Below are 100,206 nucleotides of genomic sequence, written 5' to 3' on the forward strand. Positions count from 1 at the left end.
CGCTTCAAAATTTTATCATGGACCATGTTAAAGTGACCCATTTCTTCACGGGCCAGGGCAGTCATTTCTTTGACCAACTCTGATTTTTCAGGAAAACCGATTATCAATGAAATAGCAGTGCTGGCAGCCTTCTGCTCGCAATAGGCATGATCGGTCAAAATTTCCTGAATATTCTTTTCTACAATGTTTACCCATCTTGGGTCCGTTGGAAGCTTTAGGCCTAGCATGAATATGTTTTTTTGATATTATGGGAGCAAAGATAACGGGAAAGTACGGTTTGTTAAAAATCTAGGTCGAACTCCTTGCGCAAGAGTTCGATATTCGGGTTCTTTTCTTTCAATTTCTCATACTTCTCCTCTGGAGTAAAGGCAAACTTTTTGGCAACCTCCTCATTTACGGTTATGTAAAGGGAAATGGAATAGTTGTTCAGTTTTTGTTTGAGGTAGTCCAGCATTAGACTTTGTTCCCTTTCAATCTCCTTTTTCATGGTGCCGTTCGGCAACTCAATCCAAATTACATGGTCATTTTTAAGCTTTGGAACATCTGTTTGAAGGTTACTGGCCAATATTTTCCTTCCCTGCCTTTCCAGTTCATGGACAAAGTCATCCCAATGCTGCTGCATTTCTTTTTCTTCAAAAGCATCTTTGGGAAGGTCTTTTTCGTCGATATTCGGGGATTTGGTATTCTCATGTGCCCTTTTCACTTTGATACTGGACAACGATAGCCCTGAAACCCTTTTTTCGGATCCCTTGATTTGTATTTTTTTAGGTTGATAAGGTTCCTTAGGTTCACTGACCAGCTCTTTTTCCATTTCTTCTTTAGGAGTTGAAACCTCATCAGCGGGCGTTGGTTTCGTTGCCAAGGGTATTGTTCCCTTTTTTTCCTCAATTGGAGATGTAGTTTGCTCGGTTTCTACACCCTTGTGTTCTGGGGCTTTGGTTCCGTTCGTATTGATGGTTTTTCCTTTGAAAAAGGATGCCGGTATTATGAAACTAGAGTTTTTTTTTTCTCCATCATAAGTGATGGACGCTAATTTCATAAGGGAGAGCTCTACGAGCAGTCGTTGGTTTTTACTGCTTTTGTATTGCAGGTCACAATCATTGGCCATGTCAATGGCTTTCAACAAGAACTGTTTCGAAGTCTTTTTGGCCTGCTCTAGATAGTGTTTTGCCACATCTTCGCCTACCTCAAGCAAGTTTAAGGTATCGGGATGCTGGCATACCATCAAATCTCTAAAATGGGAAGCTAGACCGGTGATAAAATGGTGGCCGTCAAAACCAAGTGACAAGGTTTTGTTGAACAGGATCAAAAGTTCGGGAATGTTGTTCTCAAGAATCAAGTCGGTTGCCGAGAAATAAATGTCGTAATCAAGAACGTTGAGGTTTTCCGTTACGGCCTTTCTGGTCAACTCTTTTCCCGAGAAGCTCACTACCCTATCAAAAATGGATAAAGCGTCCCGCATGGCGCCATCTGCCTTTTGGGCAATAATGTGCAATGCACTTTCTTCTGCTTGTATACCTTGTTGTTCGGCAATGTACTTTAGGTATTCCGAGGCATCCTTTACCGTTATTCTCTTAAAGTCGAATATTTGACATCTGGAGAGTATGGTCGGAATAATTTTATGCTTTTCCGTTGTCGCCAAAATAAAAATTGCATGTTTTGGCGGCTCTTCCAACGTCTTCAAGAAGGCGTTGAACGCTGATTGGGAGAGCATATGAACCTCGTCGATGATGTAAACCTTATACTTTCCTGTTTGTGGAGGAATACGTACTTGGTCAATCAAACTACGGATATCATCAACAGAGTTATTGGAAGCGGCATCAAGTTCAAAAATATTGAAGGCAAAATCCTCATCTTCCCGTTCTGTGCCATCTTGATTTATCTTTTTGGCCAAAATACGTGCGCAGGTAGTTTTCCCGACACCTCGTGGTCCGCAGAACAATAACGCCTGTGCGAGATGATTGTTCTCGATGGCGTTCAGCAACGTATTGGTAATGGAGGATTGTCCCACGACATCCTTAAATGTTTGGGGCCTATATTTTCTTGCTGATACAATAAAGGGTTCCAATACGCTGAAAAAAAAGATTTCATACAAATATAAAAATAGCATTGGCCAAAGTTGAACCCAATATGGGAGTTACCACTTTTTTTATTAACAATTGGATTACCTTTGCGCCCAGCAGGCCACCTTATCGCTGCAAGTTTGGGCAACCAAACTTGAAGAGGAAAGTCCGGACACCATAGTGCGGCATAGCGGGTAACGCCCGTCCGCCGAAAGGCGAGGACAAGTGCAACAGAAAGCAAGTACAGTTCGGCTGTAGTGAAATCAGGTAAACTCTATGCGGTGAAACGTCATGTAAACCAATGTTCGAGGGCTGCACGCCCGAGTTGGAGGGTAGGCGGTTAGAACACTTGGGCAACCATTTGTCTAGATAAATGATAAGGGTATACAGAATCCGGCTTATGGCCTGCTTTTATTCTATTTCAAAAAAACTGAATATACTTCCGCCGTATTTGCGTTGTTCCGAAAATTGATGATGCTCGGAAAGATTGGTTTGGTCCGAATGCTCAATAATAAGTACGCCATCTTCCAATAAAAGCTCTTTATCAAAAACCAAGTCGGCAATTTTTAAAAACTGCTCTGTGCTAAAATTGTAAGGTGGGTCGGCAAAAATAAGGTCAAACTTTTCAGGTGTGGCTTCCAGAAACTTAAATACATCGGATTTGACGGGGGAAATTGAAAGTTCAAGCTCCTGAGCGGTCTTCGAAATGTATCGGACACATCCAGGAAAACCATCAACGGCGGTAATGTTTTTAGCTCCACGGGATGCAAATTCGTAGCTTATATTTCCAGTGCCGGAAAATAGGTCCAACACTTTTAGTTCGTCAAAATAGAAGCGGTTGTTCAAAATGTTGAACAGGGCTTCTTTGGCCATATCGGTAGTGGGGCGCACGGGCAACTTTTTAGGCGCCGTTAATCTTTTGCCTTTATATTTTCCTGAGATAATCCGCATTTAAAGTGCGCTTAATATGGAAAAGTCAATGCTTTCGTTTTCCAACTGTTCTAAGGTGAAGGAGGGGTTGCTTGGAATAAAGACGGAAATATTCTTAACATACTGGTAGCACAGCTCATAGATTGGGTCGTCCTCTTCAATGGCGCCGAACAATTTTAACTGTATTTTTTCAAGATCCATGTCCAATTGTTCTAAACTGAACAATAGATAGTAAAGAAAGTCTTCCTTGTTTTTAAATTCAAACTGATTGTAAAAGAGCAATTTTTTTTCGGATACCACTACCATCTCCATCTCTCTTTCTGATACCTGAACATAGCACATAGGTTCCAGTGTAGTTCGGTTTTGGTTCAATAAAGTGTTTATGAGAACAGTACCACTGTGCTTGAACTCAAACTCTCCAAAAAGCTCAAAGATGTAGTTGTTAATATTGGTATAAGGAATATAAACATTTACGATATCCTGATTAGGGATTTCATCGTAAGCTATAAGGTCATTAGCCATAATTTTGGCGTTGAACTTAAGATAGTTTGGCAACTCTTCTTTGTTAAAAAGCGGCTTCGGAACTAAACCGAACATATTGTTTTTATGGATGACCATTACTTCGGAAAAGTCTTTCCCGATTTGATTTTGATTGCCCAGCTTTTCCTTTAGCTCTTTCAGCATGAGGTACGGGGTGAGCTGGGTTTTAAAGCCAACTCTTTCAAAAGCAATGATTTTATTGGTAATGGTGTCCAATACACAAAAAGAAAGTCCATTCAAGCCAGCTTGAATGGACAGTTTTCTATACGTGCTATTTTGTACGTTCTGTGCTATAGCTAGTTTTTCTTTTTTCTATCGTAGATAGGAGGCCAGTTACCATTGGTGCTAACATCGGTCAATGAACCAACTTTTATTTCAGTACCGTTTACCTCTTCAACACTTTGATAAGACTTTTCTTTTTCAAGAAGGTCTTGTGGCTGATCATATAGCACAACCTCTTTCTTAACTTTAGCTTCGAAAACAGGTGCTTTATATCCGCTCTTGTCGATGATATCGGCCTTCATTTCAAACTTCTCGTTGTTTTGGGCGAAAGGAACGTTCATCATGGTTTTGTAACGATCATCTGCACCAAAAAGTGAATCTTTAACCTTTACAGTACCTAACGTATCGATGATGATTGTATCCTGTTGCATATCAATCTGATAGGCTCTGTCATATCTCATGAAAGAGGAATCACGCTGAGTTGTAATGGTGTAGCTTCCAGTATCAATAAATTGAATCAGGCTTTCAAAATTACCAGCGTACTTCCCGTTAACGGTCTTATAAGCTTCTTGTGAATCCCTGATGTCCTTAAGTTTATTGATGACCTGGGTAAATCTTTCATTTCTTACCTTGTTGAACTCTATGGGGGCGTTGATCGAATCATAGATTTTGTATCCAAGGTAAATGCTCAGAATTCCAAATAGAATTACTAAAACCGGCTTTACTTTTTGAGGTAAAAATCTATCGATCAAGAAAACTAGCCCTACGGTCACAAGGCATATTAAAACAACAATAAGAATTAAATTTAACATATCTGCTACTGTCTTTCAAAGTTAATTTAGTGGTTACAGACAAATCTACAATATTTTTTTTATTGCGAAACTTTTTGCTTTAAAAAAGACCACTATATTTAGCACTCATGAAGGATTTTAACGCACCTGGATTTTTAAAGATTTTAACCGAAAAATTTCCCCACACACCTACCTTAAAACAGGGAGAGGCACTTAATAGACTGGCTAACTTTGCTTTAGAAGGAAAAAAGGACGATGTGTTCCTGTTAAAGGGGTTTGCCGGAACTGGAAAAACTACCTTGGTGGCCACTTTGGTGAGCAGCCTATGGAAAGTAAAAATGAGTTCTGTTTTAATGGCACCTACAGGCAGGGCGGCCAAAGTAATGTCAGTTTATTCCGGCAACAAGGCATTTACCATCCACAAAAAGATTTATTTTCCAAAGAAACAATCCGGTGGGGGCATACAGTTTGTTTTGGCCCCTAACAAACATCGAAACACGGTTTTTATAGTGGACGAAGCATCCATGATCCCGGATACACCTGCCGATTCCAAGTTATTTGAAAACGGTTCCTTGTTGGACGATTTAATGTTTTATGTGCACTCTGGCCATAACTGTAAATTGATATTGATCGGGGATACCGCTCAGTTGCCCCCCGTAAAGCTGGAATTGAGCCCTGCGTTGGATGAAGGTCGACTATCCTTAAATTATGATAAAGAGGTGGAATGTTTGGAATTGGACGAGGTTATGCGACAATCGGATGATTCAGGAATACTGCATAACGCCACCAATCTCCGCGAACAGTTACAGTCCGAATTCTTTGAGGATTTTAAATTTGAGCTCCATCATTATAAAGATATTGTCCGTTTGATTGATGGGAACGAAATACAAGAGGCCATTGATTCCTCATACAGTCAAAACGGAAAGGAGCAGACGGCCATTATCGTTCGCTCCAATAAAAGGGCCAATCTCTACAATCAAAATATAAGGGAGCGCATTCTGTTCTTGGATAATGAAATTTCGGTGGGCGATTTTATGATGGTCGTCAAAAACAATTACTTCTGGCTAAAGCCAAATTCCGAAGCCGGCTTTATCGCCAATGGTGATATTATAGAGGTGCTGGAGCTTTTTGCGATTAAAGAGCTGTACGGTTTCAAATTTGCGGAGGTAAAGGTAAAAATGGTGGATTATCCCAACCAGAAACCTTTTGAAACCGTTCTTCTCTTGGATACCATATCGGCGGAGACCCCTTCACTTTCTTATGATGATGGAAACAGATTATACCAAGAGGTGATGAAAGATTATGCCCACGAGAAATCCAAATACAGAAAGTTCTTGGGCGTAAAAAACAATAAGTTCTTTAATGCACTCCAAGTAAAATTTTCCTATGCCATTACATGTCATAAATCCCAAGGGGGACAGTGGAACACCGTTTTTGTGGAACAGCCGTATTTGCCCAATGGTGTTGATAAAGATTATCTGAGATGGTTGTATACTGCCGTGACAAGGGCGGAGCGGCAACTCTATCTGATAGGTTTTAAGGATGATTTTTTTCTTGACTAGGAAAAACCTATTTTAGACTACAACATGAATATTGAACCAGATACTATAATAAGTTTGTTTCTCGGAATCGGATTGGCCGCTTCCGTAGGTTTTCGAGTTTTTCTTCCTCTTTTTGCGCTTAGTTTTGCGGCATACATGGGGGTCTGGGAATTGAACGATAGCTGGCAATGGATAGGAAGCCTTACGGCACTTATAACCTTGGGGATGGCAACAATTGTTGAAATTTTCGCCTACTTTATCCCTTGGGTCGACAATGTTTTGGACAGCATAGCCATTCCCTTGGCTGGAATAGCAGGTACAGCGGTGGTGGTATCCACAGCGGCCAATTTAGACCCCGTGGTAACTTGGTCATTGGCTATAATTGCAGGAGGGGGAACCGCAACGGCCATTAAAGGCGCCAATGCAACCGGTAGATTGGCATCTACGGGAACCACGGGAGGTCTTGCCAATCCGTTGGTGTCGACCGTGGAAACAGGGGCGGCCGTAGCTGTGAGTACCGCATCTATATTAGTACCTCCGATAGCGGCAATTCTGGTCATCATCATATTGGTGGTCATCTTCAGGATATATAGAAAAATAAGACCTAAGTCAAAATAGAAATCATTCAACCAAAAAGAATAAAGTGAATATAATCTCCATGATTCCCGCTCGTTACCAAGCCTCACGGTTCCCTGCAAAATTAATGCAGGACCTTGGCGGGAAACCCGTAATCGTAAGAACCTACGAAGCGGCTGTAAAAACCGGACTTTTTAATGAGGTCTATGTGGTTACCGATAGCCCAGTAATTGCCGATGTAATTGAGGGCATTGGCGGCAAGGTGATTATGAGCAAAAAAACACACGAAAGCGGAAGCGATAGAATTGCCGAAGCGGTCGAAGATATGGATGTGGATGTGGTGATCAATGTTCAAGGGGATGAGCCTTTCATTGACGCCGAAAGCTTGGAAAAAATCATCAAGGTGTTTAAGAATGACACAGAAAAAGAGATTGACCTGGGCTCTTTGATGACCCCGATTACCGATTGGGAGGAAATAGCCAATCCCAATACGGTAAAAGTAATCGTGGATAATCAGGATTTTGCCCTTTATTTTTCAAGGTCACCGATTCCTTACCCCAGAGACGAGAAGGTAGATGTAACATATTACAAGCACAAGGGAGTATATGTGTTTAGAAAGCGGGCATTGATGGATTTTCAAAAATTGCCCATGCTGCCCTTGGAGGCAAAGGAGAAAATTGAAGCCATCCGATTTTTGGAATATGGCAAAAAAATAAAAATGGTCGAAACCCATGTCACCGGTATCGAAATCGATACGCCGGAAGACCTGGAAAGAGCGAGAAAGGTATGGAAGTAGATTTTTCCAACATAAAAACCATTGGCTTTGATGCGGACGATACCCTTTGGGTAAACGAAACTTATTTTAGGGATACCGAGGAAAAGTTTGCTGAGCTATTGGAAGGTTACGAGACCAAGAACAAAATAGACCAAGAGCTCTTTAAAATGGAAATGGCCAATTTGGACATTTATGGGTATGGCATAAAAGGATTTATGCTTTCCATGATAGAATCTGCCTTGGACCTATCCAATAATAAAGTATCCCAAGAAACTATCGCACAAATATTGGAACTGGGCAAGGATATGATTTCACATCCCGTAGAGTTGCTCGATGGTGTGGAGGAAGTACTTTCGAAGTTGATGGGCAAGTATAGATTGATCGTGCTCACCAAGGGTGACCTTTTGGACCAAGAAAGGAAATTGGAAAAATCGGGATTGTCCGAATATTTTCATCATGTGGAAGTATTGAGCGATAAAAAAGAAAGCAATTACAAGAATTTGTTGGAGCATTTAAAAATAGAAGTCAACGAATTTTTAATGATAGGAAACTCCTTAAAGTCGGATGTATTGCCTATCTTGAATATTGGTGCGCAAGCGGTACATGTGCCGTTTCATACCACATGGGCCCATGAAATGGTGTCGGAAGATGAAATGCAGAACAATCATCTTAAATTGAACGGCCTCAAAGATATTTTGAAGTATTTGGACAACTAATGAAGACAGACAATAATTTGAAGAAGCAAGAAGTAGCAGCCACAACGCATAAAACCGCTTACAAGAACTTTCCCATGGTACCAAGGGTAATATTTGGGTCAGGATGTTTTTCTCAGTTGGGAGATATTTTATTGCCCCAACGTAAAAGTTCTGAGGCACCCTTTATCTTTTTGGTGGACGATTTTTTTGAGAACACCGAGTTTATGGCAAAAGTTCCTCTCATGTTCAATGATGAAATCATATTCATTTCTGCTGATGAGGAGCCCAAAACTGCCCAAGTGGATGCCTTAGTGGCCCAAATAAGGGAAAAGTATGCCGAACTTCCCTCCGGAATTATCGGAATAGGAGGGGGCACCTTGCTCGATTTGGCGAAGGCTGTTTCCATATTATTGAACAACAAAGGATTGGCCAAGGACTATCAGGGATGGGATTTGGTGCACAAGCCTGCACTTTATCATGTAGGTGTACCCACCATCAGCGGAACTGGTGCCGAAGTATCCCGAACCACAGTACTGCTCGGTCCGGAAAAGAAGTTGGGTATCAATTCAGACTTTACTCCTTTTGACCAAGTTCTTTTGGACCCGGATTTCAGCAAAACTGTTCCTAAAGAGCAATGGTTCTACACGGGAATGGATTGTTTTATTCATTGTGTGGAATCGCTAACGGGTACATATTTGAATGCGTTCAGTCAGAGTTATGGCGAAAAATCCATGGAACTGTGCAAGGAAGTATTTCTTGAGGATATCCCTGACGAGGAGTCCCGTGATAAATTGATGATGGCTTCTTGGCATGGGGGTATGAGCATTGCCTATTCCCAAGTTGGGGTGGCACATGCGATGAGCTATGGCCTTTCTTATCTATTGGGAGTCAAGCACGGTATTGGGAACTGCTTGGTGTTCCAACATTTGGAAGAGTTTTATCCTGAAGGAGTTTCACTCTTTAATAAAATGCTGAAAAAGAATGATATTGTTTTGCCAAAAGGCATCTGTGCCGACCTTACCCAAAACGATTTTGACGTTATGGTGAGTATTTCCTTGGGATTGGAGCCGCTTTGGGAGAATGCCTTGGGCAAGGATTGGAAAAGCATCATGACACCTGAACGTCTTCAAGCATTATACCAGAAAATATAAGATGTGTTCTTTATAGAACAGACACAACATAATGCAATCGCTGTCCAAATTTCTCTACTACAAAATAATGGGATGGAAGCTCAAGGGGGACTTTCCTGATTTGGACAAATGTGTATTGATTGTGGTTCCCCATACGCACTGGCTCGACTTTTTTTTAGGACTTTTAATTCGAAAAGTCCTCAACGAGGAAATCAATTATATTGGAAAAAAGAGTCTTTTCAAACCTCCATTTGGTTGTTTTTTTAGATGGACAGGTGGCGCTCCCGTAGATCGTTCCAAAAACTCGAACACTGTAGACAATATTGTTCGGATTTTCAATACACGAAGCGTATTTCGTCTAGCATTGGCCCCCGAAGGAACCCGAAAAAAAGTGGAACAGCTTCGTACAGGGTTTTATCATATCGCCCAAAAGGCCAATGTTCCGATTGTGATGGTCGCTTTTGATTTCGGAAAAAAGGAAATCAAGATAGCAGAGCCTTTTTATGCTACGGGCAGTATGGAAGGCGACTTTGAAAAAATCAATAAATTTTACAAAGAGGTTAAAGGAAAAATACCCGAATACAGTTTTACTCCATAGTTTTTCCAATAAAAACCAAACCCTCCCACACATGTTTCCGTAAGTATGGCAGAGTACTAATCTAAAAACTGTCATATGAAACACACATTAACAACCTCAATTTTTAAAATGGGATTGCTGTCCATGTTTATGGTTATGGTATCCTGTAGTGAAGACGACAACTCAATGATGCCCGATGATATGGGTGGCAACGATGATGATGATGAAATGGTGGAAGGCAGACGTGCAGAGCTTTACGTAACAAACAATGACAATGGCGATATCACTAAATTTGATATCACCAATGACACTCAACTTACTATTGGAACTTCATCCACGGCTGCCGAAGGTATTTATTACGATGCATCCGAGGATTTGGTAATACAGGCATCAAGATCGAGCAATTGGTTGGAATCTTTTGATGTAACAGACCTTTTGGACGTAGACCTAAGCTTGGATATTTCCTTCAACGGTGATGCGGATTTGGAAAGTCCACGTGAATTGGCCGTCTACGGTGATTATTATGTGGTTGCGGATAACGGTTCCAATAAGTTTTTTGTATATCAAAAAACAGGAACAATGTTTTCCTTACAAACTACAGTTGATGTCCCGTTTCCAGTTTGGGGAATAACCTTTAAAGGAGGCGACTTGTACGCCGTGGTTGATATTTCCAGTGATTTAGCTGTTTATTACAACTTTTTGGACAAAGCTATGGACGGTACAATGTATCCGGACAAACGAGTTACTATCGAGGGAATAGTGAGAACCCACGGACTTACCTATAGTGGTTCCGATGATGTAATGGTCATGACCGACATTGGTGATGCAGCAAATACCGATGATGATGGGGGTTTTCACATCATTAATGATTTTTCACTAAAATTTGATGCCCTTTCCGATGGTGATGTGCTTACTACCGATAATCAAATCAGGGTAGCTGGGTCGTCCACTTTAATGGGCAATCCCATTGATGTGGCCTACGACTCAGAAACTGATATTGTCTATGTTTCGGATATCGGAACCAGCAAAGTACTTGGTTTTTCATCCATAGGTAGCGGCGGTAATATTGCGCCAACGTTCAATGTGGATTTGACCGCGGCCTCCTCCATTTATTTTTCCAGTGATGAAACCGATGGCGATATGGGCGATTCCAGTGAAATGGGGATGACCCAACTTTACACAACAAGTACGGCCAATGGAAACGTGGTTGTGTATGATGTAGTGAATGGCACCTCAAAAACAATCATCACAGGTTCGGCTACTTCCGAAGGAATATATTATTCTGGCTTAAACGATTACCTGATTCAAGCTTCAAGGTCTAATCTTGCCTTGGAATATTACGGAGGCTTTGGATTTAACAGTGACGGTGTAACGTTGGATATCGATTTTTCCAGTTCAGCTGATTTAATGAGTCCAAGGGAAATAGCTGTCTACGGAAACAAAGTAGTGGTTTCCGATAACATGAACCATACATTTTATGTGTATTCCCACAATGGTTCCTCATTTACTTTGATGAACACTTTTGATATTGGTTTTGATGTCTGGGGAATCACCTTTATGGGGGACGACCTATTGGCTATAGTTGATAATTCCAGTGACTTGGCGATATTCGCTGACTTTTTTGCAAATACTGAAGATGCTATGTTGTCAGCCTCAAAAAGAGTGACCATTGAAGGTATCGTAAGAACCCATGGTATTACGTATAGCGTTTCTGATGATGTTTTGGTGATGACGGATATAGGGGATGCTGCAAATACAACAGACGATGGAGGCATCCATACTATGGCAAACTTTAGTGGGTTAATAAGTAATACGGAGAATGGAGGAACTATTGCGCTCTCCAGTCAAAAGCGAATTGCAGGATCTTACACAGAGTTGGGCAATCCAATCGATGTGGCCTACGATGCCAAAACAAAGACCGTTTACATATCCGAAATAGGAAATGGAAAAGTCCTTGGTTTTGAGAACAGCTTGGAATCGGAAGGTAACGTATATCCATCATGGAGTATGGATTTGGCAGGGTCTTCCTCTATGTATTTGTATAACAACTAAAAACTATTAAAATACTAAGCTAGGGAAAGTGAATTAGATGTCACGGGGGTCCACATTTTGTGGACCCTTTTTTTATTTCAAAAAAATTTTAAAAAAAACCAAACCACCCCTATACTTTCTTCGTAAGTATAGGAAATTACGTACAAAAAGAGTGGTAATATAAATTAAGATAAAGTTTTAGGTTGGGTTATTTTGGTGACTGAGGGGTCTGCATTCTTGTAGGCCCCTTGGCTTTTTTAAAGTTAGCTGAGTATTCATAATTTATGCAAAAGCGTTAAATTGAAACCTTATTAACTAACAAACTATATATGAAACCTTCAACCAAACTATTAATGGAGAAACTTCTTTTTTCTTGCTTTTTATCTTTTTGTTTTGCTTTTATTTCAACTGCCCAAGAATCCAAAAAAAGGTTGCCTATAATCGATGTGCATGTGCATGCCATGGGAGGCAACCCGAATGGCTCTCCCATGTGTCCATGGTTTTTAAAGGATATGCCAGGGGGCGACCCAAATCAAGATCCACCTGTTTTTATGGACACTGATTGCATCAATCCATTGCAACCTGCCAGAAGTGATGCCGAAATGGACGCTGCAATTCTTAGGGCCAATGAGGAGTTAAACATTACAATGGTGGTAAGTGGAGATGCTAAAGTGATTCATAGGTGGCATAAGGCCGCTCCTGATAAAATCATTCCATCGTTGGCTATCAGTAATGCAGACCAAATGACGGTGGAGGCATTTCGTGATTCGTTGTCCACAGGATTTTACAAAGTTATGGGGGAGGTGGCCCCTCAATATCAAGGAATGTCCCCTAGCGATATGTCATTGGATGAGTACTTTGGCGTAGCCGAGGAGTTGGGAATCCCTGTTGGAATCCATATGGGAACAGGGGGCAACGGTACCATTAATATTACCAGACCTGCATATAGAGCCTCATTGGGACAACCATTTTTATTGGAAGATATGTTGGCCAGACACCCAAAGTTGAAAATTTGGGTAATGCATGCGGGATATCCCATGGCCGACCAAATGATTGCACTGATGGGCGCCAATGCCTATGTGTATGTAGATTTGGCCGGATTTATCTGGTCATATCCCTTAGAAGAGATTCATGATTACCTAAAACGATTGGTGCAGGCCGGTTTTGGAAAACGGATTTTATATGGAACCGATTTTATGATGTGGCCAGAACTATTTGAAACTTCTATTCAGGTTATTGAGAGCGCCAATTATCTGTCCGAAGAGCAAAAACGGGATATCTTCTTCAATAATGCTGTACGTTTTTTCAATTTGGATGCATCTAAATTTGAATAGGGCCTATTGGGAAGAATAAAAAAGGGCTTGCCGTTCGGCAAGCCCTTTTTTATGTTTTTTAAATTTTCCTTAGATATTACCTCTAATAAAGTTCGGGGAAATTGTACTGTTCTATTGATTGGAAATGAATCTAAAACTTACCAAGGCGGGCTCAGGAGTTCCATCGTCGTCAAAATCATATTCCAATGGACCTCCATCAATTTCAAGAATATTATCCGTATGATGGACTTCAAAATAAGATCTATCGGAAAGGGAGTAATCAAAAACAATGGTGAGCAAGTCGTCATTTATACTCATTTGACCTGTTATGCTCTCTGAGTTTTGCCCTAGTACAAATTGAATAGAGAAGCTTCCATTTTCTTCAACATTAAGATTTATGGATCCCCCTTCAGCTATAAAATCGGCTGTTTCGGTCAAATCTTCAAATTCAATATCAAATACCGCTTTTTCTGCCGACCATTCTCCTGTAAACTCAATAGGTTCACCTGTTGGGATGACATCAGGTGAGTTTTCTCCATCAGAACTACTACAGGAAAATAGAATAAGGAATAATGCGAATAAACCAAATACCTTTATGGAGTTCTTCATTGGGGGAACAAATTAAATTTAGAATAAAAGTACTTAACTTTTAGTCCAAAATGCAACTAAAGTAGATGAAGTGATTACTTTTTGAGATGTAGGTACAACCTTACTCTTTCATGCTGTGAAATACGTTCTGAACATCGTCGTCTTCCTCTATTTTTTCCAGCAATTTCTCTACATCGGCAACCTCTTCCTCGTTCAATTCTTTGGTTACTTGTGGAATTCTGTCAAAGCCTGAAGAAATGATTTCAATCTCTCTGGACTCCAACTCTTTTTGAATGGCCCCAAAGTTTTCAAAAGGCGCATAAATATGAATGCCGTCTTCATCAACAAAAACCTCTTCGGCACCAAAATCAATCAGTTCCAATTCCAGTTCCTCTGGGTCCAATCCCTCGCCATTTATGGTAAAACTACAGGTATGGTCGAACATAAACTCAACTGAGCCCGATGTTCCCAAACTACCATTACATTTATTAAAATAACTACGGATGTTGGCCACGGTACGCGTATTGTTATCGGTGGCGGTCTCGATCAAAATAGCGATGCCATGAGGAGCATAGCCTTCAAACAACACTTCTTTGTAATCTCCTTGATTTTTATCGGAAGCCCGTTTAATGGCACGCTCAATATTGTCCTTGGGCATATTGACCGCCTTGGCGTTCTGGATTACCGCTCGGAGCTTGGAATTGGCATCTGGATCCGGGCCACCTTCCTTAACGGCCATAACAATATCCTTACCAATTCTAGTAAATGCCTTGGACATCGCGGCCCAACGTTTCATTTTCCGTGCTTTTCTAAATTCGAACGCTCTTCCCATATATTCTTAAATTCTGGATGCTGGCAAATTTAGCAAAAAATGCCCCGTTGTCAAGTTGATTATTTTCAAGCTAGCCAATAATTTTTTCGATGGAGGTAGCAAGGTCAATGTCTTTTTGGGTAACTCCGTCGGCATCGTGCGTGCTCAATTTTATGGTGAGATTGTTGTAGACATTTTGCCATTCGGGATGGTGATTTTGCTTTTCGCATTCAAAGGCAATATGAGTCATTTTGGAAAACGCCTCCTTAAAATCCTTAAAAGTGAAAGACTTAACGATCATGTCATCTTTTAGGGACCAGCCGGATATTGATTCAAGCGCTTTTTCAATTTCTGTGGTGTTCATCTTCTTCATAAGTATGTTTTTTCAGAAGATAGCCAATTAAACATTGAAAAGAAAACTACACGGGCAAATGATGGTCGATAATCTCCTGACAACTTATACGAAGGTTCTTCGGCAGCAGGTTATCCTTGGGCAAAGCTGCCAAATATCGGTCTTCGTTTGTGGTATATACCCGTTTGTAAATGGGATGATAATTTCCAAGATGTTCGATGACCTCCTTGATGAATTCCTCATGTTGGATAAGGTCGCTGCTGCCCAAATGAAAAATACCGGTTTTGTTCCGGTTGATGAGGTAATGAATCTGTTGGGTAAGCCTGTAATCATTGGTCACGTTGATAATCAGGTTCGGGAACACTTCGATGGGTTCGTTGTTCTCGATACTTTCCTTGATTTCCTTGATTCTGGGCGACGAGTTGCCAAAAACCATGGGAATTCTAAGGATTGCGGTCTTTTCTTTGGGCAACCGCATCATCATGTTCTCAATTTTGATTTTTAGACGACCATAAACGCTTAACGACAATGTTTTGTCCTGCTCATACGATGGAAACTTGCTGTAGGCATCGAATACATTGGCCGATGAGATAAAGTATAGTCGAGTTTCATTTCTCATCAGGTACTCCATTAAGTGCTGATGCGCTTGTATCTGCGCTGGAAAATTCCCTCGAAGCGAGGAAATAATCACGTCTGGCCTGACCTGTTCGAGTACTTGGAAAATATCGTCCTCCTCCAAGTCGTACCTTATAAATTGTTTGTTCTTGGCGAAAGAGCGATTGGAGTAATATGTGCCATAGGTATCAAAATAGGAGCAGAGTTCTTTGTATATGGCATTGCCCACAAATCCACTCGCACCTAATATCAATATCTTTTTTTTATCCAAAGGCTACCTAGGTATTTTTATAGAATGGCAATTTTACAACGGTTGCTGGAACTTTGTTGATACGGATTTGAATAAAAATGGGAGTATCCACTTTGGAGTGGTCCATAGTCACATAACCCAAACCAATTCCTTTGGAAAGCGAAGGTGACATCGTGCCCGAGGTCACTTTTCCTATTTCCTGGCCCTCGGCATTGAGGATAGGGTAGCCCGCTCTGGGAATTCCACGTTCCTCCATTTGGAAGGCGACCAATTTTCTTTTTGAACCTGTCGCTTTTTCCTTGGAAAGGTTCTCGCTGTTCACAAAATCCTTGGTGAACTTGGTAATCCAGCCCAGACCTGCTTCAAAAGGTGAGGTGGTATCGTCAATATCGTTTCCGTACAGGCAATAGCCCATTTCCAGACGCAAGGTGTCACGAGCGGCCAAACCAATAGGTTTAATGCCAAAGTCGGCACCAGCTTCCAAAACCTTGTCCCACACTTGTTGTACTTCTGAGTTCTTACAATAGATTTCAAAACCCCCAGAACCTGTGTATCCAGTAGCAGAAATAATAACGTAATCTATCCCTGCAAAATCCCCTACCACAAAGTTGTAAAACTTGATGGACGATAAATCTACTGAGGTCAAAGATTGCATGGCCTCCACGGCTTTTGGCCCTTGTATGGCAAGTAGCGAATAATCATCCGATAGGTTACGCATATCGGCCCCTATACTTTTGTTGTACTTGGAAATGTGTTCCCAGTCCTTGTCGATGTTAGATGCATTTACCACCAAAAGATAGGTTTGGTCCTTGATCATATATATGATCAGGTCGTCCACGATACCTCCCGTTTCATTGGTCATACAACTATACTGCGCTTTGCCTATCGCCAATTTGGAGGCATCATTGGTAGATACTTTTTGAATCAGTTCCAAAGCCTTTGGTCCCTCGATCAAAAACTCCCCCATGTGGGACACATCGAACACGCCCACGGCCTTGCGAACCGTCTCGTGCTCAATATTCACACCTTCATAGGAAACGGGCATGTTGTAACCGGCAAAAGGTACCATTTTGGCTCCCAAGGCCTCATGCGTTTTTGTAAGTGCAGTATTTTTCATTGACTCCATTTTTAAGATTTGCAAATTTATGGAATTAATTAAGGATATCATTGTGTTGAGGTATAATGATTTTGCTAAAACTGAATCAACCCACACGGAATTATATGTCCAAAATTCGTATTTTCAACAAAAATAGAAGCATGTCAAAATTAACATTGAGCCTTTTCTCCGCTTTGTTGGTGGGGGCAATGGCAATTTCACAGGATTTGCCAACTGACTACTTACCCGCCGATTTTCATAAGGAAAGAAGGGATGCCGTTAGGAAAAAATTACCGCCCAATACCGCTGTGGTCCTTTTTGCCAATGCAGAACGTAATCGCGCCAACGATGTTGATTACATATATCATCAGGACCCCAATTTTTATTACCTGACAGGCTATAAGGAGCCCAATGCTGTCTTGGTTATTTTTTCCGAGGAACAGACCGATGCTTCTGGAAATTCCTTTGACGAGATTTTTTATGTTCAAGAAAGAAATGCCAGAGCGGAGCAATGGACCGGTAAACGCTTGGGCGTAGAAGGAGTGAAAAATCAACTTGGGTTTACTATGGTGTACAACGGAAGCGAGTTTGAAAAGTTTCCATTGGATTTTACTTCCTTCGATAATGTTTCATTTGTCGATTTTCAAAATGATTATCGGGATAAGCCAGGTTCGGCAGATTTGTTCGATTTGGTAAAGACCTTTAAGGTTAAGGCAAACTATCCTGCAGACTATAACCCTGTACGCAATGATCTGTATGAGAGGATAGCCACTACCACTCCGGATAAGGCCGATGAATTGTCCGAAATGGTAGAACGCTATATGGAACGCTATCCTGAGCTTCAGGGTGATGAACTCCTAAACGATTTTATAGAGGCCAATAACCAAGAAATTAGGGACGAGATCAAAAATAAAATTTTGGTGGTGCAACGTTCATCCAATTTGGATTCCAGTATTTTACCGAAGGTAATGGCCGAACTGCGTCAGGATAAAACCCCGGAAGAAATGAAGCTGCTTAAAAAGGCAATCGAAATTTCAGCTGTGGGTCAGATTGAGGTGATGAAGGCCATGCATCCCAATATGTCCGAGACCGAGATTCAGGGTGTACACGAATATGTATATAAAAGATATGGAGCCGAGTACGAAGGCTATCCCTCAATTGTTGGTGGGGGTCATAATGGTTGTATACTTCACTATATCGAGAACAACAAGACCAAGGTCGGGGACGATTTGGTATTGATGGATTTGGGGGCCGAATACCATGGTTATACCGCGGATGTGACCCGTACCATCCCGGCCAATGGCAAATTCTCTCCAGAGCAAAAGGCCATTTACGATATTGTTTATAATGCGCAGGAAGCGGGCATTGCCGCTAGTGTGGTAGGTGCTTCTTTCCGGGACCCGCATCAAGCTTCTTTGGAAGTGGTGACCAAGGGATTGATGGACCTCGGCATTATTAAAGATGCCAAGGAAGCAAGGGTTTACTTTCCGCATGGAACCTCCCATTATTTAGGGTTGGACGTACACGATGCAGGTACCTATCAAGCCCTTAAAGCCAATCAGGTGATTACCGTTGAGCCTGGCATCTATATTCCAGAAAACAGTGATTGCGATGAGAAATGGTGGGGCATTGCCGTCCGAATCGAAGACGATATTATGATTACGGAAAATGGGCCCATCAACCTTTCTGGAATGGCGCCAAGAAAATCTGAGGAAATTGAAGAAGTAATGAAACAACCCAGTCCCTTGGACAGTTTTCAGCTGCCCAAGTTGGATTGATTGGATTAGGCAGTGATTAGATACTGCTTCAGCTCTTCGTAGGTTGATATTTTATGGGATTTTTTTTCTTTGTCCATCACTTTTATGATTTGCGGTGGAATTTCTGGACTTACCCCCAGCGTTTCTTCAACAACATCCAAAAATTTGACAGGATGAGCGGTTTCCAAGAAAATACCATAGGTGTCTGAATGTGATTTTTGATATTCCTTCAGTCCCAGATATCCTACCGCACCATGTGGGTCCAATACATACCCTGCTTTGGAATGCACCTCCTTCATAGTTGTTCTCGTGCTTTCATCGGAAAAGGAGTAAGAGGATAGGTGTTGCTGTAGCGTCTCTAAATCGTCCTTATATAGATGTCTGATACGGACAAAATTGCTCGGGTCACCCACGTCCATAGCATTGGAGATGGTAGCAATGGATGACATAGGCACATAAACGCCAGTCTCCATAAATTTAGGCACAACATCGTTGACATTGGTTGAGGCCACAAAGTGCTTGGTGGGCATTCCCAGTTTTTGGGCTACCATTCCGGCACAAATGTTTCCAAAATTCCCTGATGGTACAGAAAAAACAATTTCTTTGCCTTTTGATTTTGCCTGTTTGTATGCAAATAGGAAGTAGAACAGTTGGGGCAGCCATCGGGCCACATTAATGCTGTTCGCGGAAGTCAATTTTTTATGGTCGGTAATCTCGGTGTCCAAGAAAGCTGTTTTGACCATGCGTTGGCAGTCATCAAAAACACCGTTCACTTCCATGGCCTCAATGTTTTGGCCCAGAGTAGTCAATTGTTTTTCTTGGATTTCGCTAACTTTTCCGCTAGGGTAGAGGATGACCACTTTAACACCATCAACCCCTAAAAAGCCGTTGGCCACCGCACCACCGGTATCTCCCGAAGTGGCGACCAGAACGGTAACATCTTGTTTTTCTCCCTGCGAAAAGTAGCCAAGGCAGTTGGCCATAAAACGAGCTCCGACATCTTTAAAAGCCATGGTAGGACCATGAAAGAGTTCCAATGTCGCTATGTTTTCTTCGATTTCGACTACGGGAAAATCAAAATCCAAGGTGTTTGCTATAATATCCTTCAATGCTTCATCCGGAATGTCCTCGTTCACAAATTGATGAATTGCCTTGAAAGCTATTTCGTGGTTGGATAGTTTCTCAATATTCTCGAAAAAATCAGCAGGAAGCAGTGTGATATTTTCTGGAAAATAAAGTCCTTTATCAGGAGCTATTCCTGCAATGACCGCCTCTTTGAACGAAGCTTGAATATTTTGGTTATTTAGACTGTAGAATTTCATGGATTTAAGCAATTTTCTTTACGCCTTGGCTATTTACTTTGGAAACGTGGATATCAAAATCCACTCCAATGTTTTGATACGTTTCTTTCATGGACTCGGCCACTTTTTTTGCGGTTTCTTCTCCTTTGCTCAATGCAAAAATGGATGGGCCAGACCCTGAGATTCCGCTTCCCAGAGCACCTGCTTTTACAACATTTCTTTTGATGTCATCAAAAGAGGGAATCAATATGGAACGGATAGGCTCCACAATATGGTCTTGCAAAGAGCGGCCGATCAAATCGTAGTCGTTTTGAAATAGCCCTGCAACCAGACCGCCCAAATTTCCCCACTGCCGGATACCCTGTTGCATGGAAATGGTAGTCTTTAAAATCTTTCGGGAATCGGAGGTTTTAACCTCTATCTGTGGATGGATTACGGTGGCGTACAGTTCCGATGGCGTTGGTATCGGGATAATGTCGAGCGGCTCGTAGCTCCTAACCAAAGTAAAGCCCCCATAAATGGCTGGGGCAACATTGTCGGCATGGGCCACATCACTGGCCAATTTTTCCCCTTGCATAGCAAACTGTACCAATTCCAAATTGGAAAACGGTCTGCCCAAGAGTTCGTTCATGGCCCAAACGGCCCCTGTGGAACTTGCAGCGCTGCTGCCGATGCCACTTCCCGGTTTGATTCGCTTATCGATTTCTATTTCAAAACCACCATCGTAGTTGCTTTTGGCCAATAAGGCCATGCCTGCCACTCCTGCCACATTGTTTTCGGTTTCAAGAGGTAGGTTCTGTCCTAATATTTTTGTGATGCGAATACCTTTTTCGGCAGTTTTTCTAATGGTCATTTCGTCACCTACGGAATCAAGGGCCAGGCCTAAAACATCGAACCCACAGGACACATTGGCAATGGTCGCTGGGCAAAATACTTTTATTTCTTCCATTCTTTAGAAATTTCCAATTCGAACTATATCAGCAAAGATACCCGATGCGGTTACATCCGCACCTGCTCCGGCTCCTTTTATAATTAACGGCTGATTCACATATCTATCGGTGAAGAACAGCACAATGTTGTCGCTTCCTTCCAGATTATAAAAATCATGTCCTTTTGGTATTTGTTGCAGTCCTACCTTGGCCTTTCCATCTTCAAACTGGGCCACATATTTTAGCTTGCTATCCGAAGCGGCAGCATCCTTGTACAATTTTTGAAAATCGGCTTCATATTTCTTCAAACTTTCAAAAAATGCTTCGTTGGAGCTGGTCTCTAAACTTTCCTTGGGTAAAAAGGCTTCATTTTCAATATCATCAATATTCAATTGATGGCCGCTTTCTCTGGCTAAAATCAATATTTTGCGCATCACGTCAACACCACTTAGGTCGATGGTCGGGTCGGGCTCGGTATAGCCTTGTTCCTGGGCCTGTTTTACTACATCGTGAAAGGTAGTGGAATCGTTAAAAGTATTGAATACAAAATTGAGGCTACCGGATAAAACCGCCTGTATTTTCCTGATTTTGTCCCCGGATGCAATCAGGTGCTTTAAGGTGTCCAAGATGGGCAAACCTGCGCCTACATTGGTTTCGAACAAATATGGGGCATTGTATTGTTTGGCCAATTGCTTCAGTTCCTTGTAATAGGCGTAATCCGAGGATGATGCGATTTTATTGCAGGTCACCACTGAAATGCTGTTTTTTAGATAGCTCGAATAGCTTTTGGAAACCTCTGCATTTGCCGTGTTGTCCACAAAAATACTATTGCGGTAGTTCAGGGAAATGATGCGGTCATAAAACGCATCTTTGTTGGCAGGTTCTCCCTGTTCCAAAATGTTCTCCCAGTCTTTAAGGGAAATGCCGCTTTCGTCAAAAACCATTTTTCGTGAATTGCTGATGCCGATAACGCGAACGTTGAGCTTTAGTTCTTCCTTCAAGTATTTTTTCTGTTGACGTATCTGTTGCAAGAATTTGGAGCCTACATTCCCAACGCCCATCACGAACAGGTTGAGTTGTTTGATGTTTTCCTCAAAAAAGGTCTCGTGCAACGAGTTCAGCGCTTTCTTTACATCCTCCTTTTTTATGACTGCAGAAATGTTCCGTTCCGAGGCCCCTTGGGCAATGGCACGAATATTTACGTTGTTTTTACCTAGGGTGCTGAACATTTTACCGCTCAATCCTTGGTGACTTTTCATGTTGTCACCGACCAAGGCCACGATGGTCAAGTCTTTTTCTACGATGACGGGCTTTATTTTTTTTGTGGAGATTTCAAATTCGAAAGTCTCGTTTACGGCTTCGGCCGCCAAATCCACATCTTCATCGGCTATACCGACACAAATGGAGTGCTCGGAAGATGCTTGTGTAATAAGGACAATGCTGATGTTCTTTACCGAAAGTGTTTCGAAAAATCGTTTGGATATGCCGGGGATGCCTATCATTCCGGGGCCTTCCAAAGAAAGCAAGCTAATGTTTCCTACATGGCTGATTCCCCTGACCGTTTTCCCGTTGCCATTGTTATTTTTGGCAATCAAGGTGCCTGGACTTTCAGGGTCGAACGTGTTTTTGATGGCGATGGGAATCGCCTTGCCCAATACGGGCTGAATTGTTGGAGGGTATAGTACTTTGGCTCCAAAATGGGACAGCTCCATCGCTTCTTGATAGCTGATGTTGGCTACACATTTGGCCTGCTTGACCAATTTTGGATTGGCGGTGTACATGCCACTAACATCGGTCCATATTTCCAAAATCTCCGCATCCACTGCAGCAGCGATAATGGCTGCTGTATAGTCGGAGCCCCCACGTCCTAAAGTGGTTTGGTCACCGTTTTTACTGGACGCCACAAACCCCGGTAGCATGGTAATCTGCTTCGTATTGGATGCAAAGAACTCTTCGCAATTGGCATTGGTGATTTTAAAATCCACGTTGGCCTTTCCAAAATGGGAATCGGTTTTAATGAGTTTCCGGCTATCCTTGAACGCAACATCCAAGCCTTCTGATTTAAGAAATTCGCTTATGATAAAGGATGAAAGCAATTCGCCGTAACTCACAATTTTGTCGGATAGCTTTGGTGTAAGCTCGCCGATTAAAAAGGCTCCTTCCAACAGGGTTTCCAGAATATTGAGTTCACTCTTTACTTTGCTCAAGGCTGCACTTTGCGACTTTACGGGAATCAATTCCCGTATGGCTGAAATATGCCTGTCCTCGATTTCCTTAAGACTTTCTGTATAGCTGATATCTTGTTGGGATGCAGAACGAGAAGCTTTGAGCAGTAGGTCGGTTATACCTCCAAATGCCGAAACCACAACGGCGATCTGCCCATTGTTTTGATTGCTTAAGATGGATTTGACCTTATTTATATTCTCTGGATTGGCAACGGAAGTGCCTCCAAATTTTAAGACTTTCATGATAAAATATTGTTGTGAAAAATTGAAAATAGATTAAAAAAACGGACGGAATTATATATAGCAGATTACCCCAAAGGGGTGGTAGTAGTAATAGTGAAGGTAGATGAAAAAGGATTCATCAAATTAAAGTTAATATCCGTTTGTTTTAACTGCATTGCTCTGTAATGAGATGATAAATGTAGTACTTTTGTGTGCTTCATCAAATCATCGGTGTTGTTTTTTGCGAAATCCTTAAGAATAAACAATTTTTTTTATTGAATGAAAATATTTTCTGCCCATCAAATCTATCAAGCTGATAAATCCACAATACAAAAAGAACAGATAAAGAGTGAAGAACTCATGGAAAGGGCGGCAGCCCAGTTGTTCGAATGGCTTCATTCACGTTTAAGGGGTACCCAAGTCAATATTCAATTGTTCTGCGGCATCGGGAATAATGGTGGAGATGGCATGGCATTGGCCAGAATGTTGCACGAACATGGTTATTCCATCAAGGTATACGTAGTAAATTATAGCGATAAACGTTCGGAAGATTTTCTGTTGAACTTGGAACGGTTGAAAGATCTTAAGGTGTGGCCTGACTTTATAAATGAGGAGAGCGATTTGCCGGAGCTTTCCCCCAACGATATTGTGGTAGATGCCATTTTTGGTATTGGACTCAACCGTGCTCCCGATGATTGGGTGGGAAAATTGATTGGACATATCAATGACTCTCGTGCATTTGCACTTTCTGTGGATGTTCCTTCTGGTCTGCCGGTAGATAAGACACCTTGGAATGCATCCTATGTGATACAAGCGAGTTATGTTTTGAGTTTTCAATTGCCCAAACTGATTTTCTTTTTGCCGGAGACAGGGGTTTACGTTAACCAATGGGAAGTACTTGATATTGGGTTGAACCCCGAATTTATTGCCAATACTGAAGCGGATTTTGAACTAATCGGGCGACCCGAGGTATTGCCCATGTATCGCCCTAGGCTAAAGTTCTCCCACAAGGGAACCTACGGACATTCGGTAATAGTTGGAGGAAGCTATGGTAAGATTGGTGCCGTACAATTGGCGAGCAATTCCTGTTTGAGTGTGGGAAGTGGTTTGGTCACAGCTTTTGTTCCCAAATGCGGATATGACCCTTTGCAAACTGCAGTACCCGAAGTGATGGTGCTGACAGGTTCACGGGACAAAAATATTTCGAGAATAGAGATTCCTTTTGAGCCTACCGTGGTCGGAATAGGAGTTGGTATTGGACAGGATGATGATACGGTTGATGCTTTTTCCTCATTTTTGAGAAACATTAAATCACCTATGGTCATCGATGCGGACGGCTTGAATATTTTATCGAAGAACCCAGAACTGTTGAAAGATGTTCCTCAATTATCTGTACTGACGCCCCACCCAAAGGAGCTGGAACGGTTGATTGGCCATTGGGAATCCGATTTTGAAAAGTTGGAAAAGACCAAGTCATTTGCAAAGCAGCATAATTTTGTTGTCGTAATCAAAGGGGCGCATACGATTACCATATATAATGATAAAGGTTATGTGAACACAACCGGAAACCCAGGAATGGCGACGGCGGGAAGCGGAGATGTCTTAACTGGTATGATAACGGGGCTTATGGCTCAAGGGTATCCGTCCGTTGAAGCTGCTATATTCGGTGTGTACTTACACGGGTTGGCTGGCGATTTGGGAGCTTCAACCAAAGGGTATGAAGCCCTGAAGGCTTCAATTTTAGTGGATAATATTGGGAATGCATATGCCGACCTCCTCCGACAACCGGAAATGGAACAGAAAGAGAATAGTAATTAAGATTTCTTTTCTCCAGTAAAGGTCTTAAGTCTTTTTTGTATCCATGCCAAGGCATTGTCAAACTCGATAAAGAATTCCATGGGCTTTTTATAGAACATTTTTTCAATATTGAAATTGTGCATGTCTATTTCCTTTTTGGAAACAATAGCGAACGCCTTCAAATTGTCCAGTCCTCTTAGGTAGTTGTATACGGTGGGGTCGATTGCGTAGGAGTTTTTTCTTAAGCTGATATAGCCAAAATCACGGTCTCTAAAATGGATTTCAGATATTCCGATGATTTGATATGTTCTTTCCAATGTAATTGTGGCGCCCTCGTTGAAGGAAGCAACCATGTAGTTTTGATAAACCTGTACGGTTCCTACTTCCAGCTGGTACTCGCGTACCACCACGGTCTTCTTTTTAGAAGTTATTTTCATCCCCAAATGTAATTATAGTGTCTCGTCTACGAAATTAGAGGGGAAGGAAGGCTGGTGGAAAAATAATAGATTAAACGCTAAAATATCTTATGTATGGTAATCCCGAGTCGTAAAACAGGATTAAGTATAACTCCTAGGTTTTTTAAAACGATACTATCCTTTACCTGATTTTACATCTGGACAAGGAGATATATCCACCCTAAAGATTGTTGGGAGGATTTGTGATCAAGAATTTTGTCCTTTCCCAGAATAATTTTGCGGTAAGATGCTTTGGTACGGTAAAATCAGCTAAAAGCAATAAGTTTCTCTTGAACTGTTCAAACTCACTTTTGTTCGTTGTGTTGGCATCAATAGGGTAGTACGCCATACCCCAATTAGGAAAGCTTCTTTCTACATTGTCATCTTCAGAAAACATATGTACGTTCTTGTGGCGTTCGTCCAACTTAATTTTCTCGTAAAGGTCAAGGACTTTTGCCTTGTCACCTTCCAGAACTTGGATAAATCCACCCATATAATAAATAAGGCAACCTGTTATATTGTCGCGTTTATTGTTGCTTCTGGATTGTTCCAATAAGAGACCCATTTCATGGCTGTCCATTGGTTCTACGATTTCCGATTCGTAGGTTAGTGTATAGGTCATCGGTTGTGGTTAAATAAACCACAAACTTAATTTTTTAAAGGGCAATGGACAAGCTGTTTGATTAAATTGTGATTTTTTTGGCTAAGTGGTCCGGTCCTTTATGTTAGGTCTCATATCAAATCAAATTAAGAGATAGTGGATTTCTGGAACAAAAAAAAGCTGGCAATCGCCAGCTTTTCATTTTGCATTATCTGTGCAATTACTTTTCAGCTTCAGGGGATTTTTCAGCTTTTTCTATTTTGATGGTGAGCTCTTCTTTTTTCTCATCCAAGTCCATAAAAATACTGTCTCCTTCCTCCAACTTGGAGTTTACGATTTCCTCGGCCAAGGTATCCTCAATATATTTTTGGATGGCTCTTTTAAGAGGTCTCGCGCCATATTGCTTATCAAAACCTTTATCGGCAATGTAATCCTTGGCTTTGTCGGAAAGCGTCAAGTCATAACCGATTTCCTTGATTCTTTTATAGAGCTTGTTCAGTTCTATATCAATGATTTTGTGGATATCCTCTCTTTCCAAGGCATTGAAAACGACTACATCGTCTATCCTGTTCAAGAATTCAGGAGCAAATGCTTTTTTCAAGGCATTTTCGATAACGCTTTTCTGGTGGTCGTCGGCCTGCGCCTTTTTTGCAGCGGTACCAAAACCAACACCCTGTCCAAAATCCTTCAATTGTCTTGCGCCGATATTGGAAGTCATGATTATGATAGTGTTCCTAAAATCAATTTTGCGTCCAAGACTATCGGTTAGGAAACCATCATCCAACACTTGCAGCAACATATTGAATACATCGGGGTGGGCTTTCTCCACTTCATCCAATAAAATCACTGAGTAAGGCTTACGTCGAACTTTTTCGGTCAACTGTCCGCCTTCTTCGTAACCTACATATCCCGGAGGTGCTCCTACCAATCTTGAAATGGCAAATTTTTCCATGTATTCGCTCATATCAATTCGTATCAAGGCATCTTCGGAATCGAATAGCTCCTTGGCCAAAATTTTTGCCAATTGAGTTTTACCAACACCTGTCTGTCCCAAGAAAATGAACGAGCCAATAGGTTTGTTCGGGTCTTTAAGCCCGGCACGGTTCCGTTGGATTGCCCTTGCTACCTTGGATACGGCTTCATCTTGACCGATTACAAATCCTTTGATAAGATTGGGCAGTTCGGCCAATTTGTTACTTTCGGTCTGTGCTATCCTGTTAACGGGGATGCCACTCATCATAGAAACCACATCGGCAACATTGTCCTCGGATACGGTTTCCCTATGAAGTTTGCTTTCTTCCTCCCATCGTTCTTGAGCGGTTGCCAAATCTTTTTCCAAACGTTTTTCATCGTCTCTTAGCTTGGCAGCCTCCTCGTATTTCTGTTTTTTAACAACGCTATTTTTGAGTTCACGAACATCTTCGAGCTGGCTTTCCAGTTCCAAGATTTGTTTGGGAACGTCCATATTGACGATGTGTACTCTCGACCCAGCTTCATCCAAAGCATCAATGGCCTTGTCCGGTAAAAAGCGGTCAGTCATGTAACGGTTGGTCAATTTAACGCAGGCCATAATGGCTTCGTCCGTATAATTTACATTGTGGTGTTCTTCGTACTTGCCTTTGATGTTCATCAAAATTTCAATGGTTTCCTCCACGGATGTGGGCTCTACCATTACCTTTTGAAAACGACGTTCCAAAGCACCGTCTTTCTCTATGTATTGTCTGTATTCGTCCAACGTAGTGGCACCGATACATTGTATTTCACCTCGTGCCAACGCGGGTTTGAACATATTGGAGGCATCCAAGCTTCCAGTTGCACCACCTGCGCCAACAATAGTGTGTATCTCATCAATGAACAAGATGATATCATCGTTTTTTTCCAGCTCGTTCATTACAGCTTTCATGCGCTCCTCGAACTGGCCACGATATTTTGTACCGGCCACTAAAGAGGCAAGGTCCAAGGTTACCACTCGCTTATTGTAAAGTATGCGGGAAACCTTTTTGTTGATGATTCGCAATGCCAGACCTTCGGCAATAGCACTCTTACCAACTCCGGGCTCACCGATAAGCAATGGGTTGTTTTTTTTACGTCTGCTCAATATTTGGGAAACACGTTCAATTTCCTTTTCCCTTCCCACAACGGGGTCCAATTTGTTCTCTTCGGCCAAACGGGTAAGGTCGCGTCCAAAATTGTCCAGAACCGGGGTCTTGGATTTTTTGTTTCCTTTTTGTGCAGCGCTTCCGGAACCGAAAGAACCTTCTTTACTATCTCCCATATCATCTGTGTCCCCAGGAAAAGATTCCGCTTGTGGGGTGTCTATGTAGTCATCGTCACTGGTGATCATGGACTTGAACTGTTCCTTGACATTGTCGTAGTCCACCTTGAGTTTGTGCAATAACTTGGTTGTTGGATCATTCTCGTTTCTTAGGATGCAGAGCAACAGGTGTGCGGTGTTTATAGAAGAACTCTGGAATAGTTTCGCTTCCAAAAAGGTTGTCTTTAACGCTCTTTCCGCTTGGCGGGTCAAGTGAAGATTCTTCTTGTCCTTTTGCATCGTTCCTGTATTTGGATTCGCCGGGCTAAGGATTTCCACCTTTCTGCGCAGGTGGTCCAAATCCACATCGAGTGCATCCAATATATTTATGGCTTTGCCATTTCCGTCTCTTAAAAGACCTAGCATAAGGTGCTCCGTGCCAATAAAATCATGGCCCAGTCTAAGGGCTTCTTCCTTGCTGTATGCTATAACGTCCTTTACGCGGGGGGAAAAATTGTCGTCCATACGTTTCTTTTTCAGCAATTAAAATTAATAAAAGTATTGTTATGGTGGTCAAATACCGTACCCTAATTCGATAAAGTAGTGGTAAATGTCGGAATAATTCATGTTTTCTGGGTATTTAACAAAGCTTTATTATCGCATTGTTGATAATAGCTGTAATGTTGATAATTTTTTTAATAAAGTATTCGCAAAGGGTTATAAAGGCTGCTATTTTCTGTATATTGCCATGATAATTTAACCACAAAAAATCTATAATAAATAAGCATGGCGGAAGGAGAAAAGTTAATTCCCATTAATATTGAGGATGAGATGAAATCTGCCTACATTGATTATTCAATGTCGGTCATTGTGTCACGTGCCCTGCCAGATGTTCGTGATGGTTTAAAGCCTGTCCACCGTAGGGTGCTCTACGGAATGCACGATTTGGGTGTAAGGTCCAATAGTTCGCATAAAAAGTCCGCCCGTATCGTGGGTGAGGTTTTAGGTAAGTATCACCCACATGGTGATTCTTCAGTATATGATACCATGGTGCGTATGGCCCAGGAGTGGAGCCTTAGGTATATGTTGGTGGATGGTCAAGGTAACTTTGGTTCCGTGGACGGAGACAGCCCAGCGGCCATGCGTTATACTGAGGCCAAAATGCGCAAGATCGCAGAGGAGATGTTGGCCGATATCGATAAGGATACCGTAGATCATCAACTCAATTTTGATGATACCATACAGGAACCTACCGTATTGCCGACCCGTATCCCCAATTTATTGGTGAACGGTGCTTCTGGTATTGCAGTGGGTATGGCTACCAATATGCCTCCGCACAACCTTCGTGAGGTGGTAGATGGTACAGTAGCTTACATCGATAACAATGATATAGAAATAGATGAGCTCATTACGCACATTAAAGCTCCTGATTTTCCTACCGGGGGAATCATTTATGGATATGATGGCGTAAAAGAAGCTTTTCATACAGGACGAGGCCGTGTCGTGATGCGTGCCAAGGCAACCATAGAGGAAGTTCAGGGGAAGGAAAGTATCGTTGTTACCGAAATCCCTTATCAAGTGAACAAGGCGGACATGATCAAGAAGACCGCCGACCTTGTGAACGAAAAGAAAATAGAAGGCATATCCACTATTAGGGATGAGTCCGATAGAAACGGGATGCGTATCGTATATATTTTGAAGCGTGACGCCATTCCGAACATTGTACTTAACATGTTGTACAAGTACACCGCACTTCAATCCTCTTTTAGTGTCAACAATATTGCGCTTGTCAATGGCAGGCCGGAATTGTTGAACCTTAAGGATATTATCCACCATTTTGTGGAGCATAGGCACGAAGTCGTGGTTCGCAGAACCAAGTACGAGCTCAAAAAAGCGGAAGATCGTGCCCATATCTTGGAAGGGCTCATCATTGCTTCCGACAATATCGATGAGGTAATCGCCATTATTAGGGGTTCTTCCAACGTAGAGGAGGCCCGTACCAAATTGATGGAGCGTTTCAAATTGACCGAGGTTCAGGCCAAGGCCATTGTTGAAATGCGTTTGCGTCAGCTTACCGGACTGGAGCAGGACAAGTTGCGCGAAGAGCATGCCGAACTTTTGAAGACTATCGAAGATTTGAAGGATATTCTTGAAAAGAAAGAACGTAGAATGCAGATCATCAAAGATGAGCTTCTTGAAGTAAAGGAGAAGTATGGTGATGACAGAAGGTCCGAAATCAACTACGCGGGCGGTGATTTGAGTATCGAGGATATGATTCCGGATGAACAAGTGGTCATCACGATTTCGCATGCCGGCTATATCAAAAGGACATCGCTTACCGAATATAAGACCCAAAATAGGGGAGGTGTTGGTCAAAAAGCATCCTCTACCCGAAATGAGGATTTCTTGGAGCACCTGTTCGTGGGTACCAACCACCAATACATGCTGTTCTTTACCCAAAAAGGAAAATGTTTCTGGATGCGCGTATTCGAAATCCCAGAAGGAAGCAGAACATCCAAAGGTAGAGCCATCCAAAACTTGATCAATATAGAGCAGGATGACAAGGTCAAGGCATTTATCTGTACGCAAGATCTCAAAGATGAGGATTATGTGAACAGTCACTATGTCATTATGGCAACCAAAAAAGGGACGGTAAAGAAAACTTCATTGGAGCAATATTCCCGACCACGTCAGAACGGTATCAACGCGATAACCATACGTGATGAGGATGAGTTGTTAGAAGCAAAATTGACTACGGGAACCAGTCAAATATTCCTTGGTCTTAAATCAGGGAAAGCTATTCGTTTTGAAGAATCCAAAACCAGACCGATGGGAAGAAATGCATCTGGTGTAAGGGGTGTGACTTTGGCCGATGACAATGATGAAGTGGTAGGAATGGTTTCTGTCCATAATTTCGAGGATGACATTCTTGTGGTTTCTGAAAGAGGTTATGGTAAGCGTTCCAATATTGAAGACTACAGGATTACCAACAGGGGAGGGAAAGGTGTGAAGACCATTTCCATCACCGAGAAAACAGGAGGTCTTGTGGCCATCAAGAACGTTACCGATACGGATGACCTGATGATTATCAATAAATCGGGTATCGCCATCCGAATGGGTGTGGAAAATCTTAGGGTTATGGGAAGAGCCACGCAAGGGGTTCGCCTGATCAATCTTAAGGACAATGATTCTATTGCAGCTGTTGCCAAAGTGATGAAAGAGGATGACCCAGTCGACGAAGATGATATCTTGGATATCGAAGTCAAAGGGGAAGATGGCACGGCTATTGATGATAATACGGACGAAAAAGAATAATTAATAATCGATAAACACTAAATAATTTCAATTTTAAACATGAGAACAAGAATATTAATGCTATTGGCCGTAGGGGTATCTGCAATAGGATTTGCCCAGAAGGATGAGATGAAGACGGCAGAAAAAGCTCTTAAGGATGGTGATGCTGCCGCTGCAAAAGCTGCTTTGGTAAGCGCTTCCTCTACAATCGGTTCGGCCAAGGAGAAAGATCAGGCCGAGTATTATGCCCTATTGGGAAATGCAAACTACGAGTTGGCCAAAAAGGGTGAGGTTTCTGCATTTCAAGAAGCTGTTGACGCCTATAACAAAGTCATCGAGATAGAAGAAGCGGATGGTAAATCCAAATATACTTCAGTGGCCCAAGAAAAAATGGGCCAAATGACTGCTGATTTGGTAAACTCTGCCGTTGAGGACAACAATAACAAAAAGTTCGGTGATGCAGCGGAGAAATTATATATGGGCTACAAATTAAGCCCTAAGGATACCGTATATCTTTATTATGCCGCCAGCAGTGCGGTAAACGGTCAGGATTACGAAGATGCCTTGAAATATTACAAGGAACTTAAGGACTTGGGTTACAATGGTGAGTCTACAACATACACTGCCGTAAACGTCGAATCCGGTGAAACCGAAAGCATGGACAAGGCAACTCGTGACCTTTATGTAAAAGCGGGAACCCACAAAGATCCTAAAGAGGAGGTAAGCCCTTCCAAAAAACCTGAGATCGTTAAGAACATTGCGTTGATTTATCAACAAATGGGAGAGAACGAAAAAGCTATTGAAGCTTACGCAGATGCACGAGCTGAAAATCCAGAAGATGTAAACTTGGTATTGGGTGAAGCCAACCTATACTATGCCATTGGGGATAAAGAGAAGTTCAAGGAATTGATGGGACAAGCATCTGCTATGGCTCCTGACAATGCCGATTTGCTATACAATATTGGTGTGATCAATATGGAGCAAGGAAACTTGCAAGATGCAAGGGATGCCTACAAAAAAGCCTTGGCCATTGATCCAGGTTATATCAATGCGCTATTGAACCTTTCCACCACCTATGTGAACGAAGGTAATGGTCTTATTGATGAAATGAACGCACTGGGAACCTCCAAAGCCGATATCGCCAAGTACGATGAGCTTAAGGAGAAAAAGGACAGCTTGTTCAAAGAGGGAGCTGCTGTATTGGAAGATGCATTACAGTCAAACCCGGATAACGAAAGTATCTTGACCCAGTTGAAAAACATTTATGGGGCTTTGGGTGACAATGAAAACTTCATGAGAATCAAAAAGCTTTTGGGAGAGTAATTATGTATTAACTTCCTGTAAAAAATGAGCCTCGATAATTCGGGGCTTTTTTTATATCACTTTTTTGATGACCCGTAATTGATGGGTGTACAATTTTTCTTCGGAATTGAATATGCCCGTATGGTCTATCCGGTCAATTCTAACGTGTCCGTTTACGTGGATAATGTAATTGTCCTTCAAAATAATGCCGACATGGTCAATAACCCCCTCGTTATCATCAAAAAATGCCAAGTCTCCCGGTTCGCTTTCTTCAATAAAACTCAGTGCTTCTCCTTGCTTGGATTGACCTTCAGCAGTACGTTCCAACGTATGGCCATTTATTTTGTATACCATCTGCGTAAAACCGGAACAGTCGATTCCGAACGGAGTTTTGCCCCCAGCCAAATACGGCGCCTTTAAATACATGATGGCAACATCGACCAAGTTTTCCTTTGGGTTTTTATCTGCGTAGACATTGCCTTCAAAAGTATGGTTGAGCAGGGCAGAAGAATTTACCATAGAGCCCAAAAGGATGGGCAACAGCATACCATCCTTGGTGCAAATGTGAGAAATGATGTCAGAAGATATCTTTTGTGGAGCCTTATTCTCAATTTCGTTGTAGACCTCCTCGGAGATAAATCGAAATTGATTATTGGGAATCCAACCTTCAAACTTGTCATAAGCGGACCTGATCTTGCTCCATTTTTTCCTACTCTCCAAAACTTTAAAATGCTCCCCGTATAATAACTGGGAAGACATTTCGGCACAATCGTCCGGATTTGTTCTAATGGGAACAATACTTAGAGGACAAATTCCATATTGCATTTACTGTACAGATTGAATCACTAATTTCTTTCCAAAACAATGGATGATGCTCCACCACCGCCATTACAAATGGCCGCCGCTCCTAATTTGGCATTGTTTTGCTCCAATATATTCAATAGGGTGATGGTAATCCTGGCTCCAGAACAGCCCAATGGGTGTCCCAAAGATACCGCACCACCATTCACATTTACATTTGAATCACTAAGGCCAAGGATTTTCATATTGGCCAGACCCACTACCGAAAACGCTTCGTTGAACTCAAAATAATCAATATCCTCGATGGATACCCCTGCACGGTCCAACGCTTTTGGAAGCGCTTTTGCCGGAGCGGTCGTGAACCATTCTGGCTCATGGGCTGCATCGGCATAACCTCTAATGGTCGCCAATGGTGTTAAACCAAGTTCTTTGGCTTTCTCCTCGCTCATTAAGATAACTGCGGCAGCACCATCATTAATGGTTGAGGCATTTGCAGCGGTTACCGTGCCATCTTTAGAAAATGCGGGACGCAATGACGCTACCTTTTCCAGCTTAACATTTTTATACTCTTCGTCTTCGCTAACGATTATGGGTTCACCTCTTCGCTGAGGTACTTCTACAGAAACAACTTCATTATCAAATTTTCCACTTTTCCATGCCTCTGCAGATCTTTTGTAAGATTGGATTGCGTAGGCATCCTGGTCTTCCCTGCTAAATTTATATTCGGTTGCACATGCATCGGCGCAAACTCCCATGGCATTTTGGTCATATGCATCCACAAGACCATCTTTCTGCATACCATCCACCAAAGTGGCGGGACCGAACTTGGTTCCGCTTCTCATGTATGCATAATGAGGAATAAGGCTCATGTTTTCCATACCTCCGGCAACAACAATCGAATTTTCGCCCAAAGCGATGGATTGTGCTCCTTGCATAATCGTTTTCATTCCAGAAGAACAAACCTTGTTTACTGTGGTGCAAGGAACGGTATTGGGTATTCCGGCAAATATTGCAGCCTGTCTGGCCGGTGCTTGCCCGGTGCCTGCTTGTACCACGTTGCCCATTAAAACCTCTTCCACAAGTTCGGGCTTAAGGCCTATCTTGTCCAATGCTCCCTTTATGGCAACGGCACCTAATTTGGGTGCTGGAACCGAGGATAAAGCTCCCATAAAACTACCTATTGGCGTTCTTGCGGCTGAAACGATTACTACTTTCTTCATATGTGCATTTTTACTCCTGCGAAAATACTAAATTTAAATGCAAACGGATAAGAGGCCGGTGGAACAATACCTCATACCAGCAAGAGATATATCCACATCATTTTCCCAAGGGGTAGTTGAATGGGAATTAAAGAACTTGGATTGCCCGAGGTGATTATAGATTGAAGAGGAAGCTTTGGTTAAGTAAAATTGATATCAGGGGTGGAAAGCCTTATGACTGTATTTAATTAACGCTAAAAATAAGCAAGGCACAATTATTTAAGGTGGTACTTTTTTGATCTAACTTCTTCATAGATGGTTTTAACTTAATCTTTTTGATAAATTTAGCTCTACCAAAGTCAAAGACAAGATCAAACTATCTAACACCGCCGATATTGAATTGTTCAATGAGCCAATAAACACCGTTTGCCCACATTGCGGATGTTCTATCAATTTGATTCTCGCTTCCCTGGTACATTATCCAACTTTGAAGAGATTTCGACCAAAAAAAAATAGGAATGTCTTTTTTTGTGCGCTGGTTGTGATGAGCCAATTTTTTTAAAGTTTATAATCCTGGGTATTGAATCGAGTTCAGTAAATATAAATGACGATTACGAACTAATAGAAAGGCCAAAAATAAAGTTCAACATCAAATTAATGATTTGAAAGAAATGGCTGATATTGATGATGAAACCTTTGATGTGCTTACACAGATAATTATTGATGGCCATGATGGTTCGCATCCTCATTTGCCAAACCTTGGTCCAGATAGGGCAGAAATTCTACTGGAATTGATAAAGGACGTTATGTATCAGTTGTTTGTAAGGAAGGGCAAACTCAAAAAAGCTTCAGAACTTAGAAAGATCCAAATACAATCAAACTCATGAAAATTTAAGTCTGATTAACTTCTTTAAATCTTTTTTTTATACAAAAACAAAAAAGAGTTACATGAATTCACATGTAACTCTTTGATAATAAAGTCGGGGTGGCAGGATTCGAACCTGCGACCTCCTGCTCCCAAAGCAGGCGCGATAACCGGGCTACGCTACACCCCGATCTATTAAAATAGAAAAGCGGAGAGACTGGGACTCGAACCCAGGCAGCACTTACGCGCTGACAGATTAGCAATCTGCTCCGTTACCACTCCGGCACCTCTCCTATTATGTTCTATGAACGTGCACTCTGAAAATGCGGATGCAAATGTACCTTTTCAGATGTAAGATCGCAACTATTTTTTCACTTTTTTAATGGAACTTTTGTAATGCAACTGCTATTCAGGATATTCCACGCGCAAATGATAAATATTTGTAAGCTTTTGCTTGAGTACTTTCTTCACCATTTCAATCTCTTTTAACGTAATATTGGCGTTCAAGTATTGATTGGCCTGCATTTGACCTTTCACGATTTTCTCCACAAACTCATCAATGATAGTAAATGTAGGATTCTTCAAACTTTTTGATGCTGCCTCAACGGCATCGGACATCATTAATATTGCTGTTTCCTTCGAAAAAGGTATGGGACCCGGATACTCAAAATCACTCCTATCTACATCCTGTTCCAACTCTTGCTGTTTTTTGTAGAAATAGTAGACCAATGTTGTTCCATGGTGGGTTCTGATAAAATCTATCACTCTGTCGGGAAGCTTATTTTTTCTGGCAATCTCTATTCCATTGATCACGTGGTCAATAATGATTTTGGCACTTTCCTTTGGAGGAAGGTCATCATGTGGATTAACATTGGTGATTTGATTCTCCGTAAAGTAAGTAGGTCGTTCCATTTTACCAATATCATGATAAAGCGCACCTACCCTTACCAGCATTGCATTTGCCCCAATTTCGTTGGCAGCTGCCTCCGCTAGGTTGGCAACTTGCAAGGAATGATGAAAGGTTCCGGGTGCCTTGTCCGAAAGTTCTTTGAGCAATTTGGAGTTTGTATCGGAAAGTTCCAACAAGGACACATCGGATACAAGTCCAAAAATTTTTTCGAACATGTATATCAATGGTTGTGCAAAAAGCGTCAGCAACCCATTTAGAACAAACACACCGAATAATATCCATTCAATGTTGTCCATATTACCTTCATGTATCGCATGGAAAGCGAAATAGCCAACAATATATATCAACGTTATCTGACCTACCGAGATAAACAGGTTCGCCCTCTTATAAAGCTCAGAGGCCGTTAATATGGTAACTATACCCGTAATTATCTGCAAAAAGATATACTCAAAACTATTGGGTACTATAAAACCAAGGATAAGTACTGTTAATACGTGTACAAAAAGTCCCAATCTAGCATCAAAAAAGTTTTTTAAGATCAATGGTAGAATGCACAACGGAACCATATAAATAAAATCCTCATAATGCTTTACCATCAAGGTTGTGGCGACAACCATCAACAAGATGTTGAAGAAAATGAATGTTACCTTGTTATTGTTCTGAAAGATCTCGTTCCTGTATCGCTTCAAAAACAAAAACAACATAATGAGCACCAAAGCCACCAAAATGGTATACCCCAATAAAATGAAATAGTAATTGCTGCCCATCCACAGATCGGATTCATATTCATCCTTAAGGGAGTTAAGGATTTTAAAGTCATCATTCTCTACAATCTCCCCTTTGGAAATAATCAATTGACCCTGATCAACCTCTCCCCGTGTGTAGGATATTTTAGAAAGTTCTTCATTTAAGGCACTTTCCGTAAGCGTGTCATCGTAAAAAAGATTGGCCTTGAGACTACTTTTTAGTAAAGACTGTACACGTTCTGCCCCGTCTATCCCCACATCCGAAAAAAGCTCGGTTACCTTCTTTTTGGCCTGTTCAAGGCTCAAGTAATCACTTGGAGAAATGGGCTGTGCTTCATTACTCTTGACCACAACCGTGGATTTTGATTGCGGCAGGTTTTGAAAAATTCCACGGAGGTACACTTCATCAATAACTTCTTCAGAAGCGTTCCTCAAGGATTGTCTTTCCGAAGAGGTGTAGTTTCCTGATTGAAGAAGTGCATTTAATCCTTCCCGTACTTCTTGCTTTACATCAGAAATCAAGGACGCATTGTAGGTATAATAATCTGTTTTGTTGGCTCTAATGGAAGACTGTTCCTCCTGTATTTCCTTTTGGGTCTTTTGTATGGAAAAATCTATTGGGGCATAGAGGTTTTCATATTGCCAAGGTTTCCCTTTTTGAAACTCATACTTAAACTTGCCTCCTTTTGGAAAGAAAAAAACAATGAGTGCTACCGATACTACATAAAGGAAATACTTGTAGACCAGTGACTGGTGTTTATATACATTATCCAAAGTTTTTCCCATTCCATAAAACTGTTAGCTTCAAAAATAGAAAATTAATGTATAAGAACATTTTTTTGTAATGCTTACATGCCTATTGTACAGATCTATACTAGGGTTGGTTCCATGAGTTCTCTGAAAGTTTTTGTTTTTCTACCCAATAACCGCTCCAAGTCACCTGATTGATGTTCGAATTCACCTCCTTCGATAGCCAATACCCAACCTTTTATAAATTCGGCCACGTGACGGGCAACGCTTTTGGCAACCATCCCATCAATATATTTCTGGGCATAAATAGTGGTAAATGGAACTTGTTGTCCATTGATTTCCGATAGGATTTTTGCTATGTCGGAAAACGAAATGGCATGAGATTACCTAATGAATAGGTTTTATTTTCATGTCTAGGTGTCGAAAGTATTTCGGCGTGGGCTTCTGTCAATTCATCCCTTGTCGCTGGTACCATATTTCCACTGTTTGCCGGAAGGTTTATTCCAGTTTCAAAAGGATTGGGACCATAGTAAAACGATAAAAGGTCAGCAAAAGGCTGATGGTACAAGATAGTATAATCGAGCCCTGAGGATTTGAGCACTTGTTCCGTAAAAAGGTCGGATTCCGTGACTTCGGGCATAATCCGTCCCGAATCTTTTTTGCGCTCACTTTTTACAGATAATATACCAAAACCGTTGCGAGGGTTTGTTCCCCGAATTCTTTATGGGCTCCCTAATTTCCTTGGCCTCCACTAGGCCATAATGGCCAAAATCCAATCGAATTGATTCTGAATCATAAAAAAACAGGGTGACACCATAATCCTTTTTGAATGTGTCTTTGCCCATTTCTTCCCCTTCACCATATCTAAAATCCTTTTTCGAGATGGATACAAAAACCATATAGCCCCCAGGCCTCAGTTGGTTATAGCAATCCTTTATCAACTTGGTTCGTTCTTTGGGGCTCAATAAATGGATCAAAGAATAGCTGAATATTCCATCATACACTTCTTGATCAAATGGCATTGAACTGGTAGATCCATGATGTATTTTTATACGTTCTCCCAAATGCTCTTTTGCCATGGCAATTGCTGTTTCGGAAATCTCAATTCCAATTACCTCGAATCCATTGTCAATAAAAACCTTGGCATTTCTTCCGTAACCAAACCCCGGTACCAAGATTTTATTCAAACCGTTTTTCTTAAATAATTCCAACGTTTCAATAGCTGAATCCGCAGGTTTCCATCCCCACATTTCTTGCTTGTCCCGAAAGCTTGATTCCCAAAATTCTGTCAAAGTTACCCTTAGATTATTTGCAAATTTTGTCTTCCAAAACTTCACATTTAAAACCTGATTCCTTTACGATTGCTATAATTTTATCGGAATTGACTACATCTTCCATTCTTAAAATTGTATGTCCACAAGGAAATGCTACCTCTGTCTCATTAAAGTCAAAGTTGACTTTTAAATCAGTATTTTCTAATAGGATTCTACTTGAAACCCTATCTGCCTGAGTTTTGTTTGGAATATCAGTTATAAATACCTCGATCATTGGGTCATTGGATTAAAATTGTTCACTTGTTAGCTCCCTATTCACTACTGCTCCAGTTACATTACCACTATAAACGGCATTGGCAATGGAACGCATCATATTTGAATTATCACCGCAGGCATAGATACCCGGTACGGTAGTTTTTTGGAAATCATCAACTTTTATATAGCCTTGTTCGGTAAGTTCACAACCAAGGGAAACCGGCATATCTGAATGTTGTTTAAAAGGAACTACAGCATATGCAGCATCAGAAGATATTTTAGTGGTGTCGTCAAAAACTATATTTCGTAGGTGTCCATTTTTGTGTTCAAATTCGGAAATTTTCGTTTCTATGATTTTTATACCGTGCGTGTTTAGTTTATCAAGTTGTTCTGAATTAAAGTCAGCCCCTTCCGTGGTCAAAATCGTAATGTTGTCTGTTAGATTTTTGACCAATGAAGCAAGGTGGAATGCTTTTGCCCCGTTTGCAATAATGGCCGTGTTTTGGTTGCGGTATTCATAACCATGGCAATAAGGGCAATGGATAATAGAAATACCCCAACATGCTGCAAATCCTGGTATGTCCGGTATCATGTCTTTTATCCCTGTTGCAAAAATCAATTTTTTGGCATTGAATTTATCTCCTGCGTTTGTTGTGATTTCAAAGCCATTTTCACTTTTCCTCCCACTACTGGCAATCCCATTATAAAATTTAACTGTACCATATTTTTCAACTTGATGCTTGGCAAGCATTGAAATCTCTTTTGGTGTTTTTCCGTCCTGTGTTAAAAAGTTGTGTGAATGTGGTGTGCGTTCATTGCAAGGCATACCGCTGTCAATTAGTAGAACATGGCGCAAGGAACGTCCCAAAGCCATTGCAGCTGAAAGACCTGCATAGCTCCCACCAACTATAATTGTATCAAAATTGTTCGTATCCTTCATCTTAATTTTATTTAGTGAGCCTAATGGATTTACCTTCCATTCATTAAATATTATTGCAACACAGTCGCAATATTAATTTTTCAAATGTAGTATTGTTTTTGTAATATTGCAACATAGTCGCAATAAAAATATGAAGCGTAGAAATACACACTCAACAGCGGAGGTTTTTGAAGTTCTCAAATCGTCGGGAAATGCACTAAGCCACGATATGATACAGGAAAATATTGGTTCCGATATAGACAGGGCCACCATTTACAGAGTACTAAATAGGTTCTGTGAGGATGGAAAAGTGCACAAGATCATTGGGGATGATGGAAAACAATATTTTGCAATTTGCCACAATTGTGGAGAGAAAAAGAAAGTACACTCCCATAATCATATTCACTTCAGATGTTTGCAATGCGGTAAGGTCGAGTGTTTGGAAAGGGATTTGGCCGTCCCGCTACCTGAAGGCTATGTTGCCAAAGTTCATAATCTTGTGATTTCCGGTTTTTGTAACAACTGTTCTTAAGAGCACCTTCCTTTTTAGTATGGCATTCTGCTATTCTTCCCTGCATCAATCTCTTAGAACCTAGTAAATGGCGTTTAAATTACCGAAAGATGTTTTCAGTAGTGGGATACATCAAACTATTAATAAATTTAATAAAATGTCACATATTTGAGACATATTTCATGAATTTGGGTCATGATAAACACTCGAACTAAAATTATAGCTGCCGCAGTGAAGTGTTTTAGGAACAACCCGTCGGATACTTTGGAAAAGGTTGCTGAAGAAGCTGGGGTTTCCCGTAGAACACTGCATCGCTATTTTGAAAATCGTGAGGATTTGATCGAATCCTGCAAAAACGAGATGTTGGTCAGTTGTAACAAGGCTATGACATTAGCCTATGAAAGTGATTCTGACCCGATTAAAAAAATAAGGAACATGCTTTTTGCGGCTATTGAGCAAGGGGCCAGTTATGCATTCGTTAAAAGAATATACGAACGCAGTAACTTCTCCGATTTGGAAAGAAAAAAGGAATTTGAATCCGATGATGTCAAATCAAATTGGTTGAACCTTATCAAAGAACTTCAAAAGGCTGAACGCATCAACACGGAACTGACCATCCCTTGGATTTTTAATTTGTTCGGCTCCATCATTGAGACTGCAGTCTATGCCGTCGAATCCGGGGATGTCGCCAAGAACGATAGTAGAAATTTTGCTTGGACCTCCTTTAAGGGAGCCATCGGATTAAAGGAATAAAACCATATTAATATGAATCCATACACAACAGAGAGTCTTATAAAACAACTGTCAGGTTTTTCCAGTCACTTGCAAAAAGTCAATGGCATACACATCCACTATGTCATGGGAGGAAGCGGAGAACCCTTACTACTCTTACCAGGTTGGCCCCAGACCTGGTGGTCATACCATAAAATAATGCCTTTATTGGCCGAAAAGTATACTGTAATTGCGGTCGACCTGCGTGGGATGGGCGATAGTGACAAACCTGAGGGAGGATATTCCAAGAAGAACATGGCCGATGATATCGTGGAATTAGTAGCTGCTTTAGGATATGATAGGGTACATATGGCAGGACATGACATTGGAGCCAATGTGGCCTATTCGTTTGCCGTCAATCATCCGGAAAACATTGATAAACTGATTCTTCTGGATACACCTCCCCCTGATGAAAATATGTATCGGCTTCCCATGTTGCCCGTTGGGACTCCCGTGTACCCTTGGTGGGTGGCTTTTAATCAGTTGAATGACCTCCCTGCTCAGCTACTGGAAGGACGTTTTGGGTTGTTGTTGGACCATCTGTTTGATAAGTTACTCATCAATAAAAAGGGCATCAGTGATTTTGACCGCTCCGTCTATCTTCAACACTATAACCATAATGAAAATATAAGAGCGGCCAATGCCTGGTACCAAACCTTTGGTCAAGATATTGCGGAACAGAAGACCTCTCCTAAAATTAAAAATTCAACAATGGGAATTGTATCATCCGCTAATTATGACATTCTGGATAATTTTCTGTCCAATAATGCTCATGAACATGAAATAATGGAGATTAAGGATTGCGGTCATTTTCTTCAAGAGGAGAGCCCCGAACAAATTGCAAGTGCAATCTCGGATTTCTTGAATTAGACTTACATAATCAATACTATGATGACTGAAGCAAATAAAATAATTCTACAGAAAGCAAATGAAGCTGTTTCCAAAGGGGATTATGAAGAATTTCTTCAATACTGCACCGATGATACCAAATGGATATTTGTAGGTGACCAGATGCTAAATGGAAAGGAAGCGGTCCGAAAATGGATGTACAACGAATATATAGAACCACCACAAAATGAGGTTGAAAATTTGATTGCCGAGAACGATTACCTTACGGCAATCGGTAAAATTGCTGTGATGACCGAAAACGGAGATAGAACTATATTCTCTTATTGTGATGTATGGCGGTTTCGTGATGGAAAAATGGCCGAACTAAAAGCTTTTGTAATCGAGTACGAGAAATTGAACTTATAAAGAGGATAATGAAAGAGGAGTAAATTAACAGTACTTGCTACAAGTACAAATTGACCAATTTTACACTATGCCTTCACATACTTCAGAATCTCGACGTTAACCCCAATCCATATTCCCTTCCATTGTAAAAGGGCATCACTATTCCTGATGTTTTTTCCTTGTCCTTGAAAATTGTTTTCTTGATCATTGGATGAAACCAATACGCAATTTTAGTACTTAGGATTCCGATTCCCGCACCTGTGGCAATATCGGTCAACCAATGTTTTTCGTTGTGCAATCTGAACAAACCTGTGCCCAAAGCAACCACATAGCCGGCAACTCCGTACTAAACCGATATGTCCTTATATTCTTGATACAAAAATTCGGCACCCATAAAAGCCGTAGCGGTATGCCCTGAGGGAAAGGAGGTAGAGGAGGAGCCATCCGGTCTAGTGACCTTTGTGGTTTTTTTAGGATGTTTACAGATCCTCCCATAAGGAGATATGCCGTTCCCAAAACAATGGTCCGATCCTTAATAATATGTTTTCCTTGTATGCCCATAGCATTTAAGACATATACAGATACAAACGGACTGTACTGAGAGAAATCGTCTATATTGAATTTCTTATCATCATTCTCCCTAAATTCATTTTTTGTTCTGTAATCAATATCCTTTAAAGTAAGACTCTCTTGTCCAATAACTCCATATCCGATTAAAGCAGATGAGATGATAAGCGATTTGTAATTGAATGCATTGGAGGTATTGTTTTTTGTTGAATCAATGGAAGCGTTTTGTCCGAGGGGTTTATCTCTCTTTCGTATAGCATTTCGAACTCGTTTGTAAGTACCCAACTCACGCAGTTTTTCAAACTGCCAATGTAAATTGAAGACAAGAGTGGGAAATGGTGCCTGCCGTGCCATTCGGGAACTTTTTGGGTGCATTCCCAATATATAAAATGCCTTCTCGGCCAAACTAAAATTAAATTCATTCTTCTTAAATTATAGGATTTATATTGTTTCCATAAAAGGAGTCTGCTATACTATGATAATTGATATGGGTAAATTAACTCTGTTGTAGGCACCAATGTACAGTGTGCTATGGATGGATATTGAAATTATAAGAACAAAAAATAGTCCATATCCCTTTATCATTCTTGGATTTGTACTTACAATTAAAATGAATAATAGATGATTCAAAAAAAAAATACAAGTTGATTAACCGGATAATCAACATACAATGATAAAACAGCCCATTTCATTTAAACAACGGTTCGGTAAATGGGAGGGGTCTACACAGCATAAAGGGTTAAACCAGCCATTAGAATTGGCTTTTTTGTCATATTTCACAAATTGAACCACAGGAGGTAGGGTCAAGTAAAGGTCGCTACGGCAGAATTGATATCGAAGGTCTCCTGTTTCAAGGAAGACAATAGATAGGATACAATATCCTTTTCTGAGAAGGAGGATTTGTACACAAACCTGATGGCACTGCTATTGGCGTAACATAGATTGTTCTCCTTTGTGCCGTCCACCACATAAGGAATGTCATAGTATTGTGCCACCCGTTTTATAAACTCTTTTTTGATGGTCAGGGAAGCTAGTTCATCCCTAGAGTATAGGGATATACCGGACTTTTTGACGAATATTTCCGAAAGAGTGACGGTCATGAAATTCTATTCATTTTTGTTTTGAAAGTATTCGATTTTTAGTTGGAACATCTCAGCCATTTTTGTGGCCCTGAATTTTGCTTCTTCGGCTTTCTCCCCGGCAAAGTTTTCATCAACGGTTTCAAAAAAAAGTAATTTCCAACGATTAAAATGTTCGGCTTGCACCGGTAGTTGAACATGAGGCGCGAAGGGACTTCCATTATAGGTATGCTCCTCCAAAAGCACCGTTTGCCAGAAACGGTACATTTTTTCCAAGTGGGTGGGCCAATGGTTGCCTATAACCTTATTGAATATGTCGGCCAATAAATCATCTTGACGGACCTTTCCATAAAAACAGTCAACCAATTGTTTAATGTCCTCCAAGCTTTCAATATCTTTTATTGCTTTCATTTGTTTTATGGTAGTAGTATTCTATTGTTTAGCTTTTGTCTGTGTCCCAAACAATATTGGTGGATAGTGGCCAAAGTTATGAAGAATCGACATAATCAGGATAAATTTATCCGAAATAAGACGAGTTTATGAAACCAACCATCAGAACGGAAAAAGGAGAGGGTAAGGAGAGTCCCATAATCTAGCTTTGGACGATGTGGTAATCGGGTATCCGGGAAGTTCATCAACAACAATGGCCTTACCATATATGGAACAGGATTACCGTGGTATTGAACATAAGACTCAGAATCAAAAAATTAAAAGTGGTCAAGGGTTTTAATTGGGCCAGTACCGCACCGTTGAATGCCATACAAAATATGGTCACCAAAAAGAGCAGAACCATTTTAAGAACCATGTCCATGGACCCCATTAAGAGGACCATGGCTGCTACTGAACCGACACAGCTCTGACCGATAATGGCAATGGTGGAATAGCCCAATTGGCTTTTTTTAAATTCGTTGTACGCTCTGTAGTACAGTTTTTTCATTGCGTTAGTTCTGTATTTATTCCCAGAATGGATCGTTGGTATTGTCATTGAATTTTTCATCGTTATGCTTTTTTATTATGATGTTCATTTGGGTGTCCGTGGCGACTTGTTGAATATGGTTGAAAAGCTGTCTTTCCTCGAAACGTATATACTCTTCCAGTGTTTCCTCGATTTGGCCCAAGGTCTCAAGGGCTGCTTTCTTCTCAGTAAACAATCGGATTAGCCTTCTGTGATCTGAAAGTACCTTTTTTACCCACGGATGATCGTTTCCCACTATGGGGAAGATGTGCGTTTCCTCAAGTTCGAAATGTGGGACCAGATGGGTTGCATAAAACCAATCCATATACAACTTGATACGTTCCAAGGAAATATTTTTTGACAGTCCCGCTCTGATTTTCCAACAGAGGAGCAAACCGTGATGGTGCTCACGGCTTACTCCCTGAAGGGCTCTGTGGCGTTTGATAGGTGGGCGGTCCATAAAAAGATTAGTTGTTCAACAAACTTTTTTCAAGCTGTTCGGACTTTGGAAACAGGATGTTATTCTCCAGATGGATGTGTCGATGGAGATCCTCTTCAAATTCCTGTAATAGGGAAAATGCCACCCGATAGGTATTACAGGCATCTGTGGGAGGTGTGTAGGTATCGCTCAATTCCGAGATTTTACGGAAGCGGTCTCCCTCATTATCATGTTCCTGCATCATCATTTGAATGGGGTTCTTAACTGTCCCAAAATTGGGAATCTCTAAAGTATCGGTCCCCGTTGGCGCATTCACCATTTTACGGATCCAAGGAAACAGGACCAATTCCTCTTTCTTCATGTGCATGGCCAGTTCGCCCGCCGATGTATTGAATTCTTTCAGGATATGGAACAGTTCAGGATGGCGCCCACCATGAACCTTACAAAGCTTGTTCAGATATTGTTGCAGTACCGGGATTTGCTTTTCTACATAACGATGATGTTTTTTTTCAATATAGTCTACCAAAAGGTCCAATGGCCAGGTCTTGAAATCCGGTTGGTCATCCAAATCTTTCGATCGGACCGATGCAAGTTCTTCTAATAGTATCTCCAAATCCAATCCTTTCTTGGTAATTATTTCGGTCAGGGTACGGTTTCCTTTACAACAAAAGTCGATGTTGTGCGCCTTGAATACTTGCGCTATCCGGTAGTCCTCAGCTACCAATTGTCCAATTGTTTTTTCCATGGTGTTGTTCATCATACAAGATTTTTAAATAGGATAAAATTGTCCTTTATTAAGGTAAATTTTTTTATCTTTTCAAATAGGTCAATCCCACTTCCAGCCCTGTGGCCAGTTCGTACAGACTTGTGCTTTTCAACATGGTCCTTAGATTACTTCGGATATCCACGAACTTATCGTGGAGGGGGCAGGGTTTGTCGGCATTACATTCCTTGAGGCCCAGACCACAGCCAACGTAAATATTATCTCCGTCAATGGCCTTGACGATCATACTCAAGTTGACCTTGTCCATATCTTTTCTTTCAATCTCAAATCCGCCCGTAGGCCCTTTTACGGAATGGACGATGTTGTTCCGGGTAAGTTGTTGCAATATTTTGGCAGTAAAGGCGATTGGCGAGTCTATCTCACCAGCTATTTCAGTAACACTGACGCGTCTACCATCCAAGGATTGCAGCGCAATATAAACCGCTGCACGTATACCATATTCACAGGCTTTGGAAAACATTATAAGGTGTTAATATCTCCACAAAGATAAGATAAAAATAAAAAGGACAAAAATATCCTTTATTATTTTTAAGGTGAATCTTTATTTTCATGGGTACAAATAAAACCAAGAGAAGTAAGGATAAACGGGTTTGACGGGAGATGAGCGCTTTTAATAATTTTAAAACCCTTCTTATAACAAATTACTTATGCCTATTTGATGCCTACTAGGCTTTCACCTCATCCAATAGCCTTTCGTTATTTTAAATATTTTTTCAAGAATGATAACGGTTTGTTAACGAATGATAAGTCAATCTTAGCTTGGAATTCTATTTTTGACCTAAGCTGTGGTGTCTACCATTTCCAGACTTTCCACGAGTTGTAGTAACGGTCTGTATAATCAATCAAGGCCTGAATAATAAGTAAAAAAACAACATGGTATGAGAGAACTGGATGGACAAGCTCATAGAGACGAAGCGGGAAAAACAAAAAAAGTAATGGTATTTATAGTCACCATTATATTGGGGTATCTGCTTTTTATCATCCCGGATGTATTTTTTGGGGTTACCAAATTAAACGGAGGAAAAATCGGAGTAAACTTATTGTTCATTGGTCTCTTTCAATTTATAACGGTGACGGCCTTACTGTACTTTTCCCTCAAAATTCTGAAGAAAAAGTTTAGAGATATTGGCCTTCGATTTGATAATCTTGGAAAGGATATTCTTTTGGGTATTTTTTTTGGAGGTTTATGGAGCATTCTTCAATTTGTTTTAATTATTCCCAACACGGGTGGAACAAACCGTCCGGATATCAAGGGAATGCTAGAAATGTATGATGGCACTTTGGTGGGAACTTTATCTTTTATGGCGTTGGGCGTAATCGGTGGCGGTATTACTGAAGAACTTTTTAACCGAGGCTATTTTATCAATGTGCTGAAGGAAACCTTCAAGAACCCCAAAACGGGACTATGGTTTTCTGCAGTTTTGTCCATTTTACTTTTTGCATTGGGACATTTACCTTCTAACACGTTGGATTGGTTCGATATTTTGGTGCCCACCATACTATATACAATTTTGTTTATTTGGACGAAGCGCCTTACGGCTTCCATAGTGGCCCATGGCGTCTACAATGCATCAGCCATTATTTTAACCTATTCTATTTATTTTCACTAATGAGGTAGATAGGAACTTAATACTGTGGATAAAAACAAACAATGTAACAAAAAAGAGATAGAATACTCTTTTGGTAAAAGTAAAACACACTTCAATTTTACAAAATATGCAATTTAAGCTTCAACTGTTTTTTTTGGTCTTCAGCGGACTTATGTGTTTCGGACAACAAAAGTCAATTTCCATAACCATGGATGATGTCCCCAATACCGCGAAGTATCAAAAAGATGGTTATAGCCCAATGTTGTTGAAATTGTTGGACTCCTTGGATATTCCTTTTACCATTTTCATCAATGAGGATAAAATACTCAAGACAGATTCGATAAACCTGAACAAGTCACTACTGGAGTCATGGGTCAAAAGCGATAATGCACTGATTGGCAATCATACCTACAGTCACCCAAGGTATTCGGATGTTGGCCTGAACACTTTTATCCAGGATGTGGAAAAAGGAGAAACCTTGACCAAACAATATGGGGCAAAATATGGTAAAGACCTAACTTATTTTAGGTTCCCTTTTAACGATATGGGCAAAGATACGGTTCAGCATATGCAGATTAGGGAATATTTACAATCGGAAAACTATAGGATAGCCCCCTTTACCGTAGAAAGTTCCGATTGGATGTTCGATTACGTTTACCAACATTATCTGGACAATGGCGAAGATGAAGAAGCCAAAGCAATTGGAGAGCAATATGTGGAAAAGACCTTGGCATTGGTTGGTTTTTTTGATGAAATGGCAAAAGGTTTATACGGGCGTTCCGTAAAGCATATCTATCTATGTCACGATAATGCCATCAATACCGATTATTTGGGGGAAATCATCACAAGACTAAAACAGAACGATTACCAAATAGTAAGTTTTAAGGAATCGCTCACGGATCCGATTTATGATCAGCAAGACCATTACTATAAAAAGTGGGGCATCAGTTGGCTGTACCGATGGATGGATACACAGGACGAACGGGTAAAATGGATGAAACAGGAACCTGAACTAACTGAGATACAGAGTCTATACCAACAGATATTGGATAAATAGAAGTTTAATCTGATTGAAACCTTGATTTTTCAGAACAATGTCACGAAACCAACAAAATTTCAAGAGGGCTATCAAACTAATTACGATTTCATTTTTGGCACTATTGCTTATTTATTGCTCACCTAAAGGAGCAGCTGAGTTTGAAACCGATGAACTTATCGGGGTGTGGTCCGGATTATTGTTCCAAACCGAATCAAAATATGACTCATTGGTACTCTCACCAGCAATTGCTCCTACAGAGGCATATTTATATGAAAAAGGCAAGGAGACTGTGCGCCAAATTACCGGAAAAGGAAGAAATTTTAGTTTTAAGGATTCTTCAGGCCTTCGTTTTGAAGGTTTTTTGTCCAGTGACAGTACCAACTTGCATGGGGTATTCACCCATGATCTTTGGGCACAAAGCCTCAGTTTTGAGCATAAGGATAATCAATGGAGCGCTAAAATTCATAAACCAGAAATAATCGATACCGACTATATCGTCTATTTGGAATTTTATAAGGATTCAACAGGCAATGTACAGGCCAATATTCAAAGCAATAAAGAGAATAGGAAGCTGCATTTCATGATTGATGAGGTTTTGGTAGAAGGGAACCGTATCGACTTTAAGATAACCAACGACCGGTTCGGGATTTCTGCAGTTTACGATACGGAGAAAAGGAATATAGCCCTTACTTATGGCAATGCTAGGGGGAAAATAAAAATTGAGCTGAAAAAACTCAAAACCAATGAATTGGAGGGTTATTTGCCAAAATTACCCAATAAAAACTATCGGTACAGCATTCCAGAAGCTCCGGATTCTAACTTGCAATCAGCTTCTTTGAAGGATGAGGATAAGATGCAATGGGAACATGAGGATTGGGTGGGGTACAAATTGAATTTGCCCATGGTACATGAACCAGGGGATGTATTCGAATACTCCTCCGGAGGCAGTAATTTATTGACAGGGGTCATCCAAAAATCGGTGGACACTTATCTTCCCCTTTTCATTTATAAGGAACTATTGTTGCCCATGGATATCCATGACTTTCAAATGCTTACTTCGCCCATTGATAGGGGATATTTGGCTGGCTCATTTTATATGCGTCCCATTGATTTTGCCAAGTTCGGATTATTGGTACTCAATAAAGGAACTTGGAACGGAGAACAATTGATTGGGGAATCTTGGATAAATGAATCCATAAAACCACATATAAGGGGAAGTTGGCCCAAAGATTCAGACTATGGTTATTTGTGGAGATTGCTGGAACGTGAAGTGGGCGGAAAACGGATGAGGACCATTGAAGCTTGGGGCAATGGTGGTCAGTTTCTTATCATAATTCCTGAAATTGATAAGACCATAACTTTTACCGGGGGCAATTATAATTTGTTTCCCGAGATGGAAGACCGTCCCTTTTCGATCTTAACCGAATACATATTGCCCGCTGTTCAATTAAAATAGGTATCTACATCATCACATTAGAAAATGAAAAAACAACTTTCAATAATCAATCTTACACTACTCATTGCCCTGATTTGCTTCTTATTTTATGATAGCCAGGTCAAGAATGTTGAAACATTCAAAGAGATTATGGCAGAAAGACTCAGCATAATCGATGCCGAGGAAAACCTTTACATTTCAATCAGTAACCCCGAAAAGCAGGCATTGGCCACTACGCATGGTATTGCCCATAATCCAGGTTCAAATAGGGATTTGCCCGGTATCATATTTTTTAATCGTGTTGGGGATGAAGTAGGAGGTATTTACTACGATGGAGCTGATGAAGAGAATTTTGCCGGTATTACTTTTGACCAACAAAAAAACGACCAAATAATGGCCATCATGAAAGACGAATACCAAGTTGATGGTGAGTGGAAAAGATGGTATGGTATGTTTTTTAGGGAGCGGTCCGACTCCATACGGGTTGAAAAATTGTACAATCAGTTTGTGGAACGGACGAAATCAATGACGAAGGCAGAAAAAGATACAGAGTATTTGAAATTTAAAAAATACTTGGATTCCGAAATCAACGTGTACAGGATGTTCTTGGGGCGTGAGGAAAGCAAGAATACCGGTTTATTTATTTATGATTCAAAAGGAAATGAACGGATTAAAATTTATGTAGATGAATTTGATAATACCCGTTTCGAAATTTTTGATAAAAACGGAGTAAAACAAACCATTGGACACTAAAGAATTAAAACAACCCCTAATCTTTCCGATTATCCTTTAAGCATGTAAGAAAAAAGGAACCGTATCAATGATAGGGATTTAGGATACACCCATATTATGATGGCCCGCTTGCACAATACGTTTCCGTTTCGATAACCAAAACGAAAGACAGACCCAAATTGTAGCATATTTCTTTTGGGGATTTGTAACCATTTCAAAAGTCGTCTTGTCCTATGGATGTGAATTCACAAAAAAAGACGAATCATCAATTAAAAATCCATAGAAATGATTACTGTAAATTTAAAACGATTTTACTTTTTTCTTTTTACCTCAACCTTGTTGTCAGGGGCAATAGGATATGCCCAACAGCAAACAATCCATACCATGTACGGCAAAAGTGTGGAGCCCTCTGAACTTACCGAGGGTATCAAAAGGATCATGGAACAGCATAGTGTCCCCAGTTTGTCAATTGCCGTGATAAATAACAATGAATTGGTCTATCACAGTGCCTTGGGAGTATCCAATATTGAAACAAACGAGCCCGTGAATGGCGAGAGTATATTCGAGGCAGCCTCCTTATCCAAACCTATTTTTGCCTATTTCGCCTTAAAAATGGTAGAGCAGGGCAAGCTTGATTTGGACCGGCCGCTCCATGAATATCTGCCACATCCGGGTTTTGCTCCCGAATCTGAGGAGGATGCCAAGCTGATTACGGCACGTATGGTATTGGCACATCAGACAGGGATGCCCAACCATGCCTCTGGCAAAAAAATGAAGTTGGCCTTTAGGCCAGGTACCGGATTCGGGTATTCCGGAGAGGCCTATCAATATTTGGCCGCAGTTATTGGCATGCAAAACGAAGTGGGCTGGAAGGAAGGTTTGAACGATTTGTTTCAAAAGAAGGTAACCGAACCTTTAGGTATGCCACATTCCACCTTTGTTTGGGACGATTATGTTGCTGGGCACAAGGTGTACGGACATGATGAAGACGATGGAACGCCCAAACACAGAGTGCCTTCAGAAGGATATTGGGAAGATGGCGTCTTTAGTGCCTACTCCAGTTTGCATAGTGAAGCTAAGGAATATGCCCAATTTGTAATCGCCATGTTGAAGAAAGAAGGCTTAAAACAGGAGACTTTTGAAGAGATGCTCAAAGAACATACCCATTTTGATGAGGATAACCCATTGCGTAAAGAAGTTGGTCAAACCGGATGGGGACTTGGTTTTGCACAAAAACGTACCCCTGAAATGACCATGCATATGCATACCGGAAACAATCATGATTTTCAGGCCTACGTAATGTTCGTTCCGGAAAAGAAGTATGGAATGGTAGTATTTACCAACTGTGCCAGAATGATACAAGTGGTTTCAGGTTTATCAGAAATCCTTGGTCCACAATTTTAAAAAATGCCCAGGATGGCAAAAACTAGTAACTTTCTGAGACAAGATATAAAACAAAAAAAATAATAATAGTATGGAAAATGTTCAAGATGCCTTAGGGGCCCTGGTCCTGATGTCAGGATTGGTGATAATCGTATATATCATCGCGAGATACACTTATTTGGTAAAAAAGGCCATGATTGAAAACGGGCTGGCGATCCCGACGAAATCGAAGCGATTAATGTTCATTGATATGGGATGTATTTTGGGGGGGATTGGCTTGGGCCTTTTGGTTTCCTCCATGTTCAGTATGATCGACTTGGATGAAAATACCACCGACCTTTTGGTATGGGGAACTATTTTGATTTTTGGTGCCGTTGGGATGGTTCTGGCCCAATTTTTAAGAAACAAATTTGGCGATCAGGGATAACAATACAGATGCGAAATTGATTGATAGGGTCAAGCAAGGGGATGACGGGGCTTTTGTGGATCTCGTAAATAAGTACAAAGATCTTTCCCTTTCCTTGGCCCATTCCATCATGAAAGACCGCGACAAGGCTGAGGATGTGCTTCAGGATGCCTTTGTGAAGGTATATGAGAAAGCCGGTAGTTTCAAGCATCAATCCGCCTTTTCCAGTTGGTTGTACCGCATTGTGGTCAATACAGCCTATAATGCCTTGAAAAAGGAAAAAAAATATCGTGAAACAGAACATTTTAACCAAGAGACCACAAACATTGAGGAGCGTCCTGAAACAGATACAATTCGTGAGGATGATCAAAAAAAATATATTGTAATGGCCATGGAACGATTACGGCCCGATGAGGCCTTGGTACTCAGGCTCCATTATTTATGTGGACATACGATCACCGAAATCCAGGAAATTACAGGATTTGGAATTTCCAAGATCAAAGTGGACCTGCACAGGGGCAGGGGGCATATGGAAGAGGCTCTAGAAGATTTATTGGGAGATCAAGTCAAAGACCTTTTGTGACATATTAAAACGAATACCTATGGAAGAAAAAGCGTTTAAAAAAATACTTTTGAAAAGTAAAGTGAGGACTTCAGAAGAATTCACCGATGATTTGATGAAGAGGCTGGAAACTCGGAAAGCGGAACGTCCCACATCAATACAAATAGCACTCCGACCAGCAATATGGGGTTTTGTAGTGGGAGGAATGGCCATATTGTACATATTGTTTCTGGTGCCTATGAGTTCTTTTACCGTTTTCAACTGGATTCATCTTGGGAAGACACCGTTGATGGTCGGGCTTATATTTCTGTTTATAATGGGTATCAACCATATGCTTCGACTTTCACAAAAGGTGGAATCCTATAATCAATTGGTAAAGTAGTAAGGTATGGTTTTGAACTGTTTAACCATTTGTCCAGAAAAGAATCGTTTATGTATTGCCCCTTTTTGGTCGATCTATGTTGGCAAAGACTCGTTGGAGAAGGTATGTGGAAAATTAACGTATAAAGTGATTGTTAAAGTATGACCAAGAAAATCATATTGCTAAGTATTGTCCTTGTTTTGGCGGGCCTCTCTTTTTTTGAACAAAATTCTAAAAATGCTTCCGCTCCTTATCGTTTCAAGAAAATGCAGTCGGAATTGACAAGAAATGTGTATTCGGACAGTGTTTTGAGATACGTAAAACATAATTATAAGACCATAGTACTACGTAATGCCACCATTATTGATGGTACAGGAGCTCCAGCAAAGAAGAAACAAACAATTATAGTCAAATCAGGAAAGTTTCATGTAATCGGAAATGATGATGAAGTAGTTGTGCCTACAGAAGCAAAGATCATGAACATGCAGGGAAAGACAATTATACCAGGTCTTGTAGGTATGCACAACCATCTTCATATCCCCGGTTTCCCAGATGTGGGGGAAATAGCTTCCAAATTGTATTTGGCCGCTGGCGTAACAACAATACAAACCTGTGGAGCCACCGATTCGGAAAAGGAGCTTTTGCTATCATATGAAATTGAGCAAGGGAAAAAAATAGGACCCAATATAGTTCCAAGTGCACCTTTTGTAAATGGCCCTGGTGGCAACCCGAACATGATCATACCCAAAAATTTGAAACATCTGAAGGATACATTAGGGTATTGGTTGAACAAGGATGTCAAATGGATCAAGGTTTATAGGAATGTTAAACCCGCGGACCTTGAGGAGATTATTGATATGGCCCACGGATATGGGGCCAAGGTCAGGGGGCATTTATGTTCCGTAACCTTTGAAGAAGCGACCCGGTACGGTATTGACGGGATTGAACATGGATTGAACAGCGCCAGTGATTTTAGGACCAATAAGACTTATGGTGTCTGTGGAGGAGGTCGTGAGTATATGGATGAATTAAATATAGATGACCCAAAGGTCAAGAGCTTACAACAACAAATGATTGATAAGGGCACATTTTTGACATCCACCCTTTCCATATATGAAGCAAGTGTGCCAAACAGAATCTATTTGGATGATAGGGCCAAATCGGTAATGTCCCCTTATTTGCTCGATCAGTATGAAAGGCGGAGCAAGGAGGCGCAACATTTAAAAAGTGACCTGACCCGCGAGAAACGTTTACAGCGCATTATGGCTTTTGATCGACAGTTCCATGAAATGGGTGGCCTATTGTGCAGCGGAGTGGATGCCGGCAGGCATATCGTACCTGGATTTGGGGATCAACGGAATTTTGAGTTGCTAAGAGAAGCCGGTTTTAGCACTGAGGAAGCGATTCAGGTCATGACCAATAATGGTGCAAAAGCGCTTGGAAAAAGTGATATTGGCTCAATAGCGGTTGGTAAAAATGCGGATTTTGTCATTTTGGATGGAACTTTGGTCAATGACCCATCTGCGATATATAAGGTGAATACCGTATTCAAGAACGGATTGGGTTATGATTCCAATAAACTGATCGGGGACCTTCAAGGTAAATTTGGTTTGTAATGAAGTGGGAAGTTCCGATTGGAAGTTAGATGTGATACCATTACTTGATGCAGGGAGCATTGGAGAAGCGAGGCATATCCAAGCATTGATTTTTAGAGGGAAATGCCTGAATGGAGATCAACTGGATAATTAAGTGAGAAATCAAACAAAAGAATAATGTGGAAATAACCAAAACAATGACGATGAAAACAATGTTGATTACGTTTTTTATGGCTTTGGGAGTATTTGTTCACTGCAGAGCCCAAGTGCCTGACCCAGTAAACCAAACCATTATACGTTTGACCGTGATCAAGGATGGGGATAAGGTTCTGATGCGAAAGACCCCTTATGGGTGGATGACCCCAGCCGTGTATTTTAAAGAACGGCAGAGTATACAAGAAGTTCTGGATGAAATGACGGAAAATTATGGTATTCAAATTTCTGGCATAGGTCTGAGGGGCTTATTTACCTATACCTATGATTTTAAACCTACAGCTGATATGCGTCAACTCTATGTAGCTAATTACGTCAGCGGGAATTTGGTGTCGCCATCTGAAAATGAGGAAGTGTATTGGATGCCGATAGAAGAGGCCTTGGACAAGTTGGACGCAACGGTTCCATCATTAAAGCAAATGACCAAACATATTTTAGATAACCCTGACAAGGTATGGGGAGGATCATTTACCCTTTTTAAAGCCAACGGTAAAATGAATTCCCGTGTTACGGAGGACTTTTATATGTTGGCCAATATGTAATAAAATGATCAGGTAATCAGTAGTAACCTGCCTATAACTTTTAAAAATCAAAAGGCGTTAAAAAAGTTCTGTTAAATGTTTGGTAAGACGTTATCATTTAAAATCATCATGATGCTTTGTGCAAAGTTGCTGTTGGGAATGTTCTCGAATGGAACTTTTGCACAAGATATGGATGTAAATAGGTTGGATGCCTATTTCAATACTTTGGAAAGAAATGACAAGTTCATGGGCAGCGTGGCCATTCTAAAAGACGGAGAGCTTGTTTATGATAAACAGTTGGGATATTCCAATTTGGAATTGGGGCAGAAACCAGATGAAAACACAAGCTATGGAATCGGTTCAATTTCCAAGGTATTTACCGCTGTTCTCGTTTTTAAGGCCGTTGAGGTAGGTCTAATCGATTTGGATGATACTATTGAAGGGTATTTCCCTGTCATTGGTAATTCGGATAAGATTACTATTGCCCAATTATTGAACCATCGAAGTGGTGTGTTCAATTTTACCGATGATAAGGAAAACTATCTCAGGTATCGTACCACTTATATCGATCGGGCCGAAATGGTCGACCTCATTGCTGAAAGTGGAAGTGTTTTTGAACCGGGAACTAAAGCGGCGTACAGTAATTCCAATTACGTTTTGCTCTCTATCATTTTAGAAAAGGTGTATGGACAGTCCTATTCAGCTATTTTGTGGGAGCAACTGATCGAGCCATTGGGGCTTGCCCATACTTATTTTGGTGGTACTATAAATGAGGAGCAAAGGGAGAGCCGTTCCTACAGGTATGATGGTCAATGGAGACTCATGGTGGAAACGAATACTTCCATCGGATTGGGAGCGGGCGGTATCTTTTCTACCCCGTCTGACCTATTGGTCTTTGCCGATGCCTTATTTTCGGGCAACCTATTGGCCGAGGAGAGCTTGTCACAAATGAAGAACATACGGGATAAATTTGGGATGGGATTGTTCAAGATAGTCTATTATGATCATGTCAGTTATGGTCATAATGGCGAGATTGATGGTTTTATTGGGGCATTGCGCTATTTTAAGGATGATAGGTATGGTGTTGTAGTTTTATCCAATGGGTTGAACCACAACTTGAATGCCATAACCGTAACCATGGTCAATGCCCTTTATGGAAGACACTTTAGTATCCCGGACTTTAGAGTATATCATCCAAAGGCTAAGGAATTGAACGCCTATTTGGGGGTCTACTCCAGTAGCACCTTTCCCGTAAAATTGATGGTCACCAAATCTGGGAACCAATTGGTTGTACAGGCCAAAGGGGATGCCAAAATGAAGATGGAGGCCACTGCAAAAGATGAGTTTAAATATGAGCCAGCCGACATTGTGCTCAAATTCTTTCCCAATAAGGAAGAAATGGCGATTTCCCAAGGCGGAAAATCTTATGTGCTTACACGAGAGTAACCAACTATTTACCTCATAAAAATGATAAAATTTGTTGGCTGTAGGAATCAGCCATCGGGTTCAATTCAAGAATAGTTTAACCTAAAGATGCTGTATAAAAGTAATTAGATTTTCGGAGGTGCTCAATCCTAATTTTTTTTTCAATCGGTTTCTTACCACTCTCAAACTTTCTTTCTTGATCATCATGATCCTGGAAACATCCGATGAGGTCATCCCTATTTTGATAAAGGCCAAGTGTTTCATATCCTTTTGGGAAAGATTAGGGTAATGGGTTGATAATTTAGAATAAAAATCGGGATGTACTTTTTTATAGTGCATCATAAAATCTTCCCAATCTTCATCTAGGTTCATGGTTTCTTGGATATGGGAAAGGATGCTTCTTAATTCTTTTCTTGTGTTCGGTTCAACCTCCAATATCCGATGTTCTATTTTTTTGATAATGTGCTTCTTTTTCTCAAATAATATAGAGGATAGCAAGAGGTTTTGTTGGATTATCTCTTTTTCCTTTCTTTCTAATTCGGCCAGTTTTCTGTCCTGAATGTTCCGGGTACAGCTCAATACCAATAGCACGTTGCCCTTTTTGTCAAAAATGGGCTTGGTATATCCTTCGAACCATTGATAACCAAAGTGTTTTGTCCTGAATTTAAGTTCCAATTTTTCAGGCATGGAGGAGAAGCCTACCGAAGAATTGGAAACATTTTTCAGTAGTTTGGAATATTGTTCAGGATGAATAAAGTCAAAAGGTACCTTTCCCTTAAGATCGTCCGGTGTATATCCCATGATACGTTCCGTTGAAGGGCTTGCATATAGATATTGTCCATCGGCGGGATGGTGTAAACAAACTACATCAATGGTATTTTCTGCGATCAGCTTCAACTTGTCCAGTTTTTGTAAGGCCAGAAGTCGAGCCAAAGCCTCTCCATCGAGGTTTTGTTTCTCTTCCAATAACTGCAACAATCGTTCGGTCTCCTTACCTTGACCCTTTGCTTTTTTCATTTATAAATTTAGCTTCTTTTTACTGTGGGGATACTACAAAACTAATATGGTACACCAAATCATAAAAAATAATCATTCTATGATGATTGTAATTTTGTTTTGATCAATGGTTGGGGTTGATTATCAAAATTTAAGCAACGGTATCATTCCTTATCAAATTCACATATCATAAAATTGAGTTATTTTATTTTTATGGTCGATTTTAATTGAATCAATACCCCTAGCAATCTAGTGAGCGTTACCTTTTCTGGGATACCCATATCGTCGGCCATTCTTGAGATTTCAAGGTTTAAACTTTCGATTTCTGTCCTTCTGTTTTGAAGGATGTCCACATAAGTGGAAATTAACTGGCCGTCCGATCGTTTACTGATCTGCATCAGGTTGTTCTCTATAGCATCCTTGTCAAGGGCAATGCCTTGTTTTTGTGCCACACCAACACATTCTTCAATGACTGTTCTTGCCAATCTTCTTGCATCTGCATTCCTGGTAAAAATGCCATTATCGGTTTCGAGCAATGGACAGATAGAGTTGAAAGCGCAATTGGCAATCACCTTTGTCCATAGCAATGGAGTGATATTGGCTTCACTTCGAAAGCTAAAGTGTTGGGTATTGATCCTTTCCACCAAATCCTGAAGGCCATCATTGTTTCCTTCCAAGTTTCCAACGGGTGATGGCATTACCGATTTAAAGGTAACCTCATTGTCACCTGTTACCTGACTGGTGGAAAACAGGACGCAGCGATATATTTTGTCGAACTCTTCAAAAGGGCGTTCCACATGGAGTCCATTTTGAAGGAGAACGATGGAAAAATCCCCTTCTTTGTCTTTTAGCTTTCTAGCGATTTCGGTATTAGCGAAGGCTTTTACGGTAATCAAAACAATCCCATTGATGGCTTGTAGGCCCTTAAAGGTTGTTGTGGTTATCCTTTGTTGAAATGTTTTGTTTTCTCCAATAACGGTAATGGTTTCTTCCATGTCGGGTATGTTGTCCACACTACCTCTTACAAGTACCACCTCTTTGTTTTCTTGTTGTAAAAAAACGGCCAGAGCCTTTCCTATGGCTCCCGAACCAACAATGTGAATTTTTGTTTCTTTCATACTTGTACGTTTTATAGAATTGCCACTAAGTGGTCGGCAAGGCTATAGGTTATCTGTCCCATGCTCGTATATGGTTGTTATATCAATCTACCTGATACTAAAATCATCAATCTTATGATCGGCCCATTCCAGAGATACATTTTTGTTTCCCTGAGTAAAGGCAATAACGGTCATTCCAGCATTTTTTGCTGCCTTTATTCCGGTCTCGCTATCTTCTATCACGGCACACTCTTCGGGCCTTACCTTCAATTTCTCCGCTGTTTTTAGGTATATGGCAGGATGTGGCTTGCCCTTTTCTTCAAAATCGGCAGATGAAACAATGTCGAAAAAATCCGTGGTCTTGGTCCTTTCCAGTACCGTTGGAATGATTTTTTGCGGCGCATTGGTCGCTAATCCAATTTTATAGTGTTGGGCTTTGAGCTGTTTTATGAAGGTCTTGATCCCCTTTATTACACAATCTTCGTATCGAATCAATTCCATGACCCTATGGATGACCATCTCTTCCACTTCAAGTAGGGTTTTCCCATGCCAAGAAAATCGTTCGAACCAGAACCGGGTGACTTCCTTGGTCGTCATGGACCGGGTCAGTAAGCTCTCTTCTTCTGTCACCGAGACCCCAAGTGAGGAAAAAACCTCGAACTCTGCACGCTTCCAAAGACCTTCACTTTCCACCAACACTCCGTCCATATCAAAAATGACCGCTTTTTTGTCCTTTAATATCAGTTCCATGTTCTTCCAGTATATGCTGCATCCCAGAAATGGTACTCCAAATGTGAGGCATGGATAAAGGCTTCGGTCATTCTGGCCCTTGTTACGGGAGTGGCACGTTCTGCAGCAAGGTCACATATCATGATTGCACGTTGTACACTATCTGAAAATTCCTCCCCACCGTAGGTGTCGATCCATCGTTGGTAAGGGTTATTGACGGTTTGTTGTCCCTTGTATATGTGGTCACCTACTTTTTTATAGATCCAAAAGCAAGGTAGCGTGGCGGCCATGGCCACTTCTACGGGTTCAAAGGCCGCAGTGCTTTTTAAAAAGTGGGTATAGTGGTGGCATGCTGGTTGTATTTTACCCTTGTCCGTTACGCCAAAATCCTGAAAATAGGATTCGTGAAGCGCATTTTCAACAACTATGGCACCTTCCGCAAAACGGAGATAGGCCAATGCATCTCCAATATCATGGGATTTGGCGCCTATAAGTGCAAGTGCCCTTCCAAAATGCTCCAGATAAAGCGAATCTTGGGCCATATAAAATTGAAATTTGTTTTTAGGCAAGGTACCGTTTCCCAACTCTTGGACAAATGGCATGTCTAGTATAGCGCTATATTTTTCATCGATTTTTTTCCAAGCCTGTTCAGTCCATTTCATTTTTAATCATTTTTTGAGGGTTGAAAAAGTGGTTCAAGGGGCCGTTTCCTTTTCCGGTCTGTACATTTTTTCCACTGTAAATGGCGTTGTGTACATAACTTAGGGCAACATCTACGGATTCAAATAGGGTTTTGCCCTGTGCCAATAGGGAGGCAATTGCAGAAGACAGGGTACAGCCAGAACCATGTGTATTGTTCGTTCTGATTTTTTTCGTTTCAAAGGAGTGGCACCGATTGTTCGGGTCGAAAAACAAGGAGGTAATATTTGTCGTTTCCTGATGTCCTCCTTTCATGAGGATACTGTTGCAACCCAGTTCTTTGATTTGTTTTCCGGCAATTCTCATTTCTTCCAATGTCTTCACGTTCATATTGGCCAAGATGGCTGCTTCATCCATATTTGGTGTAATGACCGTTGCGATGGGGATCAATTGCTCTATCAGGGCATTTATTGAATCTTCTTCGATAAGCCGATGCCCACTGGTGGCCACCATGACCGGGTCTAATACTATGGGTACCGCTTCGTATTTTTTTAAGGTACTCGTTATGCTTTCCACTAATTCCGGGGTGTGTACCATTCCTATTTTTATGGCAGCAGGCATTATATCCTCCATAACCGCTTCGATTTGATCCTCAACAGCTTCCAATGGTATGGGATAGATGTTCCGTACACCTTGCGTGTTCTGAACGGGCAGGGCCGTTAGCACTGTCGTGGCATAACAGCCCAGAGCCGATATTGTTTTGATATCTGCTTGGATACCAGCTCCACCGCTTCCATCAAAACCGGCAATGGACAAAACTGAAGGATAAGTATATTTCTTCATTTTTCTATGGTATTTTTTAGTTGATAAGCCGCCTTCATGGGGTCGTTCGCCCCGCATATGGCAGATACTACGGCTATGCAGTCCGCCCCGGCTCGGAAAACGGCCTTGGTATTGTCCATATGGATATTACCGATGGCAACCAGTGGCTTTGTTGTCAATTGTCGGATTTTTGATATACCCTCTAGGCCCCATTCCGTCACGGTGTCCGTTTTTGTATCGGTCCTAAAAACAGGGCTAATCGCAAGATAGTCCGATACCATTGTTTGCACATTCTCCAGTTGTTTCAAATATTCTATTGAATATCCGATCAGTTTTTCCTCAAAACCGGCTCGTTGTCTCAAAACCGTGGGCCGGGTATCCGTATTGCCCACATGAATGCCAGAAGCACCAGCTACGCTGGCCACTTTTGGGTTATCATTGATAATCAATGGCACACCATATTTTTCTGTGATATCCTTTAATCGTTTTGCCCTTTCCAAGAATAGTGGTTCAGATAATTGCTTCTCACGCAATTGGATAATATCAACACCTCCTTGGATTGCCTGTTCCGCTACTTGCAACATGTCTTTTCCACGGCAAGTATCTTCCGAGATGACCAAATACAATCGGTATGGGAATAGGGAATGTACCTTCACTGTTTTGATATTCTGATATGGTCGTAAAACTCTTTTTCCGAAAGATTATGAAGTTTGTCTATGAGTTTTAGCTGAAGACTACCGGGTCCATCCGCCTGTTCTGCCGATAGTTCTCCTGCTATGCCCAGCAAAGCCATTGCTGCCGTTACGCCTTCGGTTTTATCGTCCACAACACCCATAAAAGCCCCTATAAGTGCGGATGCGGTGCAACCCATTCCCGTCACTTTGGTCATTAAAGGATGTCCGTTTTTTACAAAAACAGTTTGAGTGCCGTTTACGATGATATCCGTTTCACCGGAAATGCATACCAAAGTTTCATGTTGAATGGCCAATCCGATAGCAGCGTTTACTGCCTCGCTGCTGTCGGCCGTGCTGTCCACTCCTTTAGTAGCCACTTCGTTGGTTTGGGCCAATGCCATGATCTCAGAGGCATTGCCCTTGACCACGATTGGTTTGAACGCTAACAGTTGTTGCAGAATTTTATCCCTGAACGGGGTAGCCCCGGCACCAACAGGGTCCAATACCCATGGTTTGCCCAATTTATGTGAGGTCTCGGCAGCCAAAAGCATGGTTTCAGACCAATATTCATCCAAGGTGCCAATATTGATGACCGATGCATGGGCAAGGGCTACCATATCGGGTACCTCGGATTTTGCATGGGCCATAATAGGGGATGCACCTGCCGCCAAAAGGGCATTGGCCGTATTGTTCATCACAACATAGTTGGTGATATTATGTACCAAAGGAGATTTTGATCTTACGGATTCGATGTGTTTCCAGAGAATTTTTTCCATTACCATTATTGATTTAGATTACAATGGCCTTAGGTGGAAATCGGAAAACAAAGGAAAGTGACATCACCGGAAAGTGATGCTTGTTTCGCTTTTCCCTACGTCGGTGTGAGCCGTATCAGGTTCCAAGGGACTCTCTCAATTCTTTTCAGAATACCCCTAAAGCTTTTACAAAGGTACACATAATTAAGAACCTAATTTGAAGTGGTTGTCATCCTTTTTTATACAAGGGAATCTTTCATGCACAATTACAACCGTATCCGAATGGATTTTTATAACGGTCAATGCATCAGAGCACTTATTTTTAATTTTAGAGATAAGGAGTAAATCTCTTTCTAAGTATTTTGTAGTGTAAAGGAAGCGGTCAGTCCTACGCTGAAATTTCGGGGTAATTTGTCCACCCCAAAAATAGAGCGTGAATGCACTCCTTTTTCTTCGAGCACTTTCACTAAAAGATCCGATGCGCCGTTTACTACAATAGGAGATTCGTCCCAGTTTCCATCAGCTTGAAAATAAGCATCTATATGATTGAGTCCCACAACTTGGTCGAATCCAATTTTTTCCTCAATTTGGGCTATCACATTTAATGCGCACAATTCCATGGCCTTATAGCCTTCTTCCGTACTTATTTCATTTCCCAAACGTCCTTGATATAGATATTCTTCATTATATATGGGAAATTGGATGGCCACATAGGCAATATTTTCTCTGACGTTCACGGAGACATAATTTCCTCCCGGTGTGGAGACACTGGGCAATTCCAATCCCAATCCCATTAAGTTTTTTTGCAAGTCAATTTTGATGTTCTCCATTGGTTTTTTATCAAAGTTCGAGAAAGCATTTTCCAAAGGCTCTTCTTTGCAGGTGAAATATATAAATTCAAAAATAACGGACATATCCGTTAAGTAGAGCGTTAATGTCCAGTATGTTGCAAAATGTGCTGTGACCGGTTTTATAAAGGAATTATTCTATTAAGGATAGGGCCAATTTGACCGAGTCATTTAGTTCTTTTTTGTTCCTGTTGATTTTGGAAACGACCAGCATACCGTTGTAGATGGTAAACAAAAGTGATGCTAGCGATTTTAAATCCTTGCTCTTTTTTATCTGACCTTTTTTTTGACCCTTTTTAAGGTATTCAAAAAACAGGTTTTCAAAAGCATTTCTATTACTGGTCAAAATTTCGAGACAATTATTATCGTTGGGAACAAGTTCTGTAGTATTGTTTACAGCGAAACAACCTTTTCTATCGTTGTCGAGCAGCGCCTCGTTTATGGCTTTGTTATAAAGTTCGTAAAACCCGTCTTTTACATTTGAATGGCTATTTAATAAATGGGAAATTCCTTCTATACTTTTTCTACGATATAGTTCAAAGGATTTTTTGAAAAGTTGCTCCTTGTCACCATAGGTGTCGTAAAGACTTGCTCTGTTTATCCCTAGATGGGTGACCAAATCCTGTATTGAAGTTGCGGAATAACCTTGTTTCCAAAACAGATTCATTGCCTTGGTCAAGACTTCTTCCTCATCAAATGATTTAACTCTTGGCATAAGATAAAATGTGGAAGTGCGGTTCCGCACTTCCACAAAATTAACTTCTTGGAACAACCATTCCAAATATTGACGCAAAAATTAGACGGTGAATATTGGATTAATATTTAATCCACCATCGACATTATATTCAGCCCCTGTGATAAAAGAGGCCTTGTCAGAGGCCAGAAAAGCTGCTACCTCGGCAATTTCTTCTGGTTTACCATATCTTTTCAAAGGAATCCGGTTTTGCATCATATCGCCCATTTCCTTTAACTGTTCTTCGGACATTCCGGTTTTGCCGAATATCGGGGTGGCTATCGGGCCTGGATTAAGTGCGTTTATCCTAATTTTTCTTGGAGACAGTTCTGTGGCAGCGGCACGGGTATAAGCATTCAAAGCGGCTTTGGAAGCACCATAAATGGCCGTATTTGGCATTCCGGTATAGGCATTTATCGATGAAAGGTTGACAATACTGCCACCATCATTTAGAATGGGAAGAAATTTTTCTATAGTAAAAACAGCTCCCTTGAAATTGATGTCCATCAAATTGTCAAATCCATCTTCGGAGCTTTGGCCTACAGGCATTGGGATAAATATACCTGCGTTGACGAACAAAACATCAATTTTACCGAACTCATGTGCCACTTGAGCTACGGCCCGGTCAATAGCGGATAAATCCGAGACATCTGCTACAACACCTTTAACACCTAATTCTGATGCAGCTGATTCAACTTTTTCAGTTGAACGGCCAGTGATAATAACTGTTGCACCTTCTTCCTTGAACTTTTTGGCTGTGGCGTAACCGATTCCGCTGTTCCCCCCGGTAATTAAGGAGACTCTACCTTTTAATGTACTCATTTCTTGTTTTTTTATTAAGATTAATTATACTGGAACGAACGTTCTTGATACAAACGTACGAATAACAGAACGAACATTCCAAATAAAATAATGAAATATGGATTTTGATGATCAAATAGGCTCTAGAAACATTCTTTTTTATATGTGTGGGCACCACAGGAAATTTCCATCCTCAATATAAAATCAGATTCAACACTTTTCAAACCCAATGGAACCGGGGACTCCCAATGGTATTAACCTTAAGTTAATTCACTCTTTTCATTTTGATGACATACTGATCTAGGGGTAATTCTACCTTTCGACCCTCCTATTGGTAAAAGACAAAGTATGGCAATATCCAAGGAGGATATCAAATGCGTTCGAAAGCTTTCAGGGGAATTGGACACGGATCAGGATAGATCCATGTTTGAGGTAAACCTGTTGCTCGATGACAATTTAAGGGAACGCTATCAAGATTATAAATTATTGTGGGAGTGCTATCCCAAAGCTTCCCTTCCACTAAGAAAAGAGCATTTTGCAAAACGGGTTCTGAAAGAAATTTCACAAGAACCAAAACCTAAGATCATCTTGTTTTCTACTAAAATTAAAGCACTGGTTACCGTTGCAGCTGCTGTATTGATTGGTTTTGGTGTGCTCTTGTTTACCCAGAATGATGAGTCTAGGTACACCAATCATATCATTGCCCAGAACGGGGAAAGGAAGCAAGTGATGCTCCCAGATGGCTCACGAGTCATAGTGAATGCCAATTCTGAACTGAAATATCCGGAAGTCTTTACAGATACCGGACGTGATGTTTGGATGGAGGGTGAGGTCTATTTTGAAGTCGTGAAGAATGCCCAACAACCTTTTACAGTGAACACAAATGGATTGGAAGTACAAGTATTGGGAACCAAATTTAATGTGAACACAAAGGGTTTGGCAAAAACGGTGTCCTTGGAAAGTGGTAAGGTTCAAGTGACTTTGGAAGATTCTGGTGATAAAATTCAATTAAGGCCGAACGAAGAACTTTCGTGGAACAAGGAAACCGGAGAAGTGGTAAAGCGCAATTTTGATGTCTCCAAGACCACGGCTTGGAAAGACAATATTCTTTTGCTGCATAATATCACCCTGGAAGAAGCACTACTTCCCATCAATGAATTTTACGGTATTGAGTTTATGGTTTCCGATAGCCTTGTGGCCCATAAAAAAATCAATGCCGCCTTCGAGGATCAAGATTTAGACCAGTTCATTAAAACATTGGAATTTATAGCCGATGTGAAGATTGCAAAAATAGCATCAAAAAAATTTTCTATAGCCCCAAATGATGAAAAGTAAGTCTTCTACATATCGGGAGTTGAACCATAAATCGGATTTGGAATTGTTCGAATTGATCAAAGAAAGGAACAAAGGGGCACTGGAGACCATCTTCAATAGGTATTATGAAACACTATGCCGTTTTGGAATCACTTACGAGAGCGATTTGGATGTGGTTCAGGAAAAGGTTTCCGATGTGTTTATCCAATTATGGAACGCCCACGAGCGTATTCATGAGATCAAAAAGCCAAAACCATACCTCTATGTGGTGGTCAAAAATAAACTCATGGAACAGGTATCCTACCAAAAGCTCAAACAAACTTTGGAACAAGCACAGGAGGACGAGTATTACGCTAGTCCATGTATTGAACAAGAAATCATAGATCAAGAACAACGGGAAATATATGTCAGAAAGATAGAGGGAATCTTAGACCAGATTCCCAAAAAATCCCGTCAAATCTTTGAGATGAGTAGACTGGATGAACTCAAGTACAAGGAAATCTCGGAGATTCTAGGGGTTTCCATCAAAACGGTGGAAAGCCATATGGCCATAGCCCTCAAGACCATTAGAAATATGGTAGTGAAAAACAAACAATTTTAACCCCACAATTAAAATGTATGACTAAACGAACTTTTTAAACCTTAATCAAGAAACTAAAGAAAACAATTGAGAACCAATATTTAAACTACTCTTTCAAAAATGAAAAAATTAAACCTCTTAACATTGCTATTGTGTTTGCCACTTTTAGGCCGAGCAGCTGTTGTTCCCATATCGGCAAGCATATTGGTAAGCACTCAAAATTTTGAAATTATAAACCTTAACCTAAAAAGTGTTGCTTTGGAAAAGGTATTCGATCTTATTGAAAAGCAAACAGGTAAGAAATTTATTTATGCAGCGGATGCTCAAAACCTGCAACAGCGTATCAGTATTGATGCAAATAAAGTGAACTTGGAATCTGTATTGGAAGAGCTAAAAAATAAGGCCAATGTAGACTTTAAGGTGACCGAGCAAGGTGTCCTTGTAAAGTTTATCCAAGAACAACGCAGTATTTCGGGCAAGGTTATTGACGAGGCCGGAGCCCCCATACCGGGGGCCAACGTTTTTGTTGATGGTACGGATTACGGTACGGTATCTGATTTTGATGGAAACTTTAGCTTGGATATTCCTTCCAACTTCAAGGTATTGTCCATAACCTATATAGGGTATCAAAGACAGGATGTAGATATAGAACAACTCAACAGTGTTACCGTTACCCTACTTGAAAGCGCTTCCCAATTGGATGAAATCGTAGTAGTGGGTTATGGTACCGAGGCTAGAAGAAACATCACGGGAGCCATTGCATCGGTTTCTCCGGAAGAAATCGTAACCCAGCCAAAAGCTAACGTGGTGGAAATGTTGGACGGTCGCTTACCTGGGGTTCAAATCATGAGCGATAACTCTCCAGGGGGAGGAACCTCAATCCGGGTTCGGGGTTTCAGTACCATTAACAGTAACGATCCATTGGTGATCATCGATGGCATTCCGGCCTCCAATGGATTAAATGGAATCAATCCTTCGGATATAGAGACCATCCAAGTTTTGAAAGATGCTGCTTCGGCTTCCATTTATGGATCTCGTGCCGCAAATGGTGTTGTTATCATTACTACTAAAAAAGGTTCCGATACAAGTGGAGAATATGTAGTTTCTTTTGACGGATATGCAGGCCTTCAGTCGTCTTACAACTTACCAAGAATGCTAAACGCCCAACAATATGGCGATTTGTTATGGGAGGCGACCTTAAATGATGGAGGAACTCCTTCCAATGATATTTATGGGAATAATCCCAATCAGGTCGTTATTCCACAATGGTTGGATGCCGACCAAACCATTCCAAGTGCAGATGTGGATTGGGTAAATGAAATCATGCAGACCGCTATGATCCAATCGTACAATGTATCCTTGGCAAAAGGCGATTCAAAAAACCAGAATTTGTTCTCTCTCGGTTATTATAATCAAGAAGGTTTGATCAAATACACTGGCTTTGAAAGATATTCTGCAAGATTCAATTCAGCTTATAATATAGGGGATTTCCTTACAATTGGTGAAAATTTCACGGCGAATTACAAAGAGCAAGTTTCGGTTGGCACTAATTCTGCTTTGGGAAGTATTATTCTTACGGCCATGCAATTTCCATCCATCGTACCTGTAAAGGATATCAATGGAGAATATGCAGGTAATCCGATCAACGATAGCAACAACCCCATGGGTCAGTTGTATAGGAACAAGGACAACAAACAAAAAAGGGTCCAGGCCTTAGGTAATGTGTATGCCAATCTATATGTAAGTGATTTTACATTTAAAACTTCTTTTGGACTCGACTACCAGAACTATAATATCAGAAGTTTCTCCCCAACCTACGATGAGATATTGTCTACCAATAATACCAACTCCTTGACCACATCCAATAACTTTAATTATCAGTTTTCCTTTACCAATACATTGAACTATAAAAAGCAGTTTGGCAAGCACAATGTGGATGCATTGATCGGACAGGAGGCCATTGAATACAATTACGAAGGGTTCAGTGCTTCGGTAAGTGAATTTTTGTATGAGGACGAAAATTTCAGGTATCTAAGCTTTGGAACGGAAAATATGTTGAACTCGGGAAGCGCCAACGGGTGGTCACTTAATTCTTACTTTGGAAGGGTTAACTACAATTTTGATGAAAAATACCTTTTCACCGCTACGGTGAGACGTGATGGTAGCTCTAGGTTCAGTGAGGATAACAGATGGGGTACTTTCCCCGCATTTTCGTTGGGATGGAGATTGGACCGTGAGGACTTTTTCAATCCCAATGGTGTAATTTCCTCTTTGATGTTACGCGGAAGTTGGGGTCAAACCGGGAATCAAGAGATTTCCAACTACGCCACAGTGGATAGCTACCGTAACAATAACTCGAATTCCAACTATGCCATAGACGGCGCACAAGAATCAGTTTACATCGGGCTTACACAATCCCGAATCCCAAATGCAGATTTGAAGTGGGAAACAACCACCCAAACCTCTGTGGGTGTAGATTTGGGTCTTTTGGAGGACCGATTGAGCATTACTGCTGATTACTATGTGAAAAACACAGACGATATCCTGGTATACAATACCGTGCCATTGACCTATGGGGGAACCAATGATGGTCAGTGGGTCAACGATGGAAAAATGAAAAATAGTGGTTTTGAATTGGACATCAACTATAATGATATGGTCGGCGATTTAGGTTATAGCATAGGGATCAACCTGACAGGTTCCAAGAACGAGCTTACCGAATTGAACACTTCTGATTATTTAGGTATTCCAAGTTCATCATTGCACAGTGTAAACTTTGACCAGGAAATCTCTAGAAGTGCTGTAGGTGAGCCCATTGCTTCTTTCTACGGCTATGTTGCGGATGGTTTGTTCCAAAGTCAGGCAGAAGTGGATAGCTATGGTATGCAACCAAATGCACAACCTGGCGACATTAGGTTTAAAGACGTTGATGGTGATGGCGATGTTGATGCCGATGATAGGACGTTCATTGGATCTCCACACCCAGATGTCATGTTGGGTCTTAATCTTCAGTTCAACTATAAGGATTTTGATTTGGGAATCCTGTTCAATGGTAGTTTTGGCAACGATACCTACAACTTTACCAAGTACAAGAACCATTTCTTTAACCAAGCAGCATACAATAAGGAAAATGTATTGTTAAACGCTTGGTCGGAAACCAATACAGGTAGCAGTATTCCTAGATTATCTTTGGATGATCCAAACAACAACATCCGTCCTTCCACCTATTATGTAGAAAATGGATCTTACGTTCGATTGACCAATCTTCAGGTAGGCTATTCGATTGACCCGGAGATCTTGGGTGGAATGAATCTTAGGATTTATGCGCAGGCGAGCAACCTTTTCACCATTACGGATTACAGTGGGATGAACCCGCAAGTGGGGCTTCAGAACTATGGTGGAAGCAATCGTAATCTTGATATAGGCATTGACCGAGGATTGTATCCTCCGAGCAGGACTTTTGTAATCGGATGTAACTTAAAACTTTAAACAGCCATGAAAAACATATTGAAAATAAATTCAAAATATATAATGGTAGGTGCTACTTTGGCACTTACGGTCTTGGGTTCTTGCTCAAAGGACTTTTTGGAAGAAACTACTTTTGGAGAGGTTTCCCCTTCAGAAATTACAAAAGCAGAGAATGTTGAAAAAGCCATTATATCTGCTTACAGCGTATTGAATGGTCAGATAGACGGAGCTAGTAATGCGTATAATTCCCCTGCCTCCAACTGGAGCTTCGGAGACGTGGTCTCCGATGACTGCTACAAAGGAGGGGGTGGTACCGGAGACCAGAACCAGATCCATCAAATGGAATTATACAATACCACGCCCGCCACCTATGATGTTGAGCGCAAGTGGATGGCCCTTTTCGAAGGAGTGAAAAGAACTAATGAGGCCATGAAATTGTTGAATGCTTCTGAGGACTTCGATGCTTCGTTAAAAACACAAAGAACAGGGGAGCTGAGGTTTTTAAGGGGTCATTATTATTTTGAACTTAAAAAAATCTATGGTCAAATTCCTTATATCGATGAAACTGCCGAAACAGTTTCCGATTATGCGCGTTCGAATACGGAATTTACTTCCGCAGAAATTTGGGCCAAAATAGAGGCGGATTTTCAAGCAGCATATGATGTATTGCCAAGCAGCCAAGACGAAGTAGGTAGACCTACAGACCTTGCTGCTATGGCATATTTGGCGAAAGCCTACCTATTTCAAGAAAAATGGCAGGATGCCTTTGATGCGACCACTATTGTCATGGGCGGAAACTATGGGTTGATGGAGGATTTCCAATCAGTGTTCTTGCCCGAAAACGATAACGGTCAAGAGGTTATTTTTGCCGTGCAGTATTCGGTGAACGATGGTCAAGGGAGTAACTATAATGGAAGTATAGGTGACCGTTTAACAGCACCTGGAGGTCCATTCTATTCCCAGTATGGATTTCACCGCCCAACTCAAAATTTGGTAAATGCATTCAAAACAAATGCTACAGGGTTGCCTGTTAACGATAATGTTGATGTGACCGAAACCGATTTTGTGGACCCTCGTTTGGACATTACCATAGGTAGACCAGGTATACCTTACAAGGACCTCGAAGTCATTTATGAGGCCAACTGGGCAAGGGATTTGGCAACATACGGCCCATTTGGCCCTAAAAAGAGAATCCTTTCCGCTAACTCGCCATACCACGTTACGGTTTGGCCTTATGTCGATGCACTAAACTATTATATCATACGCTATGCTGAGGTGTTGTTGTGGAGAGCAGAGGCCGCGGTTGAATTGGGTAATTTGGAGGAAGCTCGGACTTTGGTGAACCAAATTCGGGAGCGTGCAGCCAATTCTGAATATGTGCAAACATTGGACGGTTCGGGAGATGCAGCCAACTACAATGTTGGTACTTACGACACGGTTTGGACCGATGCCATCGATGCAATGGAGAAAGTTCGCATGGAATCTCGTTTAGAACTTGCCATGGAAGGACACCGTTTCTTCAATTTGGTTCGTTGGGGAATCGCCAAAGAAGTTATCGATGATTACTTGGAGGTTGAAAAAACCAGAAGAACCCACTTGACCAATGCCGCATTTACCCAAGGTAAAAATGAGTACTGGCCAATTCCACAGGAATATATTGACAGTGTCGACGAAGGTCTGGTGACCCAGAACAACGGATACTAACAAAATTTCAAATAAAGGGGTGGCTACAGAGCCCCCCTTTTTTTAATCAATGGCATGAAAAAACTGATTCTTTTTTCATTGGTTGTTGGTTGTGCCCTTATTTCTCGGGCGCAAACCATAACCCATGATTATCCCAACAGGACTAAACAAAGGTTACAAGCAAAAAATTTCTATTTGTTTTCAGCAGTGGAAAACGATAAAGAGATTGTGAATCTCTTAAAAGCGGACAAACAATTGAAAGCTTACTGGGACAAAATGATAATGTCATCGGAGTCCTTGCCTAAGAACCCAAGGGAAATAATTGCTCCATTTTTGTGGTCAAGAAGTGATATCCAAGCCGTTGGAAAACGATTGGTGAAATTGTCCAAGGGCAATGCCCACTTCAAGGAACTTTTGCAGAAACTAAGAAATTCAAAGCAGTACGCCAATTTTGAAGATGCTTCTGACGATGAATACCTTTATAAAATATGGGAGCAATGTGCCAAGGGATTGGATACGGTGTTGGAAGTGTATGGAGCAGGTAAAATGCCATTTTATAGAAATATTGATTCGATTTCATTCGATGCAAAATCGAAACGATATAGCTACGCCGTTTCTACCCTTAAAACAGAGGCGATTGAAGATGCCCGAGAAACACAACTGTTCTTTCAGCCAAGTTTAAATCTGGCTTTAAACCTTTTGTATGCAAACCATAAGGACGAAGCCGTTCGTTATGATCCATTGGACAAAAAGGAGAACGCCGAAGCAATCCGTGCTATCAAAACCACAGATTTTAAGGCTTTTCCTTATGCCTCTATTGTGGTTTTAGGAGGAGGGCCGGAAAATTACCGAGATAAGCTTTCCATAGCGGGAAAGATTAATCTTCAATTGGCGATGAGGGAATACCGGGCACAAAAAGCACCTTTTATAATTGTTTCAGGAGGACATGTTCATCCGTATATGACGCCTTATTGTGAGGCCGTGGAAATGAAACAAGAGCTTATTGTGGAATATGGTATTCCAGAGGAAAATATCATCATTGAGCCCTACGCTAGGCACACCACTACCAATATGCGCAATGCAACCCGTTTGATGGTTGACTATGGAATTCCATTGGATCAGAAAAGCTTGGTGGTGACCAACCCTTTACATAGCGATTATACTGGCAGTGAAAATTTTAAAAAGCGTTGTAAGGACGAGTTGGGTTATCAGCCCGTGAATATCCATGCAAGGTTGTCCCCAACAACTCTTGAGTTTACGGGAAACATAGTTTCATTCCATCAAAACCCAAATCAACCCTTAGACCCTTAGGGAAATGAAAGATCATGAGTGAGATGGCATAATCAAAAACCCACATGGGCAGGTAAATGCCTTTTGGGGCTTCTTTTGGGATTGGAAAATCAATCTACAAAAGATTGACCAAAACTTAACTTTAAGAAGATGGTCCATTTAATTGAGTTTGTTTATTTGTTTAATTATCATAGGTGCAGCCATTAATTGGCTGTGCCTTGATTAAATGGATACCTTTTATAAAAAATAAATTATTACATATGAAAATGCAACTCAAAGTGTTGGTTTTAATGTTCGTTTCAATAACATTTGGAAAAACCTTTGGACAACAACTACCACGCATTTATAAAGCACCGGAATTTGATGTGGAATGGCGGCAACCCACAAACCACCCCGATAGAATTGTCCTTTCCTATGGGGAAGATCCATCCACAACTGCTAGTGTCACTTGGAGAACCTCTTCGGAAATAGATACTGCCTATGCTGAAATTGCAATTGCTACCGCCGCACCTAAATTTTGGCGCAATGCAAGCACGATCAAAGCGGTAACCACAACTTTTGATGCATTGGAAATGGATGAGGCTGAAGTGCTGGCGAACTATCATTCTGTGTGGTTCCCGGATTTAAAAAGTGGTACTACCTATGCTTATCGAGTAGGAGACGGCAAACGGTGGAGCGAGTGGATTCAATTTAAAACCGCACCAATGGAAAGTAAGGACAGGTTCTCATTTTTATATGTAGGAGACACCCAAAATTTCATATTGGAGTTATGGTCACGTTTAATCAGGGAGGGCTATAAAAAAGCCCCGGATGCAAGATTTATTGTTCATGCGGGGGATCTTGTGAACAATGCCCATAATGAACAGCAATGGCAAGAATGGTTTGATGCAGGTGGTTGGATTCACGGAACTATTGGGGCATTTCCAATTCCTGGCAACCATGAGTATCGAAATTTGACGCCTGAAGCATCTGAGAGAAGCCTCTCACTACAATGGAAACATCAATTTACCTTACCTGAGAATGGGCCGGAAGGATTGGAGGAAACAGCCTATTTTATGGACTATCAAAATATGCGAATCATTGGATTGAATAGTAACGTAGATCACCAACAACAAGCCAAGTGGGTAGAGAAATTGCTTTCGGAAACAGATAAAGACTGGAAGATTGTTACGTTTCACCATCCTTTGTTTTCTGCTTCCGATGGCCGGGACAACAAAGAGTGGAGGGAGTTGATGAAACCTATTTTTGACAAATATGAAGTGGATCTTGTGTTGCAGGGACATGATCATAGTTATGCCCGAGGTAGAGTTTCTCCCAATGAAAATGTTTTGGATGGTGTTAACATGAGAGACAAAACAGGAACTGTATATGTAGTTTCGGTAAGTGGAGGTAAAATGTATGGATTGCGCAAAAACGCATGGGAAGGTTATGAGGCCCAAAGAGACAGAGCGGCGGAGAATACCCAATTATTTCAGGTAATCACTATTGAGAATGATAAATTATCTTTTGAATCCTACACTGCTGTTGGGGAACTTTATGATGCTTTTGACTTAATTAAAAAGGCTGGCCAACCTAACGAGTTTGTTGAACGAGACAATGAAGCGATTGCCGAACGTAGATTTTCCAATACCATTCCCTATCAAGATCCACTGCCCGAAGGAGCAGAAGAGTCATTATTGTCAAGATACCCCGGTTATGAAGTAAATGGAGTAAGATTTGTAAATGATAATGAATTTATAGGATATAAAGTCCGATTGGATAAGGAGGGTGAAAGAAAGGAGCTCTCTTTGGATGTGAATGGAAAAATTTTGGAATAACTAAATTTATCTTTACAATTATTCGATGCCATAGAAGGCATAGGCTTCAATTCCTGCCATCGATAACCGTATCAATAAAAAAAGTAACTCTACTGGTAATTTCTGGTTGGCGTTGCGAGAGATAGATGATGTTTGTGATATGGTGTAAATTTCACGTTATCAGTTTTTTACTTTTTGTAATCGTGCTTGGTCTTCCATATCGTTCTTCTTTTGGACTTTATCCGCACTTAGATTAGATTTTGGTCATTTCCTTCCTTTTTTTGGTTACCTAGGCCATAGGCACACCACCTAATTTTGTCGTGTAACAATGATGAAATTAAATCGGGGAGCCATGAAAACAATCAATTTTATAAACAAAGTGCTACTATCTTTTGTTATGGTAGGGCTAAGTGCCCAAGCACAAACAAAGGACACAGGTATTGAAACCAAGCAAATGGTTGAAAACTCCTTGGAGCTTTTCAAACAACTATCAAACGATATTGCACTTGATGAGGAATTTAATTACCGAAAGGAACTTAAGGCATCCAGAGCCGAACAGACCATGTTCTATTTTAGGGACATCAAAGTAAGCAAGACCCAATTGTTGAGGTACTTTAAAAGGGCCGCAAGAAGTTCGGACAACAGCATACAGTTCAAGACCTATTTTTTGGAAAGGCAACTATACTTTATCAATAAACTGGACAGAAAAACCCTTTCCGGAGTGTATGATGCCATGCGTTCAAAAACCTTGAACGGGTACTTGGATATATTGGCCGTATTCGCAGCTACTGACCAAATAATGCCAACCATGGTTCGCAGTTAAGATTTTGGTCATTTTTGAAAATAATATGGTTATCAAGAATGGCAACACCTCCAATAATTTTGTTCACATAATCTAAAATCAAAGTAGAAATCATGATACGACTAAATTTAAACACAAAGAAAAACCTGACCATAGGTGTTATGGTTTTGGCGATATCAGTATTCATTTATGCTTTCACAAGTGCTGAAAATGAAACTGAAAAACAAGAAGCAGGGGTGGCCGCACTTCCAGTAGAGGTAGCTAAGCCCATATTTGAGAACATAACCGAATGGGACGAATACACCGGTAGGTTCGAGGCCAGTAGCAGGGTAGAGGTACGAGCCCGGGTGAGCGGATTTTTGGAAAAAGTCAACTTCCAGGACGGAGAACTTGTGAAAAAAGGACAAGTATTGTTCGTAATCGACCAAAGACCTTATAGAATTGCTTTGGATGAGGCAAAGGCCAATTATGCCCAAGCCCTGGCATCGCTAAAAACAGCGCAGGACAATTTTGAAAGGGTAGAATCCTTACGGGAGACAGGAGCTTTGTCCATTGAGGAATACGACAGAAGAAAACAGGCGCTGGTTCATGCTGAGGCAAGCATCCAATTAGCACAGGCAAAGGTGGACAATGCTAAACTCAATTTGGAGTTTACGGAAGTGAAAGCGCCTATTTCGGGACTTGTTAGTAGAGATAGGGTAAATGAAGGAAACCTAGTGGATGGAGGTAGTGCCAATTCCACCTTGTTGACTACCATCGTGGCCACTAGTCCAATCCATTTCTATTTTACAGGAAGTGAATCCGATTACTTAAGATATGTGCGATTGGCCAGAAATGGGGAACGCGGTGAGGCCCGTTCCGAAGCATTGCCCGTATTTATCAAATTATTGGACGAGGACGAATTCGTGCACGAGGCCAAGATGGACTTTGTGGATAACGAGATTGACATGAATTCCGGTACCATTGAAAGTAGGGCAGTTCTTGAGAACAAGGATCACTTATTAGAACCCGGAATGTACGGCAAGGCACGATTAGTGGGAAGTGCGGAACACAAGGCAATGATGGTCCCCGATGAAATTATCGGTACCAACCAGTCCATTCGCTTTATCTACACCTTGTCAGAAGACAATCAAGTTGTAAGCAAGGCCGTAACCTTGGGGCCTTTACATTCCAATGGACTTAGGATTGTCAGGGACGGTATTTTGCCAGAGGATCAGGTCATTGTAAATAATCTACAAAAAATAAGACCCGGTATGGTGGTAAGTCCTTCACAAGTAGCCATACAGGGAGAGGTGAACAACCTGACAACGGTGGCCCAGGTAGATTGATATTGGAATAACAGCCAACTGTAAAATTACAATCAACAAAAAGTAAACTTCTTTTGCCCTCCAGACCCCATATAATTGGGAGTTTGGATGGGCAGCGGGAGACCTATCATCAAAAAGTAAAACAATGAAATTCAGTCATATATTTATTAAAAGGCCCATATTCGCCGCAGTACTCAGCGTACTTATCCTAATTGTGGGCGGGCTTGCCTACGTCTCTTTGCCCATTTCACAATTTCCGGATGTGGCACCCCCAACTATTGAGGTTGTGGCGGTATACCCTGGGGCAAATGCACAGACCCTTTCAGAGAGCGTAGCCGCACCTCTGGAAAAGGAAATTAATGGGGTAGAGGATATGATCTACATGACCTCACAGTCATCAGCCGATGGTCGCGTGGTACTACAGGTTGCCTTTGAACTGGGGACGGACCTCGACAAGGCACAGGTACAGGTGCAGAACCGGGTGGCCATAGCTGAACCTCGATTGCCAGAGTCCGTAAAAAGATTGGGTATTACTACCAAAAAGATATCACCGGATATGCTTCTTGTTGTGAACATGTATTCACCGAACAAGACCTATGACCAGACCTATATGGGCAACTATGCGGTGCTCCAACTAAAGGATGAGCTCGCTCGTATCAAAGGGGTCGGGGATATCCAAATCTTTGGAGCGGCCGAATATGCCATGCGCATCTGGCTCAATCCTGATAAAATAGCAACATTGGACATTACCGCCGGAGAAGTGGTAGCAGCACTGAGGGCGCAGAATATTCAGATTGCTAGCGGTACGCTGAATACGCTCCCCGCAGGAAGTCAATCCGCCTTTGAGGTGAATATTCAGACCCAAGGTAAACTGGTGACCACCGAACAGTTCGAAAATGTGATTATCAAGTCGGGTGAAGATGGGAGAATAGTTCGCCTCAAGGATATTGGCCGAGTTGAACTTGGTGCGCAGAACTATGCCACCAAGGGATATTTGGGAAAAGATCCTGCTATCGCGATGCCCATTTTTCAACAACCGGGAGGAAATGCCTTGGAGACTGCCTCACAGATTCAGGACAAAATGGAAGCACTATCCAAAAGCTTCCCAAACGACCTCGAGTATAAAATAGCATACAACCCCACTGAATTTATCCAGAAGTCGGTCGATGAGGTGTACCATACTATTTTTGAGGCCGTGATCTTGGTGGTCTTGGTGATTCTCTTGTTCCTTCAATCTTGGAGGGCGGCCATCATCCCGATTTTAGCAATACCCGTTTCCCTTATCGGTACCTTTGCCGTAATGCAGGCCATTGGATTCTCGCTGAACAATTTAACCTTGTTTGGGTTGGTACTTGCTATCGGAATTGTTGTGGATGATGCCATTGTAGTGGTCGAAAATATGGAACGTTATCTGGCTAAAGGATTATCTCCCAAAGAGGCGGCCTTTAAGACGATGGACGAAGTTGGGGGCGCATTGGTAGCCATTGGGTTGGTCTTGATAGCCGTATTTATTCCAACCGCCTTTTTGGAGGGCATTTCCGGTCAATTTTACAAGCAATTCGGGATGACGATTGCCGTGGCCACTGCCATATCGGTTTTTGTATCCCTTACCTTGAGCCCGGCCATGGCCGCCTTGCTCATGAAGCACGAGGATAGGTCATCAACAAAGAAAACACCTGTATGGTTGAGACCATTGGCATTTATTGGAAATCGTTTCAACGGTTTTATGGATTGGGTTTCCGAGCGCTATGGAAAAGCGGTGCAAAAATTGGTGCGTACCGCCACGATGGTCATGGCAGTTTACTTTGGACTGATCGCCATTACAGGTTTTGAGTTCAATAGGGTGCCCCAGGGATTCATTCCGGCCATGGACCAGCAGTATTTCATTACCATTGTCCAGCTTCCTCCAGGTTCCTCATTGACCAGAACCGATAAGGTTGTCCGTGAGGTACTTGACCTAGGGTTGGAAATTGATGGGGTGGAAAATGCCGTTTCATTTACCGGGTTTGATGCAGCATCGTTTACCAATGCATCAAATGCCGCAGCAGTGTTCTTGACCTTGGAGGATTTTGATATTAGAAATGAAAAAGGTCTGGGGTATGAAGACCTTTTGGGCACGGTCAGAGCAAAGCTAAGTCAGATTGATGATGCCATTGTATTGGTTATCCCGCCACCATCGGTAAGGGGTATTGGTAATGCAGGTGGATTCAGGATGATGGTTCAGGATAGAGGAAATCTGGGAACGGAAGAACTCCTCAAGGCGACCAATGAACTGGCGATGGCAGCCAATCAGGATCCGATATTGAACAATGTATTTAGCTTCTTCAATAATCAGACCCCACAATTATTCTTGGATATTGACCGTGTAAAGGCCGAAAAATTGGGAATTGATGTAGCGGACATATTCCAATCATTGGAAATCTATATGGGTTCCGCCTTTGTGAACGAGTTCAATTACTTGGGAAGAACTTTTCAGGTAACGGCACAAGCCGATGCCCCTAACCGTTTGACACCGGATGATATTTCAAAGATAAAAGTACGCAACGATAAAGGAGAGATGGTTCCCTTGGGTACGGTCTCACAACAGGAAGATATTTCCGGACCTTCACGAATCCCCAGGTTTAATCTGTATCCATCAGCTTCACTAAACGGGGATTTTGCACCGGGTCATAGCTCAGGCGAAGGATTGGATCGCATGGAAGAATTGGCTGCGGAAATATTGCCACCAGGAATATCTTTTCAATGGACGGAAATTGCTTATCAAGAAAGAAAAGCGGGCAATACCGCAGGAATAGCATTTTTGTTGGCGGTCGTATTTGTGTTTCTCTTGTTGGCTGCCCAGTTCGAGAGCTTGGTATTGCCTTTGGCGGTAATTTTCATTGTGCCCATGGTATTGTTATCGGCCATGATAGGTGTAGATTTGGCCGGTCTCGACAACAATATCATGGTTCAGATCGGATTGGTAGTGCTTGTGGGACTGGCGAGTAAGAATGCCATTTTGATCGTGGAGTTTGCGAAACAATTGGAGGACCAAGGAGAAGACTTGAAAACAGCGGTTATCGAAGCCTCAAAGTTGAGATTGAGACCAATTTTAATGACGGCCATGGCTTTCATCCTGGGAGTTGTCCCATTGGCCATTGCTACAGGAGCCGGTTCGGAATTGCGCGTATCCTTGGGTATAGCGGTATTCAGTGGAATGTTGGGCGTAACCGTTTTCGGGATTTTCTTGACCCCGGTATTCTATTATTTGGGCAGAAAATGGTCATTAAAAAGGGCTGTAAGAGAAAATAAGGAGCTGGTTCATCAATTAAATTAAAATCTAAAAGCAATGAAAAATTCAATAATAGTAACTGCAATAACATTACTGTTGGCTTCTTGTGGAATTACAAAGAGAGATTATAATGTTCAAAACGACGCGGAGGTCAAGCAGGATTTTCTTGCCAACGAAATCAAAGAGGAAGCCTATACTGAGGCAGCCATAACAAAAGAATGGTGGTCGGAATTTAACGACCCCGTCCTTGATACGCTCATTGAGAAGGCCAGAAGACACAATCTGGATATTAATTCGGCAGCGGCCAATTATAAGGCATCACGGGCTTTTCTCAAAGAAAGAAAATTGGACCGATTGCCAACAGTGACGGCCAATGGAAATTATACACGTACCCGTTTGGGAGAGAATGTATTTGTTCAGGGCAGCAACCCTACCTACAGCACGTACAACGCAAGCTTTGATGCTTTTTGGGAAGCAGACCTTTTTGGTAGGGTAACTAATAGAATCAAAGGGGCGTATGCCAATAGTAATCTTGCCTTGGCCGATATGCACGGAATGTATGTGAGCATATTTGCTGAAGTGGCCAATAATTACATGGAGTTACGTGGCACACAATATTTACTCGATATCGCCCGACGTAACCTACAAGGACAACAGGAAACCTATGAGCTCACGGTCAAATTAACGGAAGCGGGTACTAGTAACAGCCTTGATGTATCCAGGGCATTGGCCCAATTGGAGAGCACCCGAGCCAGTATTCCTCCATTGGAGGCTAGGGTAGAAGCACTGAAAAATAGTTTGAGCGTGCTTATCGGAGAGGTTCCCGGAAATTTGGGAAATGAAGTTGTTGACAAAAAGCCATTGCCAAGCCTACCTGCAACAGTAGCTCTGGGCGATGTTAGGGAAATGCTCCGAAGAAGACCTGATGTTCGTAGGGCCGAGGCTGCACTTCGGTCGCGCATTGCTACCTACAATATTTCGGTGGCCGAACTATATCCCAAGATTGAGTTTGGTGGTTCTGTTGGATTCTCAGCAGTCGATTTTGCAAATTTTGGTGAAAAGCCATCTTTCACTTGGACCCTGATGCCCAGTATCAGTTGGGCTGCTTTTAACCTGGGTCGTGTAAAACAACAGATCAAACGAAACGATGCCCTGACCATTGCCGCACTAAATCAGTACGAGAAAGCGGTATTGCAGGGATTGGAAGATATCAAAACTTCTTTGGCGAACTATGGCAAAGAGTTGGAACGAAGGGAAATCCTGCGCATTTCATCAGAGGCAAGCGCACAAGCCGCTACGTTTGCCAAGCAACGCTTTAACTCTGGATTGGACAGTTTTATTGATTACCTAAATGCTGATAACGCTTTGTTGCAGGCTGAGAATGCGTTAGCTTTAAGCGAGATTTCGTCGGCAACATCCCTAATAGCCATTTACAAGGCCTTGGGCGGTGGATGGGAAATCATTTCAGAAGAAGAATTGGATACTAAATATGAAAACTTGCATCTGGCCAGTGCCGATGCCAATTAAAACTTAGGTTGTAAGGTGGAGCGAATATTTTGGACAAAAAATAGTACCGTTCCACTACAAGATATATGAACAAGGCCGATATACCTGTTTTTGAAAATACGAATGATTTACATGAGGCCATTGGTTTTGCCCATAGGAGCCATATACCCAATTTTGATGTGTTTCCGGTAGAGGACATGGAAGCTTCGTCAAGAAGATGCATGCCGCCCTATCGTCAGGGATTTTATCAGGTAGGGTTGTTGAACTATACAGGAAAGAGTCAACTCAATCTCAATACAGATACCTTGGAACTGAATGAGTTTCCGTTATGGTTTGTGGTTCCAGGGCAGGTGTTCTCTTGGTTCAGGGATGAAAAGATGTCGGGATATTATGTGATGTTCAGAAAAGAGTTTTTGATCAATACTTTTCCGGATTTACAGAAAGATTTTCCTTTTTTGAAAATGTCCGAGAACAATGTGCTGATGCTCACCAAAGAAGAACATGAGTCGTTGTATTTTGATATGGAACGGATGCATTCGGTTTTTAAGAACCCGCATCCGTACCAAGAGAAAATGTTGGAGGGAATGCTCGGTTCCTTACTATATTTCTGTAAGGCAATCCATGAGCGCCATAAAACAACGGAAAATCACCTGAGCAGGTCACAGATCATTGCAAATCAGTTTGAAGCGTTGGTGGACAAAATGTATGTGGATACCAAAAACGTGAGCGATTATGCGGAAGAATTGAACATAACACCGAACTACCTGACCACGACCATCAAGAAATTGACAGGCAAGAGTGCCAAGGACATCATTCAGGAACGGCTTTTGATGGAAAGTAAAAGCCTGTTGAAATATTCAGGGTTGGATATTGCTGAGATAGCCTATCGCCTCAATTTTCAAGAACCGACCCATTTTACCAGGTTCTTTAAAAATTTGAGCGGAGTAACGCCAAATCAATTTAGGAGAATGTAAATAGTTTGATACCGATTTGACCAACAATAAATTGAGAAAAGAAATACTATTAAGAATGAAAAACCATATGCTAAATTTGTAAAATGAAATAAATGAGTAATGAAGAATGATAAATATGTTGCTGTTGTAACGGAAGCAGGTAATGGACTGGGCCACAAGTTTGCCAAGATTTTATTGGAGAATGGGTATGAGGTTGTGCTTGCGGCATGCGGGAAAAGCTTTGAATTACTCTCCAAAGACGGGGAGGATTTACACGGATATCAGCTTTTGAAAATCGATTTTAGTTCGGAAGAGAGTTTGGGCGTGTTGGAACACACCATAAAGGAATCGTATGGTAAATTGGATTTGCTGATCAACAATGCTGAAATTGTCAATGGTTTTGGCCACAAGATAGATCAAATCAATATCGAGGATATCAAGGAGGTCTATGAGATCAATTTTTTCTCTATCATTCGAACCATACAAACACTTAAGCCTTTATTGAATCAGAGTAACGAACCTAGAATCATTAACATCACCAGCTCGTTGGGTGACATCAATAAGATGAAGGATGAAAGTTTTTGTTATTCTGGATATAGTCTTACTGCTTATTCTACCTCCAAAGCAGCGCTTAACATGTTTACTCATTTGCAGTGCAAGGAATTTAAGCCTTCTAAAATAAAAATGTACAGTTTTGATCCTGTAAATATGAAAAACTGTACTTATAACTCCGTAGCCATTTGTGATGGCATCAAAGATGACTTTATTTCCCTGATTGAAAGAAAGCAAATGAGAGCGTAGATTGTCTCATTGAAAATATTATGTAAGCACTTAATGTATTTATACAGCTTAAGTTAGACTACCTTTCTATATGTAACAATTTAATTTTGTATTCAATTGGTTCATAAATAGATGTGGATGATTTTTGGGAAAGTGCTTTTTATATAGGAAAGCAGGTATGATACTTATTGCATAAGTTTGAACCATAGTATAGGTTTCAACACATCTTTTTATCTTTTTTGAATCTGTTCTTCGCTGATGGCCATGGAATTAATTTTATCATGCGTAAAAAGCGCCCGTTTGCCGGATATTGCCGATCTGGTGTTATGTTATTGAATGTCAATGCCACCAATAACATAATTGTGACTCCGCTGAGCACAGGAAAGAAAATATACCAATAGCCCAATCCAATAATTTTTTCCGAACCTATTACCGCAATCAAGGCGGTGGCTCCCCCGGGCGGATGGAGGGTCTTGCTGAATTGCATGGCCAGAATGGATAATGAAACGGATAGGGCAGCGGCCAGCCAAAGAATATCTCCCAAAAATTGACATACAGTGACACCTATTACCGCACTTATCAGATGCCCTCCTATCAAGTTGCGTGGTTGCGCCAAAGGACTATTTATGGCTCCATATATTAAAACACCTGTGGCACCAAAAGATCCTATGAGCAATATGTTGTCCGATTGGTCCAAATATTGATTTTGGATAATACCGATGCAGGCAATTCCTATAAATGAGCCTAAAAAGGACCAAATCAACTCTTTAGGTTCCACAGAGGTTTCCTTGTACACAATATATCTCCCAATACGATATCCCCGCTTGATATTCTTTTTCATATATGGCCCCAAAGATAAGGCTATGTCATGGCGGTGCAATTTAGAATGAGATGATAATGAGAAAGAAAAATAAATTTTTTGTTATGAGAATAACACTGAATGCAACACTTTCCTTAATAATTAAATTGCAAAATAAAGTTTTATTGTAGCTAATATTAAAAGAAGAAAACTGATCAGGACAATTTGAAAATTATTTGTCTTTAAGTGAAGATATGAATGGATTCTGTTTGATTAAAGGTTTTAAGGTCGAACCGGTAATTTTCTTGTGTCCTGAACACTGGTCACAAGCAAAAAAAAGCCCTAAAAAATTAGGGCCTTTTACAGCTTAATGAAAGGCTCAAACTTCCTTCACAATCGCTTAGAAATAGTATGTTTAAGGATTAAAACTTTTTGGTTCTACTCACCTCTTTCTTGTTTTTGCTTGTTCACCATGGCTTCCACATCGCTCAACAATTTTTTAGCGTCGTAGACAATACCATCTTTGATGGTGTATTCAATTCCACCAACTCTTTCCACTTTTGCGGTGTCATCGTTCAAACGAACGGCGCCAGTTCCGTAAAGTACTTTTAGGTTTTGAAGAGGGTTCTCGTCCACAATGATCATGTCGGCCAACAAACCTTCACGGATCACACCATACTCGATTGGTTTTTTCAAAGGCTTGAAGATTTCTTGGGCACTGTGCATGGTTGCTGCACGGATAACTTCCAATGGGTGGAATCCGGCTTCTTGGAACATTTCAAGTTCCAATATGGTTCCAAAACCATAGGTCTGGTAAATGAAACCTGAATCTGAACCTAGCGTGATCTTCCCGCCCATGTTCTTGTATTCATTAAGGAACTGCATCCAAACTTGATAGTATTTTTTCCACGCCACTTCGTCTTCAGTGGTCCAGTCGAACCAATATGCGCCATGGCTCGTACGGCTGGGTGAAAAGAAATCCATCAAAGAGGGCAAAGTGTATTTCTCGTGCCAGTCCGCGTTGCGTGCTCTCATCACATCCCTGCCTGCAGAATAAATGGTCATGGTCGGGTTGATATAGAAATCCAGTTTTAAAAATTCATCAAGAAGTGCATTCCATTTTTCACCTCCCGGTTTCACCAAGTTCCATTGGCGTGCAACTTGGCCAAAACGGTGCTGCTCATCTCCATAATTGATGTCCACCGGCCAAGGCTGCACATCGTTGTTTTCGTACATGGATTCAAATAGGCCATAAAAGTGGGTCATACTGGTAAGTCCCAATCTAGCAGCATCAATGGTGTTCATTTGTGCCACACCACTTTGTGCCAGGTGGGCAGTGCTCCCCATCCCCAATGAGTTGGCTTCATCTAGTACGGCCTCCATAATTTCAGGGCGATGTGAGCTAAGCTTTAGTCCATCCACACCTTTCTTGTTGGCATATCGTACCCATTCCCTTGCATCTTCCGGTGTTAGAATTTTTCGATTTTCCCATTCTTTTCCAGTTCCAATCCTATGAAAGGAGACCATTCTTGGTGCAACAATCTCGTTTTTGGCACTTCTTTCTTTTTCTTTTAGCGACCACTCCAAGTTTCCAAAAGGCACGCCTCTTATTGTTGTAATTCCATGGGCCATCCATAATTTATATACGTACTCTGCTTCAGGAGCTTTTGGGGCACCTCCAGTGTGCACGTGCAGGTCAATCAAACCTGGCATCACATATTTACCGTTGGCATCGATTTCTTTGGTTTTGCCATTTCCCAGTTTCGGGCGTTTGGATTCATCGATTGGGACTTTGGGTACACCGACTCTTGCGATATCTACAATTTTGTTGTCCTCGACAATAATGTCCACAGGCCCTGAAGCTGGTCCGCCGGTTCCGTCGATTAAAATGGCACCTCTAATAATAAGTCTGTCAAAGGGACCTTCTCCCTCGCCCGCTTTTCTGTCTGGTGCACCAATAGTTTGGGCACACATCAGCATTGGGAGCAACAGAAGTGTTGCAAAAAATAATTTTTTCATGATTTAACGTTTAAATGGTTGGTGGTTGGTCAAACCCATGATTGTGGAAAATGGGCATAAACAATCCGTATTTAATAACACTGTTCAATACTATGTTAAATAAATATAGATTTAGGGTGACAGAAGGTTGTTTTTTATAAATAATGGAAGTGTTATTGGGTTAAGATCGCCGGCTTGATAAACGGCTCAAAAAAACTCACGAAACCGTCATTCTGTAGAGAAAATCGTAATCAGTAAATAGAAGACAGTTGTTCTACTAATTGGGAGAGCAGAATCAGTAGAAATAAGGAAATAAAATCTTCTTTTTTGTTGGACCTTAAAAATGCATAGGCCCTTTTCATTTGGGTTTTTACCGTGTTTACCGAAATACCGTTGGCTTCGGCAATTTCAGTATAGCTTTTTCCGTCCACTACGACCGACACAAAAATTTCTTTCCTTTTTGTGGGCAATTTGTTGATGAGGTCGTTCAACTTATTGTTTTGTCGGTCCAATTTGGGTTCTGGGGCACTGGTGTCCGTTTCAAAAGTATCCATTAGCCGTTGTTCCCTTTTTTTCTTTTCTAAATACTGAAGGCTTAAATTTTTGACGGATTTTTTTGCATAAGCTTCAAAAGATGTGTTTATGGTAATCGACTCCCTTTTGTTCCAAAACGAAACAAAAAAGTCCTGCACAATGTCTTTTGAAATATCCTTATCCTTTACTATGGAAAAGGAAACCAAGCACAAAAGTGGATAGTTGTTTTTAAAAAGCTCTTCAACCTTAAATCTCATAAATTGAGGTTTCGGGGGTATTCATATAAATTTAAAGTTACCGAAATATAAAATTAAACTGGATCATTACCCAAATTGGATAAAAAAATTATTGATTTTTAAAAAAATCTTTGAGGATTGTCACCCTATTTCAATAAAATACTATCTAATACATGAGAACAATGATCTAATGCAACAGAAAGAAACATTGCTTACACTTATAAAGAAGTTGAAGGAGTCGACCGGTTGGAAAGATAAATCTGACAAGGAGTTTGAGGATTTCTCTCAAGAATTGATTGGGCGTATTATTGAAGAGGATTTGGTGGACGAATCTTTTGAATTTTTGGAAGGTTTGGATGTAGATAAGGATTGGAAATCCTTAGAGGCCAGGATGACTAAAACCAAGGTTAAAAAACTTTACCCAAAACGAATACTCAAATATGCAGCGATTTTTGTTGGTGTGGTCTCATTGGGAATAGGTTATGTGTGGCTAAGCGACAATAATAATGATGCCATATTATCAGGTATGGATGGTGAGTATGTAACATTGGACACGGGTTCGGATAGAACCTTGATAGAGTCACATGGTAGCCATGCCGTTACACTTCCATCAGGTGAAACAGTGGCCGTGCATAATGGAGATACATTGATATATGGTTCTAATGAAGAGATTAAGGACTTTGTTTATAATGAGCTCAATATACCCAATGGGAAAATGTTCACGCTTGTATTGTCAGATGGTACCAAGATTTATTTAAACTCAGGAACAAGGATCAAATTTCCAGTAAAGTTTCCTGAAAATGGTAGACGGGAAGTGTTGGTTTATGGTGAAGCATATTTTGATGTGACCAAGGATGAAAATCGTCCGTTTGTGGTCAATTCCAAAGAAGTTGCGATAGAAGTATTGGGAACACAATTTAATCTGTCTTCCTATGATGATCAAAATGAAGTGGCTACAGTATTGGTAGAAGGTTCGGTGAGTCTTTCACATGCGGAAAATGGCAAGGATGGGATTTTGTTGAAACCTGGAGAAAAAGGCGCGTGGAACAGGGGCAAGGGAATAATCGAGGTAGAAGAAGTAGATGTTTCATTACATACCGGTTGGGTAAATGGAGAAGTTGTTTTTAGGAACGCACCATTTACCGAATTACTGGCAAGTTTGGAGAGGACCTACAATGTGAAAATAGAAAACACCAACGACAGTATTATTGGACAGACTTTTAGTGCGAGGTTCAATAGAAATGTAGAAAAAATAGAGGATGTTCTTGAGGCCTTGAGAATTATAACACCTTTTGAGTATGAGGTTGTTGATGGTAAAAAAGGTAAAAAGAAGGATGTCAAAATAAAGTAACAGATAACAACCAAACGATAAACTATTAATACTAAAATATATATGCCAATGAAATGACTTTTTTATTAAAAAAAGTACACACAAAAAAAGGGAATGTTGGCCCATTCCCTCTCTTGAACTGTGTAATAAATATCGATTCAAACTAATTAAATCAACTCAAAATTATGAAAAAAAAACCATCTAGAATTCTTTTTTTAAAGAGATTTTTGAAGAATGGTTTATCAACCAAATTGACCATTTTTCTAATAATTGCTTCGATAATCCAAATTCAGGCGGCTAACTCCGATTCGCAAGGAGAAAAGCTTTCACTTGATTTAGAAGAAGTTACCATAGAGAGCGCACTGGGAGAAATCGAATCCCGTTCCGAGTATCGTTTTATGTACGAGTACAGTCAGATCCCTTTAAAAAAGAAGGTGAGTTTAAAGACGAACGACCAGAAAGTGGAGGATATCCTGACGCTTTTGTTCAGGGATACTAAAGTGGTTTATCAAATCCGTGGCAGACAGATTATACTGATGAAATCTGCCGGTAAGAAATCATCGGATGGATTTTCTTCGGCGGAACCCGTCAAGCCAATAATACAGAGCACAGTAACAGGTACGGTAGTGGATTTTAGCGGGGTGCCTTTATTGGGTGCGAACGTTATGGTTAAAGGAACGTCCAATGGTGCCCAAACTGATTTTGATGGAAATTTTACCATACAGGCCGAGCCTGGAGACATTTTAGTGGTATCCTACATCGGTTTTAAGACTTCGGAGACAGAAGTTACGGGAAGTGGACCCATCACCATTGAACTCCAAGAAGATTCCGCACAGTTGGATGAGGTTGTTGTAACCGCCCTTGGTATTTCCCGGGAGAAAAAATCCTTAGGGTACGCAACACAAGAGGTTGATGGCGAGGATGTGAACAGGACTCCAACGGATAACGTGGTTAATGCCTTATCTGGTAAAATTGCCGGTGTTCAGATCAAGAACAATACCAATATGGGTGGATCTAGTAATGTTGTGATTCGTGGTAGTACCTCTTTAACAGGTAACAACCAAGCATTGTTCGTTGTGGATGGAGTTCCTGTGAGTAACTCCAACTTTAACACAGCCGATCAGCAAAGCGGTACCGGTGGTTTCGATTACGGTAACATGGCCTCGGACATCAACCCAAACGATATCAAATCCATTAACGTACTTAAAGGTGCGGCAGCAACGGCACTTTATGGTTCTAGGGCCACGAACGGAGCGGTGATCATTACCACTAAATCAGGAGCCGGAGCAAAACAAAAACCAACAGTAACTATCAACTCAAACGTTACCATGGGATTCATCGATAAATCCACATGGCCAGATTTCCAATATCAGTACGGTACAGGATATGGTCCTGTTTATGGTAACGATGGAATGAGTTTTTTCAACGACCAAGATGCCAATGGTGATGGGGAATTGGATTTGGTAACACCAGCTACCGCATATGGTTCTTATGGTGCACAGTTTGATCCCAATCTAATGGTATATCAATGGGATTCCTTCTACGAAGGATCTCCGTATTATCTCCAACCAAGTCCATGGGTTGCTCCGGAGAGCAGATTGATCGATTTCTTTGAAACCCCCGTAACCATGACCAATAGTGTTGCGGTTGCCGGTGGAAGTGATAAGGCAACCTATAGAATTGCCTATACCCGTTTCAATCAAGATGGATTGATGCCGAACAGTAACATGACGAGGGACAATATTTCCATCAATACATCTTTTAATATTACCGATAAGTTCTCCGTTTCGGGAAGTGCAAACTATATACTTACCGATGCCTTGGGTAGAAACAGAACAGGTAGTGAAACAGGAGCCAATGCACAGAACGTTATCTCATCCATGAGAAGATACTGGGCCATGAATGTTGGTATCGATGAACTGAAAGATGCTTATTTTAACACAGGAACCAATGTTGACCCATTTATGGGTGGTACAATCGATAACCCTTACTGGGTCGTTTACGAAAACTACCAGAACGATTCCCGTAGTAGAATTTTTGGAAACGTATCCGCAAAATATAAATTCACCGACTGGTTGAATGTGGAAGGTAGGGTTTCCTTGGATACCTATTCCTTTATTCAAGAAGAAAGGAATAATGTAGGAACAGCTGGTGCTGTGGGAAGATATTCCAGGAGAAACATCAACTATAGTGAAGAAAACTATGATTTGATGATCAACTTCAACAAATATGTTACCGACAAGTTGAACATCAGCGGTGTCTTGGGAGCCAATATTAGAAGAACCGACCTGAGCTCCATATATGCCGAAACAAATGGTGGATTGGTACTTCCAGATTTGTTCTCCCTTTCCAACTCATTAAACTTGCCACCAGCCCCAATAGAAAATGTGGAGAAAGTTGGAGTTGATGGATATTACGGTTTGGCCTCGTTCGGTTATGATAATTTGATCTATGTGGATTTGACCGGAAGGTTTGACCACTCTTCAACTTTGCCAGAAGAGAACAGCACATATTTCTATCCATCCATTTCTTCCAGTTTTGTGTTTTCTAATTTAGTGGACAAAAACTGGTTGAGTTTTGGTAAACTTCGTTTAAACTATGCCGAGGTAGGTAGCTCCGCTCCTGCAAACAGTTTGATCGATGTATTGAACAAACCGACACCATTTGGAGCGGTTCCTTTGTACGGTACAAATGATACCAAGAACAATGAAGACTTATTGCCTGAAACAACAATCAGTTACGAGGCTGGTCTTGAAATGAGATTCTTGAACAGTAGATTAGGTTTTGATCTATCTCTTTACCAAACAAATTCCAAGGATCAGATTATCCCTGTGGCCATTTCAACCACAACAGGATACTCTTCCAGATTTGTAAATGCTGGTGAAGTTGAAAACAAAGGTATTGAGGTAGCCATTAATGGAGACATCGTACAAACAGAGGATTTTCAATGGAAAGCCAATGTAAACTGGGCCAAAAACCAGAGTGAGGTAGTTTCCTTGTTCGAAGGTGGTAGCAATCTACAATTGGGAACTGTAAGTGGAGTTTCCATCAATGCAACTGTTGGGGAACCCTATGGAACCATTCAAGGAACCGACTATATCTACGTGGATGGAAAACGTTTGATCAACCAAGAAACAGGGGCATATGAGCGTACTACAACATCCAATAACGTAATTGGTAACATTACCCCTGATTGGACGGCAGGTATTACCAACCAGTTTAGGTACAAGAACTTTGATTTGAGCTTTTTAATTGATATCCAAAGTGGAGGAGATGTCTACTCAAACGATATCTCAACAGGTAACCGTTCAGGTCTGTATGCTTGGTCTGTAGGACTTAACGATTTGGGCAATCCAATAAGAAACTCCTTGGCCGATGGCGGAGGTATCATATTGGACGGTGTAGCTCCTGATGGATCTCCAAATACCGTTAGAACCGCAATGGATAACTACAGAAATGCAACAGGTAGTGTTATGGCGCCACAGGCGCACTTCGTATACGATGCATCTTATGTGAAGCTTAGAGAAGTTGCCTTGAACTATAATTTCCCGAAAATGGCCTTTATGGACAAACTTAGCATTCAATCGTTAAGATTAGGTTTAACAGGTTCCAACTTGTGGATCATCCATAAAAACCTGCCATACGCTGACCCAGAAGCTGGATTAAGTTCCGGTAACTTGCAAGGTTCCCAGAACGGGGTTTTGCCTACGGTAAGAAATATCGGTTTTAACCTACAAGTTCAATTCTAAACCAAAAAAAATCAGAAAATGAAAAACTATTATATCATAATTTTAATGGCGCTGTTTTTCTCATGTTCCGGTGATTTGGAAGACATGAACGTGGACGTGAAGAACGCAACAGAGGCTCCTGCGGAGACCTTTTTCAACAATGCCGTGAAAAATCTGTCCGATACCATGAGCGGTATCACCTATGGGGCCAATGGTAACCCATTTAATACAACCAGATTGTTGGTGCAGCAAATTTCCTCAGTAACCTATAACGAGGGAACCACATACTATTCCAACTTTACTTGGAACGAGGTCTATATGGATATCTTGAACAACCTTCGCCAAAGCGCTGAGGTCATTCAGAGTGCAGAGAGTTTGACTCCTGCAAACGAAAACCAATTGGCAATCATAGAGATTGTTCAGGTATATACTTGGTCCAAACTTGTGGAGTCTTTTGGTCATATACCCTATTCCCAAGCTTTGGATGTGGATAACATTTCGCCAGAATATGATGATCAAGAAGCAATTTACACCGATTTATTATCAAGATTGACCACGGCTATCAATGCTTTGGATGCCTCCCAGCCTTCTTGGGGTCAAGACCTTCTTTATAATGGAGATGTGTCCAGCTGGAGCTCTTTTGGTAGTTCATTGTTGTTCCAGATGGGAATGAGAATCATAGAATCCAATCCAACTTTGGCTACGGATGCCATAACAACGGCCTTGCCAAATATTTTTACCTCAAATGCAGATATTGCGCAAATAGAGCATTTGGAGTCTCAGCCAAATACAGCTGAACTTTGGACGGATTTGGCCGTAGGAAATCGTAGGGACTTTGTGGGAACAGATGTCTTTATAGACTATATGAACGAGTTGGAAGATCCACGAAGATCAGTGTTCTTTCAAGAAGTTGATGGTACCGAGGGTGTGTATCGCGGCTCGGAATCCGGACTTGTGGTAGCGTATTTTGATTTCTCCCGATTCGGGACATTATTCTATCAGCCGACCACTCCAGTAATCCTTTTGGACTATGCAACAATTGAATTTTTGTTGGCCGAAGCTGCCGAGAGAGGAATTGCCGGGGTAACCGATGCAGAAGCACACTACAATGCGGCCATACAAGCCAATTTTGATTATTATGGACTAGGTGACAGCGCAGCCGCTTATTTGGCAGACCCAGACGTAGCATATACTACAGCTCCCGGAACTTGGGAAGAAAAAATAGGTATGCAAAAGTGGGTGGCATTGTTCAACCAAGGATTGGAGGCATGGACAGAGTATAGAAGATTGGATTACCCTACTTTGGAGGCACCCCCTCAATCCTTTGTTCCGACTGTTCCGGTAAGGTTGACATACCCTATTTCCGAGCAAACTTTGAACAGGGCCAACTATGAAAGCGCTGCTGCGGCCATAGGTGGAGATCTGCTTACTACTAGTTTGTTCTGGGATGTGGATTAAATTCTTTTAAAATATCCAACTTAACCATAAGATTGCCTGGGCTGAAACCCAGCCTAGGCTCTCATTGATTTTTTATCCGTTTGATTAGCTGAAAAGGGGCAGAATACACGCTATCTGATTTTGATTGCTCAATTAATCAAAATTCTGCCCCTTTTTTATTTATGATCCACTAATTTGAATTACCATAGGCTTAAATAATTATATCCTACCTTTTTGGACCATCCTCGTCACATTAAAACATTAAAACCATGAAAACAAGACTTAACAAAATCATATATCTTTTTCTCTTGATCGGTACCACGGTATCCGCACAGCAGTTGAATACCGCAATGGATTCAACAGTAACTGTTCAAGGAAAGGTCAACATCAAAGGGAAAGAAGTAAAATACAAAGCAACCACAGGTAAGCAGCCTGTATGGGACGATAAAGGAAAAATAATAGCCGGACTGTTTTTCACCTATTACCAAAGAACAGATGTGGACAACATTGCCAAAAGACCATTGGTAATTTCTTTTAACGGTGGCCCGGGCTCGGCTTCGGTTTGGATGCACATTGCATATACCGGACCAAAAATTTTGAATATTGATGAAGAAGGATATCCGGTTCAACCTTACGGAATTAAAGACAATCCAAACTCTATATTGGATGTTGCCGATATCGTTTATGTGAACCCGGTGAACACGGGTTACTCCAGGGCCATAAATGAAATGGACGACAAGACCAAGTCAGAGACCTTTTTTGGGGTGAAACAGGATATAAAGTACTTGGCGACATGGATAGATAACTTTGTTACTAGGAACAACCGTTGGGCCTCGCCAAAATTTTTAATTGGAGAAAGTTACGGAACACCGAGGGTTTCAGGGTTGTCATTGGAGCTCCAAAACTCTCATTGGATGTATTTGAACGGAGTTATACTGGTTTCGCCAACAACTTTGGGGATTGAAAGAGGAACCGTTGCAGGTGCAGCGAATTTCTTGCCATATTATACAGCGGCAGCTTGGTTCCATGAACAATTACCTGCCGATTTACAATCTAAGGATCTAGTGGAGATTCTTCCGGAAGTAGAGGCCTATACCATTGATGTACTTACCCCAGCAATCTCTAAGGGAGGATACTTGCCAGAATCAGAAAGGAAGCAAGTTGCAGCAACCATATCTAGATACTCCGGATTATCCGAAAAAGTGATATTGGAGCATAACCTACGTATACCTAAAACCTTCTTTTGGAAAGAGTTGTTAAGGGATGAAGGGTACAATATCGGTAGATTGGATTCACGTTACTTGGGAATTGATGAACAGACCGCAGGAACAAGGCCCGATTATGCGGCAGAACTTACCAGTTGGTTACATTCCTTCACACCGGCCATCAACCATTACTTCAAGAACTATCTCAATTATCATACCGATGTAAAGTATAATATGTTCGGCCCGGTACGTCCTTGGGATAGAAGCAACAATACAACAGGATACGATTTGAGACAGGCTATGGCACAAAACCCATACTTGAATGTCTTGGTTCAATCTGGATATTATGATGGAGGAACAGACTACTTCAATGCAAAATACAATATGTGGCAGATGGACCCCAGTGGCAAGCTCAAAGATAGAATGGAGTGGAAAGGTTATAGGAGTGGACATATGATGTATCTTAGAAATGAGGATTTGCAAACTGCTAACGATGACCTAAGGGAATTTATAGCAAAGTCGCTCCCGGCAGAAGGAATGCCCGCAAAATACAGTAGAAAGTAAAACAACTGATGCGGGACCAAAATAAAATAGAATACAATTAACTTATAAAATGAAGAGACTAAAATTTCACTTATTGATTCTTGCTGTTGCCTTGGTGCAAGGAGCAATGTACGGACAAATTGAAAAAGCACCGGAGCGTGCCGAAGGAGAAGGACCTTGGAGCCAACTGATCATTAGGGGAGCTACGATGATAAACGGTACACTGGCCCCACCGCAGGGCCCCGTGGATATCGTTGTGGAAAACAACAAAATCGTAGATGTCAGGGTGGTAGGTTATCCAGGAGTTCCAATAGACCCTAAAAGACGTCCAGCCCTGAAGCCGGGAGGAAAGGAACTAAATGCCGAAGGAATGTACATAATGCCCGGTTTTGTGGATACCCACGCCCATATTGGAGGAATGGCACAGGGAACTTCTGCCGAGTATGTTTTTAAACTTTGGATGGGACATGGAATCACAACAATCGCCGACCCAGCATCTGGCAATGGCATAGAGTGGACCTTGGAACACAAGAAAAAGAGTAAAAACAATAAGATTACCGCACCACGAATCAAAGCATATACCGCTTTTGGTAGTAAACTTAACGGTGAAATGGGCAGGGAAAACATAGCCACGCCAGAGCAAGCCATTGAATGGGTTCGTGAAAATGCCAAAAAAGGAGCGGATGGTATCAAATTCTTTGGAGCCCCACCAAAAGTTATGGAAGCTGCATTGGTGGAGAACAAAAAATTGGGACTTCGTTCCAAAATGCACCACTCCCAAACCTATGTGGGGCAATGGAACGTGCTTCACAGCGCACGTGCAGGTTTAACTGCAATGGAACACTGGTATGGACTTCCAGAGGCATTATTCGATGATAGAACAGTTCAGGATTATTCTTTGGATTATAACTATCAGAACGAGCAAGATCGTTTTGGCGAAGCGGGCCAATTGTGGACCCAAGCAGCAAAACCATATTCCGATAAATGGAATGCCGTGATGGAAGAGTTGCTTGAATTGGACTTTACACTATCGCCAACAATGGTAATCTATGAGGCCAACCGCGATTTGGCAAGGGCCAGAAGAGCCGAGTGGCACGAGGAGTATACCTTGCCGACGCTTTGGGAATTTTACTCCCCAAGCCGTCAATCCCACGGATCTTACTGGCACTACTGGGGAACAGAAAGAGAGATTGATTGGAAGGCCAACTACGAGCTTTGGATGACTTTCATCAACGAATACAAAAACCGTGGTGGTCGTGTAACGGTTGGAACCGATGCAGGTTTTATATACGAACTGTACGGATTTGCATATCCAAGGGAAATGGAATTGTTGCGTGAGGCCGGTTTCCACCCGTTGGAAGTAATCAAAGCAGCCACACTCAATGGAGCAGAATCTTTGGGTATGGATGATGAGATAGGTACCATTGCCGTGGGCAAATTGGCAGATTTCGTGATTACGGAAGAAAACCCATTGGCGAACCTTAAATCGTTGTACGGAACAGGGGCCATCAAATTAATGGAGGACAATACCATTGAAAGAGTAGGTGGTGTCAAGTATACCATCAAAGACGGAATCATCTATGATGCCAAACAATTGTTGAAAGATGTGAAGGCGATGGTGGATAAAGAAAAAGAAGCCAAGAACTACAAGATACTACAACCAGGAATAAAAGGGTAAAATTAGTTTGATTTTAATAGGTTAGAATATACCCTTTTTACAATCGTGGTGGTTGTTCGCAATCACCACGATACTTCACTACGAACAAAAATCACTTCAGTATGAACAAATAGGTTGTTACGGTAAACCTGATGTTTCAACGAGCAAGAAACTTATACCCAATTTTTAGGGTAACTCCTATCGTGGCAATTATTAACAACTTACATCATGTCGGACATTGTAAATTTTAACAATACAGAAGCGGCCTTTGCCACAAAGTCCAATATGGAACTTAAAAAAGCCAAATTCTTATTTGGAATGTTGGAATATGGTCAGCTTACCAAGCTGGCAAAACCTACGCTAAATTTTGCTTTTCAAGCTAGACTCCCTATAAAGGGAATACTAAAGAAGACTATTTTTTCACAGTTTTGCGGAGGTGAGAACCTACAAGAGTGCAAGGAACAAATAGATCAGCTCTATCAAAATGGTGAGGTAATGTCCATATTGGACTATTCCGTCGAAGGAGCGGAGAACGATAAAAATTTTGATGCAACCTTAGATACTCTGCTCAAAATATGCAAGTTCTCGGAATTTCAAAAACAGATTCCTTTTTTGGTTTTCAAGCCAACAGGAATTGGTAGGTTGGAAATTTTTCGAAAGGTTTCGGAAGATGTACCCATGAATTTGTCCGAATCTGAAGAATGGGCAAGAGTAAAGAAAAGATTTGAAGCTATATGTAGAGCAGTGGCTGAGACCGATAATTTAAAGATTATGGTGGATGCTGAAGAGTCTTGGAGCCACATTGCTGTTGATGGGCTTACAGAGAGTATGATGCTTAAATACAACAAAGAGCGAACTGTTGTTTTTGCCACCGTTCAACTTTATCTGAGTAAAAAATACGATTACCTAAAACATTTAAAGGACTTTGGGAAAAAGAACGGAATCAGAGTGGGGGTAAAGTTGGTTCGCGGCGCCTACATGGAAAAGGAAAGGGATAGAGCTATGGAACGCGGATACGATAGCCCAGTATGTCCGGACAAATCCACAACGGATAAAAACTTTGATAGTGGGGTGGATTTTGTTCTTGAAAACCTAGATGTCTTTGATTTGTTTCTCGGAACCCATAACGAAATCAGTTGTAGGGAATTGGTTAAGAAGCTCTACACTCAGGGAATTGGCGTTACAGACTCACGTGTTTGGTTCGGTCAGTTGTTCGGGATGAGCGATAACATAAGTTTTAACATGGCCAAAGCAGGGTATAATGTAGTAAAATATGTGCCCTTCGGACCAATTAAGGATGTAATGCCGTATTTGATTAGAAGAGCAGAAGAAAACTCATCCGTAGGTTCACAATCTTCAAGAGAAATGGAATTGCTCAAAAAAGAATTACAACGACGAAAGGAAATAGCCAAATTGAGATAATGAATTCGTAATGGTGTATGTAAAGGTCGTAAGGGCATTGCTTTTACGGCCTTTTTTGACCAAAATCGAATTGAACAAAAAAAAAAGCCGTCATTCTAATATGACGGCCTTGAAGTTACTC

90 protein-coding genes, 2 tRNA genes, 1 other RNA gene, 1 pseudogene and 1 riboswitch (1 of these 95 running past the window's edge) are annotated in these 100,206 nt (G+C 41.2%); of the genes and pseudogenes, 47 read left to right on the forward strand and 47 right to left on the reverse strand.

Annotated features, from left to right (window positions below; translation table 11 throughout):
- Window positions 1–227, reverse strand: the 5' portion of a protein-coding gene (miaE, locus tag DCK90_RS04665; RefSeq protein WP_108245030.1) for a tRNA-(ms[2]io[6]A)-hydroxylase. 355 nt of this gene lie to the left of the window's left edge; 227 of the gene's 582 nt are visible here — the first part of the coding sequence; its start codon is at window positions 225–227; its stop codon lies off the left edge, out of view.
- Window positions 228–280: 53 nt separating this feature from the next.
- A complete protein-coding gene (locus DCK90_RS04670; RefSeq protein WP_234414628.1) occupies window positions 281–2,110 on the reverse strand; it encodes a DNA polymerase III subunit gamma/tau in 1,830 nt (609 codons plus the stop codon).
- A 66-nt stretch (window positions 2,111–2,176) separates the two neighbouring features.
- Between DCK90_RS04670 and rnpB the strand changes: the two genes are divergently transcribed.
- An RNA gene (gene rnpB / locus DCK90_RS04675) (RNase P RNA component class A) lies at window positions 2,177–2,479 on the forward strand.
- On the opposite strand, the gene DCK90_RS04680 is transcribed toward rnpB, so the two are convergent.
- Genes DCK90_RS04680 through DCK90_RS04690 form a run of 3 tightly spaced genes read right to left on the reverse strand, consistent with a single transcriptional unit; the run spans window position 2,475 to window position 4,567 of the window.
- A complete protein-coding gene (locus DCK90_RS04680) occupies window positions 2,475–3,014 on the reverse strand; it encodes an RsmD family RNA methyltransferase (protein WP_108245031.1) in 540 nt (179 codons plus the stop codon). The genes rnpB and DCK90_RS04680 overlap by 5 nt on opposite strands.
- On the reverse strand, window positions 3,015–3,827 hold the full coding sequence (locus tag DCK90_RS04685) for a DUF3822 family protein (RefSeq protein WP_108245032.1): 813 nt from the start codon (window positions 3,825–3,827) through the stop codon (window positions 3,015–3,017). It abuts the gene before it with no gap.
- Between the two features lie 2 nt (window positions 3,828–3,829).
- Window positions 3,830–4,567, reverse strand: a complete 738-nt coding sequence (locus DCK90_RS04690; protein ID WP_108245033.1) for a hypothetical protein — start codon at window positions 4,565–4,567, stop codon at window positions 3,830–3,832.
- Between the two features lie 107 nt (window positions 4,568–4,674).
- Here DCK90_RS04690 and DCK90_RS04695 point away from each other — a divergent pair, with 107 nt between their 5' ends.
- The 8 genes from DCK90_RS04695 (at window position 4,675) to DCK90_RS04730 (ending at window position 13,205) form a co-directional block, all read left to right on the forward strand.
- Entirely contained in the window at window positions 4,675–6,108 is a 1,434-nt protein-coding gene (locus DCK90_RS04695; RefSeq protein WP_108245034.1) for an ATP-dependent DNA helicase, read from the forward strand.
- A 24-nt stretch (window positions 6,109–6,132) separates the two neighbouring features.
- Window positions 6,133–6,705, forward strand: a complete 573-nt coding sequence (locus DCK90_RS04700; protein WP_394339697.1) for a DUF4126 domain-containing protein — start codon at window positions 6,133–6,135, stop codon at window positions 6,703–6,705.
- Window positions 6,706–6,745: 40 nt separating this feature from the next.
- Window positions 6,746–7,459, forward strand: coding sequence for a 3-deoxy-manno-octulosonate cytidylyltransferase (kdsB, locus tag DCK90_RS04705; protein WP_199912649.1), 714 nt, complete (start codon window positions 6,746–6,748; stop codon window positions 7,457–7,459).
- The gene (locus DCK90_RS04710) at window positions 7,450–8,154 is read left to right on the forward strand and encodes an HAD family hydrolase (protein WP_108245036.1); all 705 of its coding nucleotides are present in this window, start codon (window positions 7,450–7,452) and stop codon (window positions 8,152–8,154) included. Before kdsB ends, DCK90_RS04710 begins: the two co-directional genes overlap by 10 nt.
- Window positions 8,154–9,284 (forward strand): iron-containing alcohol dehydrogenase family protein, encoded by a 1,131-nt coding sequence (locus DCK90_RS04715; RefSeq protein WP_108245037.1) that lies wholly within the window; start codon window positions 8,154–8,156, stop codon window positions 9,282–9,284. The genes DCK90_RS04710 and DCK90_RS04715 overlap by 1 nt, the downstream gene beginning before the upstream one ends.
- 31 nt (window positions 9,285–9,315) lie before the next feature.
- Window positions 9,316–9,861, forward strand: a complete 546-nt coding sequence (locus tag DCK90_RS04720) for a 1-acyl-sn-glycerol-3-phosphate acyltransferase (protein ID WP_108245038.1) — start codon at window positions 9,316–9,318, stop codon at window positions 9,859–9,861.
- A 75-nt stretch (window positions 9,862–9,936) separates the two neighbouring features.
- Complete coding sequence (locus tag DCK90_RS04725) at window positions 9,937–11,892, forward strand: autotransporter outer membrane beta-barrel domain-containing protein (protein ID WP_108245039.1); 1,956 nt, start codon at window positions 9,937–9,939, stop codon at window positions 11,890–11,892.
- A gap of 332 nt (window positions 11,893–12,224) precedes the next feature.
- The gene (locus DCK90_RS04730; protein WP_234414631.1) at window positions 12,225–13,205 is read left to right on the forward strand and encodes an amidohydrolase family protein; all 981 of its coding nucleotides are present in this window, start codon (window positions 12,225–12,227) and stop codon (window positions 13,203–13,205) included.
- Window positions 13,206–13,316: 111 nt separating this feature from the next.
- Here the strand turns inward: DCK90_RS04730 and DCK90_RS04735 are convergent, their stop codons facing one another.
- The 5 genes from DCK90_RS04735 to gcvT form a co-directional block, all read right to left on the reverse strand.
- The gene (locus DCK90_RS04735; RefSeq protein ID WP_108245041.1) at window positions 13,317–13,793 is read right to left on the reverse strand and encodes a hypothetical protein; all 477 of its coding nucleotides are present in this window, start codon (window positions 13,791–13,793) and stop codon (window positions 13,317–13,319) included.
- Window positions 13,794–13,893: 100 nt separating this feature from the next.
- Window positions 13,894–14,604, reverse strand: coding sequence for a YebC/PmpR family DNA-binding transcriptional regulator (locus DCK90_RS04740; protein WP_108245042.1), 711 nt, complete (start codon window positions 14,602–14,604; stop codon window positions 13,894–13,896).
- Window positions 14,605–14,674: 70 nt separating this feature from the next.
- Complete coding sequence (locus DCK90_RS04745; RefSeq protein ID WP_108245043.1) at window positions 14,675–14,956, reverse strand: 4a-hydroxytetrahydrobiopterin dehydratase; 282 nt, start codon at window positions 14,954–14,956, stop codon at window positions 14,675–14,677.
- A gap of 46 nt (window positions 14,957–15,002) precedes the next feature.
- Window positions 15,003–15,821 (reverse strand): sugar nucleotide-binding protein, encoded by an 819-nt coding sequence (locus DCK90_RS04750; protein ID WP_108245044.1) that lies wholly within the window; start codon window positions 15,819–15,821, stop codon window positions 15,003–15,005.
- A gap of 7 nt (window positions 15,822–15,828) precedes the next feature.
- Window positions 15,829–16,917, reverse strand: coding sequence for a glycine cleavage system aminomethyltransferase GcvT (gene gcvT, locus DCK90_RS04755; protein WP_108245114.1), 1,089 nt, complete (start codon window positions 16,915–16,917; stop codon window positions 15,829–15,831).
- 140 nt (window positions 16,918–17,057) lie between these two features.
- Here gcvT and DCK90_RS04760 point away from each other — a divergent pair, with 140 nt between their 5' ends.
- Window positions 17,058–18,674 (forward strand): aminopeptidase P family protein, encoded by a 1,617-nt coding sequence (locus DCK90_RS04760; protein WP_108245115.1) that lies wholly within the window; start codon window positions 17,058–17,060, stop codon window positions 18,672–18,674.
- 5 nt (window positions 18,675–18,679) lie between these two features.
- Here the strand turns inward: DCK90_RS04760 and thrC are convergent, their stop codons facing one another.
- Genes thrC through thrA form a run of 3 tightly spaced genes read right to left on the reverse strand, consistent with a single transcriptional unit; the run spans window position 18,680 to window position 23,351 of the window.
- On the reverse strand, window positions 18,680–19,975 hold the full coding sequence (thrC, locus tag DCK90_RS04765) for a threonine synthase (RefSeq protein ID WP_108245045.1): 1,296 nt from the start codon (window positions 19,973–19,975) through the stop codon (window positions 18,680–18,682).
- Between the two features lie 4 nt (window positions 19,976–19,979).
- A complete protein-coding gene (locus DCK90_RS04770; RefSeq protein ID WP_108245046.1) occupies window positions 19,980–20,903 on the reverse strand; it encodes a homoserine kinase in 924 nt (307 codons plus the stop codon).
- A 3-nt stretch (window positions 20,904–20,906) separates the two neighbouring features.
- A complete protein-coding gene (thrA, locus tag DCK90_RS04775) occupies window positions 20,907–23,351 on the reverse strand; it encodes a bifunctional aspartate kinase/homoserine dehydrogenase I (protein ID WP_108245047.1) in 2,445 nt (814 codons plus the stop codon).
- A 258-nt stretch (window positions 23,352–23,609) separates the two neighbouring features.
- Between thrA and DCK90_RS04780 the strand changes: the two genes are divergently transcribed.
- The gene (locus DCK90_RS04780) at window positions 23,610–25,148 is read left to right on the forward strand and encodes an NAD(P)H-hydrate dehydratase (protein WP_108245048.1); all 1,539 of its coding nucleotides are present in this window, start codon (window positions 23,610–23,612) and stop codon (window positions 25,146–25,148) included.
- On the opposite strand, the gene DCK90_RS04785 is transcribed toward DCK90_RS04780, so the two are convergent.
- The 3 genes from DCK90_RS04785 to DCK90_RS04795 all read right to left on the reverse strand — a co-directional run bounded on the left by DCK90_RS04785 (window position 25,145) and on the right by DCK90_RS04795 (window position 28,962).
- The gene (locus tag DCK90_RS04785; RefSeq protein WP_108245049.1) at window positions 25,145–25,564 is read right to left on the reverse strand and encodes an STAS/SEC14 domain-containing protein; all 420 of its coding nucleotides are present in this window, start codon (window positions 25,562–25,564) and stop codon (window positions 25,145–25,147) included. The genes DCK90_RS04780 and DCK90_RS04785 overlap by 4 nt on opposite strands.
- A 199-nt stretch (window positions 25,565–25,763) precedes the next feature.
- On the reverse strand, window positions 25,764–26,204 hold the full coding sequence (locus tag DCK90_RS04790; RefSeq protein ID WP_108245050.1) for a BLUF domain-containing protein: 441 nt from the start codon (window positions 26,202–26,204) through the stop codon (window positions 25,764–25,766).
- Between the two features lie 199 nt (window positions 26,205–26,403).
- On the reverse strand, window positions 26,404–28,962 hold the full coding sequence (locus tag DCK90_RS04795) for an ATP-dependent Clp protease ATP-binding subunit (protein ID WP_108245051.1): 2,559 nt from the start codon (window positions 28,960–28,962) through the stop codon (window positions 26,404–26,406).
- A gap of 261 nt (window positions 28,963–29,223) precedes the next feature.
- Between DCK90_RS04795 and gyrA the strand changes: the two genes are divergently transcribed.
- Both gyrA and DCK90_RS04805 read left to right on the forward strand, forming a co-directional pair.
- Window positions 29,224–31,752: a DNA gyrase subunit A gene (gene gyrA, locus DCK90_RS04800; RefSeq protein ID WP_108245052.1), complete on the forward strand. Its 2,529-nt coding sequence runs from the start codon at window positions 29,224–29,226 to the stop codon at window positions 31,750–31,752.
- A 39-nt stretch (window positions 31,753–31,791) separates the two neighbouring features.
- Window positions 31,792–33,054 carry a tetratricopeptide repeat protein gene (locus DCK90_RS04805; RefSeq protein ID WP_108245053.1) on the forward strand — a complete coding sequence of 421 codons (1,263 nt, stop codon included), beginning with the start codon at window positions 31,792–31,794 and terminating at the stop codon, window positions 33,052–33,054.
- A 51-nt stretch (window positions 33,055–33,105) separates the two neighbouring features.
- Here the strand turns inward: DCK90_RS04805 and DCK90_RS04810 are convergent, their stop codons facing one another.
- Entirely contained in the window at window positions 33,106–33,858 is a 753-nt protein-coding gene (locus DCK90_RS04810) for a C40 family peptidase (RefSeq protein WP_108245054.1), read from the reverse strand.
- A 20-nt stretch (window positions 33,859–33,878) separates the two neighbouring features.
- A complete protein-coding gene (locus DCK90_RS04815; protein WP_108245055.1) occupies window positions 33,879–35,054 on the reverse strand; it encodes an acetyl-CoA C-acyltransferase in 1,176 nt (391 codons plus the stop codon).
- A gap of 623 nt (window positions 35,055–35,677) precedes the next feature.
- Between DCK90_RS04815 and DCK90_RS04820 the strand changes: the two are divergent.
- A pseudogene (locus tag DCK90_RS04820) lies at window positions 35,678–35,920 on the forward strand (DUF4145 domain-containing protein); the annotation flags it as partial.
- 93 nt (window positions 35,921–36,013) lie between these two features.
- On the opposite strand, the gene DCK90_RS04825 reads toward DCK90_RS04820, so the two are convergent.
- The 8 genes from DCK90_RS04825 to DCK90_RS04855 all read right to left on the reverse strand — a co-directional run bounded on the left by DCK90_RS04825 (window position 36,014) and on the right by DCK90_RS04855 (window position 40,773).
- Window positions 36,014–36,088, reverse strand: a tRNA-Pro gene (locus DCK90_RS04825).
- 19 nt (window positions 36,089–36,107) lie between these two features.
- A tRNA-Ser gene (locus DCK90_RS04830) sits at window positions 36,108–36,191 on the reverse strand.
- 112 nt (window positions 36,192–36,303) lie between these two features.
- Window positions 36,304–38,340 carry an HD family phosphohydrolase gene (locus tag DCK90_RS04835; protein ID WP_108245057.1) on the reverse strand — a complete coding sequence of 679 codons (2,037 nt, stop codon included), beginning with the start codon at window positions 38,338–38,340 and terminating at the stop codon, window positions 36,304–36,306.
- A gap of 83 nt (window positions 38,341–38,423) precedes the next feature.
- Window positions 38,424–38,585, reverse strand: coding sequence for a hypothetical protein (locus tag DCK90_RS16950; protein WP_159075761.1), 162 nt, complete (start codon window positions 38,583–38,585; stop codon window positions 38,424–38,426).
- A 74-nt stretch (window positions 38,586–38,659) separates the two neighbouring features.
- A complete protein-coding gene (locus DCK90_RS04840; RefSeq protein ID WP_108245058.1) occupies window positions 38,660–38,944 on the reverse strand; it encodes a Rossmann-fold NAD(P)-binding domain-containing protein in 285 nt (94 codons plus the stop codon).
- A 25-nt stretch (window positions 38,945–38,969) separates the two neighbouring features.
- Window positions 38,970–39,596, reverse strand: a complete 627-nt coding sequence (locus DCK90_RS04845; protein ID WP_108245059.1) for a class I SAM-dependent methyltransferase — start codon at window positions 39,594–39,596, stop codon at window positions 38,970–38,972.
- A gap of 13 nt (window positions 39,597–39,609) precedes the next feature.
- Window positions 39,610–39,852: a hypothetical protein gene (locus DCK90_RS04850; protein ID WP_108245060.1), complete on the reverse strand. Its 243-nt coding sequence runs from the start codon at window positions 39,850–39,852 to the stop codon at window positions 39,610–39,612.
- 12 nt (window positions 39,853–39,864) lie between these two features.
- Window positions 39,865–40,773, reverse strand: a complete 909-nt coding sequence (locus DCK90_RS04855; protein ID WP_108245061.1) for an NAD(P)/FAD-dependent oxidoreductase — start codon at window positions 40,771–40,773, stop codon at window positions 39,865–39,867.
- A 130-nt stretch (window positions 40,774–40,903) separates the two neighbouring features.
- Between DCK90_RS04855 and DCK90_RS04860 the strand changes: the two genes are divergently transcribed.
- The 4 genes from DCK90_RS04860 (at window position 40,904) to DCK90_RS04875 (ending at window position 43,288) form a co-directional block, all read left to right on the forward strand.
- Window positions 40,904–41,284, forward strand: a complete 381-nt coding sequence (locus DCK90_RS04860; protein WP_108245062.1) for a Fur family transcriptional regulator — start codon at window positions 40,904–40,906, stop codon at window positions 41,282–41,284.
- Window positions 41,285–41,458: 174 nt separating this feature from the next.
- A complete protein-coding gene (locus DCK90_RS04865) occupies window positions 41,459–42,016 on the forward strand; it encodes a TetR/AcrR family transcriptional regulator (RefSeq protein ID WP_108245063.1) in 558 nt (185 codons plus the stop codon).
- Window positions 42,017–42,028: 12 nt separating this feature from the next.
- A complete protein-coding gene (locus DCK90_RS04870; protein ID WP_108245064.1) occupies window positions 42,029–42,904 on the forward strand; it encodes an alpha/beta fold hydrolase in 876 nt (291 codons plus the stop codon).
- Window positions 42,905–42,922: 18 nt separating this feature from the next.
- Window positions 42,923–43,288, forward strand: coding sequence for a nuclear transport factor 2 family protein (locus DCK90_RS04875; RefSeq protein WP_234414632.1), 366 nt, complete (start codon window positions 42,923–42,925; stop codon window positions 43,286–43,288).
- 82 nt (window positions 43,289–43,370) lie between these two features.
- On the opposite strand, the gene DCK90_RS04880 is transcribed toward DCK90_RS04875, so the two are convergent.
- From DCK90_RS04880 to DCK90_RS04915, 8 genes are all read right to left on the reverse strand, one after another.
- On the reverse strand, window positions 43,371–43,565 hold the full coding sequence (locus tag DCK90_RS04880) for a hypothetical protein (protein ID WP_108245065.1): 195 nt from the start codon (window positions 43,563–43,565) through the stop codon (window positions 43,371–43,373).
- A complete protein-coding gene (locus DCK90_RS17160; RefSeq protein ID WP_159075762.1) occupies window positions 43,541–44,209 on the reverse strand; it encodes a YqcI/YcgG family protein in 669 nt (222 codons plus the stop codon). Before DCK90_RS17160 ends, DCK90_RS04880 begins: the two co-directional genes overlap by 25 nt.
- A gap of 428 nt (window positions 44,210–44,637) precedes the next feature.
- Window positions 44,638–44,934: a hypothetical protein gene (locus tag DCK90_RS04890; RefSeq protein WP_108245067.1), complete on the reverse strand. Its 297-nt coding sequence runs from the start codon at window positions 44,932–44,934 to the stop codon at window positions 44,638–44,640.
- 6 nt (window positions 44,935–44,940) lie between these two features.
- Window positions 44,941–45,324, reverse strand: coding sequence for a group III truncated hemoglobin (locus DCK90_RS04895; protein WP_108245068.1), 384 nt, complete (start codon window positions 45,322–45,324; stop codon window positions 44,941–44,943).
- 238 nt (window positions 45,325–45,562) lie between these two features.
- A complete protein-coding gene (locus DCK90_RS04900; protein WP_229418533.1) occupies window positions 45,563–45,850 on the reverse strand; it encodes a hypothetical protein in 288 nt (95 codons plus the stop codon).
- 16 nt (window positions 45,851–45,866) lie between these two features.
- Window positions 45,867–46,328 carry a hemerythrin domain-containing protein gene (locus tag DCK90_RS04905; RefSeq protein ID WP_108245070.1) on the reverse strand — a complete coding sequence of 154 codons (462 nt, stop codon included), beginning with the start codon at window positions 46,326–46,328 and terminating at the stop codon, window positions 45,867–45,869.
- Window positions 46,329–46,335: 7 nt separating this feature from the next.
- The gene (gene ric / locus DCK90_RS04910; protein WP_108245117.1) at window positions 46,336–47,064 is read right to left on the reverse strand and encodes an iron-sulfur cluster repair di-iron protein; all 729 of its coding nucleotides are present in this window, start codon (window positions 47,062–47,064) and stop codon (window positions 46,336–46,338) included.
- A gap of 52 nt (window positions 47,065–47,116) precedes the next feature.
- Window positions 47,117–47,551 carry an RrF2 family transcriptional regulator gene (locus DCK90_RS04915; RefSeq protein WP_108245071.1) on the reverse strand — a complete coding sequence of 145 codons (435 nt, stop codon included), beginning with the start codon at window positions 47,549–47,551 and terminating at the stop codon, window positions 47,117–47,119.
- Window positions 47,552–47,969: 418 nt separating this feature from the next.
- Here DCK90_RS04915 and DCK90_RS04920 point away from each other — a divergent pair, with 418 nt between their 5' ends.
- The 11 genes from DCK90_RS04920 (at window position 47,970) to DCK90_RS04970 (ending at window position 58,373) form a co-directional block, all read left to right on the forward strand.
- Window positions 47,970–48,701: a CPBP family intramembrane glutamic endopeptidase gene (locus DCK90_RS04920; RefSeq protein ID WP_108245072.1), complete on the forward strand. Its 732-nt coding sequence runs from the start codon at window positions 47,970–47,972 to the stop codon at window positions 48,699–48,701.
- A 106-nt stretch (window positions 48,702–48,807) separates the two neighbouring features.
- A complete protein-coding gene (locus tag DCK90_RS04925; RefSeq protein WP_108245073.1) occupies window positions 48,808–49,737 on the forward strand; it encodes a polysaccharide deacetylase family protein in 930 nt (309 codons plus the stop codon).
- A 94-nt stretch (window positions 49,738–49,831) separates the two neighbouring features.
- On the forward strand, window positions 49,832–51,175 hold the full coding sequence (locus DCK90_RS04930; protein ID WP_234414633.1) for a serine hydrolase domain-containing protein: 1,344 nt from the start codon (window positions 49,832–49,834) through the stop codon (window positions 51,173–51,175).
- Between the two features lie 129 nt (window positions 51,176–51,304).
- Window positions 51,305–51,907 carry a hypothetical protein gene (locus tag DCK90_RS04935; RefSeq protein WP_234414635.1) on the forward strand — a complete coding sequence of 201 codons (603 nt, stop codon included), beginning with the start codon at window positions 51,305–51,307 and terminating at the stop codon, window positions 51,905–51,907.
- A 264-nt stretch (window positions 51,908–52,171) separates the two neighbouring features.
- Complete coding sequence (locus tag DCK90_RS04940) at window positions 52,172–53,290, forward strand: serine hydrolase domain-containing protein (RefSeq protein WP_108245076.1); 1,119 nt, start codon at window positions 52,172–52,174, stop codon at window positions 53,288–53,290.
- 70 nt (window positions 53,291–53,360) lie between these two features.
- The gene (locus DCK90_RS04945) at window positions 53,361–53,696 is read left to right on the forward strand and encodes a hypothetical protein (RefSeq protein ID WP_108245077.1); all 336 of its coding nucleotides are present in this window, start codon (window positions 53,361–53,363) and stop codon (window positions 53,694–53,696) included.
- Window positions 53,680–54,258, forward strand: coding sequence for an RNA polymerase sigma factor (locus DCK90_RS04950; RefSeq protein WP_234414637.1), 579 nt, complete (start codon window positions 53,680–53,682; stop codon window positions 54,256–54,258). The genes DCK90_RS04945 and DCK90_RS04950 overlap by 17 nt, the downstream gene beginning before the upstream one ends.
- A 19-nt stretch (window positions 54,259–54,277) precedes the next feature.
- Window positions 54,278–54,619: a hypothetical protein gene (locus tag DCK90_RS04955; RefSeq protein WP_108245078.1), complete on the forward strand. Its 342-nt coding sequence runs from the start codon at window positions 54,278–54,280 to the stop codon at window positions 54,617–54,619.
- 140 nt (window positions 54,620–54,759) lie between these two features.
- Complete coding sequence (locus tag DCK90_RS04960; RefSeq protein WP_108245079.1) at window positions 54,760–56,214, forward strand: amidohydrolase family protein; 1,455 nt, start codon at window positions 54,760–54,762, stop codon at window positions 56,212–56,214.
- Between the two features lie 182 nt (window positions 56,215–56,396).
- A complete protein-coding gene (locus tag DCK90_RS04965) occupies window positions 56,397–56,948 on the forward strand; it encodes an NUDIX hydrolase (RefSeq protein WP_159075763.1) in 552 nt (183 codons plus the stop codon).
- A 75-nt stretch (window positions 56,949–57,023) separates the two neighbouring features.
- Complete coding sequence (locus DCK90_RS04970; RefSeq protein ID WP_234414639.1) at window positions 57,024–58,373, forward strand: serine hydrolase domain-containing protein; 1,350 nt, start codon at window positions 57,024–57,026, stop codon at window positions 58,371–58,373.
- 81 nt (window positions 58,374–58,454) lie between these two features.
- On the opposite strand, the gene DCK90_RS04975 is transcribed toward DCK90_RS04970, so the two are convergent.
- The 10 genes from DCK90_RS04975 to DCK90_RS05020 form a co-directional block, all read right to left on the reverse strand.
- A complete protein-coding gene (locus DCK90_RS04975; RefSeq protein WP_108245081.1) occupies window positions 58,455–59,369 on the reverse strand; it encodes a PAS domain S-box protein in 915 nt (304 codons plus the stop codon).
- A 179-nt stretch (window positions 59,370–59,548) separates the two neighbouring features.
- Complete coding sequence (locus DCK90_RS04980) at window positions 59,549–60,466, reverse strand: ketopantoate reductase family protein (protein WP_108245082.1); 918 nt, start codon at window positions 60,464–60,466, stop codon at window positions 59,549–59,551.
- Between the two features lie 87 nt (window positions 60,467–60,553).
- Window positions 60,554–61,195: an HAD family hydrolase gene (locus DCK90_RS04985; RefSeq protein WP_108245083.1), complete on the reverse strand. Its 642-nt coding sequence runs from the start codon at window positions 61,193–61,195 to the stop codon at window positions 60,554–60,556.
- Complete coding sequence (tenA, locus tag DCK90_RS04990) at window positions 61,186–61,836, reverse strand: thiaminase II (RefSeq protein WP_108245084.1); 651 nt, start codon at window positions 61,834–61,836, stop codon at window positions 61,186–61,188. Before tenA ends, DCK90_RS04985 begins: the two co-directional genes overlap by 10 nt.
- A complete protein-coding gene (gene thiD / locus DCK90_RS04995) occupies window positions 61,823–62,656 on the reverse strand; it encodes a bifunctional hydroxymethylpyrimidine kinase/phosphomethylpyrimidine kinase (protein ID WP_108245085.1) in 834 nt (277 codons plus the stop codon). Before thiD ends, tenA begins: the two co-directional genes overlap by 14 nt.
- Entirely contained in the window at window positions 62,653–63,291 is a 639-nt protein-coding gene (gene thiE, locus DCK90_RS05000) for a thiamine phosphate synthase (RefSeq protein WP_108245086.1), read from the reverse strand. Before thiE ends, thiD begins: the two co-directional genes overlap by 4 nt.
- Window positions 63,288–64,091 (reverse strand): hydroxyethylthiazole kinase, encoded by an 804-nt coding sequence (gene thiM / locus DCK90_RS05005; protein ID WP_108245087.1) that lies wholly within the window; start codon window positions 64,089–64,091, stop codon window positions 63,288–63,290. Before thiM ends, thiE begins: the two co-directional genes overlap by 4 nt.
- A 69-nt stretch (window positions 64,092–64,160) precedes the next feature.
- Window positions 64,161–64,253, reverse strand: a riboswitch (TPP riboswitch).
- A gap of 164 nt (window positions 64,254–64,417) precedes the next feature.
- Window positions 64,418–64,978, reverse strand: coding sequence for a RidA family protein (locus DCK90_RS05010; protein WP_234414641.1), 561 nt, complete (start codon window positions 64,976–64,978; stop codon window positions 64,418–64,420).
- Between the two features lie 67 nt (window positions 64,979–65,045).
- On the reverse strand, window positions 65,046–65,627 hold the full coding sequence (locus DCK90_RS05015) for a TetR/AcrR family transcriptional regulator (protein WP_108245121.1): 582 nt from the start codon (window positions 65,625–65,627) through the stop codon (window positions 65,046–65,048).
- 81 nt (window positions 65,628–65,708) lie between these two features.
- Window positions 65,709–66,467 (reverse strand): SDR family NAD(P)-dependent oxidoreductase, encoded by a 759-nt coding sequence (locus tag DCK90_RS05020; protein ID WP_108245088.1) that lies wholly within the window; start codon window positions 66,465–66,467, stop codon window positions 65,709–65,711.
- 327 nt (window positions 66,468–66,794) lie between these two features.
- On the opposite strand from DCK90_RS05020, the gene DCK90_RS05025 reads away from it, so the two are divergent.
- The 12 genes from DCK90_RS05025 (at window position 66,795) to DCK90_RS05080 (ending at window position 85,217) form a co-directional block, all read left to right on the forward strand.
- A complete protein-coding gene (locus DCK90_RS05025) occupies window positions 66,795–67,781 on the forward strand; it encodes a FecR family protein (protein ID WP_108245089.1) in 987 nt (328 codons plus the stop codon).
- The gene (locus DCK90_RS05030; protein WP_108245090.1) at window positions 67,768–68,361 is read left to right on the forward strand and encodes an RNA polymerase sigma-70 factor; all 594 of its coding nucleotides are present in this window, start codon (window positions 67,768–67,770) and stop codon (window positions 68,359–68,361) included. Before DCK90_RS05025 ends, DCK90_RS05030 begins: the two co-directional genes overlap by 14 nt.
- A gap of 99 nt (window positions 68,362–68,460) precedes the next feature.
- Entirely contained in the window at window positions 68,461–71,829 is a 3,369-nt protein-coding gene (locus tag DCK90_RS05035; RefSeq protein ID WP_108245091.1) for a SusC/RagA family TonB-linked outer membrane protein, read from the forward strand.
- Window positions 71,830–71,835: 6 nt separating this feature from the next.
- Window positions 71,836–73,512 (forward strand): RagB/SusD family nutrient uptake outer membrane protein, encoded by a 1,677-nt coding sequence (locus DCK90_RS05040; protein WP_108245092.1) that lies wholly within the window; start codon window positions 71,836–71,838, stop codon window positions 73,510–73,512.
- A 54-nt stretch (window positions 73,513–73,566) separates the two neighbouring features.
- A complete protein-coding gene (locus DCK90_RS05045; RefSeq protein ID WP_108245093.1) occupies window positions 73,567–74,802 on the forward strand; it encodes a YdcF family protein in 1,236 nt (411 codons plus the stop codon).
- 239 nt (window positions 74,803–75,041) lie between these two features.
- Window positions 75,042–76,598, forward strand: coding sequence for a purple acid phosphatase family protein (locus DCK90_RS05050; protein ID WP_199912648.1), 1,557 nt, complete (start codon window positions 75,042–75,044; stop codon window positions 76,596–76,598).
- Window positions 76,599–76,929: 331 nt separating this feature from the next.
- Window positions 76,930–77,400, forward strand: coding sequence for a hypothetical protein (locus tag DCK90_RS05055; RefSeq protein ID WP_159075764.1), 471 nt, complete (start codon window positions 76,930–76,932; stop codon window positions 77,398–77,400).
- A 92-nt stretch (window positions 77,401–77,492) separates the two neighbouring features.
- Entirely contained in the window at window positions 77,493–78,707 is a 1,215-nt protein-coding gene (locus tag DCK90_RS05060) for an efflux RND transporter periplasmic adaptor subunit (protein ID WP_108245095.1), read from the forward strand.
- Between the two features lie 124 nt (window positions 78,708–78,831).
- Entirely contained in the window at window positions 78,832–82,002 is a 3,171-nt protein-coding gene (locus DCK90_RS05065; protein WP_108245096.1) for an efflux RND transporter permease subunit, read from the forward strand.
- A gap of 12 nt (window positions 82,003–82,014) precedes the next feature.
- Window positions 82,015–83,484 (forward strand): efflux transporter outer membrane subunit, encoded by a 1,470-nt coding sequence (locus DCK90_RS05070; RefSeq protein WP_108245097.1) that lies wholly within the window; start codon window positions 82,015–82,017, stop codon window positions 83,482–83,484.
- A gap of 65 nt (window positions 83,485–83,549) precedes the next feature.
- Entirely contained in the window at window positions 83,550–84,437 is an 888-nt protein-coding gene (locus DCK90_RS05075) for a helix-turn-helix domain-containing protein (RefSeq protein WP_108245098.1), read from the forward strand.
- A 99-nt stretch (window positions 84,438–84,536) separates the two neighbouring features.
- The gene (locus tag DCK90_RS05080; RefSeq protein ID WP_108245099.1) at window positions 84,537–85,217 is read left to right on the forward strand and encodes an SDR family NAD(P)-dependent oxidoreductase; all 681 of its coding nucleotides are present in this window, start codon (window positions 84,537–84,539) and stop codon (window positions 85,215–85,217) included.
- 196 nt (window positions 85,218–85,413) lie between these two features.
- Here DCK90_RS05080 and DCK90_RS05085 read toward each other — a convergent pair whose 3' ends face one another.
- The 3 genes from DCK90_RS05085 to DCK90_RS05095 form a co-directional block, all read right to left on the reverse strand.
- Complete coding sequence (locus tag DCK90_RS05085) at window positions 85,414–86,037, reverse strand: HPP family protein (protein ID WP_108245100.1); 624 nt, start codon at window positions 86,035–86,037, stop codon at window positions 85,414–85,416.
- Window positions 86,038–86,433: 396 nt separating this feature from the next.
- A complete protein-coding gene (locus DCK90_RS05090) occupies window positions 86,434–88,014 on the reverse strand; it encodes an amidohydrolase family protein (RefSeq protein ID WP_108245101.1) in 1,581 nt (526 codons plus the stop codon).
- Between the two features lie 230 nt (window positions 88,015–88,244).
- Window positions 88,245–88,784, reverse strand: coding sequence for an RNA polymerase sigma-70 factor (locus DCK90_RS05095; protein ID WP_108245102.1), 540 nt, complete (start codon window positions 88,782–88,784; stop codon window positions 88,245–88,247).
- 169 nt (window positions 88,785–88,953) lie between these two features.
- Between DCK90_RS05095 and DCK90_RS05100 the strand changes: the two genes are divergently transcribed.
- The 6 genes from DCK90_RS05100 to DCK90_RS05125 all read left to right on the forward strand — a co-directional run bounded on the left by DCK90_RS05100 (window position 88,954) and on the right by DCK90_RS05125 (window position 100,085).
- On the forward strand, window positions 88,954–90,114 hold the full coding sequence (locus tag DCK90_RS05100; protein ID WP_159075765.1) for a FecR family protein: 1,161 nt from the start codon (window positions 88,954–88,956) through the stop codon (window positions 90,112–90,114).
- A gap of 164 nt (window positions 90,115–90,278) precedes the next feature.
- On the forward strand, window positions 90,279–93,842 hold the full coding sequence (locus DCK90_RS05105; protein WP_108245104.1) for a SusC/RagA family TonB-linked outer membrane protein: 3,564 nt from the start codon (window positions 90,279–90,281) through the stop codon (window positions 93,840–93,842).
- Between the two features lie 18 nt (window positions 93,843–93,860).
- On the forward strand, window positions 93,861–95,279 hold the full coding sequence (locus DCK90_RS05110) for a SusD/RagB family nutrient-binding outer membrane lipoprotein (protein WP_108245105.1): 1,419 nt from the start codon (window positions 93,861–93,863) through the stop codon (window positions 95,277–95,279).
- A 248-nt stretch (window positions 95,280–95,527) separates the two neighbouring features.
- Window positions 95,528–97,027: a S10 family peptidase gene (locus DCK90_RS05115; RefSeq protein ID WP_108245106.1), complete on the forward strand. Its 1,500-nt coding sequence runs from the start codon at window positions 95,528–95,530 to the stop codon at window positions 97,025–97,027.
- Between the two features lie 49 nt (window positions 97,028–97,076).
- On the forward strand, window positions 97,077–98,684 hold the full coding sequence (locus tag DCK90_RS05120) for an amidohydrolase family protein (RefSeq protein ID WP_108245107.1): 1,608 nt from the start codon (window positions 97,077–97,079) through the stop codon (window positions 98,682–98,684).
- Window positions 98,685–98,891: 207 nt separating this feature from the next.
- Window positions 98,892–100,085 (forward strand): proline dehydrogenase family protein, encoded by a 1,194-nt coding sequence (locus tag DCK90_RS05125; RefSeq protein ID WP_108245108.1) that lies wholly within the window; start codon window positions 98,892–98,894, stop codon window positions 100,083–100,085.
- Window positions 100,086–100,206: the final 121 nt, after the last annotated feature.

The organism is Muricauda brasiliensis, from assembly GCF_003057865.1.
Taxonomy (GTDB): domain Bacteria; phylum Bacteroidota; class Bacteroidia; order Flavobacteriales; family Flavobacteriaceae; genus Flagellimonas; species Flagellimonas chongwuensis.

What these genes read in the sequence shown, in the direction of transcription:
- DCK90_RS05080 (WP_108245099.1), top strand. Translation starts at nt 84,537, where the DNA reads ATGAAGAATGATAAATATGTTGCTGTTGTAACGGAAGCAGGTAATGGA.
- DCK90_RS04935 (WP_234414635.1), top strand. Translation starts at nt 51,305, where the DNA reads ATGGCAGAAAGACTCAGCATAATCGATGCCGAGGAAAACCTTTACATT.
- DCK90_RS05075 (WP_108245098.1), top strand. Translation starts at nt 83,550, where the DNA reads ATGAACAAGGCCGATATACCTGTTTTTGAAAATACGAATGATTTACAT.
- gyrA (WP_108245052.1), top strand. Translation starts at nt 29,224, where the DNA reads ATGGCGGAAGGAGAAAAGTTAATTCCCATTAATATTGAGGATGAGATG.
- DCK90_RS04770 (WP_108245046.1), bottom strand. Translation starts at nt 20,903, where the DNA reads ATGGAAGAAATAAAAGTATTTTGCCCAGCGACCATTGCCAATGTGTCC.
- DCK90_RS05105 (WP_108245104.1), top strand. Translation starts at nt 90,279, where the DNA reads ATGAAAAAAAAACCATCTAGAATTCTTTTTTTAAAGAGATTTTTGAAG.
- DCK90_RS05045 (WP_108245093.1), top strand. Translation starts at nt 73,567, where the DNA reads ATGAAAAAACTGATTCTTTTTTCATTGGTTGTTGGTTGTGCCCTTATT.
- DCK90_RS04740 (WP_108245042.1), bottom strand. Translation starts at nt 14,604, where the DNA reads ATGGGAAGAGCGTTCGAATTTAGAAAAGCACGGAAAATGAAACGTTGG.
- thrA (WP_108245047.1), bottom strand. Translation starts at nt 23,351, where the DNA reads ATGAAAGTCTTAAAATTTGGAGGCACTTCCGTTGCCAATCCAGAGAAT.
- DCK90_RS04700 (WP_394339697.1), top strand. Translation starts at nt 6,133, where the DNA reads ATGAATATTGAACCAGATACTATAATAAGTTTGTTTCTCGGAATCGGA.
- DCK90_RS05100 (WP_159075765.1), top strand. Translation starts at nt 88,954, where the DNA reads ATGCAACAGAAAGAAACATTGCTTACACTTATAAAGAAGTTGAAGGAG.
- DCK90_RS04695 (WP_108245034.1), top strand. Translation starts at nt 4,675, where the DNA reads ATGAAGGATTTTAACGCACCTGGATTTTTAAAGATTTTAACCGAAAAA.
- DCK90_RS04790 (WP_108245050.1), bottom strand. Translation starts at nt 26,204, where the DNA reads ATGACCTATACACTAACCTACGAATCGGAAATCGTAGAACCAATGGAC.
- DCK90_RS04870 (WP_108245064.1), top strand. Translation starts at nt 42,029, where the DNA reads ATGAATCCATACACAACAGAGAGTCTTATAAAACAACTGTCAGGTTTT.
- DCK90_RS04670 (WP_234414628.1), bottom strand. Translation starts at nt 2,110, where the DNA reads ATGCTATTTTTATATTTGTATGAAATCTTTTTTTTCAGCGTATTGGAA.
- DCK90_RS04795 (WP_108245051.1), bottom strand. Translation starts at nt 28,962, where the DNA reads ATGGACGACAATTTTTCCCCCCGCGTAAAGGACGTTATAGCATACAGC.
- DCK90_RS05055 (WP_159075764.1), top strand. Translation starts at nt 76,930, where the DNA reads ATGAAAACAATCAATTTTATAAACAAAGTGCTACTATCTTTTGTTATG.
- DCK90_RS04715 (WP_108245037.1), top strand. Translation starts at nt 8,154, where the DNA reads ATGAAGACAGACAATAATTTGAAGAAGCAAGAAGTAGCAGCCACAACG.
- DCK90_RS04720 (WP_108245038.1), top strand. Translation starts at nt 9,316, where the DNA reads ATGCAATCGCTGTCCAAATTTCTCTACTACAAAATAATGGGATGGAAG.
- tenA (WP_108245084.1), bottom strand. Translation starts at nt 61,836, where the DNA reads ATGAAATGGACTGAACAGGCTTGGAAAAAAATCGATGAAAAATATAGC.
- DCK90_RS04760 (WP_108245115.1), top strand. Translation starts at nt 17,058, where the DNA reads ATGTCAAAATTAACATTGAGCCTTTTCTCCGCTTTGTTGGTGGGGGCA.
- DCK90_RS04875 (WP_234414632.1), top strand. Translation starts at nt 42,923, where the DNA reads ATGATGACTGAAGCAAATAAAATAATTCTACAGAAAGCAAATGAAGCT.
- DCK90_RS04745 (WP_108245043.1), bottom strand. Translation starts at nt 14,956, where the DNA reads ATGAAGAAGATGAACACCACAGAAATTGAAAAAGCGCTTGAATCAATA.
- DCK90_RS04895 (WP_108245068.1), bottom strand. Translation starts at nt 45,324, where the DNA reads ATGAAAGCAATAAAAGATATTGAAAGCTTGGAGGACATTAAACAATTG.
- DCK90_RS04860 (WP_108245062.1), top strand. Translation starts at nt 40,904, where the DNA reads ATGAAGCGTAGAAATACACACTCAACAGCGGAGGTTTTTGAAGTTCTC.
- DCK90_RS05010 (WP_234414641.1), bottom strand. Translation starts at nt 64,978, where the DNA reads ATGTCCGTTATTTTTGAATTTATATATTTCACCTGCAAAGAAGAGCCT.
- DCK90_RS04865 (WP_108245063.1), top strand. Translation starts at nt 41,459, where the DNA reads ATGATAAACACTCGAACTAAAATTATAGCTGCCGCAGTGAAGTGTTTT.
- DCK90_RS05050 (WP_199912648.1), top strand. Translation starts at nt 75,042, where the DNA reads ATGAAAATGCAACTCAAAGTGTTGGTTTTAATGTTCGTTTCAATAACA.
- DCK90_RS04900 (WP_229418533.1), bottom strand. Translation starts at nt 45,850, where the DNA reads ATGAAAAAACTGTACTACAGAGCGTACAACGAATTTAAAAAAAGCCAA.
- DCK90_RS05090 (WP_108245101.1), bottom strand. Translation starts at nt 88,014, where the DNA reads ATGAAAAAATTATTTTTTGCAACACTTCTGTTGCTCCCAATGCTGATG.
- DCK90_RS05015 (WP_108245121.1), bottom strand. Translation starts at nt 65,627, where the DNA reads ATGCCAAGAGTTAAATCATTTGATGAGGAAGAAGTCTTGACCAAGGCA.
- DCK90_RS04890 (WP_108245067.1), bottom strand. Translation starts at nt 44,934, where the DNA reads ATGACCGTCACTCTTTCGGAAATATTCGTCAAAAAGTCCGGTATATCC.
- DCK90_RS04835 (WP_108245057.1), bottom strand. Translation starts at nt 38,340, where the DNA reads ATGGGAAAAACTTTGGATAATGTATATAAACACCAGTCACTGGTCTAC.
- DCK90_RS04815 (WP_108245055.1), bottom strand. Translation starts at nt 35,054, where the DNA reads ATGAAGAAAGTAGTAATCGTTTCAGCCGCAAGAACGCCAATAGGTAGT.
- DCK90_RS04955 (WP_108245078.1), top strand. Translation starts at nt 54,278, where the DNA reads ATGGAAGAAAAAGCGTTTAAAAAAATACTTTTGAAAAGTAAAGTGAGG.
- DCK90_RS04730 (WP_234414631.1), top strand. Translation starts at nt 12,225, where the DNA reads ATGGAGAAACTTCTTTTTTCTTGCTTTTTATCTTTTTGTTTTGCTTTT.
- DCK90_RS05115 (WP_108245106.1), top strand. Translation starts at nt 95,528, where the DNA reads ATGAAAACAAGACTTAACAAAATCATATATCTTTTTCTCTTGATCGGT.
- DCK90_RS04980 (WP_108245082.1), bottom strand. Translation starts at nt 60,466, where the DNA reads ATGAAAGAAACAAAAATTCACATTGTTGGTTCGGGAGCCATAGGAAAG.
- DCK90_RS04805 (WP_108245053.1), top strand. Translation starts at nt 31,792, where the DNA reads ATGAGAACAAGAATATTAATGCTATTGGCCGTAGGGGTATCTGCAATA.
- DCK90_RS04690 (WP_108245033.1), bottom strand. Translation starts at nt 4,567, where the DNA reads ATGTTAAATTTAATTCTTATTGTTGTTTTAATATGCCTTGTGACCGTA.
- DCK90_RS04810 (WP_108245054.1), bottom strand. Translation starts at nt 33,858, where the DNA reads ATGCAATATGGAATTTGTCCTCTAAGTATTGTTCCCATTAGAACAAAT.
- DCK90_RS04710 (WP_108245036.1), top strand. Translation starts at nt 7,450, where the DNA reads ATGGAAGTAGATTTTTCCAACATAAAAACCATTGGCTTTGATGCGGAC.
- DCK90_RS16950 (WP_159075761.1), bottom strand. Translation starts at nt 38,585, where the DNA reads ATGGTTGCCAAAAGCGTTGCCCGTCACGTGGCCGAATTTATAAAAGGT.
- DCK90_RS04985 (WP_108245083.1), bottom strand. Translation starts at nt 61,195, where the DNA reads ATGGAACTGATATTAAAGGACAAAAAAGCGGTCATTTTTGATATGGAC.
- DCK90_RS05020 (WP_108245088.1), bottom strand. Translation starts at nt 66,467, where the DNA reads ATGAGTACATTAAAAGGTAGAGTCTCCTTAATTACCGGGGGGAACAGC.
- DCK90_RS05125 (WP_108245108.1), top strand. Translation starts at nt 98,892, where the DNA reads ATGTCGGACATTGTAAATTTTAACAATACAGAAGCGGCCTTTGCCACA.
- kdsB (WP_199912649.1), top strand. Translation starts at nt 6,746, where the DNA reads ATGATTCCCGCTCGTTACCAAGCCTCACGGTTCCCTGCAAAATTAATG.
- DCK90_RS04855 (WP_108245061.1), bottom strand. Translation starts at nt 40,773, where the DNA reads ATGAAGGATACGAACAATTTTGATACAATTATAGTTGGTGGGAGCTAT.
- DCK90_RS04780 (WP_108245048.1), top strand. Translation starts at nt 23,610, where the DNA reads ATGAAAATATTTTCTGCCCATCAAATCTATCAAGCTGATAAATCCACA.
- thiD (WP_108245085.1), bottom strand. Translation starts at nt 62,656, where the DNA reads ATGAAGAAATATACTTATCCTTCAGTTTTGTCCATTGCCGGTTTTGAT.
- DCK90_RS05085 (WP_108245100.1), bottom strand. Translation starts at nt 86,037, where the DNA reads ATGAAAAAGAATATCAAGCGGGGATATCGTATTGGGAGATATATTGTG.
- DCK90_RS04965 (WP_159075763.1), top strand. Translation starts at nt 56,397, where the DNA reads ATGAAAACAATGTTGATTACGTTTTTTATGGCTTTGGGAGTATTTGTT.
- thiM (WP_108245087.1), bottom strand. Translation starts at nt 64,091, where the DNA reads ATGGTAATGGAAAAAATTCTCTGGAAACACATCGAATCCGTAAGATCA.
- DCK90_RS05060 (WP_108245095.1), top strand. Translation starts at nt 77,493, where the DNA reads ATGATACGACTAAATTTAAACACAAAGAAAAACCTGACCATAGGTGTT.
- DCK90_RS05110 (WP_108245105.1), top strand. Translation starts at nt 93,861, where the DNA reads ATGAAAAACTATTATATCATAATTTTAATGGCGCTGTTTTTCTCATGT.
- DCK90_RS04725 (WP_108245039.1), top strand. Translation starts at nt 9,937, where the DNA reads ATGAAACACACATTAACAACCTCAATTTTTAAAATGGGATTGCTGTCC.
- DCK90_RS04975 (WP_108245081.1), bottom strand. Translation starts at nt 59,369, where the DNA reads ATGAAAAAAGCAAAGGGTCAAGGTAAGGAGACCGAACGATTGTTGCAG.
- DCK90_RS05070 (WP_108245097.1), top strand. Translation starts at nt 82,015, where the DNA reads ATGAAAAATTCAATAATAGTAACTGCAATAACATTACTGTTGGCTTCT.
- DCK90_RS04960 (WP_108245079.1), top strand. Translation starts at nt 54,760, where the DNA reads ATGACCAAGAAAATCATATTGCTAAGTATTGTCCTTGTTTTGGCGGGC.
- DCK90_RS05040 (WP_108245092.1), top strand. Translation starts at nt 71,836, where the DNA reads ATGAAAAACATATTGAAAATAAATTCAAAATATATAATGGTAGGTGCT.
- DCK90_RS04920 (WP_108245072.1), top strand. Translation starts at nt 47,970, where the DNA reads ATGAGAGAACTGGATGGACAAGCTCATAGAGACGAAGCGGGAAAAACA.
- DCK90_RS04940 (WP_108245076.1), top strand. Translation starts at nt 52,172, where the DNA reads ATGATTACTGTAAATTTAAAACGATTTTACTTTTTTCTTTTTACCTCA.
- DCK90_RS04850 (WP_108245060.1), bottom strand. Translation starts at nt 39,852, where the DNA reads ATGATCGAGGTATTTATAACTGATATTCCAAACAAAACTCAGGCAGAT.
- DCK90_RS04735 (WP_108245041.1), bottom strand. Translation starts at nt 13,793, where the DNA reads ATGAAGAACTCCATAAAGGTATTTGGTTTATTCGCATTATTCCTTATT.
- DCK90_RS05025 (WP_108245089.1), top strand. Translation starts at nt 66,795, where the DNA reads ATGGCAATATCCAAGGAGGATATCAAATGCGTTCGAAAGCTTTCAGGG.
- gcvT (WP_108245114.1), bottom strand. Translation starts at nt 16,917, where the DNA reads ATGAAAAATACTGCACTTACAAAAACGCATGAGGCCTTGGGAGCCAAA.
- ric (WP_108245117.1), bottom strand. Translation starts at nt 47,064, where the DNA reads ATGAACAACACCATGGAAAAAACAATTGGACAATTGGTAGCTGAGGAC.
- DCK90_RS04925 (WP_108245073.1), top strand. Translation starts at nt 48,808, where the DNA reads ATGCAATTTAAGCTTCAACTGTTTTTTTTGGTCTTCAGCGGACTTATG.
- DCK90_RS04915 (WP_108245071.1), bottom strand. Translation starts at nt 47,551, where the DNA reads ATGTTTTCCAAAGCCTGTGAATATGGTATACGTGCAGCGGTTTATATT.
- thrC (WP_108245045.1), bottom strand. Translation starts at nt 19,975, where the DNA reads ATGAAATTCTACAGTCTAAATAACCAAAATATTCAAGCTTCGTTCAAA.
- DCK90_RS17160 (WP_159075762.1), bottom strand. Translation starts at nt 44,209, where the DNA reads ATGCACCCAAAAAGTTCCCGAATGGCACGGCAGGCACCATTTCCCACT.
- DCK90_RS05095 (WP_108245102.1), bottom strand. Translation starts at nt 88,784, where the DNA reads ATGAGATTTAAGGTTGAAGAGCTTTTTAAAAACAACTATCCACTTTTG.
- DCK90_RS05120 (WP_108245107.1), top strand. Translation starts at nt 97,077, where the DNA reads ATGAAGAGACTAAAATTTCACTTATTGATTCTTGCTGTTGCCTTGGTG.
- DCK90_RS04840 (WP_108245058.1), bottom strand. Translation starts at nt 38,944, where the DNA reads ATGCCCGAAGTCACGGAATCCGACCTTTTTACGGAACAAGTGCTCAAA.
- DCK90_RS04970 (WP_234414639.1), top strand. Translation starts at nt 57,024, where the DNA reads ATGTTTGGTAAGACGTTATCATTTAAAATCATCATGATGCTTTGTGCA.
- DCK90_RS04680 (WP_108245031.1), bottom strand. Translation starts at nt 3,014, where the DNA reads ATGCGGATTATCTCAGGAAAATATAAAGGCAAAAGATTAACGGCGCCT.
- DCK90_RS05030 (WP_108245090.1), top strand. Translation starts at nt 67,768, where the DNA reads ATGATGAAAAGTAAGTCTTCTACATATCGGGAGTTGAACCATAAATCG.
- DCK90_RS04785 (WP_108245049.1), bottom strand. Translation starts at nt 25,564, where the DNA reads ATGAAAATAACTTCTAAAAAGAAGACCGTGGTGGTACGCGAGTACCAG.
- DCK90_RS05035 (WP_108245091.1), top strand. Translation starts at nt 68,461, where the DNA reads ATGAAAAAATTAAACCTCTTAACATTGCTATTGTGTTTGCCACTTTTA.
- DCK90_RS04905 (WP_108245070.1), bottom strand. Translation starts at nt 46,328, where the DNA reads ATGGACCGCCCACCTATCAAACGCCACAGAGCCCTTCAGGGAGTAAGC.
- DCK90_RS04945 (WP_108245077.1), top strand. Translation starts at nt 53,361, where the DNA reads ATGGAAAATGTTCAAGATGCCTTAGGGGCCCTGGTCCTGATGTCAGGA.
- DCK90_RS05065 (WP_108245096.1), top strand. Translation starts at nt 78,832, where the DNA reads ATGAAATTCAGTCATATATTTATTAAAAGGCCCATATTCGCCGCAGTA.